Source organism: Catonella massiliensis, from assembly GCF_016651435.1.
GTDB lineage: Bacteria > Bacillota > Clostridia > Lachnospirales > Lachnospiraceae > Catonella > Catonella massiliensis.
The window spans coordinates 173,015-288,357 of the sequence record NZ_JAEPRJ010000001.1 but is presented as its reverse complement, the minus strand read 5'-3'; the positions used below and the strand labels follow the sequence as shown (position 1 = coordinate 288,357).

The 115,343-nt window shown below is 39.8% G+C and carries 96 protein-coding genes, 1 tRNA gene and 1 riboswitch (2 of these 98 running past the window's edge); of the genes, 8 read left to right on the top strand and 89 right to left on the bottom strand.

What is annotated here, in order from left to right; translation table 11 throughout:
- From JJN12_RS01230 to JJN12_RS01140, 19 genes are all read right to left on the bottom strand, one after another.
- Positions 1–20 carry the beginning of an aminopeptidase gene (locus tag JJN12_RS01230; protein ID WP_208427985.1) on the bottom strand. The gene continues 1,417 nt to the left of window position 1, outside the view, so only the first 20 of its 1,437 coding nucleotides appear in the window; its start codon is at positions 18–20; its stop codon lies beyond the left edge, outside the window.
- Between the two features lie 597 nt (positions 21–617).
- Positions 618–1,430, bottom strand: a complete 813-nt coding sequence (locus tag JJN12_RS01225; RefSeq protein ID WP_208427984.1) for a flagellin N-terminal helical domain-containing protein — start codon at positions 1,428–1,430, stop codon at positions 618–620.
- Between the two features lie 525 nt (positions 1,431–1,955).
- Entirely contained in the window at positions 1,956–2,768 is an 813-nt protein-coding gene (locus JJN12_RS01220; RefSeq protein WP_208427983.1) for a flagellin N-terminal helical domain-containing protein, read from the bottom strand.
- A gap of 171 nt (positions 2,769–2,939) precedes the next feature.
- Positions 2,940–3,461, bottom strand: coding sequence for a hypothetical protein (locus JJN12_RS01215; RefSeq protein WP_208427982.1), 522 nt, complete (start codon positions 3,459–3,461; stop codon positions 2,940–2,942).
- Complete coding sequence (fliS, locus tag JJN12_RS01210; protein ID WP_208427981.1) at positions 3,425–3,796, bottom strand: flagellar export chaperone FliS; 372 nt, start codon at positions 3,794–3,796, stop codon at positions 3,425–3,427. The genes JJN12_RS01215 and fliS overlap by 37 nt, the downstream gene beginning before the upstream one ends.
- A gap of 231 nt (positions 3,797–4,027) precedes the next feature.
- The gene (fliD, locus tag JJN12_RS01205; RefSeq protein ID WP_208427980.1) at positions 4,028–5,548 is read right to left on the bottom strand and encodes a flagellar filament capping protein FliD; all 1,521 of its coding nucleotides are present in this window, start codon (positions 5,546–5,548) and stop codon (positions 4,028–4,030) included.
- Positions 5,549–5,560: 12 nt separating this feature from the next.
- Positions 5,561–5,983, bottom strand: a complete 423-nt coding sequence (locus tag JJN12_RS01200) for a flagellar protein FlaG (protein WP_208427979.1) — start codon at positions 5,981–5,983, stop codon at positions 5,561–5,563.
- A 126-nt stretch (positions 5,984–6,109) separates the two neighbouring features.
- On the bottom strand, positions 6,110–6,334 hold the full coding sequence (gene csrA, locus JJN12_RS01195; RefSeq protein WP_208427978.1) for a carbon storage regulator CsrA: 225 nt from the start codon (positions 6,332–6,334) through the stop codon (positions 6,110–6,112).
- A 14-nt stretch (positions 6,335–6,348) separates the two neighbouring features.
- Positions 6,349–6,816 carry a flagellar assembly protein FliW gene (fliW, locus tag JJN12_RS01190; protein WP_208427977.1) on the bottom strand — a complete coding sequence of 156 codons (468 nt, stop codon included), beginning with the start codon at positions 6,814–6,816 and terminating at the stop codon, positions 6,349–6,351.
- A 38-nt stretch (positions 6,817–6,854) separates the two neighbouring features.
- On the bottom strand, positions 6,855–8,381 hold the full coding sequence (locus JJN12_RS01185; protein WP_208427976.1) for a flagellin N-terminal helical domain-containing protein: 1,527 nt from the start codon (positions 8,379–8,381) through the stop codon (positions 6,855–6,857).
- 37 nt (positions 8,382–8,418) lie between these two features.
- Positions 8,419–10,275: a flagellar hook-associated protein FlgK gene (flgK, locus tag JJN12_RS01180; protein WP_208427975.1), complete on the bottom strand. Its 1,857-nt coding sequence runs from the start codon at positions 10,273–10,275 to the stop codon at positions 8,419–8,421.
- 30 nt (positions 10,276–10,305) lie between these two features.
- Positions 10,306–12,204 (bottom strand): flagellar hook-associated protein FlgK, encoded by a 1,899-nt coding sequence (flgK, locus tag JJN12_RS01175; RefSeq protein ID WP_208427974.1) that lies wholly within the window; start codon positions 12,202–12,204, stop codon positions 10,306–10,308.
- Between the two features lie 20 nt (positions 12,205–12,224).
- Positions 12,225–12,737, bottom strand: a complete 513-nt coding sequence (locus JJN12_RS01170) for a flagellar protein FlgN (protein ID WP_208427973.1) — start codon at positions 12,735–12,737, stop codon at positions 12,225–12,227.
- 34 nt (positions 12,738–12,771) lie between these two features.
- Complete coding sequence (gene flgM, locus JJN12_RS01165) at positions 12,772–13,041, bottom strand: flagellar biosynthesis anti-sigma factor FlgM (protein ID WP_208427972.1); 270 nt, start codon at positions 13,039–13,041, stop codon at positions 12,772–12,774.
- 159 nt (positions 13,042–13,200) lie between these two features.
- Positions 13,201–14,463, bottom strand: coding sequence for a diaminopimelate decarboxylase (locus JJN12_RS01160; protein ID WP_208427971.1), 1,263 nt, complete (start codon positions 14,461–14,463; stop codon positions 13,201–13,203).
- A gap of 72 nt (positions 14,464–14,535) precedes the next feature.
- Positions 14,536–15,720, bottom strand: coding sequence for an MFS transporter (locus tag JJN12_RS01155; RefSeq protein ID WP_208427970.1), 1,185 nt, complete (start codon positions 15,718–15,720; stop codon positions 14,536–14,538).
- A gap of 188 nt (positions 15,721–15,908) precedes the next feature.
- Complete coding sequence (gene murD, locus JJN12_RS01150; protein WP_208427969.1) at positions 15,909–17,345, bottom strand: UDP-N-acetylmuramoyl-L-alanine--D-glutamate ligase; 1,437 nt, start codon at positions 17,343–17,345, stop codon at positions 15,909–15,911.
- Between the two features lie 721 nt (positions 17,346–18,066).
- Positions 18,067–20,094, bottom strand: coding sequence for a sodium-translocating pyrophosphatase (locus tag JJN12_RS01145; RefSeq protein WP_208427968.1), 2,028 nt, complete (start codon positions 20,092–20,094; stop codon positions 18,067–18,069).
- 412 nt (positions 20,095–20,506) lie between these two features.
- Positions 20,507–21,805 (bottom strand): M18 family aminopeptidase, encoded by a 1,299-nt coding sequence (locus tag JJN12_RS01140; RefSeq protein ID WP_236013619.1) that lies wholly within the window; start codon positions 21,803–21,805, stop codon positions 20,507–20,509.
- A gap of 147 nt (positions 21,806–21,952) precedes the next feature.
- Here JJN12_RS01140 and JJN12_RS01135 point away from each other — a divergent pair, with 147 nt between their 5' ends.
- Complete coding sequence (locus JJN12_RS01135) at positions 21,953–23,284, top strand: ABC transporter substrate-binding protein (protein WP_208427966.1); 1,332 nt, start codon at positions 21,953–21,955, stop codon at positions 23,282–23,284.
- 55 nt (positions 23,285–23,339) lie between these two features.
- Here the strand turns inward: JJN12_RS01135 and arcC are convergent, their stop codons facing one another.
- From arcC to JJN12_RS01115, 4 genes are all read right to left on the bottom strand, one after another.
- Positions 23,340–24,287 carry a carbamate kinase gene (arcC, locus tag JJN12_RS01130; protein ID WP_208427965.1) on the bottom strand — a complete coding sequence of 316 codons (948 nt, stop codon included), beginning with the start codon at positions 24,285–24,287 and terminating at the stop codon, positions 23,340–23,342.
- A gap of 83 nt (positions 24,288–24,370) precedes the next feature.
- Positions 24,371–25,021: a folate family ECF transporter S component gene (locus JJN12_RS01125; protein WP_208427964.1), complete on the bottom strand. Its 651-nt coding sequence runs from the start codon at positions 25,019–25,021 to the stop codon at positions 24,371–24,373.
- Positions 25,022–25,078: 57 nt separating this feature from the next.
- Positions 25,079–25,176: riboswitch (THF riboswitch) on the bottom strand.
- A 141-nt stretch (positions 25,177–25,317) separates the two neighbouring features.
- Positions 25,318–25,390 (bottom strand) — tRNA-Lys (locus JJN12_RS01120).
- A gap of 298 nt (positions 25,391–25,688) precedes the next feature.
- Positions 25,689–26,852 (bottom strand): AI-2E family transporter, encoded by a 1,164-nt coding sequence (locus JJN12_RS01115; protein WP_208427963.1) that lies wholly within the window; start codon positions 26,850–26,852, stop codon positions 25,689–25,691.
- Between the two features lie 184 nt (positions 26,853–27,036).
- On the opposite strand from JJN12_RS01115, the gene JJN12_RS01110 reads away from it, so the two are divergent.
- Entirely contained in the window at positions 27,037–28,656 is a 1,620-nt protein-coding gene (locus tag JJN12_RS01110; protein ID WP_208427962.1) for an alpha-amylase family glycosyl hydrolase, read from the top strand.
- Here JJN12_RS01110 and JJN12_RS01105 read toward each other — a convergent pair.
- The 9 genes from JJN12_RS01105 to JJN12_RS01065 form a co-directional block, all read right to left on the bottom strand.
- Entirely contained in the window at positions 28,646–29,218 is a 573-nt protein-coding gene (locus JJN12_RS01105; RefSeq protein WP_236013617.1) for a biotin transporter BioY, read from the bottom strand. The two genes, JJN12_RS01110 and JJN12_RS01105, sit on opposite strands and share 11 nt — an antisense overlap.
- A 121-nt stretch (positions 29,219–29,339) precedes the next feature.
- Positions 29,340–30,341, bottom strand: coding sequence for a hypothetical protein (locus JJN12_RS01100; protein WP_208427961.1), 1,002 nt, complete (start codon positions 30,339–30,341; stop codon positions 29,340–29,342).
- Positions 30,342–30,546: 205 nt separating this feature from the next.
- A complete protein-coding gene (locus JJN12_RS01095; protein WP_208427960.1) occupies positions 30,547–31,251 on the bottom strand; it encodes a tRNA threonylcarbamoyladenosine dehydratase in 705 nt (234 codons plus the stop codon).
- 21 nt (positions 31,252–31,272) lie between these two features.
- Positions 31,273–31,821, bottom strand: a complete 549-nt coding sequence (locus tag JJN12_RS01090; protein WP_208427959.1) for a DJ-1 family glyoxalase III — start codon at positions 31,819–31,821, stop codon at positions 31,273–31,275.
- A 64-nt stretch (positions 31,822–31,885) separates the two neighbouring features.
- Complete coding sequence (locus JJN12_RS01085) at positions 31,886–32,299, bottom strand: DUF1934 domain-containing protein (protein WP_208427958.1); 414 nt, start codon at positions 32,297–32,299, stop codon at positions 31,886–31,888.
- Positions 32,300–33,361, bottom strand: coding sequence for a D-alanine--D-alanine ligase family protein (locus JJN12_RS01080; protein WP_208427957.1), 1,062 nt, complete (start codon positions 33,359–33,361; stop codon positions 32,300–32,302).
- A gap of 2 nt (positions 33,362–33,363) precedes the next feature.
- Positions 33,364–34,041 carry a GntR family transcriptional regulator gene (locus JJN12_RS01075; protein WP_208427956.1) on the bottom strand — a complete coding sequence of 226 codons (678 nt, stop codon included), beginning with the start codon at positions 34,039–34,041 and terminating at the stop codon, positions 33,364–33,366.
- Positions 34,042–34,050: 9 nt separating this feature from the next.
- A complete protein-coding gene (gene ispE / locus JJN12_RS01070; protein WP_208427955.1) occupies positions 34,051–34,923 on the bottom strand; it encodes a 4-(cytidine 5'-diphospho)-2-C-methyl-D-erythritol kinase in 873 nt (290 codons plus the stop codon).
- Between the two features lie 147 nt (positions 34,924–35,070).
- Positions 35,071–35,526, bottom strand: coding sequence for a hypothetical protein (locus tag JJN12_RS01065; RefSeq protein WP_208427954.1), 456 nt, complete (start codon positions 35,524–35,526; stop codon positions 35,071–35,073).
- Between the two features lie 343 nt (positions 35,527–35,869).
- On the opposite strand from JJN12_RS01065, the gene JJN12_RS01060 reads away from it, so the two are divergent.
- Entirely contained in the window at positions 35,870–36,139 is a 270-nt protein-coding gene (locus tag JJN12_RS01060; RefSeq protein WP_208427953.1) for a helix-turn-helix domain-containing protein, read from the top strand.
- Between the two features lie 71 nt (positions 36,140–36,210).
- Here the strand turns inward: JJN12_RS01060 and JJN12_RS01055 are convergent, their stop codons facing one another.
- From JJN12_RS01055 to JJN12_RS00985, 15 genes are all read right to left on the bottom strand, one after another.
- Entirely contained in the window at positions 36,211–36,900 is a 690-nt protein-coding gene (locus JJN12_RS01055; protein ID WP_208430277.1) for a sensor histidine kinase, read from the bottom strand.
- Positions 36,901–36,977: 77 nt separating this feature from the next.
- Positions 36,978–37,325: a response regulator transcription factor gene (locus tag JJN12_RS01050; RefSeq protein ID WP_331466881.1), complete on the bottom strand. Its 348-nt coding sequence runs from the start codon at positions 37,323–37,325 to the stop codon at positions 36,978–36,980.
- A gap of 88 nt (positions 37,326–37,413) precedes the next feature.
- Complete coding sequence (locus JJN12_RS01045; RefSeq protein WP_208427952.1) at positions 37,414–37,743, bottom strand: hypothetical protein; 330 nt, start codon at positions 37,741–37,743, stop codon at positions 37,414–37,416.
- 62 nt (positions 37,744–37,805) lie between these two features.
- A complete protein-coding gene (locus JJN12_RS01040; protein ID WP_236013614.1) occupies positions 37,806–38,195 on the bottom strand; it encodes a YjcQ family protein in 390 nt (129 codons plus the stop codon).
- Positions 38,188–38,427, bottom strand: a complete 240-nt coding sequence (locus tag JJN12_RS01035; protein WP_236013612.1) for a transposase — start codon at positions 38,425–38,427, stop codon at positions 38,188–38,190. Before JJN12_RS01035 ends, JJN12_RS01040 begins: the two co-directional genes overlap by 8 nt.
- Positions 38,417–38,683 carry a hypothetical protein gene (locus JJN12_RS01030; protein WP_208427951.1) on the bottom strand — a complete coding sequence of 89 codons (267 nt, stop codon included), beginning with the start codon at positions 38,681–38,683 and terminating at the stop codon, positions 38,417–38,419. Before JJN12_RS01030 ends, JJN12_RS01035 begins: the two co-directional genes overlap by 11 nt.
- A 685-nt stretch (positions 38,684–39,368) precedes the next feature.
- Positions 39,369–39,617: a GIY-YIG nuclease family protein gene (locus tag JJN12_RS01025; RefSeq protein WP_208427950.1), complete on the bottom strand. Its 249-nt coding sequence runs from the start codon at positions 39,615–39,617 to the stop codon at positions 39,369–39,371.
- 126 nt (positions 39,618–39,743) lie between these two features.
- A complete protein-coding gene (locus tag JJN12_RS01020) occupies positions 39,744–41,150 on the bottom strand; it encodes a sodium-dependent transporter (RefSeq protein ID WP_208427949.1) in 1,407 nt (468 codons plus the stop codon).
- Between the two features lie 360 nt (positions 41,151–41,510).
- A complete protein-coding gene (locus tag JJN12_RS01015) occupies positions 41,511–41,702 on the bottom strand; it encodes a YjfB family protein (protein WP_208427948.1) in 192 nt (63 codons plus the stop codon).
- Positions 41,703–41,748: 46 nt separating this feature from the next.
- Positions 41,749–43,170 (bottom strand): leucyl aminopeptidase, encoded by a 1,422-nt coding sequence (locus tag JJN12_RS01010; RefSeq protein WP_208427947.1) that lies wholly within the window; start codon positions 43,168–43,170, stop codon positions 41,749–41,751.
- A gap of 223 nt (positions 43,171–43,393) precedes the next feature.
- A complete protein-coding gene (locus tag JJN12_RS01005) occupies positions 43,394–43,714 on the bottom strand; it encodes a rhodanese-like domain-containing protein (RefSeq protein WP_208427946.1) in 321 nt (106 codons plus the stop codon).
- A 17-nt stretch (positions 43,715–43,731) separates the two neighbouring features.
- Positions 43,732–44,622, bottom strand: coding sequence for a Fic family protein (locus JJN12_RS01000; protein ID WP_208427945.1), 891 nt, complete (start codon positions 44,620–44,622; stop codon positions 43,732–43,734).
- A 177-nt stretch (positions 44,623–44,799) separates the two neighbouring features.
- Positions 44,800–46,206 (bottom strand): NAD(P)(+) transhydrogenase (Re/Si-specific) subunit beta, encoded by a 1,407-nt coding sequence (locus tag JJN12_RS00995; RefSeq protein ID WP_208427944.1) that lies wholly within the window; start codon positions 46,204–46,206, stop codon positions 44,800–44,802.
- 23 nt (positions 46,207–46,229) lie between these two features.
- Positions 46,230–46,505, bottom strand: coding sequence for an NAD(P) transhydrogenase subunit alpha (locus JJN12_RS00990; protein WP_023353959.1), 276 nt, complete (start codon positions 46,503–46,505; stop codon positions 46,230–46,232).
- An 18-nt stretch (positions 46,506–46,523) separates the two neighbouring features.
- The gene (locus tag JJN12_RS00985) at positions 46,524–47,645 is read right to left on the bottom strand and encodes an NAD(P) transhydrogenase subunit alpha (RefSeq protein ID WP_208427943.1); all 1,122 of its coding nucleotides are present in this window, start codon (positions 47,643–47,645) and stop codon (positions 46,524–46,526) included.
- Positions 47,646–48,124: 479 nt separating this feature from the next.
- On the opposite strand from JJN12_RS00985, the gene JJN12_RS00980 reads away from it, so the two are divergent.
- Together JJN12_RS00980 and JJN12_RS00975 are read left to right on the top strand one after the other, a co-directional pair.
- A complete protein-coding gene (locus JJN12_RS00980; protein ID WP_208427942.1) occupies positions 48,125–48,439 on the top strand; it encodes a hypothetical protein in 315 nt (104 codons plus the stop codon).
- A gap of 2 nt (positions 48,440–48,441) precedes the next feature.
- Positions 48,442–49,014 (top strand): GNAT family N-acetyltransferase, encoded by a 573-nt coding sequence (locus JJN12_RS00975; RefSeq protein WP_208427941.1) that lies wholly within the window; start codon positions 48,442–48,444, stop codon positions 49,012–49,014.
- 113 nt (positions 49,015–49,127) lie between these two features.
- On the opposite strand, the gene JJN12_RS00970 is transcribed toward JJN12_RS00975, so the two are convergent.
- The 32 genes from JJN12_RS00970 to JJN12_RS00815 all read right to left on the bottom strand — a co-directional run bounded on the left by JJN12_RS00970 (position 49,128) and on the right by JJN12_RS00815 (position 96,541).
- On the bottom strand, positions 49,128–49,292 hold the full coding sequence (locus tag JJN12_RS00970; RefSeq protein WP_208427940.1) for a transposon-encoded TnpW family protein: 165 nt from the start codon (positions 49,290–49,292) through the stop codon (positions 49,128–49,130).
- A 217-nt stretch (positions 49,293–49,509) separates the two neighbouring features.
- The gene (locus JJN12_RS00965; protein ID WP_208427939.1) at positions 49,510–50,562 is read right to left on the bottom strand and encodes a DMT family transporter; all 1,053 of its coding nucleotides are present in this window, start codon (positions 50,560–50,562) and stop codon (positions 49,510–49,512) included.
- A gap of 81 nt (positions 50,563–50,643) precedes the next feature.
- On the bottom strand, positions 50,644–52,128 hold the full coding sequence (gene mobQ / locus JJN12_RS00960; protein ID WP_208427938.1) for a MobQ family relaxase: 1,485 nt from the start codon (positions 52,126–52,128) through the stop codon (positions 50,644–50,646).
- A 239-nt stretch (positions 52,129–52,367) separates the two neighbouring features.
- Positions 52,368–52,688, bottom strand: a complete 321-nt coding sequence (locus tag JJN12_RS00955) for a DUF3847 domain-containing protein (RefSeq protein ID WP_049474988.1) — start codon at positions 52,686–52,688, stop codon at positions 52,368–52,370.
- A 107-nt stretch (positions 52,689–52,795) separates the two neighbouring features.
- A complete protein-coding gene (locus JJN12_RS00950) occupies positions 52,796–54,274 on the bottom strand; it encodes an Lsa family ABC-F type ribosomal protection protein (protein ID WP_208427937.1) in 1,479 nt (492 codons plus the stop codon).
- A gap of 97 nt (positions 54,275–54,371) precedes the next feature.
- Positions 54,372–55,313: a DDE-type integrase/transposase/recombinase gene (locus tag JJN12_RS00945; protein WP_208427936.1), complete on the bottom strand. Its 942-nt coding sequence runs from the start codon at positions 55,311–55,313 to the stop codon at positions 54,372–54,374.
- Between the two features lie 292 nt (positions 55,314–55,605).
- The gene (locus tag JJN12_RS00940) at positions 55,606–55,938 is read right to left on the bottom strand and encodes an Ig-like domain-containing protein (protein WP_208427935.1); all 333 of its coding nucleotides are present in this window, start codon (positions 55,936–55,938) and stop codon (positions 55,606–55,608) included.
- Entirely contained in the window at positions 55,922–56,746 is an 825-nt protein-coding gene (locus JJN12_RS00935) for a TatD family hydrolase (protein WP_236013611.1), read from the bottom strand. The genes JJN12_RS00940 and JJN12_RS00935 overlap by 17 nt, the downstream gene beginning before the upstream one ends.
- 21 nt (positions 56,747–56,767) lie before the next feature.
- Complete coding sequence (locus JJN12_RS00930) at positions 56,768–57,235, bottom strand: rhodanese-like domain-containing protein (RefSeq protein ID WP_208427934.1); 468 nt, start codon at positions 57,233–57,235, stop codon at positions 56,768–56,770.
- A gap of 99 nt (positions 57,236–57,334) precedes the next feature.
- On the bottom strand, positions 57,335–58,210 hold the full coding sequence (rsmA, locus tag JJN12_RS00925) for a 16S rRNA (adenine(1518)-N(6)/adenine(1519)-N(6))-dimethyltransferase RsmA (protein ID WP_208427933.1): 876 nt from the start codon (positions 58,208–58,210) through the stop codon (positions 57,335–57,337).
- Between the two features lie 12 nt (positions 58,211–58,222).
- Positions 58,223–60,283: a methionine--tRNA ligase gene (gene metG / locus JJN12_RS00920; protein WP_208427932.1), complete on the bottom strand. Its 2,061-nt coding sequence runs from the start codon at positions 60,281–60,283 to the stop codon at positions 58,223–58,225.
- Positions 60,284–60,352: 69 nt separating this feature from the next.
- Positions 60,353–61,573 (bottom strand): hypothetical protein, encoded by a 1,221-nt coding sequence (locus JJN12_RS14435; protein ID WP_208427931.1) that lies wholly within the window; start codon positions 61,571–61,573, stop codon positions 60,353–60,355.
- 137 nt (positions 61,574–61,710) lie between these two features.
- Entirely contained in the window at positions 61,711–62,193 is a 483-nt protein-coding gene (locus tag JJN12_RS00910; RefSeq protein ID WP_208427930.1) for a flagellar export chaperone FliS, read from the bottom strand.
- 15 nt (positions 62,194–62,208) lie between these two features.
- Positions 62,209–63,723 (bottom strand): flagellin N-terminal helical domain-containing protein, encoded by a 1,515-nt coding sequence (locus JJN12_RS00905; protein WP_208427929.1) that lies wholly within the window; start codon positions 63,721–63,723, stop codon positions 62,209–62,211.
- 16 nt (positions 63,724–63,739) lie between these two features.
- On the bottom strand, positions 63,740–66,595 hold the full coding sequence (locus JJN12_RS00900) for a DUF6240 domain-containing protein (protein WP_208427928.1): 2,856 nt from the start codon (positions 66,593–66,595) through the stop codon (positions 63,740–63,742).
- A gap of 510 nt (positions 66,596–67,105) precedes the next feature.
- Positions 67,106–68,329, bottom strand: a complete 1,224-nt coding sequence (pepT, locus tag JJN12_RS00895) for a peptidase T (protein WP_208427927.1) — start codon at positions 68,327–68,329, stop codon at positions 67,106–67,108.
- Between the two features lie 60 nt (positions 68,330–68,389).
- Positions 68,390–70,627 (bottom strand): DNA gyrase/topoisomerase IV subunit A, encoded by a 2,238-nt coding sequence (locus JJN12_RS00890; protein WP_208427926.1) that lies wholly within the window; start codon positions 70,625–70,627, stop codon positions 68,390–68,392.
- A gap of 160 nt (positions 70,628–70,787) precedes the next feature.
- The gene (locus tag JJN12_RS00885) at positions 70,788–72,827 is read right to left on the bottom strand and encodes a DNA gyrase/topoisomerase IV subunit B (protein WP_208427925.1); all 2,040 of its coding nucleotides are present in this window, start codon (positions 72,825–72,827) and stop codon (positions 70,788–70,790) included.
- A gap of 5 nt (positions 72,828–72,832) precedes the next feature.
- Positions 72,833–73,192: a fluoride efflux transporter CrcB gene (gene crcB / locus JJN12_RS00880; protein ID WP_208427924.1), complete on the bottom strand. Its 360-nt coding sequence runs from the start codon at positions 73,190–73,192 to the stop codon at positions 72,833–72,835.
- A 92-nt stretch (positions 73,193–73,284) separates the two neighbouring features.
- A complete protein-coding gene (locus JJN12_RS00875; RefSeq protein WP_208427923.1) occupies positions 73,285–74,601 on the bottom strand; it encodes a chloride channel protein in 1,317 nt (438 codons plus the stop codon).
- A 146-nt stretch (positions 74,602–74,747) separates the two neighbouring features.
- Positions 74,748–76,580: a hypothetical protein gene (locus JJN12_RS00870; protein WP_208427922.1), complete on the bottom strand. Its 1,833-nt coding sequence runs from the start codon at positions 76,578–76,580 to the stop codon at positions 74,748–74,750.
- Between the two features lie 92 nt (positions 76,581–76,672).
- Positions 76,673–77,551: an Hsp33 family molecular chaperone HslO gene (gene hslO, locus JJN12_RS00865; RefSeq protein ID WP_208427921.1), complete on the bottom strand. Its 879-nt coding sequence runs from the start codon at positions 77,549–77,551 to the stop codon at positions 76,673–76,675.
- A 4-nt stretch (positions 77,552–77,555) separates the two neighbouring features.
- The gene (locus JJN12_RS00860; RefSeq protein WP_208427920.1) at positions 77,556–78,335 is read right to left on the bottom strand and encodes a class I SAM-dependent DNA methyltransferase; all 780 of its coding nucleotides are present in this window, start codon (positions 78,333–78,335) and stop codon (positions 77,556–77,558) included.
- Between the two features lie 47 nt (positions 78,336–78,382).
- Positions 78,383–81,943: a helicase-exonuclease AddAB subunit AddA gene (addA, locus tag JJN12_RS00855; RefSeq protein WP_208427919.1), complete on the bottom strand. Its 3,561-nt coding sequence runs from the start codon at positions 81,941–81,943 to the stop codon at positions 78,383–78,385.
- Positions 81,924–85,322 (bottom strand): PD-(D/E)XK nuclease family protein, encoded by a 3,399-nt coding sequence (locus JJN12_RS00850; RefSeq protein WP_208427918.1) that lies wholly within the window; start codon positions 85,320–85,322, stop codon positions 81,924–81,926. The genes addA and JJN12_RS00850 overlap by 20 nt, the downstream gene beginning before the upstream one ends.
- Before the next feature lie 84 nt (positions 85,323–85,406).
- A complete protein-coding gene (locus tag JJN12_RS00845) occupies positions 85,407–85,655 on the bottom strand; it encodes an HPr family phosphocarrier protein (protein WP_236013607.1) in 249 nt (82 codons plus the stop codon).
- A gap of 103 nt (positions 85,656–85,758) precedes the next feature.
- A complete protein-coding gene (locus JJN12_RS00840; protein WP_208427917.1) occupies positions 85,759–85,962 on the bottom strand; it encodes a divergent PAP2 family protein in 204 nt (67 codons plus the stop codon).
- Positions 85,963–85,977: 15 nt separating this feature from the next.
- Positions 85,978–87,321, bottom strand: a complete 1,344-nt coding sequence (dnaB, locus tag JJN12_RS00835) for a replicative DNA helicase (protein WP_208427916.1) — start codon at positions 87,319–87,321, stop codon at positions 85,978–85,980.
- Between the two features lies 1 nt (position 87,322).
- On the bottom strand, positions 87,323–87,769 hold the full coding sequence (gene rplI / locus JJN12_RS00830) for a 50S ribosomal protein L9 (protein ID WP_208427915.1): 447 nt from the start codon (positions 87,767–87,769) through the stop codon (positions 87,323–87,325).
- 16 nt (positions 87,770–87,785) lie between these two features.
- Entirely contained in the window at positions 87,786–89,840 is a 2,055-nt protein-coding gene (locus JJN12_RS14430; protein ID WP_328706779.1) for a DHH family phosphoesterase, read from the bottom strand.
- A 268-nt stretch (positions 89,841–90,108) separates the two neighbouring features.
- Positions 90,109–95,937, bottom strand: coding sequence for a Cna B-type domain-containing protein (locus JJN12_RS00820; RefSeq protein WP_208427914.1), 5,829 nt, complete (start codon positions 95,935–95,937; stop codon positions 90,109–90,111).
- Between the two features lie 373 nt (positions 95,938–96,310).
- A complete protein-coding gene (locus JJN12_RS00815; RefSeq protein ID WP_208427913.1) occupies positions 96,311–96,541 on the bottom strand; it encodes a hypothetical protein in 231 nt (76 codons plus the stop codon).
- A 297-nt stretch (positions 96,542–96,838) separates the two neighbouring features.
- Here JJN12_RS00815 and JJN12_RS00810 point away from each other — a divergent pair, with 297 nt between their 5' ends.
- Positions 96,839–98,110 (top strand): IS110 family RNA-guided transposase, encoded by a 1,272-nt coding sequence (locus tag JJN12_RS00810; protein ID WP_208427912.1) that lies wholly within the window; start codon positions 96,839–96,841, stop codon positions 98,108–98,110.
- A gap of 77 nt (positions 98,111–98,187) precedes the next feature.
- Here the strand turns inward: JJN12_RS00810 and JJN12_RS00805 are convergent, their stop codons facing one another.
- On the bottom strand, positions 98,188–98,925 hold the full coding sequence (locus JJN12_RS00805; protein ID WP_208427911.1) for an Rpn family recombination-promoting nuclease/putative transposase: 738 nt from the start codon (positions 98,923–98,925) through the stop codon (positions 98,188–98,190).
- A gap of 418 nt (positions 98,926–99,343) precedes the next feature.
- Between JJN12_RS00805 and JJN12_RS00800 the strand changes: the two genes are divergently transcribed.
- Positions 99,344–99,790: a DUF4282 domain-containing protein gene (locus JJN12_RS00800; protein WP_208427910.1), complete on the top strand. Its 447-nt coding sequence runs from the start codon at positions 99,344–99,346 to the stop codon at positions 99,788–99,790.
- A 141-nt stretch (positions 99,791–99,931) separates the two neighbouring features.
- Here the strand turns inward: JJN12_RS00800 and galE are convergent, their stop codons facing one another.
- The 9 genes from galE to JJN12_RS00755 all read right to left on the bottom strand — a co-directional run bounded on the left by galE (position 99,932) and on the right by JJN12_RS00755 (position 114,273).
- Positions 99,932–100,948 (bottom strand): UDP-glucose 4-epimerase GalE, encoded by a 1,017-nt coding sequence (galE, locus tag JJN12_RS00795; protein ID WP_208427909.1) that lies wholly within the window; start codon positions 100,946–100,948, stop codon positions 99,932–99,934.
- A 19-nt stretch (positions 100,949–100,967) separates the two neighbouring features.
- Positions 100,968–101,450, bottom strand: coding sequence for a DUF5721 family protein (locus tag JJN12_RS00790; protein WP_208427908.1), 483 nt, complete (start codon positions 101,448–101,450; stop codon positions 100,968–100,970).
- A gap of 260 nt (positions 101,451–101,710) precedes the next feature.
- Entirely contained in the window at positions 101,711–107,410 is a 5,700-nt protein-coding gene (locus JJN12_RS00785) for an endo-alpha-N-acetylgalactosaminidase family protein (protein WP_208427907.1), read from the bottom strand.
- A 120-nt stretch (positions 107,411–107,530) separates the two neighbouring features.
- The gene (locus JJN12_RS00780) at positions 107,531–108,583 is read right to left on the bottom strand and encodes a phosphotransferase enzyme family protein (RefSeq protein ID WP_208427906.1); all 1,053 of its coding nucleotides are present in this window, start codon (positions 108,581–108,583) and stop codon (positions 107,531–107,533) included.
- Positions 108,584–108,612: 29 nt separating this feature from the next.
- Positions 108,613–110,766: a 1,3-beta-galactosyl-N-acetylhexosamine phosphorylase gene (gnpA, locus tag JJN12_RS00775; RefSeq protein WP_208427905.1), complete on the bottom strand. Its 2,154-nt coding sequence runs from the start codon at positions 110,764–110,766 to the stop codon at positions 108,613–108,615.
- 53 nt (positions 110,767–110,819) lie between these two features.
- Complete coding sequence (locus JJN12_RS00770; RefSeq protein ID WP_208427904.1) at positions 110,820–110,987, bottom strand: DUF6903 family protein; 168 nt, start codon at positions 110,985–110,987, stop codon at positions 110,820–110,822.
- 10 nt (positions 110,988–110,997) lie between these two features.
- Positions 110,998–111,864 (bottom strand): carbohydrate ABC transporter permease, encoded by an 867-nt coding sequence (locus JJN12_RS00765; RefSeq protein WP_208427903.1) that lies wholly within the window; start codon positions 111,862–111,864, stop codon positions 110,998–111,000.
- A 15-nt stretch (positions 111,865–111,879) separates the two neighbouring features.
- A complete protein-coding gene (locus JJN12_RS00760; RefSeq protein ID WP_208427902.1) occupies positions 111,880–112,770 on the bottom strand; it encodes a carbohydrate ABC transporter permease in 891 nt (296 codons plus the stop codon).
- A gap of 57 nt (positions 112,771–112,827) precedes the next feature.
- Positions 112,828–114,273: a carbohydrate ABC transporter substrate-binding protein gene (locus JJN12_RS00755; protein WP_208427901.1), complete on the bottom strand. Its 1,446-nt coding sequence runs from the start codon at positions 114,271–114,273 to the stop codon at positions 112,828–112,830.
- Positions 114,274–114,530: 257 nt separating this feature from the next.
- Between JJN12_RS00755 and JJN12_RS00750 the strand changes: the two genes are divergently transcribed.
- Positions 114,531–115,343: the 5' portion of an AraC family transcriptional regulator gene (locus tag JJN12_RS00750; protein ID WP_208427900.1), read on the top strand. 15 nt of this gene lie beyond the right edge of the window; the window shows 813 of its 828 coding nt (coding positions 1–813); the start codon lies at positions 114,531–114,533; its stop codon lies off the right edge, out of view.

Sequence of the window (115,343 nt, the reverse complement as noted above, 5' to 3'; positions counted from 1 at the left end):
TCTGCCTTCTTTACTGCCATTTTGTCTCCTTTCAATCCTCTTATATTAATCCAAAGAGCTGGATTTTACACCTTTTCTTTCAATTTTGCTCCCATAGCCTTTTAGGGCTATGCCATTAATCCACCTTGCAATTATCCCTAAAATATGCTATATTATTGGAGAAGAGAGTACCTGTGAACAGGTTTACTCCCTAAGAGTTGGTGCTGATGTCCCTAAGGACACACCTATCTTGTATGTCGGACAAGATAAAATCTTACTTTTTCTTAAGGTAAGTAAGAATGTTTATAAGCAGAACTCCGAAGGACATCAGCAGTGCTAATATCCCCAGAAAAATCATAACGATTTCATAATCTGTCATACACATCCCTCCCTTCGTATAGTTATACTTAGGGAGTTTTTATTTTGCCACAGATACTCTCCAAGGAATATTCTACCACTCTGTTTTCATTCTTTCAACACGGTTTTATTCAAATATAATATTAACTTGAATTTCTATAAATAAAAAAGGACTGTGCTTTCACACAGACTATCAGACATGCTGTACAACAAGAAAATCTTCCGCACACATAAAAAGACCGCTATTTCTAGCGGTCCTGATTATTATGCATAACTTAGTATTATCTAAGCAATGAAAGAACACCCTGAGTAGACTGGTTAGCCTGTGCAAGCATTGACTGTCCTGCCTGAGCAAGAATGTTGTTCTTGCTGAAGTTAACCATTTCTGTAGGAACATCTGTATCACGGATACGTGACTCAGCTGCCTGTGTATTCTCAGATACGTTGTCAAGGTTGAGTACTGTATGCTCAAGACGGTTCTGAAGAGCACCAAGGTCTGATCTCTGATCAGAAACAACTTTAATTGCTCCCTGGAATGCCTCGATTGCAGACTCTGCGCCATCCTGAGTTGTAAGGTCCTGACCACCTGCACCAATTGTGTCTGCATCCATAGCACCGATGCTGATTTCAATTGTCTGATCCTTAAGAGCACCTACGTGGATCTTCTTGTCAGTAAAGTCACCATCGAGAAGGTTCTGTGTATTGAACGCTGTTGTATCTTTGATACGGTCAATTTCAGATGTAAGAGCTGTTACTTCCTTCTGGATTGCACCTCTGTCGTCCTCAGTATTGGTATCGTTCGCTGCCTGAACTGCGAGTTCGTTCATTCTCTGAAGGATAGAGTGTGTCTCGTTAAGAGCACCTTCTGCTACCTGGATAAGTGATATACCATCCTGTGCGTTAGCTGAAGATCTGTTAAGACCTCTAACCTGGCTTCTCATCTTCTCAGATATTGAAAGACCTGCTGCATCGTCTGCTGCTCTGTTGATCTTGTAACCTGATGAAAGTTTCTCAGATGATTTTGCCTGTAATGAGCTTGTGATACCAAGCTGTCTGTTTGAGTTCATTGCTGTAAGATTGTGCTGTACTACCATAATAATTTTCCTCCTTGAATTAACTATCGGCTTCCTTGCCGCTATTTTTGTTATTTTGTAAGTGAGGCTTCAACTAGGCCCCGGCCGTAAGCTCTGTATTCTCTTCCTCACATAATATATATCGGCGGTGGAATCCAAAAACTTAATAGATAATTTAATATTTTAAAAAAATATTTGTAAAATCCTTTTACTGCAATAAATCATCTATTATTCTATACTTTTAATGGGGTGTTTCAGCATTTGTGAATACCCTTCTTTTATAATTCTAACATGCAGTTACAATTCTTGCAATATGCAATTTAAAAATTTCAAAAATTTCGTATTTTGTAACCAAGATGTAACATAAAAAAGTGTGTGCTCGCACACACTTCGCGCGCGAGCGGTGCCGTAAGGCAAATTCCCCTGCCGCGAGCTGTGCATCCCTCGGAGAGTTTTTTGTTTGACAGGTAATTTCGGAGAAATTTCCTGTCAAATAAAAAAAGACCGCTATCTCTAGCGGCCTTTCTCATTATGCGTACCTTAAGATTATCTAAGCAATGAAAGAACACCCTGAGTAGACTGGTTAGCCTGTGCAAGCATTGACTGTCCTGCCTGAGCAAGAATGTTGTTCTTGCTGAAGTTAACCATTTCTGTAGGAACATCTGTATCACGGATACGTGACTCAGCTGCCTGTGTATTCTCAGATACGTTGTCAAGGTTGAGTACTGTATGCTCAAGACGGTTCTGAAGAGCACCAAGGTCTGATCTCTGATCAGAAACAACTTTAATTGCTCCCTGGAATGCCTCGATTGCAGACTCTGCTCCATCCTGAGTTGTAAGGTCCTGACCACCTGCACCAATTGTGTCTGCATCCATAGCACCGATGCTGATTTCAATTGTCTGATCCTTAAGAGCACCTACGTGGATCTTCTTGTCAGTAAAGTCACCATCGAGAAGGTTCTGTGTATTGAACGCTGTTGTATCTTTGATACGGTCAATTTCAGATGTAAGAGCTGTTACTTCCTTCTGGATTGCGCCTCTGTCGTCCTCAGTATTGGTATCGTTCGCTGCCTGAACTGCGAGCTCGTTCATTCTCTGAAGGATAGAGTGTGTCTCGTTAAGAGCACCTTCTGCTACCTGGATAAGTGATATACCATCCTGTGCGTTAGCTGAAGATCTGTTAAGACCTCTAACCTGGCTTCTCATCTTCTCAGATATTGAAAGACCTGCTGCATCGTCTGCTGCTCTGTTGATCTTGTAACCTGATGAAAGTTTCTCAGATGATTTTGCCTGTAATCCGCTTGTGATACCAAGCTGTCTGTTTGAGTTCATTGCTGTAAGATTGTGCTGTACTACCATAATAATTTTCCTCCTTGAATTTGTATTCAGCTTCCTTGCTGAATAGTTAATATAATATAGTTATAAAACTTTTGGCCTCTCTTTAAGGCCGTACACTCCTTTTGATTAGCCTTAAGTTTTACCTTCACAATATATATCGACATCGTTTTCAAAAACTTTAGTATTTTATAATTATTTTTTTTTGTCCACGAAATATGTTGTGCCATCCACACTACCATTCATATTGCTGTAGTATTTTGTGACTGCATTGCTGTTTAGGTTATAGCTTCGAATCTTGTCCTTACCTTTAGAAACCTTAAGATCGAACTTAATCTGGTTTCTTCTTTCGCAGGCTTCTATCTCCACTCCCTTATCTACAAGTGTTCTGATTGAATTCTGAAGCTTCTCTATCTTGTCTTTATAGGACTCAGGATTCTCCTTAATCATTTCCCTTACTCTGTTATAAGTAAGCTCAAAGCCTTCATCAAGCTTATTTATCTCTTCAATCAACGCACTTTTTTTGTTTATGAGATTGTCAAAATTCTCTTCATCAAATTCCTCTTTGCTAAGCAGGGTTTCTTGTGCCTTTGTAAGTTCAAGCACCTCTTCAAGTTTCTTTCCCTTCTTAACCAGAGAATCAGCCATAAGTTCTAAGTAATTTCCCACTTCTGTATTCATTATGAATTCTTTGCCGCCTTCATTACTTCTACCCATACGTCCCTCATTCCTCTTATATCCTCAAGGGCTTCATTAAGCTTATCTGCATCCTTTCTGATGTTAGCCATAAGCAGGTTTCTTAATATGCGCTGGTAAATGATATCAAAATCCTTGGCTACCTTATATTTGAAGTCCAGGGTTCCCTGAAGCTCCCATATAATGTTCTGCGCTTTAATCAGGTTATTGTTTGCCTTCTCTACGTTCTTCTCCTCAATGCCGGCCATTGCCTGGTTACAAAACTTGATAGCTCCATTGTAGAGCATAAGTGTAAGCTCAGCAGGCGTAGCTGTATTTATTGATGCTCCCTGATAAAGACTAGCTGCGTTTGTCATCGTACTCCCTCCAAATGTATGTCTGTTACTAATTACAAAGTATATATCGGATAAAGCAAACTTTACTTTAGATGCTTTAAAAATTTAATTTGTGAAATAATATTTTTCCATTTGTGATTTTATATATTAAAATCACGAATACGAACAAAACTATTTACCTTACAGTGGCTTCGCCCTCTTTGCATTCAAAAAGAGATACCATAATCATGATATCTCTTCGTAATCTTTTTATTATCTTCCAAGCATACTCTGAAGCTTGGCACTCTGGGAATTCATGGTAGACATAGTTTTTTCCATAGCAGCGAACTGCTTGTAGTACTTGTCTTCCATCTTATTTAGCTTGTCTTCAAGTGTGGTATATTCTTTCTTGTATGTAGTAGAAAGCTGTACCATCTCTTTATCGTTATAGAATGTCATAGCAGATGAAAGGCTGGTACCCTTCATTGCATCCGTCATCTTATCATAAAGATTTTTCATTATTCCCTGAAGAGCCTCTGCTGTTTCAGCTGGATTCTCTGTAAGAGCCTTCTTTAGCTTGTCTTCCTTTGCAGAATATACTCCGTCCTCAGAATCTCCAAATATATGAAGCAGTCCCTTTTCTTTATAATCAGAAGAGGTCATAACTCCAAAGCTTGCGAGGCTGTACTTGGTTCCGCCTTCGCCGTTTGAATCAGCTCCAACTTTTACTGAGGTCTGCATAGCTTCCCTCATACCATTAAGTACATTGCCAAGCTTCTCATCTCTTCTAAGAAGGGAATCCTTTATCTTCTTTTCCCAGTTCTCAACATCCTTTTCAGACATGTCCTTCTTCTGGTCAGCTGTAAGAGGAGAATATCCTCTTGAAGAACCTGCATAGTAGAGCTCATTCATCTCTTTTAAGAGAGAATTATACTCTTTAATAAAGCCCTTGAAGTTGTTATATACTGAGTCTACGTCAGTAGTAGCACTTACTGAAACACTCTTTCCGGCATCACCTAAGTTATAGTCAGCAGTAGTTCCTGACACGGTTATATTAAGACCGTTAATGGTGTTGGTGTTTGTAGCTGTCTCGTACTCAGTACCGTCTACCCTAAAGATAGCATTCTTTGCATCAAGCTTGGTAACTCCTGAACCTGAAAGACCTAGTTTTTCAAGTCCACTTGTCATGCTCACATCGTTTTTAGACTCCTTAATCTCAAAAGCATTGGCTAAGCCGCTCTCTTTTGAAGATAAGTAAATTCTCTGCTGCTTGGTATCAAGACTTGCATTAATACCAGCCTTCTTAGCTGCATTAAGGAAGTCTCCAACTGTGGTGTCACCGTTTACCTCTAAGGTATGCTCCTTATCGCCTACCTTGAATGTAATCTCCTCACCAAGCTCGAATCCATTGTCTGTAAGCACTGAATCCTTACTGAAATCTTCAATATCTGTTACCTTTGCACCGGTCACACTCTGGGATGTAGCCACCTGCTTAACCTGTATCTTATGTGCTCCGTCAGAAGCAGATGGTTCACCGGTAACCTTAACTACACCTTCATTTGTGCTTGAAGTCTTCTTAGTTGTATAAGCACTTGAGAATCTAAGCGCAGATATCTTATTGGTATAAAGAGAATAAAGCTTGGTATTAAGCTCTTTCCACTTTTCCTGTTTCCATTCAAGCTTGGTCTTCTTTCCCTCAACCTTGTTTAACCTGGTTCTCTGCGCATCCATAATCTTCTTGATCATGGCATCAGTATCCGTGCCAGAGTTAATTCCTGAAAGTCTTATTGGCATATCAATTCCTCCTTACCTTTTTTCGTCAACAACTATACCTGCCAAATCATGTATTCTCTCAAGTATACTTTTGTTTTTATCAGGCGGAATCTCTTTGATTAGTTCTCTGGTTATCTCATCATATACCTTTATGGAAATCTTCCCGGTTTCCTTGTTATACGAAAAAGCTAACCTTCTGTAACCGTTTGACTGCTTAATCCTCTCATTCGCCTGGTCAATTGCGCTCTTTATGCGGTTCTCATCTTCTGAGTCCGCAATCCCGTTTTCGTTTCCCTGGTTGTCAGTCTGTCCAACATAACCGTTCTTGGCACGACCGGTAATAGCTACGTCGATGTCAAATTTAGTCTCTCTCCCACTTTTTGCGGGGTAGCTAATATTGCCGTTTAGTTCGATGCCAGACTGACTTACAGCATTAGGCATCACTTTAAGACTCATTTGTTCACCTCCATGTAAACTTAAATCATACAATCCTTTGCATGTTGAAATAGTTTTAAAACATAGAATACGCTTTCTATAAGTCTTATCGGCAGTATCAGGAGTAAACTTAACCCCTCCTGTATTTTATTCGAAAATTTTGTTTATATCCTTCATACCCTTCTCTGAAGCATGGGAAGCCTCTCTATTAGACTCCTGTATCTGCTCGAACAGTTCTTTTCTATATATCGCAACGCTCTTAGGAGCCTTGATTCCGACTTTTACCTGTTCTCCCTTTACTTCAAGGATGGTAAGCTCAATGTCATTTCCGATAATGACACTTTCACCGGGTTTCCTTGATAAAGCTAACATTCCTATTCCTCCTCTTACTTATTTTTCTCTGCCTTCATTTTCTGAACTGATTCGTAGATGCTAAACTTAATAGGATAGTCCTCGTTATTTACTATAACCTGTATTCCCTTGCGGTTTACAGGATTGATAAGTATAGGAGCCCTGAAGTTAGCAGTTGTCTTGCTAGGGTCCTCACTTGGAATAGTAATAGTTAAAAATGTAACAAGCTCTTCATCCTTAAATTCTCCGAGTGGCTTAAGAAGCTCATCTTCAACAACAGGCTCATATACTGCAGTAACTGTATATGGGTTGATTACAGGAAGAGCAAGCTCTGCCATATCAAGTGACTGGAACCAGGAAATAGGGCCCTCGGAACCCTTTTCAATGTCATAAATAAGTGTCCAGCGTTTCATATCCTCGAAGCCCATAATCCCATTGTCAAATGTAAGGATTTTCTCATCTTCGATATCAACTTCTCCAAAAAATCTTGTCTTTACAAGCATGTTTTCCACCTCTTTCATTTAGGTTATATTGTTAATGTTTATCTTAAAAAGTCCAATAATGAATTCTGCACTACCTTTGCACCTGCCTGAAGAGATGCATTGTATATGACATTCTGTGCATTAAAGTTAATAATAGTCTCGGCAAGATCCGCATTCTCATTATTTGACATAAGGTCGGTAAAATCATCAGTTTGACCGGAAAGTCTCTCTTCCGTAAGGTCAAGTCTTGCATCGCGGCTACCAAGGTCTGCGATAGCCTTATTTACTACGTCCTGATAGTCCCTTATGCTGTTAATGGACTTGGAGAATCTCTCCTGCATAACCTTTTTCTTAAGGGTAAGCTCTGTGTTCATCGCCTCCTTAAGCTGCTTAAGGCTTGCGAGGTCATTCTCGTCTGTAGTATTGCCTATTACCTTGTCTACCTCTTTGATTTTACTTTCTACCAGATTCACATCCTCAATGCTTGTAAGAATTCCGTCAAGCTCTCTGCCAAGGTCCTGAGTAAGCGCATCCTTTGCCTGAGTATTTATCTGAAGCCTCTGGTTGAAGCTTACCTCATACTCTATATCCTGGTCTTCCTTTTTGTAGTTGATTATCTTACTTTCATCTTCTGTAAGATTACCGTCCGCATCAAAAGGAGTTGCTGTGCAGTCAAAATAGTGTTCAGGACGAACATCGCCAGTTTGGAATTCAGTCTTATTATACACTACATTGAAGCTTTTTGCACTCTTAAGATTTTCATAAGCTTCATCAGAAAGAATGAGCTCTCCTGTGTCAGCTATGAACTTTGCTCCTGTCTCAGGCTTTTCATAAGCTTTTGAGTCTTTAGAGGTGAGTACCTCTCCATTTTCATTTGTAGACGTTATATCAATGGTATCTTCATTGCCATCGGCATCCTTCACTGTAAGCTTTGGAAAATCATCTGAGGCGGTATCAAGGTTCTTGTATGAAAGCCTTATATAATTTACTGCCATATTCTCTGCGTGCTCGGTAAAATCATTGGTGCCGCCAGGTTCATAGTCCTTAAGGGAGAATCCGCCGTAAGTCCTAAGGCTGTTTTTGATGGATGTCTTATCAAACTCTTCAGTAATTGTATACTGCTTGCTCTTATCATTTTCAAGGTATGTAAGGCTTGTATCTGTCTTATAGCCCGTAAACACATATCTTCCGGCGTAGTTCGCATCACCCTCCTGGTATATCTGCTGTCTGTACTGTGCCATTGTCTTCATTATGCTTGCACGGTTCTCAGCAGTAAGACTGTCCTGGGAGCCCTGAGTGGCAAGGCCATGAAGTGTTTTGCAGATGTCTGTCACCTGAGTAAGTGCACTTTCAGTTACCTCCAGCCAGCTCTTTGCATCCGGAACATTCTTCTTATAATACTGCCTTATCTCAGTAAGATTGTTACGAAGCTTTAGTGCCCTGACTGCCACAACCGGATCATCAGAAGGACGCTGTATCTTCTTTCCTGTCTGATACTGTTCCTCTATACCCATAAGATTGAGCTTGTTAGTATTTATGTTAGCCAGAGTATTGTTGGTCATTATCTGGTTGGTAACTCTCATCATAGCCTTAAGTCCTTTCTATATCACTATCACTTTGAAATTAAACTGCCATTTCATTAATCAGCTTATTATATATTTCGTTCATTACTGTAATTACTTTAGCAGAAAGATTATAACAATTTCTAAATTTAACCAAATCCATTGCTTCTTCATCACTGTCAACGCCGGAAATAGAGAGCCTTTGGTTATTAATTGCCTTAACCATCATATCCTGATTTTTTGCAAATGTTTCTGCTGTCTTTGCGCCTACACCTATATCAGATGTAAGTGACTGGTAGAATTCCTCAGGCTTACCATGGTCAAACATGGTTCTATCCCTCTGAAGACTCTCAAGCTTCTTCATTACATCTGTATTCTCTATACCCTCAGATATCGTGCTTGCTGCGGCAATAAGGCTTGGATTTTCCTTAAATGTCCTTGTTACGGAATAATTATGCGCAACAAGCCTGTAGTATGTCTCGTCATCTGAAGAGAACTCTGTTATTTCGTTGCCGCTTTCATCCTCAGTTCCAGGCACCTTGAACTTGTAGTTCTCACCTGTGGTCTTGTCAATACCATTAAAGAAGTCTTCTCCCTGATTGCCGTCAAGGTCCACGCCTGTCTTATGCACCTCATTAAATTCTTTGGAGAACTTTCTTACAAAGGTATTTAACTGGTCCAGGTAATAAGGAATTCCCTTAAAATTAACCTGCTCGCCTATCTTTGCCACCACCTTTGAATCCTCGCTTATGTCCTTAGTGATAGGCTTATCTTCCTTTAGCTTAAAAATATATTTATATTTATCTTTTCCTGTATCTTCGTCTTTCTCAATCTTTACGTCAAAGCCTGTATATTCATACTCTTCGCTGCCTAACTGTATACGTCCTCTAGGAGGGAAGTTCATTTCCTCAATGCTGTTGATGTTGGTGTCTTCAAGAGTAATCTCTGTATCGCCCTCTGAAGCCTCTTTTACGTGACATCTAAGAGACGCCATATTGTTGCCGTCACGCATCTCAAAGAGGGCACCAAGCTTACCGCCCAGGTGGCTGTTATGTGCGCTAAATCCCTGACCGTCTGACCAGGTCACGTCATATAGTCCCTCTACGTCGTTTATATTGCTTATATAATCTCTTGGCACCACATCAAGCTTATTGGCTCTGTAGTTATTTACAAGATAACCGCCATTTATCTTAACTGTATAATGAGTAACTCCCGCAAGCTTCCCATCAAGAGCCTCGCCGATTTTCTCCTCCTTAACACTTACACTTGTAAGCTCGGAAAGCTTGTCCACAAGGAGATTTCTCTGGTCACGAAGGTCGTTTGCAAAGCCTCCGCTTACCTCTACCATGTTTATCTGCTTGGTAAGGGTTGCAATCTGGTCTCCGTATGAATTAATGGTATCTACGGTATTTTTAATAGCAAAGTTAACTTCATTCTGAGTATTTTTTAAGTTCTCAGATACATTGTTAAAATACTCGGTAAGTGCATAGGCTTGGTTTACCATCTGTGCCCTTGCAGACTTACTTGTAGGATTTTTTTCAACCTCTGACATACCATTAAAAAGGTTCTTGAAGTTGGTATTGAAGCCACCGTCCTTTATTTCATTTAAGAAATTTTGGATGTTGTTTAAGTAATAAGACCTTGTTTCATATTCTCCGTTAACCGTATTGGCAGAGCGGTATTTTAAGTCATAATACTCATCTCTTACCTGTGAAATCTTATTAGCAGTAACACCTGTTCCTACCATACCATAGCGCTGTGCGATGGCAATAGGATCCTTTGCCTGACGGTTAACCTGCTGGCGGCTGTATCCTTCTGTCCTTGTGTTAGTTATATTGTGCGCAGTTGTATTGAGCGCAGCCTGATAGGTATGAAGTCCTGACGTACCTATATCCAATCCAAAAAATGTTGATGGCATATATCTCTCCTATTTGTTCACGAATAGGCCTTAACCAAGTCTGGTTACAACGTGCTCAAGCATCTCATCTATAACAGTAATATACCTGGATGCTGCATTAAAGGCCTGTTGAAATTTAATCATATGTGTAAGCTCTTCATCTGAAGAGGTCCCAAGCACCTGCTGCCTCTGGTTGTCCACACTCTGGGTTGTGGTTTCCTGGCTCTTAGCCATAGCTTTAAGGGTGTGGCCTGTATTGGCTACCTCAGAAGTAAAAGCTGTATAATACTCCATAAAAGTATTCTTAGTAAGTGTATTTGGATTTAATACAGCAAATTTTTCATCCCATACTTTGTTTAGCTTTGCCGCTATATCCATACTGTAATCGCCTGTGTTGGTGTTATAGCTTAAAGGTATGAGAGAAACATTTTCCCTTATCTGCTTATTTACCTCAATTTCTCCCATAGAGAACATCGAGTACTTAGAGCCCTCATAGTTTGGATCATAGTCCTCACTGTTGTAGAGCATTACCTTCTTGCCGTCCATCTCCACATCAAGCTCTTTATAACGAGGCGTGCTCTTTCTATCAAAGAGTGCATTACCCGGTGTTTTAGTTTTATCTGCACTCACCGGTGCATTCTTAACATCGAGGATGGATACCTTGTACCTTCCTGTAGGATTGCCTAGGGCATCTTTCTCCTCTATCTTATAGTCTTCGAGATCTGAAATATCTATATTAGGAATCTCATCTCCCTCAAGCACCTTGCCTTCTGAATTCTTCCACACCGGAACTCCTCCGTCTGTCCAGGTTGCAGTAAGGTTAGGTGCAAGTATGTCATTTATCATAGTAGTAAGACCGTGGATTAACTGGTCAAACTGAGCCTCTGTATTGGTTAAAAGAGAAGGCGCTACTGTATTGTTGTAGTTAACCTTTGCCTGCTCAAAGGCTCTCATAGCACTTATATAATGCTCGTCATCTTCGCCCTCTTCATAGTCCTCAGGCTTTGGCTGTACAGGAATGTCTGTATATCTTCCCTGCCTGCCCCTTGCAAGAAGGAGGCCCTTAAGTGAACCTATATCTGTATCTGCTGCTGATGTTGGAGGGAAGTCAAAGTTAAATACTTCTCTTGGTTCCTTATCATCATTTATATCAAAGTTCCACACAGGAGTGTGTAATTTAAGTTCATCATCAGTGGTCTTAAGGCCTATCTCATTTACTCCGAATTCGGTTACAAACTGCGTTCCCTCTACTGTTACAAGTACAGAGCCGTCTTTGACTTCTTTGTAGCTAACCTTCACATAGCTTCCAAGCTCATCAAGAAGCTTGTTTCTCTCGTCTCTGTAGTCGTTTGCTGACTGACCGATGACCTCTTCCTTGCGGACTTCATCATTTATTTGATCAAGCCTTACTCCAATCTCATTGATACGCTTCACGTTGTTTTCTATCTTAAGATTGATATCCTGTCTTAAGCTTTTAAGCTGAGTAGTAATGGTATGACAACGCTCTATAAAAGTTCCCGCTGTCTCAACCAAAGAAGTTCTTGCGACCACGCTCTCAGGCTCCTTCTGAAGCTCCTGAACGGATTTCCAGAGATCTTGCATCGAGCTCTGGAAGGTTGTACCCTGAAGCTCGCCAAAAAGATTTTCTACTTCTGTCACTATTTCTGCCTGTGCATTGTAGAATCCCTGTCTTCCGCTCTCCCTTCTAAAGGAATCATCTAAGAACCTGTCTCTTAGCTGTCTGATTTTATCTACGATAGAGCCGTGGCCGGTCTGGTCCATATATCTAAGTGTCGCCGTTCTCTCGTATTCCTTATCAACAGTAAGCACCTGCTGGCGCACATAGCCCTTGGTATCAACGTTGGTTAAGTTGTGTGCAGTCGCGTTAAGCGAATTCTGGGCCGTGTTAAGGCCAGAAACTCCCACGCCAAAGCTTGTCATTAAACTCATATTATATCTCCCTGCTGTAATTAACTCTTAGCATCAAACATCCCGCTATTTTCACCCTGAAGTTCTACTTCTGAGGATGTATTATACTGTCCTACTCCCGGAGAGGTCCTCAGGCTCTGAAGCAGATTCATATCAAAATCAATCATTTCGAGCGACTGCTTTATAAGCATCTGATTTCTCTCATTAAGCATAGCTAGAAGGCTAATAGTGCTTTTAAGCTTATCGTGTATCACCCTAAGCTCCTGCTGCTCTCTTTCCTGCCCTCTTATCAGATTGATGATGGAAAGGAAGTTTAGTTCACTTTCCTTCTTATTCATAACTACGCCTATATTACGAATGACCTCCTGTCTTTTCTTTTCCAGTTTGCTGATTCTGCTCACTAAAGCCTGCTCTTCCTCAGTAATGCTGGTTAAAGACTGGAGGTCATTTTTTACAATTATTCGGGTTTTTTTCTCAGCGAGAGGAATGATTTCACTGTAAATCCTTTCCTCTTCGCCTAGGACCATGATTAGTTCTTCAATTAAGCTCGCCATAGTTCCTCCGATTATTTATTTGCCATCTTCTATTCTAAAAACGTCCCTCTAGAAGTTTATCAGCTATATCTCTTGCAGAAACAGAGTAAGTACCGTTCTCAATTGCAGACTTAAGCTGTGCAACCTTGTCAGTACGGACATCAGAAGCAGAATTCACCGCTGTCCTTGCTACCTGAAATGTCTTAGCTGCATCAGAGATTTCAACTGTGTCACTGCCTCTCTCAGTCTTAGCCACGGCTTCAGGCTTTCTTGCCTTGCTAACATTGTAAGCGTTTGAAATCTGTCCAAAATTATCTACTCTCATAACATCACCTTCCATTAATCTGTTTTGGTTTGGATATAAATTAACCGATAAATAAATCTCCTAACCAAGTTCAATTAGTATCTCTGATTTATTTATCGGCAAAAATTATCATTACTTTAGTCTTTTTCTTTTAAAAATCTCAAAAAACGAAAAATTTTTTTACTTTGTTTTGCTAAGCCCCGGATAGTCCAAGGTAGCAAAATAATCAGCAGGTGTTTCAGCCCTTCTTATAAGTTTAACTCCCCCCGCCTCTGTCCTTAAAAGCTCTGCCGATCTGAGCCTTCCATTGTAGTTGTAGCCCATTGCAAATCCGTGGGCCCCTGTATCGTGGATGACCAGATAGTCTCCCATATCAATATGAGGAAGCATCCTGTCTACCGCAAACTTGTCATTGTTCTCACAGAGTGAGCCGGTCACATCATACTTAAACTCTTCCTTCTCATCTTCCTTACCAAGCACCGTTATATGATGATAAGCTCCGTACATAGCAGGCCTCATAAGGTTTGCCGCACAGGCATCCACACCTATATACTCTTTGTAGATATGCTTCTCGTGTATAGCCTTAGTTACAAGATGTCCGTATGGAGCAAGCATAAATCTTCCAAGCTCTGTAAATATACTTACATCCCCCATACCATTTGGCAAAAGGATTTCTTCGAAGGCTTTTCTTACTCCTTCACCTATGACAAAGATATCATTTGGCTCCTGTTCAGGTCTGTAAGGAACTCCCACACCTCCCGAAAGATTAATAAAGCCAATATGAACATCACATTTTTCCTTAAGCTCTACAGCCAGCTTAAAAAGTTCCGTTGCAAGCATAGGGTAATAGTCATTGGTTACTGTGTTGCTTACAAGGAATGAATGTATGCCAAATTCCTTTACGCCAAGCTCTTTAAGACGGGTAAATGCCTCAAACATCTGTGCTTTGGTCATACCATACTTTGCATCATTTGGATTATCCATAATGTCATTGCTTACCTTGAATACTCCGCCCGGATTGTAACGGCAGCTTATTTTCTCAGGTATGCCTGCACAGTCTTTTAGAAAGTCTATATGGGTTATATCGTCAAGATTGATGATAGCCCCAAGCTCTCTTGCCTTTACATATTCTTCAGCAGGAGTAACATTTGACGAAAACATGATATTTTCTCCTGTTATTCCACAGGCCTCACTCATCATAAGTTCTGCAAGAGATGAACAATCTGTTCCACAGCCCTCTTCTTTTAGAATATCTAAAATATATGGATTAGGTGTAGCCTTTACTGCAAAGTACTCCTTAAAGCCCTTATTCCAGCCAAAAGCTTTTTTTAGCTTTCTAGCATTTTCCCTAATCCCCTTTTCATCATATATGTGGAAAGGAGTAGGGTAGGTCTTTACTATTTCCTTTACCTCATCTAATGTTACAAACGGTATTTTTTTCATAAAACCTCCACATCGGTATACTTGTATACAATATCAATATGATATTATAACAGATAGACTTTGTCAATCTTTCTATATAGCCTCCTTCTTTTCCTTAGTAGTCGATATGAAGACTAATACACAGCCTACAACTGAAATTATGGAGCCTACCACAAGCATCCCATTTGTACCAAGAATATCTATAAGTGCTCCACCAAGAAGAGAAGCAAAAACTATTCCAAGTGTATTAGACATAGTCATATAAGCCTGTCCCTTAACTCTATCACATTCCTCTACAGCGTGGTTTGCATAATAAACTGTAGCCACTACAAAGGTTGCAAAGCCAAACAACTGACAGACCTGTACAAAGTAAAGGCTCATCACATTAGGTACAATAAGAGTGAGGATTATCTTAAACATAATGCCTACACTACCAACCCTTACCCAGGTGCTGCTGTCTCTCTTTGTGACAAGGAAGGCAAAACCAAACATAACAGGTATTTCAAATACTGCTGCCAAAGCAAGGCATACACCCATATTGGTGTGAGTTCCGCCCTTAAGCATAACAATCTGGTATAAAAATGTATTAATAAGATTATGTCCTACGTAGGCACAAACAGCTCCCACTAAGAATATAGCAAGTTTAGGGTACTTCACTAAGAAAGGCTTAGTCTCATAAGTCCTCTCCTCCACAGCTTCCCGGTGTCTTTTGGCCTTCTTAAAAGGAAAGAAAACAGTGCCCGCAAGCAGAATGGAGGCTGATATCATAGTTGCAATAGGAACTATGCTTAGGTCATCATCTTTTACAAAAGCTCCCATCGAGTTCACAAGTACCGCATAAAGCAAGGAGGCTGTCCCTCTGGCAACTCCGTAATTAATCTCCTTCCCCTGGTTCATCATTTCCATAGCAAGAGAGTTAGTAAGAGGCACCATTAGCTGCATGATAGCGATAAGTGCACCAAATACTATGCCGGCTACTAAGAAGAGATGGTTGCCAAGTGCCAAAAGCACACCCGCTAGAACAAGCTGGAAACTCGCAATCATGGTGAGAAGGGTTTTAACTGACTTGGCATTCTCCTTATCCGCATAAGCAGATATCAAAGCCTGTAATACTGCGGATATCACGCAGCCCAGTCCTGAAATTATACCAACTTCTGTATTGGTAAATTTCTTTGCAAGTAAGAAAACTGAAGTATACCCCATAAGGGGAGCGTACATCGCCCACATGCCAATCTGAACAAATATATAATTCAGTGTAAGATTCTTCTTTTCTTTCATTTTGTACCTGAATCCTTATTATTTATTTTCCCCAACAATCCGAGCATTCCCTAAAAGCATTCACAATCTTCTCATTACAATGTTAAATGTTAACAACCATCATTCTATGATGCGCCATCGCATAATAACTCCTATGACTCTGCAAAACACATGATAAAACAAAAAAGCACGATTATCAATTCTTTATTTTAAATTTTTTCTGCGTTTTTTAGAGAAATTTCTTCTTTTACATACTTCTTAAAGGTCTCTCCTCTTTCTTCAAAGTTCTTAAATATGCCGTAGCTTGCGGCAGCAGGACTCATGATGCAGGATTTCCCCTTCTTAGTTATCTTCTTTGCAAGCTTAACTGCATCATAAAGATTGTCCACAAGATGAAGCCTGTCTGAATTGTTTAACTCCATATAGCCCATCTTTATCTCCTCCCTAATCCTTGCCCCTGTAGTCTCCATAAGAATAATATTAGGAACCTTAGACTTTTCAAGGTATTTTATAAGAGGCTCGTAGTCTATTCCTCTGTCCATTCCTCCTATGATTATAGTATCAGTATCACTTATGGTATTCATCGCTTCTATCGCTGTAGCAGGAATTGTGGAAATGGAATCGTCGTAGAATTTTATCCCGTCTACATTCCCCACGAATTCAAGGCGGTGCGGGAGAGGTTTATATGTCCTTAGAGCAGCCTCAAAGCCTTCTATACTTACACCAAGGTCCGTGCAGACAGCGAAAGCTATAGCTATATCAAAGAAATTGTGAAAGCCTCTTAAGGCTGTTTCATGCTCTTTTATACTAAAGGTAAATGTTTTGTGGGATATGAAATCTCCTTCTACAAATGTAGTGACATGCTCGTCATTTTCAAACTTCTTATCATCTCTATTAAAGTCATAAACCACAGTTACCTTGGACTTAGCCTCACCCTGCTTTGGTATAACCCCGGTTCCGCAGTAGAGCCTATCTCCCTCTTTTTGATTTCTGTATATGTTTTCCTTTGAAGCCCTGTACTTTTCAAAGCTGCCATAGTGGTCAAGGTGTTCAGGGAAGACATTTAGATATACACCGATATGAGGAGAATACTTACCGTATTCAAGCTGATGGCAGGAAAGTTCAAATACTACCTTTGTATCATCCTTTATCGCGTCTATGAGTCCAAAGGCAGGTATACCTATATTTCCAACCAAAACTGTATCAAAGCCGTTTTCCTTTAGTTCGTGGTAGATGAGGGTTGTGGTAGTGCTCTTTCCCTTTGTACCTGTCACTCCTATAGTCTGTCCTCCATATACCTTCAGGAAATACTGAGCCTGAGAAGTTACAAGTGCCTTGTACTCTGAAAAAGGCTTAGGAAGAACTACACCGGGGCTTTTAAGTACTATGTCAAACTCATCAATATGTGAAAGATAGCCATCTCCCGTTATTGTACTTATATCGATGTCCTTACTTCCTGCTTTAGTGACTATATCCCTTGCTTCCTGAGTATTGATATCATTCTGATCCGCAATGGCAATTTCACTAACTCCTCCTGCCCTTGCCACTACCTCAAGATTTAGCTTTCCTTCTCTTCCAAAGCCCAGAATGAGTACCTTTTTCTCTGATATTTCTTCTCTTAATTCTTTAATAAGTTTATTTTCCATTTTTTGCCTCTTTACCTACTCATTAAATATTTCTAATACTGCTCGATATTAGTAATTTACAATTCTAAGTTGTCGAATTACATAAACCAGCCTAAGTGACGCTCCGAATGATAACATTTCAGACTCGCTCCGGCATCCGCTTCGCTACGCCTAATGCGCTCGCTTAGAATTTATCATTCGGAGCTGATACCTTAAATTAACACACATAATAACTCAAATGCCAAATGAAAGACAGCTACTCCCCCACCTGCCCCATTTGGCTGATGTGTTTGTTTTTGCCGACTTATCAGTTAAACAGCCGGAACTAATAATGCCGCATAGTTCGCCGTTTCCACTCTGACATCGTGCTACGCACTCGTCACTCGTGGACGGCTATTATATAGGCAGGACTTACACACTTAGCTTCATTGCTTCGCAATTTGCTAAGTGTGAGTCACTGCCAAAAAGCGAGCGCATTAGGTTTTTCGTCATCATTCAAAAACTTAACCCGGCATCTTCCAGAAAAACCGGAGCGAGTCTGGACATTTATTAGTGGAGGCGTGACTTAGCCATCAGACAACACATCAGCCCTACAACAAATCAGTGTCAGGCAAAATTTAAGGCACCTGCCTTAATTTTATTAAAACAGATGCCTTATATAACAACCACCTATCAACATCTATAGGCTTATGTTAGCACCGGAGCCGTCATTTTTCAAGCTTAAACCGGTATAAAAATCAAATTAAAGCAAGCCGCCTATAGCTACAAAAAGAGGCGCAAATACAACTGCAACTATAGTCATAAGCTTAATAAGAATATTGATTGAAGGACCTGAGGTATCTTTGAAAGGATCTCCCACTGTATCACCTACTACTGCTGCCTTGTGTGGCTCACTTCCCTTTCCTCCAAAATGTCCCTCTTCTATGTATTTCTTAGCATTGTCCCAAGCACCACCTGCATTACTCATCATGATTGCAAGAAGTACACCTGATGAGAGAGCTCCTGCAAGCATACCACCAAGAGCCTCAGTTCCCATAACTATACCCACAGCAAGAGGAGCCGCTATAGCCATAAGTCCCGGAAGTATCATCTCTTTAAGTGCCGCCTTGGTTGATATATCTACGCATTTTGCATAATCAGGCTTAGACTTGCCCTCCATTATGCCCTTGTCCTCTCTAAACTGCCTTCTAACTTCCTCTATCATATCATTTGCAGCCCTGCCCACAGAGTTCATGGTCATAGCTGAGAAGAGGAAAGGAAGCATAGCCCCTATAAAGAGACCTGCTATTACAAGAGGATCAAGAAGGCTTATTGAATCAAGCTTTGCCACCTGTGAATAGGAAGCAAAGAGAGCAAGCGCTGTAAGTGCCGCTGAACCAATGGCAAAGCCTTTACCTATAGCAGCTGTGGTATTGCCTACAGCATCGAGCTTGTCTGTTATCTCTCTTACCTCGTGAGGAAGCTCACACATTTCAGCTATACCGCCCGCATTATCAGAAACAGGACCGTAAGCGTCTACCGCAACTGTCATGGCTGTGGTTGAAAGCATACCTACGGCTGCAAGCGCAATACCGTAAAGTCCTGCAAAAGCATTGGCAACAAGGATACCTGCTGCAACGCAGATAATAGGCCAAAGTGTAGACATCATACCTACGCCAAGTCCTGATATAATTGTAGTAGCTGAGCCTGTCTGTGACTGCTCTGCTATCTTTTTAACATGCTTATAATCTCCTGAGGTATATATCTCTGTTAGCTTTCCTATGGCTATACCAACTATAAGTCCCGCTATTATAGCAATGGCAGGATTGTAGGTATTAAGGAGCATCTTGCTCATTACAAATGAAGCAACGATAACTATGATACCGCTCACATAGGTTCCTGCATTAAGTGCTGACGCAGGGTTGCCCCCTTCTTTACCTCTTACGAACATAATGCCAAGGATTGAGGCGATTATGCCTATAGCTGAAAGAAGTAATGGGAAGAGTGAGCCCATATAAGGGTCAAGAGCAAACTCTGCTCCTATCTGAGGTGTAATCTTTGGAATAACTACAGCTAAGGTAATAGCTGAAATGATTGAGCCTACATAGGATTCAAAAAGGTCTGAGCCCATTCCTGCCACGTCACCTACATTGTCGCCTACGTTGTCCGCAATAACTGCAGGGTTTCTAGGATCATCCTCAGGGATGCCTGCCTCTACCTTACCTACAAGGTCTGCTCCTACGTCTGCTGCCTTGGTATAGATACCACCGCCTACACGTCCAAAAAGTGCCATAGATGATGCACCAAGACCGAAGCCTGTGATTACATCTGCTGCATCTACTCCCATTGCCACAAAGATAACTCCAAGTCCACAGAGTCCAAGACCTGTTACACAAAGTCCCATAACAGCACCTGAACGGAAGGCTACCTTAAGAGCCTTAACCATACCGCCGTCTTTTGCTGCGTTGGCAGTCCTTACATTTCCTTTTGTTGCTACTGTCATACCAAAGTAGCCTGCAAGCACTGAAAGCAGTGCACCTATCACATAAAGTACGGCTGTAACCCAGCTGTTAAGCAGCACACCGATTAGCACAAAAAGTACAACTACAACGACCACCATAGTTTTGTACTCTCGTTTAAGAAAGGCCATAGCTCCCTCGTGGATGTAGCCGGATATTTCCTTCATCCTATCCGTTCCACTGTCCAGGCCTCCTATCCATTTTGCCAGACCAAAGGCAAAAACAAGTGCAATCGCCGCGCAAATTGGTACTGAAATTGCTAAAGTTCCCATTCACATACCCTCCTCATTATTAGTTAAGATGCTAATTATCTCCGTTTAGCTTTTAAATTTTAGTATGTTTTTAGATAAAAAGCAAGCTTTTTTAGTTATTTATACCAAAAAATTATAAATAACGCCGAATAAAAATGTTAATCTTTTAACAATTCATAGGAATTGCAAATTAAATCCAAATGTTTATCAATTTTTTCTATCTATTTTTTCGCAACACTGTTTTATAGGTCACTCTTTTTGATATGTTACACGCATTTACTGCTACATTTTAGGTTTAGTTTTTCAGTAAATTATTCATATGAGGATGTTTTATATGCGATTTGGAATTTCGGAGTAATTTCATATTGAGCAAAAGTAAAGCAGAGTAAAATAATTTACCCTGCTCTACAACACTTTAATGTTTTCAGCCTATTTATGCAAGCCTTGCACTTATATCCGTCTTAAAGAACTGCTTCATGGCAGCCTCAAGATAGTAGGTATCCTTTACGCCGCCGCTCTCATAAGGAGAATGCATAGCCCACTGTGCCATGCCTATGTCTACCGCATTGAGCGATACCTGGGTATTGGATATATTACCAAGGGTAGAGCCTCCTGCGGCATCTGAACGGTTGACAAAGGTCTGAACAGGCACCTTTGCCTCGGCGCAGATTTCTCTAAATACAGCTCCCGACACTGCATCTGTGGTATATTTCTGGTTAGCATTGTACTTGATAACCACTCCCTTGTTAACAACAGGCCTGTTGCAAGGGTCAGCCTTTTCTGTATAGTTTGGATGTACAGAATGGGCATTGTCAGCTGATACCATAAAGCTCCTTGCCACAGCCTGATGATAACTTTCCTCATCCCCGCCAAGAGCCTTGTTTACACGTATGAGCACATCCTTAAGGAAGGTAGAAGCCGCCCCCTGCTTGGTTCCTGAGCCTACCTCTTCATTGTCAAATACCGAGTGAACTACTATATTATTCTTGTTTTTGGCTTCTACTATGCTTTCAGCTCCTGCAAATGCGCACTGAAGGTCATCGAGCCTGCCTGCAGCTATAAACTCATTATCAGCTCCCCAAAGAGTACCTTTAACCCTGTTTGATAAGAAAAGGTCTGTATCTAGTATGTCTTCCTTAGCAATGCCAAGTTCTTTTGCCACAATATCATAAAGGGTGACATTTGAACCAATCTCTGCAAATATAGGCTGGGTGTCAATTTGAGCATTATACTTATATCCCTCATTTGCCTCACGGTTCATATGAATAGCAAGGTTTGGCATCATGACAATATCTCTATCTATATGAAGAAGTCTCTCCTCAATCTTCTTGCCATTCTTTACCATTACCCTGCCTGCTATTCCAAGAGGTCTGTCAAACCAAGGTGCCATAAGCATCCCACCGTATTTTTCGACATTTAATTTTACAAAGTTCTTTTCTACATTTATCTCTGCATTAGCCTTTATCTTAAATGTAGGAGAATCACTGTGTGCAGAGGTTATATTAAAGCCCTTAAAGTCTGCCTTTGGTACTCTAAAGGCTATGATGGCAGAGTTATTTCTGGTTACATAGTAATCACCGCCTTTAACCACATCAAATTTGTCTTTCTCGCAAAGTCTCTTAAACCCTGCCTTCTCATACATTTTAGACAAAGCATTTACTACATGAAACGGACTTGGGTTACTGTCCAAAAAATCAATCAGCCTTCTAGAGGCTTCTACGTATTTATCCATAATCATTTCCTTTCCTTTGATACGACTTTATATAGTATTTTATCAGAACCTTTTTTGACCTTCAATACTTTAAATCTTGAAAAAAGCATTCTACATTGTTATACTTAACTATAGGTTTAAATAATGATAGATAGTGTGGTAGATTATATGAAAAAGAAAACTTTGTTATGTCTGTCTCTCATTTTTTGTGTCCTCCTTTCCACTACGTCTTGTTCACGTAATGTAGCAAGGCCTATAGTAGATGAGGCTGAGATAGAATTGTGGACTTATCCTGTCGGTGATTGGGGTAATGAAGAGACTGTAACCAAGCTTATTAATGATTTTACTGCATCTCACCCTGAAATCAAGGTAAAAGTAAAGTACTTATTCTACAATACAGGTGACAGAGAGATAGAAGAGGCTATAAGATACGGAAGAACCCCGGATATTGTACTTGAGGGGCCCGAAAGGCTTGTAGCCAACTGGGGTGCGAGAGGTCTTATGGTCGACCTCAGTGATATGTATACTGACGCCTCAAAAGACATCTATGATAACGTCACTTACGCCTGTCGTTCTAATGATGGAAAGTACTACGAATACCCTCTCTGCGTTGTGACACACTGTATGGCAATAAACAAACGTATTTTTGCAGAGGCAAATGCACTCCAATATGTCAATCTTACTAATCACAGTTGGACAACGGAGAACTTTTTTAAGGCTGTAAATGCTATATATAATTCAGGCCACGATGATGTCCTAAGCATTTACTGCGCAAGCCAGAGCGGAGACCAGGGTACACGTGCATTTGTTACCAATCTTTATGATGGTTCCTTTACAGATAAAACGCACAGGCAGTATACCATCAACTCTGCAAATAACATTAAGGCTCTTACAGAGCTTACTTCCTGTAATGGCATTAATATCGACCCTCAGCTGGATAGCCTTGGTGAAAATGCAAGATTCCGTCAGAGTGAACTTGCCATGAGCATTTGCTGGAATCCATCTATGCAGCTTGATTCCAGCGTGTCAACAGATAGTAAGGTTAATACAGATGATGAAATTATCCCAATGAAGTTCCCTTCTCCAAATGGTATATCCAAGCTTTCAAGTGGAATATGGGGATTTGGTATCTTCAATAACAAAGATGAAAACAAGATAAGGGCAGCTAAAATCTTTATTGACTATATGGCAAATGATCCAAGCGGTGTAAGAAAGGCTGTAAAGGCAAGCCGTGCGTTTCCAGTTCACAAAGAGCTTAAGGGACTTTATGATAATACTGATATTGGTGAGAAAATGCATATGTTTTTAACTGATTTTATGCCTTCTATGGGAGATTATTATCAGGTCACTCCCGGTTGGACAAAGGTACGCTCCCTTTGGAGCAGTGCTCTTCAAGCTATTGCAAGAGGAAATGATATAAAAAAGGTTCTTACCAAATGCAATACCGATGCCAATGCGGTAGCTAAAGATGTTAATTTGCAAATTGATGACCTTCATTGATTTATTAAAAAACATCCGGTCTTTATCAGCTGATTAGACCGGATGTTTTATTCATTTAATTATCATTTCCGCATATTATAGTTCCTGCTCTTCCCTTGATTCCAAGGAGAACTTTGTCCATTGATGTGATTATAGCTCTTTTGCCTTTTCCTGTAGCAACGAATTCGACTGCCGCCTCTATCTTAGCAAGGTCCAGTCCCGGCTCGAAGTTGCCCTCTTCCATATACTTTCTTGCCTCACTGATAGTAATCTCAGATAGCGGCATCTCATCAGGGCTTCCCTTATGGACAATCAGATTATCCTTGTTGGTAAGGAAGATGATTTCATCAGCGCCAAGCATTTCTCCAAGCCTGGCCGCAGTAAAATCCTTTTCTATAATAGCACTTGCACCCTTTAGGGCAGTTCCCTGCTGCATAACCGGAATACCGCCGCCACCACAGGCTATAACCACCTGGTCAGCCTCAGAAAGAGTCCTGATAGCATCTATTTCATAGATGTCGATAGGGCGTGGAGAAGGAATAACTCTTCTAAATCCCTTTTCCTCTTCTACCACAAAGTTACCCTTGTTTATCTCTGCATCAGCCTCCTCACGGTTCATATACCTGCCTATAACCTTGGTAGGATTGGTAAATGCCTTATCAAAAGGGTCAACTCTTACCTGAGTTATAATAGTGCATACAGTCTTGTATATACCTCTGTTAAGCAGCTCTTCTCTGATACTATTTTGTAAGTCATAACCAATATAGCCCTGGCTTAGAGCGCCGCAGACCGACATAGGAGCAACCGAAAACTCCGGCTCAAGCCTTGAATACTCAGTCATTGCCGTATGAAGCATACCTATCTGCTCCCCGTTACTATGTGTAACTACAACCCTGTAGCCGGCTTCCACAATCTCAGCTATCCTCTCCGCAGCAAGCCTTACATTCTCTTTCTGCTTAGGGATTGTTTTCCCAAACGCATTTCTTCCAAGTGCCACAACAACTAATTTCTTCTCGTTATCCATAGTCCCTCCAACTGATGACTAATCTATATTATAAGGCTTCGTGTGCCAAATCATTTGACAACGCTTTAAATATCCGGCATATACTAAGCCTGGTGAAGGCTGTTACTTTTAAGTCTTGGTAATACCTTCATAAGGGCTGTAAGTACAACAAACAAAATGATACTGTCAAGAGGTATCATGATGACGTTCTTTACAAGCCTTACAGGGAGTAACTCCATAAGAGCCTTTCCTCTTTCAAATGCCATAAGGTAGGTACCCATTCCCACATTGATAAATATCTTAACCAAGCTCTGTGCAAATACTATTCTCATAAAGCTGACAGGCTTTTTATAAAGCACTGCACCGAATATTATCCCTGCAAATACAGCCATTGCAGTATAAGCCAGGTTAAATGTACCACTTGGCTTGATTATAAACTTTACCACATCCATAACTCCGCCGTAGATGGCGCCAACCACAGGCCCAAAGGCAAAGTCTACTATGCGGTTTGGTATCCAGGCATAAGTCACCTTAAATGGGCCAAAATCAATGGAAGCAAGCATACCAAGGATGATGCTTAAGGCCCCCAAAAGGCCGCAAAGAATAACGGTATGCAGACTTTTAAACTCTCTCGCTGATTCTCCAAAAGTCTTTGGCAGGGCAAGGGTTTCCTTCACCAGATTGGCAGGAAAATTCACAATTCCCTGAAGCTCTGATACAATGCGGCAAGGTTTGCAGTTTTCTTTTTCGTTCATTTTAACCTCCTTTGCAGTTTATCCTTACTACAAAAGAGTCCGGTACTTCTCTAATGTAACAGCGGGATGCGGAAATTTCACCGCGGGACTTCCCCTTCGTTCCGTCAGCAACTCCCCGTCTGATGGACACTTTACGCTAAATTTCCTACTCTGCTTTGTGAATTTACTTGTAACTACTAAAGTATAGAATAGAACCTATTGCCTGTCAAGATGGGACTGTAAGTGAGAGAAAGATTTATTTTAAAAACAAAAAAGCCCCTACCCGACAGCTTTCTGTCAAACAAGGACCTCTTTAGTGCGTCTTCAGGGGCTCGAACCCTGGACACCCTGATTAAGAGTCAGGTGCTCTACCAGCTGAGCTAAAGACGCGCACGCTTTTGTTGAACGCAAGGAACATTATATACTAAATCACAGGAAAATGCAAGAAAAAATAAACTAAAATATTGCACTATTTTATTGTCTTAAATAATTGTTTTATTGTGCATTATGCATGAGGTTATACTTGTAAACCATCATCTCGTACGTGGCTTGCAGTTAAGAGTTATTACAAGAGAATTTATCTGCAGCAGTCCGACATATCTATTGTAATTTTCCTTACTTTGGATTTAAAAGAACTGCCAGCAGTAATCTATACCTACGGCTGACAGTTGATTTTAGTAACGCTCTTTTATTTACTTTTTAATTTTTTCTCTTTTAACTGCTTGTCCATTTCTTCATTTTTTCTTGCTTCTCTAAATATCATATCATGGTAGATGAAGTCAACTATAGCAGCAAAAGGTATGGAAAGCAGTATGCCTGCAACTCCAAAAACCCTTCCGCCAATTACAATAGATACAAGTATCCATACCCCCGGCACTCCAAGGCTTCCACCAAAGAGCTTTGGCTTAAGGACGTAGCCGTCTATAGTCTGAAGTATAATGGTAAATATGATGAACCACAGTGCTTGAAGAGGGTTAACAAGCACAAGAATGAAGCCTCCAAGTATACCTCCAACTATAGGGCCAAATGTCGGTGCCAGGTTGGTTACTCCCACAAGAACGGAAATCAGCACAGAATAAGGTATGCCTGCTACCGACATAAATATAAAGTTTGCTACTCCTACTATCACACCATCAATTATATCAAAGGCAATGTATCTTATAAGTATGCCGTTGCACCTTGCCCAGAATCCTGCGAAAGCCTTGTATCTATCTGCTTTCATAAGACGCTTTAACAGCCTGTCAAAGCTGCCCTTAAGTCTTTCTTTATCAGCCAGAAAATATATGGCAAGAAACATTGCTATAAATAAATCAAAAATTGCCTTGCTTATACTTAGGGATGTAGTTACTATTCCGTTAAAGTTCTCAGGTATCTTCTTCCCCACTACATTTAATATATCATCACTGAATCTGGTTATCCCGCTTATGTCTATTCCTCTTGTTGCAGCTTCCACACTTGCAGCCTGTAAGAATCCCTGAAGTGACCTTATGTACTCATCCATGTTGCTAAACAGTGTTTTAATACTAACGACAATCTGCGGGATAAGCGCAAACATAAGGAGAATTATAAGCAGGGCTATGCCAACTAAGGCTACAGTTACCGAAAGCTTCTTCCTCGTGTGTTCATTTTTTACATTTGCAAATACAGTCCTCTGTAAAAAAGTAACGAAGGGATCAATGACATAGGCTATGATAAGTCCTGTAATCAGGGGGCTTAGCACCTTATATACAACCCTTAGTCCATTAAAGATATCGGAAACATTTGAAAGCAGAAAATATAAAATCACTGCAGAGCAGGTAGCTAAAGTATAGGCAACCCACCTTTTTTCCAGTAAATCCTTGTTAAATTTCATAAAGCCTCCCGGGATATTTATAAAATGATGTGTATGTTAAAAGTATTTGGCACACTATTTACCATGATATCATAATTAATAACTAAAAACCATAGTGAAAGTTTTAATTTTTTCCTACTTTAACTTTACAGTTTTCTTTATATCGTCTACAATGGAGAGATACCACAAAGAGGAGGATATGAAAATGAAATTGAATAAAATCATTAAGCCACTTGCAGCCACTCTCCCACTCACTTTTTCGCTCACAGCCTGCAATGCTTCTTCGGTGGGCACTCCTATTAAGCTCATAGATGATAATTACCGCGTTACCTATCAAATCTTCGTCTCATCCTTCTATGACAGCAATGGAGATGGAATAGGAGACCTTGAAGGTATAAGAAAGAAGCTTGACTACATCAATGACGGAAAGGCTGAGAAAGGCACTTCCCTCCTTGCAAATGAAATCTGGCTCACCCCTGTTTCCCCTTCTCTGTCCTATCATAAGTATGATGTTATGGACTATAAAAATATAGATAAGGATTTTGGTACTCTTGAGGACTTCAAGGCTCTTCTTGATGATTGTCACAAGAGAAATATAAAGGTGATTTTTGATTTGGTTATGAACCATTCCTCTTCGGAGCATCCTTGGTTTGTAGAAGCCGTAAACTATATAAAAGGCCTTAAAAAAGGCGAAGAACCTGACTTTAATACCTGTCCTTATGCTAATTATTATAACTTTACCAAAAAGAAGCAGGAGGGCTATGCTCCTATAGAGGGAACAGATTGGTACTATGAGGCTAGATTCAGTCCTAAAATGCCTGACTTCAACCTTGAAAATGAAGCAGTTAGAAATGAGTTTAAGGACATTTTCAAATTCTGGCTTGGTCTAGGTGTAGACGGCTTTAGGTTGGATGCAGTTACCTACTATGTGACAGGAAGTGTAACAAAAAATACGGAAATTCTTACCTGGCTCAATAAAACAGTTAAGGAAATTAAGCCTGATGCCTATATAGTTGGTGAAGCCTGGTCCACAGAGAGTGAGTACGGAGCTTATTACAAGAGTGGCGTTGACAGCTTCTTTGACTTTGAATTCTCAGGAAGTGATGGAGTCATAGCCAAGATACTTAAGGGCGTGGCACCTGCAAGCAGCTTTGCAGAGAGGATGATTAGAGAGGATGAGCTTTTTTCAGGAAATAATCCACATTATGTAAATGCACCATTTTATACAAACCACGATATACCTCGTTCTGCGGGCTACTACTCAGGAGAGAGAAGAGTTGATATGATTAAGCTCGCAGGGGCAATGAACCTGCTTATGAGCGGCAATGCCTTCATATATTACGGAGAGGAGCTTGGAATGAAGGGCTCTGGAAAAGATGAAAACAAGAGAGCTCCTATGCAGTGGTCAAAGGATGCAAATGCTGAAGGCATGTGTAAAGGGCCTAAGGACATGGATGAGTTTGAAATGATGTACGGCACCTTAGAAGACCAAAGCGATGATGAGACTTCCATTTACAATTATTTTAAGAGAGCAATTAAGCTAAGGCATAGTTACCCTGTAATCGCAAGAGGAAAGACTGCTCTATATGATGGCTTTGACAATGCAAATCCTGATACGGTTTCTGTATTTACAAGAAATATGGCTGATAACAGCTATGAGCCTCTTCTCATTGTAATCAACACCTCAGAAAATGATGTAAGCCAGAAACTTGGAGAGGACTACACAAAGCTTGAGTCCTTTCTTGTAACCGGCGATAAAGAGGTAACAATAAAGGATGGAATGATTAACATCCCATCCTTTGGTATAGCCATACTTACGCGTTAATTTTATTAAGAGTCTGTCTAACGGCATTGCCAAGTATTACAGCTATAACAATCTTTCCTATATCAAAAGGTATGAACGGATATACGCAATAGCCAAGTGCCTGCGTGAAGTTTATACCTTTTGTATTTACTACCGTAAACCAGATTGTTCCAAAAAGATAGCAAACTAAAAGTCCCAAAACAAGGCCTATTATCTGCATATATATCTTCTTAATCCCCGCTTTTTCTATGAAGAGTCCGCCTATAAATGCCATAAATATGAATCCGATTATATAGCCTCCTGTCGGTCCGAATAAGGCAGTTCCCCCACTTTTTGCCCCTGCAAATACGGGAAGCCCAACAAGACCAAGGAGCACATATATTAGCACGGCTAAAGCACCCTTCTTTGCTCCAAGCACATAGGAACAGAGGCAGACTGCTATAATCTGTAAAGAAATCGGAACCGGTCCTATCGGTATCTGCCAGGGGCCAAGCACACAGCAAATAGCTGCCATTATACCTATGAGGGTAAGACTTTTTACATCCATTCCCTGTTTAACTGCTGCATTTCCATTTGATGACATAATTTTTCTCCTTAAAATAAGTATCCGAATTAACGCTAACTCAGCAATTAATTCGGATACTATTATACATCTTTTTTGCGAATTGTAAACCTTTTTATATGTATAAGGTTGACAATCTTATCTAGAGCTTCATAAACAATTCAGACTTCTCGTGCAGCTTACTCTTGTCCTTCACCTTTTCAAGGCTTTCCACAAAGTCAACCACAAGAGGTCTGCTGTAATTGCCTGACCAGTGGCCTCTTATAGGTGGTTCTCCTCCCACCTTACCCTCAGGAAAATGCTCCTCAAACTTTTTCACCTTGCTCCAAGGACCTAAGAAATAGCTGCCTCCGTTTGCCGAAAGCATAAGAAGACCATATTTTTCAGTCTCAACAAGACGGTCAAATACGGCAGCAGGCTTTGCATCATGCATATCTACCACAGTCACACTTCCTATAAGGTAGGATTTCATTACCGCCCTCTCTGCCTGAAGCTCCTGCTCTTGCGTAATTCCCTGAGCAGCCCTGTCTTTTCTCCTTATTTCCCTTATTACAAGACCTATGCCCGCTCTATAGGTTTCAGGAATACGCTCCATTCCTGCTTCTCCTGAGTCATATACCTTCTGCTTATAATCCTCTAAATCATAATCAGTAATTCCTGCATCTTTTAATATGCTCTTGTACTTACTTCTTGCGCCAAAGCCCTTAAGCATGGCAGCGGCCTCTTCACGCATTGCATATATGAAATCTCTGCTGTTTGCTCCAATCAGCCTGTAGTAAGGGGAAATATCCTTCTTAATAGCAAGGGAGAGCTGTTCAATAGGCGAATATGGCTTATCTTCATCAGGTCCGGCATGCCAGGCTGATGCAATCGAAAAAATAGCCTCAGGCATATTGCCCCCTATACAAAGGCTCATTACCTTTCTTCCACTAAGGATGATGTTATTAACCTTCTCCTTAATCTCTTCAGGGATTTCTTCCCAATACGGAGATTCATTGCTTAGCTTCACACTTTCAAATTCTATCTTTTCTTTCTTTAAAAAACGGCAGATTTCCTCACCCTCTATATCACTAACTCCTACAAGTATGAAAGGATTCTGCTTTAATACATTTCTTATTTCAACTAAATAATCGTCTTTCTTCATTGCCTTATTTCCTTTCGCATAAACTCTTTCAAAAGAAATACTATAATTCTCCCTCGAGCAAACCCAATCGAATTTGTATTTTTGTCACTTCTATTCTAAGATTTTGGGGGAAGTATTTGACACCCATCGATACAGGATTGCTACAGCTGTGCTTAGCTAGGTCCTTGCTAAAATATTATCATATTTTAGGTTAGATTTAAACCCACTATTCTACTCTTATTAAGTCCTTAACTACCTCCCCGGCTATAATAAGCCCCAGGGCAGGCGGCACAAAGGAAATGCTTCCCGGTACAACTTCCTCACCCTCTTCAAACTGTGGTTTTATGGGCTCCTCCTTAGAATATACCACCTTTAGCTTATCTACCCCTCTTTTCTTAAGTTCTCTTCTCATAACTCTTGCAAGTGGGCAGACACTCGTTTTATATATATCCGAAACCTGAAAGGCTGCAGGGTCGAGCTTGTTTCCTGCTCCCATAGCAGAAATAATAGGAACTCCCGCCTCTTTTGCCTTGAGAATAAGCTCTATCTTGCCTGTAACTGTGTCTATTGCATCTACCACATAGTCATATTCTCTAAAATCAAAAGTCTCAGACGTCTCAGGCAGAAAAAAACATTTATATTTTTTAATAATTAAGTTTTTATTTATATCCTTAAGCCTCTCTTCAAGCACATCTACCTTGTTCTTTCCAACAGTACTGTGAAGGGCTATCAATTGGCGGTTAATATTACTTATGGCAACAATATCTTTATCAACTATGTCTATGGCACCAATCCCTGCCCTAACAAGTCCCTCACAGACAAAGCCGCCTACTCCACCTACTCCAAACACCGCAACTCGTTTACGAGCTAATCTCTCTACCGAGGCCTTGCCAAGAAGCAGGGCTGTTCGATCAAACTGGTTCTCCTCCATACTCTACCTTTCTGACTTCTTTTATCTCCCTGTTACCTTGTCCCAAAGAGTCGCTTTTATCTGGCTGTCCGCATTTACTCCAAGTGCCTCGGCTATGGCAAAGGCAAATTCCATACTTGTTGCGGGTCCTCTGGAAGTGATAATATTGCCATCCATTACCACAAGCTCTTCCTTAAAGTTTCCTCCTTCTATCTTTTCGCCAACTCCCGGATAAGCTGTAAATCCTCTGTCTTCAAGGACTCCTGCCCTCTCAAGGACTATAGGGGCTGCACAAATGGCTGCAACAATCTTGCCTGCCTTATTCATTTCTTTTACAAGACTAATTACCTTGCTGTCATCCCTAAGGTTGGTTGCTCCAGGCAGACCTCCCGGAAGAATGATAGCACTGTAATCCTCAGATTTTATTTCCTCCAACAGCTTATCAGCCTTTATTACTATGCCATGAGAACCTGTAATATCGGCACTCTTTCCAACTATATCGCACTCAATACCAAGTCTTCTTAGCATATCAACTACTGTAAGTCCCTCTACCTCTTCAAATCCATTCATACATATAACTGCTGTTTTCATGCCTTCCCGTCCTTTCTTTATATTTTATGATGTGGGTGTCAAAAGTATTTGACAACCACTTAGGTTAAAACAAAATCTCTATATACATCTTACAGTCCGCTACAAATTCACCGTCTATATAAAGCCCGTATTCAAGATTTACAAATATATTTTTTTTACCTATCCTTACATCCAGTTTCTTTGTATCTGTTTCAATTAAAAATGTACCATAAGGGGTTTTATAATAGCCTTCAGTATTTTCTCCCTCAGTAAAAGTCAGGGTGCTCCTTACCTCACCTGATTTGGTCATTTCAAGGAAATTATTATCAAACTTTAGCAACACCTTGTTTATGGCATCATCATCAGTTTTTTCTTCATATTTTATAAAATGCCTGTCATTTATCAGACTGTAGGTGCCAGGGGCAGAAACTCTGAATTCTTCCACCCCGGACTCTGTATCCTGATATGATGACAGGCTGACCTTCACCTTTTTATTCATCTATTTTTCATATCTCCTAAGTGCCAAACTGATAAGCTCTTCAACGAGGGCTTTCTTGTCAATTCCCTGCTCATTCCAGAGCATAGGATACATGCTGATTGCAGTAAATCCCGGAAGAGTATTTATCTCATTAAACACAACTTCATTGGTATCCTTTTCAAGGAAGAAATCTACCCTTGAAAGGCCGTATCCGTCAAGAGCCTTAAATATTTTAACAGCTGCACTTCTTATCTCCTCCGTCTTTCCCTCAGGAAGAGTTGGAGAAATCACTGTCTTTGACTCGGCATTGTTGTACTTTGCATCAAAGTCATAGAACTCAGCGGCCGGCAGTATCTCACCTATCCCGCTTGCCTTTGCATCATATCCTCCAAGGACTGCACATTCGAGCTCTCTTCCCACTATAGTCTCTTCAACAAGGATTTTTCTGTCATGTTCTGCCGCCAAGGTCAGAGCCTTCTTGAGACCCTCCCTGTCAGAGGCCTTGCTAACTCCCTTTGAAGAGCCTGCATTTGAAGGCTTTACAAAGTAAGGATATGGATATGCCTTCTCTATTTTTTCTACTACCTTATCCATATCGGAGAGCTCATTCCTGTACACAGGCACAAAGCGAGCCTGTCTTATTCCTGTAGTATGTACTACTTCTTTAGTATACCATTTATCCATGCCTACAGCAGATGCTATTACACCACAGCCTACATAAGGTATGCCTGCCATTTCAAAAAGTCCCTGTATCGTGCCATCCTCTCCATAAAGTCCATGAAGAACAGGAAAAACCACATCCAGAGTAAGTTTCTCCACCTTACCATCTTCATTAAATACAAGTAAAGCCTTGTCCTTTGTATCGGGAGAGATAACCGCCTTTACCTTACTTTCTTTCCAGGCGCCACTTTTAACTGTCTCTACATCCGGCACAAGAAGCCACTCACCCTCTTTACTTATTACAATAATCTTAACATCATATTTATCTGTATCAATAGCTTCTATTACGCTTGCTCCACTTACAAGAGAAACCTCATGCTCACTTGAACGTCCACCTATTATTACTGCCAGCCTCTTTTTCATATCTACTTCTTTTCCTTTCCTGCCTTTATTTCAAGGCTTACCTTTTCAACCTGATTGGTGATATGTCTTCTAATTGCTCCTCTGGCCTCAGACGGAGCATTCCCCTCTATATAGCGGATAATATCGCTGTGTTCTTTGATTAACCCCTCATATACACCCTTATTCTTAAGGTATTCTATCCTGTATCTGTACATTCTCTCTGAGAGATTGCCCACAAGCTGAATCAGGCGCTTATTGCCTGTAGCTGAAAATATACAGTTGTGAAATGCTACATCTTTTTCAGCCATTTCAGAAATACTTCCCGTCTTTGTAGCGTCCACAAAGGCCCTTGCCGCCTTCTTTATATTGAAAATATCCTCTTCACTTCTTCTTGCGCAGGCAAGCTCGACCGCAAGCTCCTCAAGGGCACATCTCACATCAAGTACATCCTGCAGGTCCTCTTCGGTTATATCACTTACCGAAGCACCCCTTCTTGGCACTACCTTGGCAAGTCCTTCTATTTCAAGCATGTGAATTGCTTCTCTTACCGGAGTTCTGCTTACTCCAAGCTTCTTTGTCAGTTTAACCTCCATCAGCCTTTCACCCGGCTTTAACTCACCCATAAGAATCTGCCTTCTAAGGGTACGAAAAACAACATCTCTTAAAGGAAGTTCAGACTCATTTAATACATATTTATCCATAAATCTCCTTTACTCTAAGCCCTGACATCTTGTAACCTCTACAAGTTCAAAGCCACCTATCTCACTTAGCCTTTTCCCCGCCATTACCGCCTTCTCTTCATTTTCAAATATTCCAAATACTGTAGGGCCGCTTCCTGTCATCATGGAGAATACAGCCCCACTTTCAACTAATAATTTCTTTATTTCATCAATTATTCCATGTCTTTTAATAGTTACATCCTCAAGCACATTTCCTAAAAGCTTAACTATATACCTTAAATCCTCTTTACCAAGGGAGTCAGTTAGTTTCTTTATATTAGGATGAACCACTTCCGTCAAGCTGTCAAAGGCTTCATACACTTCCTTAGTAGACACCGAAACATTGGGCTTTACTATAACGAGGCTGCATTCAGGGAAAGCAGGTAGTGCCGTTAACTTCTCACCAATCCCCTCCGCAAGTGCGATTCCTCCCTTTATAAGAAAGGGAACATCAGCCCCAAGCCTTACTCCAAGCTCTTCAAGCCTTTCACTCTTAAGTCCCAGTTCAAAAAGTCTGTTCATCCCTCTTAGAGCAGCAGCCGCATCTGCACTTCCACCTCCCATGCCTGCTGCTATGGGAAGGTGCTTTTCTATGTGGGCACTTACTCCTGTATCAATCCCGTATTCCTCTTTAATTAACTTTATTGCCTTGTATACAATGTTGCCTTCCCCAGTAGGGAGACCTTCTACATCTGTAGTAAGGACTATCTCATCCTTCCCCTCAAGCTTACTTAGAGTAATCACATCATAAATGTATACAGTCTGCATTACCATACTTACATCGTGGTAACCGTCTTTCCTCCGCCCAAGTACATCGAGGCTTAGGTTTATCTTGCCATAGGCCTTTTCATAAACTCTATCCATAATCCTCTTTCTTAAAAATACTCTACACTCAGGTAGACCCTACCAAAGGCAAACTTCCTTGTGTAAGTTCACACCCCTAGTAATAATTTCATATTGCATAAAAGAAGGCACTCTAAACTGAGTGCCCTTTCATCAGGTGCACATTGTTTATTTCTTAAATATGCCCTTTACCTTATCTATGAATTTTTTCTTCTCAGGAGCCTTGTCAAGACCTGTTCTAAGGCCTTTAACTCCTGTTATGTATATGCCTGATACCATTGCCTTAACTTCCTTCTTCACAGGAATTGTATTAAATACCTTAGGGTCACACATAAGGCTCATTACCTTAGGTCCAACCTTTGCCTTAACTACAGGTACCTTTGAGAGTCTGGAGAGCTTTGGCGCCTGATCCACAACTATTTGAGGAAATCCGGCTTCGGTTATCTTCATCATCTTTTTATCTATAATCAGCATGGAAACAGCCTGCTCCATCTCTCTCATCTGTTCGCTTGCCGCAGCCTGCTTATCCTGAAGCTTCTTCGCGTACCTCGATATAAAGTACAAACCTACCAATAGTGCAATGATTATAACCGCTGTTATAATGTATGGAATATACGCTGACATCTAAAACCTCCCAAACCTTCTGTTGCTTTTATAAATCTTGAAAATCTGTAATATTATACCATATAAAAATTGCAAATACAAACATTTTGTGAGAGGATATTTTACTTTTTAAGTAAAAGTAGTTTTTCAACTTAAATGCAACATGGTGTTGCACTTACCTTGAAAATCCAGCACTAAACTATGGTTCCGGTTGTTATTTTCCTTCAATCTCCCCCGATATTGGACAATGTCCGATACTTTAGTCTTGTCTAATTTCAGGCATTACTATATCTTAATTCCATTAGAATTTATATACAATTATTATTCTATGACTACCCAGAGGTATTCGTTCGAGGTTTAAGCTATGATAAGTTATGAAAAGTTTTGGGAGACATTAAAAGCTAAAAATATTTCTCAATATAAACTTTCTGTCTACTACGGTGTAAGCAACTCACAAATAAGCCGAATAAAAAAAGGTGATTACATATCAACCGCTACTTTAGAGAATTTGTGTAGGATTCTGAATTGCAGGGTTGAGGACATAATTACCTATGTTCCAGACAAAACTGCCGCCGCTTCTTCATTAGATGCAGTTGCAGAACAGGAAGAAACCTCTTATGAAAATGATAAATAATATCTGCTTTAATGTAAAATGACTGCAGCTATAAAAAATGCCGCAGTCATTTCGTTGTAATATTATCAATATTAAATTCTACCTTGGTTATTAAATCTAACCTCTACCTTAAACAAATCACCATCTATCACAATCTCAAGTTTCCCACCCATCAGATTTGCAAGGCTTTTGGCTATGGAAAGCCCCAGTCCGCTTCCCTCAGTATTTCTAGACCTGTCGTCCCTTACAAAGCGTTCCATAAGCTCCTCTCCTGTTATATTCAGCTTTTCCTTTGAAATATTCTTAAATGATATTGTTATTGTTTCGTCATTTTGGGTAAGATCTATATACACCCTTGTGCCAGGCTGTGCGTATTTTACTACATTGCCAAGGATATTATCAAAAACTCTGAAAAGATGATTTGCATCTGCCTTTATAAAAACTGTTTCAGAAGGCTTGGTAACTATCCCTGTAAGGCCTGCTTTTTCAAATTTGTTCTGATACTCTCCGTATACCTGTTCAAGCATTAGTCCTGCATCTACTTCTGCAATATCCAGCTTTATATTACCTGAAGAGGCCTTGGAGGCTTCAAGGAGGTCAGTTATCAGCTTTTTAAGCCTTTCCGACTGTCTGTCAAGTACCTCGATATAGCCCTTAACAGGCTCCGTTTCTATATTCTCTTTCTTTAACAGATCTGTATAGTTTATGATTGAAGTAAGCGGAGTCTTTATATCATGTGAAACATTAGTAATCAATTCAGTCTTAAATCTCTCACTCTTCATCCTTCCATTTACTGCATTTTCAAGTCCATTTATTGCAAGAACTTTATCATCAGACTTTTCAGGCTGTCCGCCAAACCTTACATATCTCCTGATTTGCGACTTAGCTCAATAGGATTGAAGGGCTTTGTTACATAATCATCAGCCCCTATACCGAGCCCTAACACCTTATCCACATCTTCACTTTTTGCAGTGAGCATAATTACCGGAATTATGCTGTCTTCCCTAAGTTTTCTAACCGCCTCTATCCCGTCCATCACAGGCATCATCACATCCATAATTATTAAATGGATTTCTTCCTTTGCAGCAATGTCCAGTGCTTCCCTGCCATTTTCTGCCGTGAATACCTTATATCCTTCTGTTTCCAGATAGATTTTAATGGCTGCTGCTATGTCTTTTTCATCATCACAAACCAATATACTGTACATACTTCCCCTGCCCTTCAGTTAAGTGTAATTCGAAGAATTAACTTTTATATTTTAACAATTGTTTAATTAGATTATAGCGGATAAGGTTTTAAGAATAAATGGGGTAAAACTTTAAGAATTGTTTAACCTCTTTCTGTACATCACTATAGTTATAACCTGCTGCCTTAAACCTGTTTTTTCTATCCTCACCACTTCCCCATTTGCCTGCTATAACCTCAAGCGCAATGGCTTTTATATCTTTCTTTGATTTTTCTGCTTTAGCTTTATCAGGTTTATGGGCTGGCTTATCCTCTGATTCTGCCTCGATTACAATAACTGTATGCCCTTTTGACCTTGTCACCAAAATATCACCCTCCTGAAGCTTTGTTGAAGGGATAACTGCTACAGCCTTGTTGAAGGCTCCTGTCTTTTCAAGCATCACTGCTCTGTTTTTCTTTCTCTAGTGCAGGCTTCTCATCTTCTTTAATCATCATATTTATTTTATTTAAAAACATCTATAACCCCCTTAGCCACTTTCGAGACTTTCTTCATCATGCTGTTTTCTTCTAAATACTCAAGCCCTTTTAATGTAATTTCAGGTCTTGTAAGTTCTACTTTAGGATACAAGCAGTCTAATGAATTCCACACACTTACACCGCTTATATACCCATTATTAACAAGCATTGCCATCAGTCTGCACCATTTAGGATAGTTCACCTTAATGGCTTCACTTGAAATAAGTTCCTTTTCAAATTCTTCCACATCCATTGCTTTTTTGAGAATTTGAAGAATGCGGTATATTGGGGTAAATTCTTCCATTATACTTCCTTTCTGCATGAAAAAAGCACCCTTTGCAGGTGCTTTTTTTAATATTATTTTTGCATTATGCAAGCAGTTTTTCCTCCAAGCTGACATCAAGCCCGAACTCTTTCAAGTCCTGTTCCCTTATGTCTAATTCTGTCTTGATTATGTCAAGCATTTCATAATAAGCCAGTGCCTTGCCATCATAGAAAAGGTTGCTCTTATCCTTTTCCCACTCTCCAACAGTTTCCTGTGCATTTTTCAAAAGCCGACCAATTATATATTCAATTCCTTCTTTTGTGAGTTTCTCATTAGCCATCATAATCACCTCTCTTTTTAAGTTCTTCTATCCTATTATTGATAGATTCATTAAAGTTTCTTATCTCTTTTTCCCAATGTTTCTTTAGCCCTTCCTGCCTTAACGCAGAATAATCATCCCACTCCGGAACATGAACATATGGATTCTCTATGTATTCTTCATGCTCCTTAATCCTTTTAGTTAAATTTCTGATAGCACGCTTTAATGAAGCTGAACTTTGCTTTGGTACATCATTTTCTGCAAAAAATTGTAAATTCATCTCTAACCCCTTGTTATTTTGCATTATACCACTATGTTTAGTTCCCTTCAAGTCTTTTACAAAACTAAGGCTTAAAATAATAAGCGAAAGTGATGTAAATTTGACTCCTAAACTATTAAAACACTAAATGGGAGTAAAGTAAATACCTTTCAAAGTAAACGCAACACTAAAAGCCGTTGCATTTAACCTGAAAGATGTGGTTTCAGGTCTGTTTGCTATACCTTTTTTCGCCAAAATTAATAAAATCAAACCAAATTTGATTAAATTCAGTCTGATTTTATTGATATAATTTTATCTGGCAATAGTGTTGCATTTACTATTTTTATAAAGTGTTGCACTTACCTTGAAAATCTAGCCTTTTTAAGTAAATAAAAAAGATATTGGGTGTACACATTTTATACCACCAATATCCATAACAGTATTTTCATAAAATAAAAATCTCAAACAAGACTAAACAATACAGTCATTCGGCAGGCGTCCGTTTCTCCTGCATCTCTCGGTTTCCCTGTCTTGCCATCGGCGTGTGGTCCGGACGAAGTCTACCACCTCAAATAACTGTATTGATAAAGCCTAATTCTAATATATCATCTTTGTGTTACACAATATTTCCCTCGATTCTATTTTATAAAGGAGTTTTATCAGTATAAAATCATTTTTGCAAGTATTTATACACTAGCCATACATACTATTTAGAAGAAATCAACCTCTCCTTCTCCTCCCTACTTAACCTGTGCTTTATCTCCCATTCTCTCTTCATAGCACTGCTTCTATCTTCAAAGCTTTCTGTGTACACAAGGGTGCAGGGGGTGCGGCCTCTGGTGTATTTGGCTCCCTTGCCTGAATTATGCTCTGCAAGCCTTTTTTCTACATCTGTAGCAAAGCCTGTGTAGTAGGTATTATCAGCACACCTTAAAATATATATGTGATATTTCATTCTCCGTCCTTCTTCCAAATCAATACTTTATAAAAGTAGAATACTATTAAACGATAACAGTGTCAAAATATGTACTCATGCGCAAATTAGGACACCCGAATAAGGGTGTCCTAAAACTAATAAAACCTATTCCCAACCTAAGAAGCCAAAAATTCCTGTGGACTGCAAGAACAATATTCCCATCATAAGAGGCGCTACGTATCTTACCATAATTTCATACATTCTCTTTTTGTGGAAAGCGGCGCCGTTCTCAAGCATTTCGCCTTCTATCCAGCCAGGCTTAACTACCCAGCCTATGAAGATGCAGGTTAAAAATGAAATGAGAGGCATAAGGAAGCTGTTACTGATATAATCCGCCATGTCAAGAAGCTGCCCTGTAGAGCCATTTGGAAGAGGAACCTCAAAGTAGAGGACGTTATATCCAAGGCAGATGATAACAGCTGTAACTACTGCAAATATTCCTACTCCCATACATACCTTTTTCCTGCCTGCGTGGAAGATTTCCATACAGTTAGCAACCAAGGTTTCCATAATGGATATACAGGAGGTAAGTGCCGCAAATACAACCATCACAAAGAAAAGTATACCTACAAATTTACCTGTGCCTCCCATAGCCGCAAAGACTTTAGGAAGTGAGATGAACATAAGGCTTGGACCTGAGCCCATTCCTTCCATTCCAAAGAACACGAAAACCGCAGGGATTATCATCATTCCTGCAATTAGGGCAACACCTGTGTCAAATATTTCAATCTGAGTGATTGACTTTTCAAGATGAGTTTCCTTCTTTACATAGGAGCCATAGGTTATCATAATTCCCATAGACACACTGAGAGAGAAGAAAAGCTGGCTCATTGCATCAAGCAGGATATTTAAGAACTTTGAAAGAGTAAGCCCTTTAAAATCAGGCTTTAGGTAAACTATAAGACCGTCTATACCTGTTCTTGTAACTCCTGTAGTATCAGTATGCTTAAGTGTAAGTGAGAAGATTGCAATTCCGATGATGAGCAAAAGAAGCCCCGGCATTACAAACTTTGAAAACTGCTCAATTCCCTTCTCAACACCTCTGTACACTATCCAAATGGTTACCAGCAGGAATATCAGCATAAAGACAATAGGCAGGGTTTCGGAGGTAATAAAGCCCACAAAATATCCGTCTTCTGCAGCCTCAACTCCGTCTGTAACTATATAGTCATAAAGGTATTTGGTTATCCAGCCTCCAATCACCGAATAATAAGTCATAATAAGAGCCGGTACTAAAAATGTAAGCTTGCCAAGGAAGCCCCACTTAGGAGAAATGCTGCCAAAGGCCTGCAAGGCATTTTTCCTTGTTTTTCTTCCGATTGCGATATCCGTAGTAAGAAGGGTAAAGCCAAAGGTTAGTACTAACACCAAATAAATCAGAATAAATAGTCCGCCTCCGTCTTTTGCTGCCAAATAAGGAAATCTCCATATATTACCAACTCCCACAGCACTTCCGGCCGCTGCCAAAATAAAGCCCAAGCTCCCTGTAAAACTACCTTTTTTCTTATCCATATATCTCCCTCTCAAAGTATGATATAAGCGTCAAAAAATATAAGTAAACATCCATTTTAAAATGTGATGATTATGAATATTTTTATAAGCCCCTTTACTATACAGGTTTTTGATTAATATTTCCAGTAGCTTGCTATAATAAAATGATATATCTGTAATATAAATAAGATGTTTCCTTCTCCAAAGAATTTACTGCTTGTTGCAGGTCATATAAGCGACATCTGCATATTCGCCATAGCGCATTCCCTCGGAGAGATTTTTATGTATAGATAATTTCGTAAAATTTTCCGAATACACAAAAGATGGATGCAGCACCGATTATCCGGCACTACATCCATCTTTTGTCATAGTAGATTCTAATTAAAGCTTTACATCTACATTACTTCCAAGGTTTGGGGTAACAGAGTTCTCCATCATCTTAACCATACCTGCTCCCATAGCCTCATTGGTGTCCATATTCTGTTTCATTACAGCAGTACTAACTGCTGACATGGTCTTTGACATAGCCATATCTGTAGAAAGAGATGCTATGCTCATTGCTAATCCGTCCATATTAACCTCCTTGTTAATCTAAGTCTTAAGTACAAAGTGAATCCATTTACTCTGTAAGGGCATAGTAAAGACTCTTAACCATAACTCCTGTTGCACCTTCCTTAACATAGCCATAAGCCTTTTCAACACTCGCTGTGCCGGCTATATCAACATGAATCCAAGGAATTTCCTTTGCGAGGAATGATCCTACAAAGAGTCCTGCAGTCATCATTCCGCCCATTCTTCCCCCACTGTTTTTAAGGTCAGCAGTCTTAGAATCATTCATCTTCTTGTAATAATCTGTGGCAGGCATCTTCCAAACCATTTCTCCGGCTCTCTCATTGCCTTTAACAAGCTCATTATAGAAGTCGTCATTATTGGTTACAACGCCACTCACCTGCTCACCAAGAGCCATTACACAAGCTCCTGTTAAGGTCGCAAGGTCAATGAGCTTTGTTGCACCAAGGTTGTTTGTTGCATAGTAAACTGCATCGGCAAGTGTAAGCCTGCCCTCAGCATCTGTATTTACTATTTCAATAGTCTTTCCACTCATTGAACCTATGATATCGCCATTTCTGTAACCATCACCAGATATCATATTTTCGCAGGCTGCCACTACAGCAAATACATTTACCTTAGCCTTAAGAGCTGCGAGTGCATTAATTGCACCTATTACCGTACCTGCACCGCCCATATCAGTATGCATGTCTACCATTCCTGTTGCTGGCTTAATGGCATAACCGCCGCTATCGTAGGTAAGTCCCTTTCCCACAAGGGCTATTCTCTCATCTGATTCAGGGTTGTTGTAGTATTCCATAACTATGAGTTTTGGCTCTTTAGCACTCGCTCTGGCAACAGTTAAGAAGGCTTCCATTCCTATCTCTTCTATTTCCTTTTTGCCGTAAACGGTAACTTTTACACCCTTTGCCTCAAGTCTCTCTTTAGTTATATCGGCTAAAGTTTCAGGATAAATAACATTTGCAGGCTGATTAACCAGGTCACGGGTTAAGAAAATGGACTCAATCAGCTTCTTAGCCTCATCTATACCCTTCTCAGCCCTATGCTCCTTACCCGGAATAGGATTGTAGTTTACTATGAGTTCAGGCGTTTCCTTTTTCTCTGATTTGAACTTGTCAAACTTGTAAGTAGCGTGAAGCAGGCCCTCTGCTATAGCTTCCGCAAGCTTGTAGTTGCAAAGGTTGTTTAACTTAGGTATGTTTAATTCTACCTCTGCTACCTTGTTCTTTAGCAAGACTTCAGCTGCCTTGAAAAAAGTCTTTCTAAGCATATCAAACTCGATATTTTCTTCCTTGCCAAGACCAATGAGAAGATTGCACTCAAATTTCTCATTCATTGAGAAATAAACCTCTTCTACCTTACCTGAAAATACTTCCTTTTCAGCTAATGCCTTTACAAATTCTGTATCCAGTCTGTCTTCAAATACGAGTTCTGCCTTAACTCCGCCTGTTTTTGCAATATTAAATTTCATATATCCTCCTAAAATTTGATTAAAAATCCGTAAACCTATTCTAACTCATAATCAAATAAAAAACAAACTATTCATAAAATTTTCTTAAATAGATTAGGCTAAGTTTTAAGGTAAACTTCCATGCCGAGATATACATATCGCACAGAGAAATTTTCTATTATAATTAGGGTACATTAATCCTATTAAACAAAAACAGCCGGAAGCATTAAGCCCCCGACTTTACTTATCTTTCAAGCTGTCCCTTATAGTCCATTATCCCGCCTATATTTACCACCTTTTTAAATCCAAGCTTAGTAAGCCCTGCTGCCATACGCTTGCTTCTTGCACCGCTGTGGCAGTATACATAGATAGGCACGCTCTTATCCTCAAACATTGTCTCAGCTTCCATAAATCTGCTAAGCGGAAGATTGATGCTTCCCCCAATATGGCCGTCAGCATACTCGTCCGCCTCTCTGGCATCAAGAAGTATTGCCTTTTCCTCTGTCTGATAGTCCTTAAGCCCATCATTGATATCAGGACCGTTTAATAAATCAAATATTCCCATTTTTTCATCCTTTCACTCTATTCCAATATTTTCAAATACATATCAAGTCTGGAGTTCACATAATCCGCAAACAGTTTCTCCATTGCTGAAAGATTATTTTTTTCATGATACTCGTCAAAAGCCTTGTAATATTCCATCCTATCCGTAAATTTTATATCTATTGGAGGATACCCTGCCTTCATAAGTTCCAGATTAACCAAAAGCCGTCCTGTTCTTCCGTTTCCATCTATAAAAGGGTGTATTCCTTCAAACTCTATATGAAAACGAGCCAGCTTAGTTATTATATGCTCCTTACCTTCCATAAGCTTCTTCAGCAGTTCTTCCATTTTCGGCTCAATCATATAAGGCTGTACAGGCTCATGCTTAGCCCCCATTATACGAACCGGCACTTTTCTATATACTCCTCTGTCATCCTTGTTACCTACAAGCACAAGAAAATGAATCTGCTTGATAATACGCTCACTCAGTGGCTCATTTTGCTTTACCAATTCACTTACAAACTCAAAGGCTTCCTTGTGTCCAACCGCTTCCATATGGTCTTTTAATGGTTTTCTATCTATTGTCAGACCTCTAAGTACTAAATCTGTTTCCCTTAAAGTAAGAGTATTCCCCTCTATAGCATTTGAGTTATAGGTATACTCTACGGTAAATTCTTCATTAAGTCTCTTTATTTCACCCTCTGTAAGCGGCCTTCTATTATCCAATTCTTTTTTCTTTTTATCTATAAGTGTAAGTAAGCTTTCGTTTGATTTGTATCTCCCATCGATAGGTTTAACTGTATCAACAGGAAATTTCCAGGTTTTGCCCTCTTTAATTGCTCCAGATATTTTCCCTTCTGCACACAAAACTCTGATTCTTCTGTCCGAAATTCCCCACTTAGCTGATGCTTCTTTTACTGTCATAAACATAAAATTATTCCTCCTATCTTGGTAATGATAGCACTTTATCGGAATAATGTCAAGTTTATCGGAATAATATTAGTTTTTTCATCCTGCAATTTTCAGAACTTTCAGCTTGTAACTTATGAAATAAAAATCCCCAAGACCACTGTAATACCTAACAAAAGTCTTGGGGGATTTCATTTCTTAATCATCAAACTCACTTACGATAGCAGATACTGTCTGCTTTGCATCACCGTAAATCATAACTGTATTTTCGTTTGTAAAGAGTGGATTCTCTATACCTGAGAAGCCTGTTCCCTTACCACGCTTAAGCACGAAGACTGTTCTTGCCTGATGCGCATTGATGATAGGCATACCATAGATTGGGCTTCCCGGATCGTCAAGGGCTGCAGGGTTAACTACGTCATTGGCACCTATAACTATGGCTACATCTGTCATAGGCATCTGTGGATTCATTTCATCCGCTGTCTTAAGCTTCTCATAAGGGATGTCAGCCTCTGCAAGAAGAACATTCATGTGTCCAGGCATTCTTCCTGCAACAGGGTGGATGGCGAAGTTTACTTCCGCACCGTTATTCTCAAGCTTTTCTGTAAGTTCCTTAACTGCATGCTGAGCCTGCGCAACCGCCATACCGTAACCAGGGATAAAAACTACATTCTTAGCTGCTTCAAGTATCATATAAGCATCTTCTGTAGAAATAGCCTTTGCTTCTCTACCGTCTCCACTTGCACCTTTACTTGCTCCACCGCCAAAGCTTCCAAAGAGAAGACTGTAGAAGCTTCTATTCATTGCCTTACACATGATAAGAGTAAGGATGAGTCCTGACGTACCTACAAGACAGCCGGATACTACAAGTACCGTATTGTTGATTGCAAAACCTGCAAATGCTGCTGCAAGTCCTGACAGGGCATTCAGGAAAGAGATAATAACAGGCATATCTCCACCACCGATGCACACTACAAGGGTTATACCTGCTATAAGATAGGCTGCAGTTACTAAAACTATGCCATAAAAGCCAAGTTCCACACCACAGAAAGCATACATAATTATGCCTGCTATACCAGCAATTACCAAGGCTCCGTTTAATAAATTCTTACCCGGAATAACTACCTGCTTCTTAAATAACTTACCTGAAAGCTTGCCCCAGGCAACAACTGAACCTGTAAATGCAACCGCACCGATTGCTATTGTAAGTCCGAGAGTAATGTCAGTAAATGCATCAGTCTTAGTGGCATCTGTAGACATATACTGAGCTATAGCTACAAGAAGAGATGAAAGACCACCAAAGCCGTTAAAAAGAGCTACAAGCTCAGGCATGCCTGTCATTTCAACTTTCTTTGACCATACCGCTCCAATCACTCCACCTACAAGTATTGCTAAAATAATATAAAAATATCCGTTCTTTAGAATGTCGTTATTCCAAGAACCAAGTACATCTTTTTCACACATTACGGTAATGGTTGCAATAAGCATACCAACCGCTGATAAAAAGTTTCCTTTTCTCGCTGTTTCTGCCTTACCTAGAAGCTTGATACCTCTGATAAAGAAGATGCAGGCTATCATATATGAAACCATTATTATGCTGTTCATTTAATCCTCCTTATTCTGCCTCATTATTTCTTTTTCTTAAACATACCAAGCATTCTGTCTGTTACCATGTAACCGCCAATAACATTGATTGTAGCAAATACAATGGCAAGAAAACCAAGTGCAGTACCTACAGGACCTTCTATATTGAGGGCTGTAACTGTAATAGCACCAACTATTGTGATACCTGAAATTGCGTTAGTTCCTGACATAAGCGGTGTATGGAGCTGTGATGGCACCTTTGCAATAAGCTCAACACCAAGGAAACCTGCAATTACAAATACGAATATAAGCATTATCATAATCTATATTTCCTTTCTTTATACAAATCTCTCGTGAATTATTTTGCCGTTCTGAGTAAGGAGGCAGCCCTTCATTATCTCATCTTCAAGATTAACAACGAGTTCATTCTTCTCCTTGTCGTGGAAATGAGTTAAAAATGCACTGATGTTACCTGAAAGCATAAGGGAAGCATCAAAGGCTACCTGTCTTTCAAGCAAGTCACCCGACATAATGGTAACTCCGTTTTCAGTAACTACATTCTCAAAAAGCTTAGAGCCTTCCACATTACCACCTGTTGAAACAGCCATGTCTACTACGATGGAACCGGGCTGCATACGGTCAAGCACATCCTTCTTTATAAGTACAGGAGCTTTCCTTCCAAATACCTTAGCTGTAGTAATAACTACATTCGCCTTCTCACACACCTTTGCCTGTGCTTCCTGCTGCTTTGCTATCTGCTCAGGTGTAAGCTCTTTTGCATATCCTTGCTCAGTCTGTCCCATTTCACCGAGGTCAATCTTTACAAAGTTAGCACCGAGACTCCTTACCTGCTCCTCAACCACAGGCCTTGTATCAAAGGCATCTACCCTTGCACCAAGACGCTTAGCCGTAGCTATGGCCTGAAGTCCTGCAACTCCAACACCTATGATAAATACTTTAGCAGGAGAAATAGTTCCCGCAGGTGTCATCATCATAGGGAAGATCTTAGGAAGCCTTGCTGCGGCATTAAGTACCGCCACATAGCCTGCAAGAGAAGCCTGAGAGGACTGTACATCCATCTTCTGTGCAAGTGTGGTTCTTGGTATCATTTCAAGCGAAACCGCCTGTATACCCTCACTTGCAAATTTATTTAACAGCTCTTTTTCATTAAACGGATCTAAGTAGCTAAGATGCAGGGTATCCTTCTTTAAGCCTTCAGTACTTTCAGGTTTTAAGATACGCACAACAATCTCGCTGTCAGCATATCCCGCTTCATTGCTTGATACAATCTCTGCTCCCGCTTCCTTGTACGCTTCGTCTGAAAAACCTGATTTAATTCCTGCTCCGCTTACAACCTTGAATGAAAATCCCATCCCTATAAGCTTTTTTATATCAGCAGGTACCATAGCCACTCTGGTTTCCAGAGCATCAGATTCTTTACAAATCAATACCTTCTTCATGTATATTGTCCTTTCTTAAAAGTTTTAGTTTTCCTGTTGTCAGTATACAGTAATACATTGTGCATTTCAACCAAAATTCTTTATTTTTATTGCAAGAAAAAAATTATATATCATTATTTTATTTTAAACCGCTAGCATATTGTATGTAAATAGCAGATTATTTGTAAATATTTCACATATAGTATTGTCATTTTTCTTAACCTACTATTATTATTGATAAAATCGGGATTAGCACGCTCTAACTTTTTTCATATTAAGACTTTTCTACTGCAAAATTTTATATCTGTAACAATCCTAAGCTCATAAGTTTAGCATTTATGCTAGATTGTGAAGAATTTGGCAATATAATTAATCTTTTATTTTATAGTCTTTTGTTGTATAATTAAGCTAATGATATGTGAGCAAACATCCATTTTAAGAAATATGTGGATTGCGAACAATTTCCTAGAAATAATATAAACCATCAGGGGGATAAACACATGTTTATAAAATTTAACTGTTTTGCAGAAGGAAATACCGAATCAACCGAAATCTGCCTCTTTCAGGGAATAAGATTTAACAAGATAGGCTTTGCTGTCCTCTCAACAGAGCATATAAGGCATGATTATCTCTTGCCTATGGATAGGTCTACCTACGATAACTTCCTTAAAATGCTTGAAAAATCAATAGCGGCATCTACCAACATTGTTGAAGTTACAGGGGGAAATGTATACAGAGTTGTTAAGGGAAGTTTCTTGAATGTAAAAGAGGCTAAGACAGCAAGCTTTGGCATCAAGATATTGGATGAAAAATAATTATGAGATTTGAACTGGAAAGCAGAGGTCTCATCCTAAGGGCACTTAGCGAAGATTATGCTCCTAATGTATGTGATTTTTATAAGAGGAATTACGATTATCTATCCAAATGGGAACCAAATCTAAACGATAAATTCCTTTCCTTAGAGGCAATGGAAATGTTTATGAAGGCTGATATGAAGAATATGCTCCTCGGAAACAGTGTAAGATACTGGTTTTCTTTTAAGAACTCGCCTGAGAGGATAATTGGCGGCGTTAATTTTCAGGATATAAAAAGAGGTGCTTTCAAATCCTGCCAGATAGGCTATAAGATAGATGAGAATTTTTCAGGGCTTGGGCTAACCAAAGAAGCTGCACACTGCGCTATCTCCTCTATGTTCACAGATGAAAAGCTGCACAGGGTAGAGGCTCTTATTGCAGTAGACAACCTCCCCTCCGTAAGGCTTGTAGAAAAGCTTGGCTTTACAAAGGAGGGAGTTAGCAGGGAATTTGCCCTGATAAACGGAGACTGGAAGGACTGTTTTCAGTATTCCTTATTAGAGGGAGAATTAAAGGGACTGTCACAGCAGATGTAAAGCTTAAGATAAGTAGTTTTCATAACCAAACACTTATCGAAGCAGTTTTTCTGTTATGGCAGTCCCTTTTGGGAAGATTTGTCAAGGACATAAACAAAATTTCTTTGACAAATTTATGTCTTTTCTGTTTCTCTCTTGATTAACTTCAGTATTTTATCCTTGTATGTTTCTCCTGTACCTTGTTTGAAATGTAGGTTTACAGTATATTTTGTCTTTCCAATATCCATTATTAACTGTTTATTGGGTGGTGCTTGTATTTCTCTTTTTTCTTCTTTCATAAGTCCTTGTATGATTAGCTCATAGGCTAAATCATACTCTCCTTTCCATTTTTACTGTCTGTGTCATAATACATTTAGATACTGTGGACTTTTTATTTGTCTCTCCTTTCCGATTTTAGACAAAGAAAAAACAGTAAACCTTTTATGATTTACTGTTTCGTAAGTTGCTATATTATTGTTTCTATTTAATTATTTCATTTCGATAAACTGGGAGTTATCATCCATGTATATGAGCCAATTTATGTTCCTGACTATTTATATAGTCTTCATGTTTGTGACCATGCCCCTCTTCATTTCCAAAATGATTATGCTCATGTTCATGTGTAATCATATGAGTATGTGTCACACCGTTATGTGTATGAACAATCGTATGCGTATGACCATGAAGATGATGATTTATCATAGTGTCATATACTACAAATACTGTTCCTACCAACATCAGAGCCAAACCTATAAAATATTCTACAGCCAGTTTCTCCCCATTTACTACAAAAGCTAAAAACGAACCAATGAATGGTGCTACAGCGTAATAAGCACTTGTCTTAGCTGCACCTAAGTTTCTTTGTGCTCTTATATAAAGAAAAATACTTAATCCGTACGCTACAAATCCCAATAGCATAACTATGGCAATGTATATCATTTCCGGAATCTTTTCACCAAGTACCATTGCAATAGTAAATGAACCTCCGCCTGAAAAAATGCCTTTTAACAAAACAATCTCATACGTACTTTTATCTGATATCTTTCTTGTACAGTTATTCTCAAGTCCCCAACAACAGGTTGCCAGTATAACAAAAAGAGACCCTGTAGAAAACTGGAAACTACCACTTCCCTCAAATGACAAAACAATGCTAGATAGCGTAATAAATCCAATTGCAATCCACAGCTTGCCTGATACCTGCTCCTTAAAAATAAGCAACGCCATTAACGTAGTCACCACAATTTCAAAATTACCGAGGAGTGACGCATTAGATGCTGTTCCCATTTTTATACCTATCATTAAAAATATAGGGGCAGCTATATCCAACACAATCATTCCGATTGTATAAGGTAAATCCTGCTTTGTAAGTCTCTCTGCTTTTTCCTCTTTTTTTATGTGAAATAAATACATGATTCCAACGCCAACACCAGCTCCAAGATAAAGAAAAGCCGCCATAAAAGTTGGTGTGACATTATTCAATAGAAATTTTGAAACCGGCGTATTAATTGCATAAAATACAGCTGCTAAAAACGCTAATATAACCGCACCAATCTTTATTTTATGATTCACAATTTATCATCCCCTTTGCTCTGTAAATTTTAATTTGTTTTACTCAATATTTATAATATTATACAATATTTAAGCCAAGTTTTAAAGTTCTAACTCGTTTCTCTTTCCCTGTGATAGTCGCTTTTCGTGTTCCTTTAACTGTTCTATACAGGTCTTAACTTTTTCAGCTTGCCCTACTTCTTCTCGTATTTCTAATATTTGATTATATAGACTCTTTTTTTCTTTCTTCATATTACCAACTTCCGTTTTCCATTTTCTGATAGCTAAGATCTTGCTTTCTCCTAAATGTTCTTTCAGATATTTTTTCGCACTCTCAAATAAAATAATCTCTGCCGTATGCTCATTATAAAAATCTTCCTGTTTGCTTTTCTTTAACTTGGTATAAGCTTTGTATGTGTCTTTATGTTTCAAATATTTCTCTGCTTGGTCTATAAGCTGTACTCTGTCATTGATTTTCTTTTCGGTATCTTTTATGGCTCTTGTAGTCTTGTATTTCTTATCTCTTAATGCTGATATACTTTCTTTCAATTCGGATATTGATGTAATATTTTTTTCTTTAAGGAATTGATAGCTTTCAATATATTTTTCTAAGTCTGCATTGTGGTTATCTGAGTTTTCTTCTATGAGATGAGAGAGCATATCTGTTAAATCATTTTGTTTTGATTGAGTATCGGATTGTATAGCTATATTGTCCTGTTTGTCTTTTGACGCATCATTATTTTTATCTTTCGTTAAACTCCTTATCCATCTCATTAAGGCTTTTATTCGTCGTGTAATTTCTCTTAATATCTTGTTTTGATGTTTGATTTCTCGATTGATATTTCCTCTGTCGGTGGCTATGCCTTTCTTTTCCATTTGACTTGCCGATACTCCTAAATGAATGGTCGGTATTTGTTCTATGCCTTGCCTTTGATAAGAACGGTGGTCTACTTTTTCTTGTATGCTGTTTTCTTCAAGATATTTGTTTGTAATGTCTGCCCACGACTTTCGCCACTCTTCTGCTTTGTCTTGCTCATTCCAATCTGTTGTATTGATTTTCCTTGTTTTGTAATTGCAATTTTTGAGTTTTACTTTTTCTCCGTTTTCATCAAGGATATATTCCTTTTTTGATTTTGCTCCCCATGTTGTATCTTCATTTAATGGTCGCATAGTAAGTAGGATATGTGCGTGTGGGTTTCCGTCATTTTTATCGTGTAATGCAATATCGGCACACATACCGACTTTCACAAAATTTTCTTTTACATATTCTCGTACAAGATTTATCTGTTTTTCTCGATTTAGTTCTTTTGGTAAGGAGATTTCGATTTCTCTTGCAAGCTGTGAATTTTTACTTTTTTCTATTTTCTCGACACTGTTCCATAAGACAGAACGGTTTGAAAATTCTTTAGGTGCATTTTGCGGTAATAGAATTTCGGTATGGGCTATTCCACCTTTTCTTGTAAAGTCATGGACTACTCCGTCATACTCATTTTTTATCTTTTCGCCACTTCGATAGGCAGAAGCTGCTACTGCACTTTTGCCTTTGCCTCTTGAAATAATCTTTATACTAAGATGATATATCCCCATAAATAAAACCTCCTCTCTTTTTCTGATATGGATATGGTGGCGATGGATAAGACTTCCTAAAAAAATCGGATTGCTTTTTATCCGATTTCTTTTGGGAAGTACACAAGGGGTAGGAAATTTATTTCCGTAGGGGAGTGTAGCTCCCCTGTATCAGCGAACGCTGATATGCTCTCTGCAAGAGCCTTCAGAGAACGCACACACCCTTTAGGGTGTATAAGTGCGCCCTTGTAAACAAGGGACTATTCCTCTGTGTTCATTTCTTCCTCTTGTGTTTCTATAATTTTGTTTTCGATTTGTTCTCGCTTTTCTATGATTTTTAGAATTTTTTGATTAACTGCTTCTTTGATATTTTGGAATGTGATTAGCTGATAAAATTCGTCTTTGCTAAAATCCTTGCTTTCTGTAAAGATACTTTCAAAGACTGCTCCTTTTTCATAAAGCCTTTTATCTCTCTTTTTTCTTTCTTCCTGTTTCTGCTGACTGATGAGTTTTTTTCTCTTGTTTTGTAACTGCTTAATTTCTTCTTCTGCCATTAAAATTTTTTCATCTATGTTTTTCATTTTCTTTGTCCTTTCTTCTAAAATCTGAGCAACAAAAAAACAGTAAACCATTTTTGATTTACTGTTTCTGTGTTAGTCTTTTTCTAAACTTTGATTGTTTATTTCATTTATAATTGTATGATTTTATTGGCTATATCTTCTACAAATCGCTTATCGTGTTCCACAAATATGAGTGTAGGCTTTGCTTCTTTTATAATTTCCTCAATCTGTATTCTTGATATTACATCTGTATAATTCAGTGGTTCGTCCCAAACAAATATATGAGCTGGCTTTGATAAACTTACAGCAATTAAAACTTTCTTTTTTTGTCCATCGCTATAGTTCTTCATATCCATTTCAAATAATTCTCTTACAAAATCTAATTTCCTAAGAATTGTTTTGCACAATGTTTCATCAACACCTTGCTTATGAATATACTCATTTAGGCTACCTGTTAAATTAGATGTATCTTGAGGAATATACGATATTTTTAAATTACTTGCCGATTTTATTTCACCAATATACTCATGATGTAACCCTAATAAAATTTTAATCAAGGTTGATTTTCCACTACCATTTTGACCATATATAGCCACTATATCGCCTTGTTTTATCTCGAAACTTACATTGCTTAATATCTGTCTCTCTCCATAGCATGATGATAAATTGCTAACCGATATTAGAGGATTTTTATGATGATGTAATGGATGCAATAATAAACTTTCCTTTGTTTCAATATCTTTTAGTAAACTCTGTTTTTCTTCTATTGCCTTGTTTTGTCTATTCTCCAAATTCTTAGATTTTTTCATCATCTTGGCTGATTGATGACCTATATGTCCTTTGTCTGGTTTTACACCTGATACTTTCACACCATTTTTAGTATTTTCAATTTTATCAGACCAAATTTGACTTTGTCTTGCAGCCTCTTTTAATCGTTTAATATCTTTTCTTAATCTCTCATTTTGACTAATTTCAAATTGGTCTTTCATCACTTTGTTTTCATACCATGATGTAAAATTTCCCGATTGGACATCAATAGAATTCCTGTTAATAGAAATAACATGATTGATACAACCATCTAAAAAATCTCTATCATGAGATATAAGCAAAAATCCTTTTTTACTTTTCAGATATTCACTTACAATTTTTCTTCCGTCCATATCTAAATGGTTTGTTGGTTCATCAATAAGTAAAAAGCCATCTTCTCTTGTAAACAAAATAGCTAAAAGGATTTTTGTTTGTTCTCCTTTAGAAAGCGTTTCAAACTCTCTGTAAACAAGGTTCTCATCTACATTTAGCAAATTAAGTTCTCTAAATAATTTCCATTCTTCCTCATCTGATATTAGTTCTTTATACAACTCAATTCCTAATTTTGAAGTATCGCTTATATTTGGTGGAAATTTAATAAATTCAACATCCTTGCTTATTTTACCTTGATAAGTTTCTTGATTTAAAAGTAACTTAAATAGAGTTGATTTACCAATTCCATTTCTTCCTATCAATCCTATTTTCCAGTTTGTATCAAAGGAAAACGATACATTTTCAAATATAGGTTTTACATATCCATAATATGAGAAAGTGAGATTTTCAATTTTAATTGCCGACATAAAAACACCCCCTTCACAATCCTATTTTGTTTAATATTATACCATTTTTAAGCCATTTTTTCTATATCAGCTTTCTGTGGTACTTGACAGTTGCCTCTTAGTTGTCAAGACATATGTTACACTTTGAGAAATACTCGGATACTATTTCATTAGGGCTTTTGAAATTGAGACTGATCTTAGCTGTGCTATTATATCTTTGCATATGCTTTTTTACAGCCGTTTTCAGCTCTTTTTCACTTCTAAATATTTTTCTGCCATAGAGTATTTTCCCATCTTCTCTATGACTTCGTTCTACTTTCCCATTTTGCCATGGTGAATATGGTCTTGTTCTTTTTATCTTCATTCCCAAATGCTCAGCAACGAATTGAAATCTTGTTTTTCTATTGGTCTTTTCTGCGTCATTTACGAATTCATATCCATTATCTACTTGTATTGTGTTTATTTTAAATCCCATATTCTTTTCTAATTCAAGTAAATATTTGCTGGTTTCATATGTGCTTTTTTCTTTGACTATTTTAAGCACCCTTTTTCTGCTATATTCATCTATTGCAGTTATTTGATAATATCTATCTCCATAGCTAGGAAATCTTACGCATTCTTCCGGCACATATTTAATATCTACCTGTACTTTATCGCCGGGGTATCTACCATCCATTCTTTCATACTTTGTGTAGCTTTTACGATGTATTTTCGGCTTTATATAACCCCTTTTTCGTATTTGTTTACACATACTTCCAAAACTTCTTGTGTATCCTTTTCTCTTGCATCTGACATATACTTCCGCAAGCCCATATAACCCATTACGCTTGAGCATACGCCGAATTAAGTCAAGTTCTTCCTCATTATGGGCATTTGGGTTGTTGTGCGGTTTTCTTGATTTTAACGCAAGACTTCGTACATCTCCATCATATTTTTTTAATTGACGATATACAAACTGCCTATTGGTATGATACCGTCTTGCTGCTTGTGTTACTCCATTCTTAATAGCATATTCACATAAACGCTGGCGAAAACGCATTTCTTCGGTTATACTTTTCATGAGAGATACTCCTTTTGATACTTTGTTTTTTGGTTGAAACTTATTGTATCAAAGTATCTCTCTTTTTTATTTATTTCTGTAACAGTTGTCTTATCACATTACATCAAGTAGCTGCTTTTGATTGGTTATGGAATTGCTTTCTCCTTGCATTTCGTCATCACGACTTAAGCGCTCATAAAGGGCTGTTTGTCCTGTTCTTTTCGTATTTGACATGAGAATTACCTCCTTTCCAAGTTTTTATTATTTTCTCTGTCCTTAAAAGGTTAATCCTTTTGGAATTGTATCGTTTGAATTACAGCTTAAACTGTACTTCTATCTCTTCTTTTAGCTTCTTCTGACCTCTTGATGCAACCTTTTTTGTAATATGAAGTGAATACACCTCATCCTTTGCATAAGGCTCAAGAGGCTCTATCTGAACTTCATTTTTGGATGAATCATAGCTTATATTTACCTTGAGCATACCTGAAGCAGAGGTCACATACATATTGTTGCTGTTTACTGTCCTTGGGTCAAGAGGTGTGTTGAATCTCACTCTCCACACAAAGTTACCTGTCTTAAACTTAAGTGACTGTCTCACCGCCTGGTCAAGCCCTGATGTAGACTCAATATCAAGATAATTTGCCATAAACCCTATCCTCCAATTCATAAAGTTTGACCGCATTCTTAAATGTTGCTTCTACGACTTCATCCATTGAAACTCCCAATATATCAGCTATTTCAGCTACTACATATTTTATGTTTCCTGAATTATTCCTTTCTCCTCTAAAAGGTACGGGAGAGAGGTAAGGAGAGTCCGTTTCAAGCACTATGCTTGCCAAACCGATTTTTTTAACTGTTTCCTTAGTTTTCTTGGCATTCTTAAATGTAACTACACCGCCTATTCCTATGTAAAACCCAAGCTTTACAAACCTCTCAGCCATCTCAGCCGAATAAGAATAACAGTGGATAACTCCTTTATTATAGCCGAAATCCTTTAGCAGATTGTAAGTGTCACGAGCCGCATCCCTGCTATGAATCACAACAGGCTTGTTCAACTCTTTTGCAAGTTCAAGCTGCTTCATAAACCAGTGTTTCTGCCTCTTTCGTACTTCTTCGTTTTTCTGCCCTGCTTCTCTTTCAAAGTAGTCAAGACCGATTTCACCTATTGCTACCACCTTTTTACTTGCAGCAAGCTCCCTAAGCCTATTAAGAGCCTCTTCATCAGACAGGTCTTTTAGGCTGTCTACATCATCAGGATGTACTCCAACTGCTGCAAAAACTCTCTCAAATTCCTCAGCCAGCTTAACTGAGTTTTCACTGGTCGCAAAATCAGCTCCAATATTGGTTATGTATGAAATGTCAGACGAGAGCAGGCTTTCTATCAGCTCTTTTCTATCCTCATCATACCAGTCATCATCATAGTGAGCGTGAGTTTCAAATATTTTATATTCCAATTCGGTCTCCAATTTCTATTATCAGTCGTAGTTTTTACATGGACACTCGCCCAAAGCAGGCTTAAATCCGCTGCCCATAGCATTTACATAATCTTCATAGCCAAATTTGACATAGTTTAAGTTGGTGTAACCTTTATCTCTAAGAAGATTAAATGCCTGACCGGATCTGTTGCCATGATAACACATAAGAAATACCCTACTATCTTTATCGGCTCTTTTAGTCAAATAATCAAGCATTTTTATACCATTATCTGTAAAGGGCATATTTATGGCATTTTCTATATGACCTGCCTCATAGTCTGCCTCATCTCTAAGGTCAATTAATATGGCTTTCTCATCTTTAATCCCTGTATTAAGCTCATCCGCACCTAGCACAATATTGTAAAAGGGCTTAGCCTCAGATAGAAGCTTCATAGAAAAAAGTAAAGACGACATCAGTAGAATGGTAAGTATAACTATAATTATAACAGGCTTCTTGGTCTTACTCATTAGAGTCTCTCTTTCAATCCGTTTTTTAATTCTAAATTCTTTTGTAGGCTTTAGCGTAGTCTGAAATAATCACGTCCGGTTACTTCACACTCTGTAGTATCATGATAGGATATCACTAAGGCAGGCAAATTCCTTAAGTGTAAGAGTCTCACCCCTTATAAGAGGATTCTGCTTCATACCTAGAGTTTCCTGCATCTTAAGTATAGCCTCTGTAACCTCATCCTTTGTAAAGTCAAGCTCGGCCGAATTGGTAAGCCCATTTTGCAGAGTTTTCCTTCTCTGTGCAAAGGAGGCTTTAATTAACTTAAACATCAGCTCATCATCATTCACCTCTACAGGCGGTTTTTCGTGGCATTTAAGATTGACTACCGCACTACCTACATTGGGGCGGGGCATGAAGCAGTTTGGCGGTACGAAGGCTGCTATATAAGGCACAGAATAATACTGAACTGCAAGAGAAAGTGCACCATAATCCTTATTCCCGGGTACTGCCTGCATCCTTCTTGCCACCTCTTCCTGCATCATAAGAGTCATATCTGTAACAGGAACCCTCTTTTCAAGCAAGGTCATAATTATAGGGGTAGTTATGTAGTAAGGAAGATTTGATACCACCTTGATAGGCTTGCCGCTGTTCTTCTCCTCTACCAGGGCAGCTATATCCACCTTTAAGATATCCTCGTTTATCACCTCTACATTGTCATATGCTGAGAGAGTATCTTTTAGAATTTTAATTAGCTGCCTGTCTATCTCTACTGCTATTACCTGCCTTGCGGCCTCACATAGATACTGGGTTACAGTACCTATGCCGGGACCAATCTCAAGCACCAGGTCATCCTTTCCTATGTCTGCCGCATCCACTATCTTTTCAAGTACATGGGTGTCTATAAGAAAGTTCTGACCGAATTTTTTCTGAAAGGTAAAATCATACTTTTTAAGTATGGCTATTGTATTTTGTGGCTGTCCCAAATCTGCCATTCAATCTCCTCTTTAGCGAATCTCTGCTCCACTTGGCATAGTATTTTCAGGTGTCATAAGTGAAAGATTGCCCTCTGCATCCTCAGCACAAAGAAGCATTCCCTGTGACAGTACTCCTGCAAGTTTAGCAGGCTTAAGATTGGTAAGCACCATCACTTTCTTGCCAACCATGTCCTTAGCCTCATAGTTCTTTCTGATTCCTGAAACTATCTGTAAGGTCTTACTTCCTACCTTTACCTGTGAACAAAGCAGTTTCTTTGACTTTGGTACTTCTTCACATTTAACAATCTCTCCTACCTGAAACTGGCACTTCATAAAGTCATCAAACTCTATCTCAGGCTTAGCTTCAAGTTCGATAGCCTCAGCACTTTCAGCCTTAGCCTCCCTGCCATAGAGCTTATCAAGAGATTCCTTTGCCTCTGCCTCATTTATCTTTCCTGCCTTAAGCAGGTTGTTAATTGCGGTCTCACTGCTCTTTATAAATTCTTCCCTCTGAGCCTTCACAATCTTTTCTGTCTCAGCAAGAACCTCTTTTACATCCTTTCTTGCAAATAGCATCGAAGGGTTTTCTTCTACCTTTGTTCCATTTTTAATCAGCCCGAACTTATCAAGCTCACTAAACTCACGAAGCTCTGAGTTAAATGCCTTAGCTATTTTCTCTGAAGTCTCAGGCATGAATGAATATAAAAGTGAAGCACCTATCATTATGCTCTCTGAAAGGTTGTAAAGCACCTCTTTCAGGCGAGGCAGCTTATCCTCCTCTTTAGCGAGTATCCAAGGCTCAGTCTCATCTATATACTTATTGCAGCGCTTAAATAAGGTAAATATCTCAGAAATTGCATCAGCAGCACGAAGCTCCTTCATCTTGTCAACTACCTTGTGGAGGCAGTTTACGGCAATTTCCTTAAGCTCAGCATCCACAGGTTCTTCTACTCCTGTAGACTCAAGCTCTCCGTTAAAGTACTTATTGCTCATTGCTATTGTTCTGCTTACAAGGTTGCCAAGTGTATTAGCAAGGTCAGAGTTGTAGCGCTCAGCCATGAGCTCCCAAGTGATTACTCCGTCATTTTCATAAGGCATTTCGTGAAGTACGAAGTAGCGTACGGCATCTACTCCAAAGAGGTGGGCCATATCGTCCGCATAGATAACATTTCCCTTAGACTTACTCATCTTCTCTCCACCCTGTAAAAGCCAAGGATGACCGAACACCTGCTTAGGAAGAGGTTCATCAAGAGCCATAAGGAAGATAGGCCAGTATATGGTATGGAAACGGATAATGTCCTTACCTATAAGATGTAAGTCCGCAGGCCAGTATTTCTTATAAAGGTCTCCATGGTTTCCATCTGCATCATAGCCAAGACCTGTGGTATAGTTTGAAAGGGCATCAAGCCATACATAGACTACATGCTTAGGGTCAAAATCCACAGGTATACCCCAAGTAAATGAGGTTCTTGATACGCAAAGGTCCTGAAGTCCCGGAATGAGGAAGTTGTTCATCATCTCATTTTTTCTTGAGACAGGCCTGATAAAGTCAGGGTTATTGTTGATATGTTCAATAAGCCTGTCAGCATACTTACTCATCTTAAAGAAGTAAGCCTCTTCCTCTGCAGGATGCACATCTCCGTGGCACTCAGGACATTTTCCGTCCACAAGCTGTGCATTGGTATAAAAGGCTTCACACTCAGTGCAGTACATCCCCTTATAAGAACCCTTGTAGATATCACCCTTATCATAAAGCTTCTTAAATATCTTCTGTACCTGCTTCTCGTGGTCAGGATCTGTAGTACGGATGAAGCGGTCGTAAGAGGTGTTGCAAAGGTCCCAAAGGCGTTTAACCTCTGCTGCCACGCTGTCTACAAATTCCTTAGGTGTCTGTCCTGCTTCTATTGCTCTCGTCTCTATCTTCTGTCCGTGTTCATCTGTTCCTGTCTGAAACCTTACATCATAGCCTTCTTTACGCTTAAATCTGGCTATTGCATCTGCAAGAATAATCTCGTAGGTATTGCCAATATGTGGCTTTCCTGAAGTATAAGCTATCGCTGTTGTAATATAATATGGTTTTTTCTCTGACATTTTTTTCTCCTGTCTTTTTATAGGTTTGCCTTTTAAGTCTACTTTCCTAACTGCATTTTGTCAACTGTATCAATTTTTCCTTTTTTTGGCTATCCAACCGCTAAAAGTAATGATATAAGCAAGTAATATAACTCCAAACGTACCTCCTACCAAAGCCGTGGCCTTCTTGCTCCTTTTATGCTCGGTTTCCCTGGTTATTACTGCTCTGACATTACTTTTATTTCCAGCCGCATCAATAGCCTGAAGCTTAATATCATTTTCACCCACAGCGAGCCTTTGAGTGAAGCTAAAACTTCCTTTCTTTACATCTTTTCTCTGTCCATTCATAATGAGGGTGGCATCTTCGGAACACTCACCCGTAACCTCTATCTTGCTGTCAGAGGTTACCGCACCGTCTATGACCTTATCAAGCACCACCTTTGGTTTAACGGTGTCGATTATCATCTCTTTGGCATAGTTCTTTATGTTGCCATTCTCATCGGTTACACTTACAACTATCTCCACATCTCCGTCAGATACCGGCACGGTATAGGTTCCGCTCGCCTCTGAATCACTTGCTTCGGACTTTCCATTCACACTTATATCTACCTTACAGTTACCGGTAAATAATACGTCTATCGGTATTTCATCTTCATTAGATATCTCTTGCACCGAGAATCTCACCATGGCATTTGGCTTTTTCCTATCAGGCAGGTCATAAAGCTTAAAGTCTCCGTTGTTGCCGTTAATATTGATATTTGCCACATAGTAAGATACATTTTCTATACCTTCAGGTATCTCAGCAACAAAGGGATTTTCTTTGGTATAATTCTTTGAAATCTCCTCTAAGGTATCGCTGTTATAAAAGCCAACCAGATAGTTTTTATCGTCTTCTCCATCCCAACTTATCTCAGCCTTATCATCCACATATCTGCCAGTTATTCCTTCTACTAAGGGCTGCTTACCACTGTCTTTCATAAACTCTATGCCGGCTAAATACCTGTCTCCCGACACATAGGCAGGTAACTCCATTAGTTTTTCAGTGGATTTTTTACCTTTCTTGGATACAAACTTAAAATAATAATATCCTGAGTTAGGTACTCTCACATTTATCTTTTCTTCTCCACTTGCACCTGTACTCTTTAACTTAACCTCAATCCAGTCAGTATCTGTTTTTTTAGTAGAATAATATACTGTATTGGCAAGCTTGTCTTTTTTGTCCACCCCAGTAACAGAGAAGCTAACAGTCACTATTGCACCGCTTGTCACACCTTCCTGTTCACTATCCTGCTCCACAAAAAAAGAGTTCACTTTAAAAGCCTTCCCCATCTTCTGGGAAGCCTCTAAGTGAACTCCTTTATAAGGTAAAAGTGTAAATGTAAAACACAAAGTAAAGAAAATAAATAATATAATCTTTCTTTTATTCATAGTTTTTATCAAACCACAAATCAGGCGCGAAAACCTCTGCTTTCCATAGCAGAAGCTACCAAAGTTTCATCCAGGTCAAGTCCTCTTCCATAGGTAATGCCTGCATATACTCTTTGGGTATTCTCCATAACAGGCTTAGACTCATCTGTCTTTGCCACTTCTCTGAAGCTGTCACCAAGTTTTCTTAGGACCTTTTCTGCGGCTTCTATCTCCTCTTTCTTTCCACTCACCAGTGCAAAGTTAAGGCATCTGCTTACATAAATATATAGGCTTGCAAGATTCTTACTGACCTCATAATTCATGTCAAGGCTTACAAGCAATTCCTTCACAAAGGAAATTGCCTGTTTAATCTCATTTCTATATGTTTCCCTGTCACCTTCTGCAAGTGCCTTTTTTGCCAAAGCGAGATTTTCTTCTATTATATCATATATTATAACAATAATCTCGCTTTTATTTGCAGAAGTTATTCTTCTTGTAAATATTTTTACAGACTCAGCTTTCAACTAAGCTACCTCCAATTAACTCTGTAACAATGTAAGTATGGTGTTAGGGCGCTCATTAGCCTGAGCAAGCACGCTGGTTCCCGCCTGTGAAAGCACCTTCTGCTGTGTAAATTCGGTCATTTCCTCAGCCATGTCGGTATCCACTATTCTTGAGAACGCACTAGTCATATCTTCTGTAGTTTCATCAAGACTTAGTATGGTATGTTCAAGTCTGTTCTGGTATGCACCTAGCTTTGCACGCTCAGCTGATACCATTGTGATAGCCTTGTCAACCATCTCTATAGCATTTTCAGCCTCCTTGCTTGATCTTAAATTGATTTTGCTAAGTCCCAAAGTCTCCGTATCTATCCTGTCAATGCTTACATCAAAGCTCTCGCCTGTGTTAGCTCCTACCTGAAGAGTCATGTAGCCCGCATCAAATACTGTGAGCTCAACCTCTCCACCCTTGTCATTCTCTGTCGTATAGTCGTTTACCTTAAGCTCAAGCTCAAAGCCGTCTCTGTCCTTGATTACAACCTTGTCTCCGTCCACATTTACAGTAGCTGTTTTCTCAAAGCCTTCATCAAGTGTAACCTTAGCATCCTTACCTCTTGGTGCAGGATCTACCTTCCTTGGCAGTCCAAGTGCAGCAGCAAGCTTATCTGCATTATCCTCTGCTGATACTGTATTGCCGTCTTCATCCTTTGTGGCAGTTCCCTCTATTTTGATATCTATCTTAGCCTTGCTTCCATACTCTTTTGTTACAAAAAGCAATTCTATCCCTTCATCAAGTGCTTCTGCGGTGTAGCCTCCGTAAACTTCTTCACCGTTTGCATCAGGTCCTCCGCCATTGCCTGCAAGGCTGATGCCTGCTCTTTCAGCTCCTGTCCTTAGCTTATTTAATACTGTTTCAGCCGAATCGCCCGGTTTGATGTCTACTACTTCACCGTTAATGATGACTCTTCCCTGTACCTTTGAGTTCTCGCCAAAGTCCGCACCATTTACTGAGCCGCCTGTATACACTGCCTTTTTAGGATCTTCCTCAACTGTCAGCTTATATTTCCCATCAGGTACTATCTCAGTAGAACGAATTACCTCTACTCCTGTATTCTTTGTTACAGAGCGTCTTCCAACCTCTCCGTTAAGGAGGGTATTCTGGTTAAAATCCGTATCTGTGGATATCCTGTTTACCTCAGCAAGTAACTGATCCACTTCCTTCTGGATAGCATCTCTGTCATCACCTGAGAAGGTATCGTTGGCAGACTGAACTGTCAGTTCTTTAACACGAACGAGTATGGCACTTACTTCATTAAGTGCTCCCTCTGCTGTCTGAATAACCGAGATACCATCTGCTGCGTTCTGGGAAGCTCTCTCCAATGAATGAATCTGGGTACGCATTCTCTTTGATATAGAAAAGCCTGCCGCATCGTCTGCCGCGTGGTTTATCTTTTGGCCTGATGAAAGCTTCTGGGTGCTTTTATCAAGTCTTCTGTCAACCCTGCTAAGATTGGTATTTGCTCTAAGTGCTGAAATATTATTGTTTATTCTCATTTTAAAACCTCATTCTCTAGCCTCTGATACCAAGAACCTTAAGTAAATGTGTTGCTACCACCTTTGCAGTTCTGTAAATATCAGCTGTTTTAACATTATCACTATATATATCGTCAGAATTTGTAATTTGTGAAGAGGATGCACCCAGATGATAAGAAATTTCTCCAATTTCCATATCAAGGTCTGCAAGTGCGCTCTTAAGCACGTCTTCATTGGTCTTTAGGTTGTCAAGGCTCTCCCTTGATTCAGTCTTAAAATAACCCATTACCCTTTCACTTACTATCCTAAACTCTGAAGTCACTGTCTCATTGTCGGTGGTTAAGATAATTCCTACCTTGCCCTTATCCACCTCAGCCTTACCCTTTCTTACTGTAAGAGAGAGATCCGCAAGTTTGTCCTCATCATAGATGAAAGGAATGTCATAGGTCTTAGTCTCTTCTCTTTTTACTGATAGAGTAATGGTCTTCTTAACCGCCATCAGTCCTTTAAGGCTGTCGTACCTCATTTCAGACGATTCCATCATCTTGGCAACCTTTTTGCTGAGTGCATCAGTAATAGCCTTTTCATTTTCTGCGGCAAAACGGTCTCCATCAAACTCGTCTATGAACTTCTCGGCAAGGTCATTTACCTCCCTTTTCTCTCCTCGGGTCATTTCACGGACTACGCCAAGGAGGCTCTTTCTTCCCTTTGCTATATCTGACTGGGCAAGCACATTTGAAAATGTAAGCTCAGCTCCCTCATCTATTAGCTTTTCTACATCAGTAGACTGTATTTCTCTAGCTATTTCTGCTTCCTTCTCTTTGTAATACTCTTCACCTACTTCACTAAGGCTCTCCTTAAGCTCTCCTGCAAGAAGCTTTGCATAAGCCCTATCTATCTGATTGTCTATCTTGTCAGCTCCGCCAAGTACGTTGGTAAGCTCACCGAAATTATCATCTACCTTCTCATTAAAGCCTCCAAGCTTCCTTGTTCTTACGGCTGATAGCATATTTCTAAGTGTAAGGCTCTGATTGGTTAGACTCACACTTCCTACCGCCGCATCATCACCCTTTTCAATCTGGTTAAGGAGGCGGTATATGCCTATATAAGCCTCCCTTTCAGTCTCGCTTACTTCACCGCTTCTTTCGAGATTATATAAGTATCTGCTATACTTTTCATCACTCGGAATAACCTGTTCATTTATCTCCTTTGCAGCCTTAAGAAGCTCTTCCATATCCATATCAAGCGGATTGGTGCCCGATTTTATGAGGCTTGCAACAGTAGCAGGCTTTAATTCCTTTAGCGCTGTCTCTGTAAGAACCGCGGCAGACTTCATCTTAGTAACAGACTCAACAGTCACCTCTGCCTTATTATAAGCTAAAAGCCTTACAGCCTTTCTGTTAGCGTCTGAAAGTTCCAAACCGTTATCCTTTAAAACCTCATCAATATTACCAAATGCCTTGCGAATATTGTCTCCAAGGTCTGACCTAATCTCTGTTGCGCCCTTCTCATAAGCGATACCAGCCTCGTGATATGAAGCAAGTGTAATCTTTGTCTCCTGCCTGAAGGTTTCGGATACTGCACCTATCTTATAGTCTTGGCTGTATTCTTTCGTAATTGCATAAGAGCGTATAGACACCACGCTTCTTAAAAGCTCTATCTGATTTGTGCTGTTTTCTATCTTACCTGCTCTTTCAGTAGTATTACCGAGAGGCTTAGCGCCGTCAAGTAAGCCCTTAAAATAGCTTTCCTCTTCTTTTCTAAGATTGTCAACAAGTCCCTTTAGGTCGGTCACATCTATTTTAATGCCTTTATTTAGCATATTTACTGCTGATTCCTCAGTAAGCTTAAGCCTTATTTCTTCAAGGCTTCTTCTCTTTGTAACCTCAGTAATTGTTATCTCTGTGGTACGTCTGAAATAATTAACCACATAGCCTGCCTGCCTGTTGTTTGCATTACCAACTATGACATCAGGAGTTGCCTTCCCCTCAGAAAGGCCATTTGCAATCTTAGAAGCAAGGTTATTAAATCCCTTTTCACTTCTGGCTTCTTTTTTAAGCTCACTAAGACTTAGGTACTTAGCTACACTGGCGGGAGTGATTTCCATTCCCTTGGTAAATAGCCATTTCGCTGCCTCAAGGCTTTCACCATCTGCAGTTACACCCTTATTTTCAAGTAAGCTTACCGCCTGGTCAGATACCTTTTCCCAAGTTTCTTCAATCTCCGCATTTACACTAACCTCGCTGTATGACTCCATATGCTCCATTTTGTAGATGTTTGCAATGGTCTCAGGCAAGTCCGCCTCCACCATACGGCTTATGGTAGGCTCATTTATATTGGATACCACCTCTTTTGCAAAGTTCACCGCAGAAGAGAGTTTGTCCATATTCTCCCTTGTTACTGCCATCCCAGAGTTTTCAAGTTGCTTTGCTAAGGTAGAATCGCCAATTGCAGAATAGGATATTTCCTTTATATCGTCCGCAGCTTCACTAAGCTTTTCTGCCTGCTTAGCGAGGTTTTCCCTGCGTATTTCTCTGTTTTGAACTATATTTTCAATACTCTTCTTTACCAAATCCGCATCGGAGTCCTTAGCGGATACTCCCTCGTCCTCAAGCTCCTTAATCACATCAGGAGAAAGACTTTTGGTATTGTATTCAAGGGTTTCTACAGCTTTATCAGCCTTTTCCTTGAACTTATTAAGCTCTCTGTCTTCTTCTTTTAGCTTATTGACTGTATCACCATATGTTAGAGTCTTTGTTCTTATGTTCTTATTGGATGCCTCTCCAAGGCTTATCTTTTCGTAAATAGGTTCCTGTACTTGAACATCTTTATCGATATCTTTAAGTCCCGTCTCAAGTACCTTTGTACTATCTTTTACACTGTTTATCTGCATAGACACCTCGTCATAATGTTAACCTATATTAACCGCAACACCTGTGATATGCTGCTTTGACGGCAGCTCCCGCCACTGCATATCTTAGTTGTTCCACAATACTTATAACATTTATGTCGGCAAATCTATGTATTTTATTAAGCCTGATAATAAAGGTGAATATAAAATTACCTCCTAAAAAAGAAAAAAGATAGCAACACAAGGCATCTACATACGTAATATGCGTGTATCGTTATCTTTTTTCTATCGAGTACCCCAGAATGACATCCCCAAATGTCCAATTCCATTCCGCTACGAAGCCAGTTCGTCTTCCTACTCTCTCCTGTCGACAGTATTATTCTAGCACCATTTGTGCATAATGTCAATAAAATATATTTAATTGACATAATAAATTTATATTTTGCACAATTTATAATTAGACTAATATTATGATACAAGTGTCAAAAGTATAAAAATTCGATTGGGGCTTGCTTGTAAGAAAATTCATCATCTTTTGACACCTACATCGTATTATTCAGCATATATAAGCACAAGTTTCTTTAATAGTTCCACTATCTTAAACATAGCATCAACAGAAACATACTCATACTTGCCATGGTAATTCATTCCACCTGTACAGATATTAGGGCAAGGAAGTCCCATGTATGAAAGCGAGGCTCCATCAGTACCTCCTCTGATTGGTTCTACTCTTGGCTCAATTCCAAGCTCTATCATAGCCTTCTTAGCATTTTCTACAAGATGCATATTAGGCTCAACCATTTCTTTCATATTGTGGTAAGAATCTGTGATTGTAACATCTGCTGTACCCTCACCGTATTTTGCATTGATGAATTCTCCCACCTTTGCAAATAACGCTTTTTTAGCCTCAAATTTATCCGCATCATGGTCACGGATAATATAGTTTAACTTAGTTTTCTCAGTATTTCCTTCAATTTCAGTAATATGGAAAAATCCCTCATAGCCCTCTGTACAGTAAGGGTCTTCATACACAGGCAGCATAGCCTGAAATTCCATAGCTATTCTGATGGCATCCTTCATCTTCCACTTTGCAGAGCCCGGATGGATGGATACTCCGTTTATAACCACCCTTCCGCTTGCTGCGTTGAAGTTCTCGTATTCAAGCTCTCCAAGCCTTCCTCCGTCTACCGTATAGGCATAGTCAGCGCCGAATTTATCTACATCAAAGTACTTGGTTCCATTTCCTACCTCTTCATCAGGGGTGAAGCCTATTCTGATTTTACCATGCTCTATTTCAGGATGTTCCTTAAAATAAGCCACCATACTGATAATCTCGGCTATACCTGCCTTATCATCAGCACCTAAAAGTGTAGTCCCGTCTGTAACTATGAGGGTTTCACCCTTAAATTCAGGAAGAGTAGGGAAGTCGCTTACCTTCATCACCACATTTAGTGCTTCATTTAACACTATGTCCCCGCCGTCATAGTTTTCTATTTCACGAGGCCTTATATTGGCGCCTGAGATAGCATCACTTGTATCCATATGTGCAATAAAACCAAGCACAGGCAGATCTCTATCTGTAGTAGCTGGAAGTGTCGCAAATACATAGCCATGGTCTAAAAGCTCCACCTCGCTAAGTCCAAGCTCAGTAAGCTCCTCGACTAAGAACTTTGCCAGTTCAAGCTGTTTCGCTGTACTTGGAACCTCGTCAACCCCATCCTGTGACTGAGTATCAAATGATACATATTTTAAGAACCTGTCTTTAACTGTTTTCATGGTCTTCTCCTTTTCCTTTATATAGTTACGTATATGGTCACGCTTAGAATTATAAATGTCTTATTTAATTTTATCTCCCTTGGCTGCCCTCTTCTTTAGTTTAAATTTGCTCGTCTTATAGCTGTCTCCATCAAATTCTACTTCTGTAACCGCACTGACTTCTACAGCCACAGCCTTAACCTCATCATCAGCAGCAAGGCTTATTCCCTTAACTCCCCTGCCGCTCTTCTTCATTTCAACCACTTCATCAAGAAGATAGGAAAGGCCTATTTTCTTCTTCGTAAGCATATAGACTCTAAGGTCGTGTGAGAGTATTTCCGCTGCACTTAGCACTCTTACGCTAAGTAGCTCATCATCCTCTTCTAGCTTGGTAGCAAGCATCACGGATCGGTTTGTGTCAAATTCAACTCCTGAAACCAGCTTTACAAATCCCTTCTTAGTAGCAAAGAAAACCATTGATTCATAAAGCACTGCAAATGAGGTGTAGAGAATAATCTCTTCCTTACCCACCTTCGAGATATTATGTACCAGAGTCCCCTTATCCCTAAGCCTTACCTTTGGTATATCCTTTACTTTCACCTGATGCATATTGCCACTTGCAGTAAATATGCATAGCCTGTCTGTGTTTCTCATAAGTATCTGTGTCGGATACTCATTAAGAGCCTCTTCATTAGCCTTTGAAATGCCTGACACATCCACACTCTTAGCATATCCAAAGCGGTCTATAAGCACATATACATCTTCTTCTTTTACTTCTTCAACATAGACCTGCTTTTCTTCATTCAAAAGCTCCGTCCTTCTAGGTCTGTCAAAGTTCTTAACATTTGCCTTCAAATCGGTCTTTATCACCTTATGAAGTTCGCTTTTATCTGATAATATCTTGTTATACTCATCTATATTGTTTTTCAGGTTTTCTGCCTCGGAAGTAAGCTTTAAGACCTCAAGTCCAATGAGCCTGCTAAGAGGCATAGCAAGGATGGCATCAGCCTGTGCCTCAGTAAAGTCAAAGCCCTTTGCCTCCTTCTTAGATGCCTCGGACTTGAATTTAATCTCAGCTATATTGCCGTTTACAAGGCAGTCCTTTGCCTGCTTTATAGACTCAGAACCCCTTAGCACCTCTATAATAAGGTCGATTACATCTACTGCCTTGATGAGTCCGTCTACGACCTCTGCTCTAGCCCTTGCCTTTTCCAGTAAATGAGTATATTCCTTGGTATATAGCTCCTCTTCAAAGCTAAGGAACTCCTCTAATATCCCCTTAAGAGAGAATATCTTAGGCTGCTTATCCCTTACTGCAAGCATATTTACGGAATATGTATCTTCCAAAGGAGTCTTCTTGAAAATGCCGTTTAAGAGGTTTTCTACATTTCTTCCCTTCTTTACCTCAACTACTATACGGACATCTGCTGAGGACTCATCCCTCACATCCGCAATTTCGTCAAACACCTTATCCTTCATAAGGTTTACAAGGCTTTCCACAAGCCTTGACTTATTGCCGGTGGAAGTAAACGGAATCTCTGTGAATACTATATTTTTCTTTCCATTATCTCCGTCTTCAATTACATACTTTCCTCTTACACGGAGCCTGCCTTCACCGTTTTCATATATTCCTGCTATTTCATCTGCATTTGAAATTATTCCACCTGTTGGGAAATCAGGTCCAGGTATGTATTTCATTAACTTTTCAGTGCTAAGCTCAGGATTGTCAAGGAGGGCTATAGCCCCCTTTATTATCTCTCCCGGATTGTGAGGGGGTATATTGGTAGCCATACCTACAGCTATACCTGTAGTTCCGTTGATTAGAAGAAACGGGAGCTTGGCAGGAAGTATGACAGGCTCTTTTTCTCTCTCGTCAAAGTTTGGTACAAAGTCAACAAGGTTTCTGTCAAGTCCTGTAAGCAGGTTCATAGCTCCTTTTGAAAGCCTTGCCTCAGTATAACGCATAGCCGCCGCAGAGTCTCCGTCTATGGAGCCAAAGTTTCCGTGTCCGTCAACCAAAGGCACTGACATAGACCATTCTTCAGCCATATGCACAAGGGCATCGTAGATGGAAGAGTCACCATGTGGGTGGTACTTACCCATGGTATCACCGACTATACGGGCAGACTTTCTATGCTGCTTGTCAGGAGCAAGTCCCAGTTCATTCATTGCATAAAGGATTCTACGCTGAACAGGCTTAAGTCCGTCTCTTACATCAGGCAGAGCTCTTGATATAATTACGCTTACAGAATAATCTCTGTAGGAATTCTTCATTTCCTCAGAAAAGTCCTGAATAATAATATTTTCCTCTGTTACCATACCTCTCACTTCCTATAAATCAATCAAAAATTTGTCCACAACCCTAATTGTCAAACTTTCTGTTCCTTTGACTATAATCCGCCAATACCGAAAGTTTGCGCTTATATGCTCAAATATAACCAGATATCTATGATAATACTTCAAAAAATCTAACCCTTATCTACACATCCACCTTCGCATATTTAGCTTCATTCATTATAAATTCCCGTCTTGGCGGTACTACGCTACTCATAAGTAAGCTTGTAACCTCGTCAGCCTCAACAGTATCGCTTATATCTATTCTTGCAAGCGACCTGGTCTTTGGATTAAGGGTTGTCTCCCAAAGCTGACTCGCATCCATCTCACCAAGTCCTTTGTAGCGCTGTATCTCAAGGATTTTGCGGTTTTTATTCTTCCTGAATTTCTCAAGCTCATAGTCATTGAAGATATACTCTGACTTCTTCCTCTTCTTTCCTGACTTAGCCCTCCCCTGCTTAACTTCAGGCTTTTCTCCGACTCCAAGCTGAAAGATATCAAGCTGCCCTTCCTCAAGCTTCTTCTCAGGCACACTGGTAACCTCAGCACCGTTCTCCTCATAGTCAACCTTGTATAAAGGTGGAAGTCCTCTGTATATCTTGCCTTCTTTTATAAGATCAGGCATAAATCTATAGAAAAATGTAAGCAGTAGGGTACTTATATGAGCCCCGTCCACATCCGCATCAGTTAGTATTATAATCTTGTCATAACGAAGCTTTGATATGTCAAAATCATCTCCGATGCCACAGCCAAAGGTTGCTATCATCGACTTTATCTCATTATTTACAAGTATTTTCTCAAGTGCAGCCTTCTCCACATTGAGTATCTTGCCTCGAAGCGGAAGCACCGCCTGAGTTTTACGGTTTCTTGCAGTCTTTACCGTACCTCCTGCAGAGTCTCCCTCCACGAGATAAATCTCACATTCAGCCGCATTCTTTGATGAACAGGAAGCAAGCTTGCTCTTTACATCAAAGTCATTAAGGCTCTTAAGCACTGCATTTCTCGCCTTATCGCTTGCCGTTCTTGCACTGTAGGACTTCTGTGCAAGGTCAAGAATAGACTTAAGCACCTCTATGTTTTTATCAAAATATCTGACTATTTCCTTTGAAACCACCTCTTCAACCGCAGTCTTGGCATCGGTATTGCCAAGCTTTGTCTTGGTCTGTCCTTCAAACTGAGGGTCGGGATGCTTGATTGAAATAATCGCCACTATACCGTTACGAATGTCCTTTCCGTCAAAGTTATCATCCTTTCCCTTGAGGTAGCCAAGTTCTCTTGCATACTGATTCATAACCCTTGTAAGTGCAGTCTTAAAGCCCGTTACGAGGGTTCCTCCGTCTATTACATTGATACGGTTACAGTAGGCATTTATCTGTTCAGAGAAGCCATTGGTATACTGGAAGGCAGCCTCAACCTCTATATCTCCGGACTCTCCCTCCACATAGACAACTTCATCATTGATAACCTCTGCCTCACGGTTGATGTATTTGACATAGCTTTTGATACCGTCTTTTTCTTCGTATGACTTCTCCTCGCCTGTATTTTCATCAACAAAGTTGATTTTAAGTCCCTTATTTAAAAAAGCTGTTTCTTTTAGCTTTTTCTTTATGATGTCAGCCTTAAATTCGACAGTTTCAAATATAGTATCATCAGGGTAAAAGGTTACGCTTGTACCTGTATCTGACTTCTTGCAGGTTCCTACCACCGGAAGCTCACCCTTAACTAACTTTGTTACAGGATGTCCTCCATTTTCGTACTCATCTATATAAACATTGCCATCTCTTCTAATCTCAACTATCATCTTGGTCGAAAGAGCATTTACCACAGAGGCACCTACTCCGTGCAGTCCTCCCGATACCTTGTACGCTCCTCCAGAGAACTTGCCTCCTGCGTGAAGAATGGTATATACCACACGCTCTGTGGGTATTTTCTTGGTTGGGTGAATGTCTACAGGCACACCTCTTCCATAGTCCCTTATGGTTATGCCGCCATCACTTCTTAGTGTAACATCAATCCGGGAGCAAAAGCCCGCAAGATGCTCATCTATACCATTGTCAAGAATCTCCCATATAAGGTGGTGGAGGCCTCTTGTACCTGTGCTTCCTATATACATACCCGGGCGTTTTCTAACAGCCTCAAGCCCTTCAAGTACTACTATCTGACTTCCATCATAATTTCCATTCATAACTCTCATCCTATCTTAAGTCCAATATATACTCCCGCTATACTGCAGGCTACAGATAAAACTATATAACTTCCTGCAAGCAGCAGGTTTCCCTTTTCAATCAGGTTAAAGGTTTCAAGCGAAAATGTTGAAAATGTGGTGAGCCCTCCACAAAACCCTGTCTTTAGAAGCATTAGCTTCAAAGGAGACATTCCTGTCCTATCCGCATAGGATACAACTGCGCCTATGATTATGGCTCCGATTATATTGGTAAAAAGCGTATTTACCGGGTAATTTATTTGCTTTATAGGAATTACGGACAGTAGATACCTAAGTACCGAGCCAAGAAATCCCCCTATTCCAACTGACAGACATTTTATAAACATTCTTCATACCTCCCTTGTTAAGCACAACATTCGTTGGAAATCAAGTATAGCAGATTATAAGCCCATTTGCAAGAAGTTTCGAACAGAAGTTCTTATGTTATGTTCCTCCCCTTCTCCAATTCTTCCTCATAAGCCCCCACTTTTCTATTGATGTATTTAGTCCTAAACTTAGAATAAATGATATTCTGCTCTGAGTATAGTCCAAAATAGCCTGACATTATGTAGCTGATGGCAATGGCAAGCAGGAAGTAGATATTGCCCTCCTTGAAGCCGAAAAGCTCAGAAATGATAAGCAGTGAGGCGATAGGGCAGTTAGTCACTCCCACAAAAAGCCCTGCCATTCCGCAGGCTACAGCAAGTGAAGTAGGTAAGCCAGCAACAAGTGCAAAGAAGTTGCCAAAGGTTGCTCCTATATAAAGAGATGGCAGTACCTCGCCACCCTTAAAGCCTGAGCCTATACAAAGTGCAGTAAGAAACATTTTCATAAAAAATGAATACCAAAGCACCTCTCCATCTACAGCCCGCTCTATGACAGGCATACCTGCTCCAAGAAAGTCCCTTGTTCCAATCAAAAGATTGATAACAACAAAGATAATACCTCCCAAAAAGACCTGCACATAGCGGCTTTTGTGAAGCTTTGCAAAGCCACTGCCAAATCCCTTTAACATAAGGCAGAAAGCTATACTTAAAAGACCACAGAATATAGCTAAAACTGCTACCTTCCAAGTAATCTCTATATCAAGTCCGACATCGATAACACTCCCAAGCTGCGCCTTGCTAAACCCACATAGATGAGCCAGCCAGCTTGCAGTGACAGAAGACACGTAGCAGGGAAACATAGCAGAATACTGGATGATACCTATACTCGCCACTTCCATCGGGAAAAATACTGCCGCTATAGGTGTACCAAATATAGCTGAAAAAGCCGCACTCATACCACACATGATAATCATGCGCTTTTCCTCTTCACTTAATTTCAGCCATTTAATCTTGTTAAGCCCTGCCGCTGCTGCACTTCCAAGCTGAAGAGCAGCACCTTCCCTGCCCACCGAGCCACCGAAGGCATGTGTAATAAGGGTAGATACAAAGATAAGGGGAGCCATAACTACAGGAAGCTCCGTCTTTGCCTGAATAGTGCTGATAACCAGGTTTGTGCCTTTCGCCTTATATACCCCTGCAAAACGGTATAAAAACACTATAATAAGGCCTGCAAATGGCAGTCCGTAGAGCATTTCAGGATGAGTCTTTAATAAATTGTTTGCCCTTATGTCAAGCGCTGAAAATGCCACACTGATGCCTCCTACAAAGAGGCCTACCAATGTGGCAAATATGCACCAACGAAGCAGATTAAAGATGTTCACCCTGATTTCTGTTACTATCCTCTTAAACTCCGTTATAAAATTCTCCATGAAAACTCCGGTACCTTATATTTTTATGTGGGTGTGGGTTGCATCCTACACCCTAGGATACAGAACTGCGTGAGCACTGCTTAACCTTGCAAGCGTAGCATGATACAGGACTGCGCGAGCACCGCTTGCCCTTGCATCATAATACATTACTGAGCCTTAACTACAAGAGCCCAGGTTTTTGAAGCAGGCGTCCCCTTAAGTACGGTAATTGTTTCAGCACTAACAGACGCTCCCTTAAGAGCTGTGGCAAATGGCATATAGTAAAGCTCTGCCATTCCTGTCTGCGCATTCTTACTGAAATAGAAGTATGAGCCATTGTCTGAACTAAGGATATTTGAACCAGGCATGATATATACCTTTCCTGCTCCGTTGTCGTTAAGCCCCAGAGTTGAAAGCACTTCCTCATATCTGGTTACTACTGTATTTGAAGCATTTTTAAGAGTGAAGTTAATGAGGTTCTCCTTGCCCACAACTCCTCCACCGCTTATTTCCAATGAGCCTACACTTGCACCCTCACTAACCTTAGAATCCATGGCATTGTTAGCCATACCTCCTACAGCTACCGCTCTTATATTTACTGTACCTGTAGTAAGAACTGCTGCCTTAAGAGGATAGGTAAGGAAGGTCTCTCCATCTACTGTTACAGGCGAAATGGTCTGAAGCTTTCCATCCGCTGTATCAAGCATAAGACCTGTGTTGCCTGTGATAACAAGTGATATCTTACTCTGTGGAATGCCTGCATTGTAAATGCTGTTACCCGCACTGTCCCTTGCCCTTACAAGCACGTAGTAAGACTCAGGAATGGTATTGAGTGAACTTGTTCCTCCAAAGGAATTAATCACAGTTCCAGCAGTTAAAAATGTATTGTTATCCATTACCTTCACATAACCTGTAAGGGTACGCTTGTATATACCCATAATCTGAAGTTCTTTAATATAGCTTGGATTGCCTATCTTAATCTGAACTTCCTTGGTTATAGGAGTAGCACCTCCATAGGTTATATTCAATCTTCCTACATAACCAACTGTCTGGTTAGGCTCCAAATCTATAAGGAATTTGCCGTCTGCTACAAGGTTTACAGGCTTGTTGCCCTCCCATACCGCGCTAGTCTTGCCTGCAAATCTAACATCTCTTGTAACATCATTACCATACTGGTCAAGAAGCTTGTATCTCACCTCGGCCTTCATACCACTGTCACTAAGGGTGGCAAGAGGTGCCTCCATGTTTTCAACAACAATTTCCTTAACTGCTGCCTGTGTGGTGGCTGGTGTCCTATCCTTTATGTCAACTCCTATTACATTGCTCTTCACACTTGGAGCGGCATTCCTGCTGCTCTTTACAGAAGCCCTCACATATACCTTGGTAGCTGCATGACCTGCAACTAAAAAGCCTGATGAAGTTATGGTAGCAATGTCTGAAGATGCAGGTATGGTGCAGGCTTCATCTGCAAATAAGTCATAGAAAATGCCATAGGTCTGCTTTCTTCCGGGACTTAGCTTTAACTCGTTACTACCTGCCTTTGAGACAGACTTAAACTGGATGATTGAGTCTGTAAGCATGGTGCCGTCAAACCTGCCTGTTCCTGCTATAGAAAGACTGTCAACACCGCTGTTTACATTCACCTTACATTTAATTGTAATCTGCTTCTTATTCACTGTGTAGGTAAAGCTGATAACCGTAAGTCCGGGCTTCTTTGCGGTAACTACACCGTCTTTTGATACAGTTGCTGCATTTTTATTGGAAGACTTCCAGCTTCCCTTAACTCCTGAGGTTCTTCCTCCTATGCTGTAGTCAATATCAAGCTTTTTCTGCCCTATATATACTTCCTTTGCCTTCCTAAGAGTCAGCATAGAGTTCGGACTACTCTTGTCGTATAAAAATGCAATTGCCGCCTTAGCCTCTTCTCTCGGTGAAAGCACTGAGAAGCTGCCAAAAGCCACTGTTCCTGCAAGAAACATAGCTAAAAATTTATTTTTCATGTAAATCTCCCTTCGCACAACTTTAACTTACCCAGGTTAGGGCATTCTCACTTTAACATCAATATATGTCTGAACTGTGTTAGATTTATTACCTATTTTCCACATTTTAATAAATTTCCTATTTCTTCTGTGGAAAACTCGTATTTTTTGCCACAGAACTGACAACATACCTCCACAGGCTTATCCTCTTCATAAAGCGAGGTCAATTCTTTCTCCCCTATGCTTATAAGCACCTGTTCCACTCTTTCTTTGTTGCAGTCGCAGTAAAAGGAGGTCTCTGTCTTGTCTGTGATTTCAACATTTAAATCTTCAAGAATGAAAGTTAGAATCTCCTCAGGAGTCATATCCTCATCCAGCATACCTGTAACTGAAGTCACCATAGGAAGCTTCTTCTCAATGGCATCTATGGTCTCATCGCTTGCCCCCGGCATTAGCTGGATAATGAAGCCTCCTGCTCTCTTTACGCTGTAATCTCTATCTACAAGGACTCCGAGCGCCACCACGCTTGGCACCTGCTCGCTGGACGCAAAGTAATAAGTCAAATCCTCTGCTATCTCACCTGTGACGAGGTTGGTTCTTCCCACATAAGGCTCCTTAAGACCCATATCCCTGATGACAGTCAGCACTCCACTTCCTACTGCAGCCCCTACATCAAGCTTTCCTTCCGACTTAAGCGGAAGCTCTACATCAGGGTTATAGACATAGCCCTTCACCCTTGCCTTAGAATCTGCTGTAACTATAAGCCCTCCTATAGGTCCATCTCCCTTTATCTGAAGTGTGAGCCTGTCATTTTCTCCCTTCATCATAAGCCCCATCATAGAGCCTGCTGAAAGAAGCCTTCCAAGTGCTGCTGTTGCCACAGGCATACTATCGTGGTGAAGCCTTGCTTCTTCTACGAGATTTTTGGTTGTACAGGCAAAGGCTCTTACCTCTCCTCCTGCCGCAACTGCTCTTACTACATAATCTTTCATATACTTACCTGTATGTTTTCCCTTCCTGATATTTTTCCTTAGCTATAAAGTAAAGACGCTCGCTCTCCTCCTTAGGTGCTTCCCTTGTAAATGCATCATAAACTGCCACAAATTCAAGCCCTCCCTCGGCAAGAGCCTCCTTTATCTCCTCTATAGTATAACCCTTTTGGTAGTGAATTTCATCAAATCTTAAAAATCTTCCCTTTTCGTCCCCGCTATCTTCCAGATAAATGGTAAGGTCGTACTCATTTATCCTTTCCTCACTATCATAATAATTATCCCAGATAAAGCTCATATTTTCCCTGTTTTCAGCTATTACACTATCTCCTAAGAGGGTTTCGTATTTATATATTGTATTTAAGTCAAAGATAAATACTCCGTCCTTATCAAGATAAGTATTAACCAGCTTAAATACCTTCACAAGGTCTGACTTTTCTAAGATATAATTAAGCCCGTCACAGATACAGACCACTGCACCCACCGTACCGTAAAGTTCAAATTCTCTCATGTCCTGGCAGAGATAGAGGATATCTCCCTCCCCTTTAGTCTCCTTCTCTGCGGCTATCTGCAACATGGATACAGAATTGTCTATACCTATCATATCATATCCTGCTGCCTTTAGTCTAGTTGTGACATTGCCGGTGCCACAGCCAAGTTCAGCCACCAGACCTCCCTTTACACCGTTTTCTTTAAGCAGGCCTATGAGGTACTTCGTCCACTCATCATAGGGTACATTGTCCATAAATTTATCATATACTTCCGCAAATCCCAAATAAGCCTCCACAATTTCTCCTTCCTGCATCTAACTTAAGACACCTTAAAGCAGGCTGATTAAGCCTCTAAGTTTATTTCTTTTCCAAGTGAAAATGAATAGATAATCCTCTCCTTAGGCTCTTTTCCCGTGATTCTCTTTAAGGCGAGGGCGTAGTTATCAAGCTGAACCTTATATCTCTTTATAAGCTCATCAGAACCTTTATCTCCATATACCCTGTCAGTCTTATAGTCCATTAAGATTACATCATCGCCCTCCATAAACCACGCATCTATAATACCCTGTACGAGAACCATTTCCTTCACTTCGCCGTTACCTGCATCCATACCCATAACAAAAGGAGATTCCCTGTATAGCTTATCTTTAAGAAATGCCTTACTCATCCTCTCATACAGCCTGCTCTTAAAAAACTTCATAAAGTGCTTTATGACAATGCTCTCCCTTTCCTCTTCTGTTATTTTTTTGTCAATAACAAGACTCTCCAGATAATCCTTAAACAAAGCCTCATCATAAGACTTTCCAAAGTCAAGTCTGCTAAGGATGCTGTGGTAGAGAGTTCCCCTTGCGGCTCCTTCCACCTTTTCAGCCTCTCCCCTCATAAATTCAGGGATGTAAGCCTCAAAATCAGTCTTTATCTCACCTTCAAAAGGAGTTTCTCCTCCTTCTTCCTCCTCCAGATGCAGTCTTTTAAGCTCAGATACCGTCATCTTACTCTTTAGCACTATAGCCTCATTATAAGGATAGATATATTCTCTTTCCCTGGTGATTAACCTGCTTAATTCCTCGTAGTTCTCAGTCTCAGGGAGATTTTCGATGAGATTTGAAATGTCATTTTTAACCACTTCTTTTTCTGCCATTTCATCAAGGCTTTTATCTATCAGCTCCCCCGCTCCCTTAATAGTAAGCTTGAGCCTTCCCTCTTCTTTCTCCTTTATTAGCGCAGGCATGGCAAAGTCTAAGAGAGAATTAGTCTTTGAAAGAGAGAGGAAGTTCTGCTCATCATTTTCCCAGATACCAAGCCTCTCCTCCACCTTGTCACAGCCTGCAGTAAGTATCAGCTTATCCTCTGCCCTAGTCATAGCTACATAGAGAAGCCTTATCTCTTCTGCAACATTTTCAAGCCTCAACCTTCTGGCCACCATCTTCTTTATTATAGTGGACTTCTTCTCCCTTGTCTCTATATTAAAATCATCTATACCTATTCCAAGCTCCGGGTGAATAACCACAGCCGCCCTTGAATCCTGATTGTTCATGCTCTTTGACATCCCGCTTACAAAGACAACGGGATACTGAAGCCCCTTGCTCTTGTGGATGGAGAGTATCCTCACTGCATCCACACCGCCTACCCCTGCTTCACCAAAGTCAACCTCGTATTTTCTAAGCCTGTCTATATATCTTACAAAATGCCCGGTTCCGTGTAAAGAGGTAGCTTCAAATGCCTTAGCCTTAGAGACAAGCATATCTAGGTTTGCCGCCCTTGTTTCTCCCGATGGCATGGCACTTACGAAGCTGTAGAAATTGCTTTCTGTAAATAGTTCCTTTATTAACTCATGAACAGGGGTAAACACCAGTTTAGACCTGTTTTCATTCAGCCAGTCTATGAACTTTTTACACTTATCATCTTCCGAAAGATTAATCACCTCCCAGAGGTCAGCCTCATCTTTTTCAAGTTCATTGGCATTTATACGGAGTTTTGCAAGTTCTTCTTCGCTAAAGCCTCCTATAGGAGAAAGGAGAACTGTTCCAAGTGGGATATCCTGATGCGGATTGTCAAGTATCTTAAGAAGAGCCAGCATTACCTGTACCTCCCAAGCCGAGAAGTAGCCAGTACTTGACTCACAGACAGCAGGAACTCCCTCTGAGATAAGCACCCTTCTAAAACTCTCGGCCCACTCCACATTGGTTCTAAGAAGTATGGCTATATCGCTGAATTTAAGAGGCTTGCCCTCATCCTTTTTCTCAGTAATAAGAGCCTTTATCCGCCTCGCTACAAGGTGAGCCTCAAGCTCTATGTCACTTAGCTTTAGGAGTTCTTTTGGTATTTCACTGTCCTTGTCGTAAATCAGGACTTCTGTGATGTTTAGAGCATCCTCCTCCTTGTCCACTCTTCCCTTAACAAGCCTTGCAGCCTCATCATAGACTATGCCGCCAAGCTCCTCTATCATCGTCTTTTCAAATACAGCATTTACAGAGCCTATGACCTCCCCACCACTTCTAAAGTTATTGTGAAGGTCTATTCTTCTTTCATTTTTCCCCTCGGAGTATCTGTTATACTTCTCTATAAAAAGCTCCGGTTTAGCCTGTCGGAATTTGTATATACTCTGCTTCACATCTCCAACCATGAAAATATTTGACTTTCCGCCATCTTCCCTTGCTATGGAGGTTAAGATGCTTTCCTGAAGGAGGTTGGAATCCTGGTATTCATCTATCATTATCTCTGCAAATTGCTCACTATATACCTTTGCAGCCTCGGTAGGCTTACCTTCATAATCAGTAAGTACCTTGAGGGCAAAATGAGCCCAGTCGGAGATATCCACCACATTTCTTTTTTTCTTTTCAGAAGCATAGGCCTCATCAAACGCCCTTGTGAGCCTGATTAGTTCCCTTATAACCCTTGCTGTAACAAGCCTTGATTTTTCAATGTCTTCCACACTCTCAGAAAGGAAGTCCTCTCTTAGCTTGTTGAAGCTTTCTTTGTAAGCATCTCTGATGTTCTTTGCCATTTCCTTCTTGCCCTCATCCACATCAGCGGCCTTTTTTGAAGAAAGCCTTCCAAAGCCTGCCTCTCCCGCAAGCTGTATGAGCTTACCAAAGCTATCTGCCTTTAATAGAGAGTTAAACAGGGCAACATCCGCACTTCCTGCCTCCTCGTACTGAGACGGTCCGTAGGGAGAGAGGGAGAGGCTTACAAATTTCTCTGCCTCTCTTCTTAACTCTATAAGCATTTCCATACAGAATTCAAGTAAAATATTCTCAAAATCAGAACCTACAAAGGCCCCTTCTTTATTTGTTAATTCTTTGTCAAACCAGCTATCCTTGTCTGGCAGACTTTCCGAGAATCTATACAACTGAAGAATCAGCTCTTCAATCACCTTATCAGACTTCCCTCTGGCAAAGTATTCCACAAAGTTGATGAAGTCCTCGTCCTTTCTCTCATACTCCTCTTCAAGCAGGTCTTCAATCACCTTTTTTCTTATAATCACACCCTCAGTATCATCCATTGTTCTAACTGCGGGGTCTATCTCAGCCTCCTTAAAATTCTCCATAACAACCTTCTTACAAAAGCTGTCAATTGTGCTCATATTAGCCTCAGAAAGCAGGGCTGACTGCTTCATAAGCCTTCTTGTAAGCTGTGAGTCCGGATTGTTATTTACCTCTTCTTCAAGTTTCTCCGCTATGGCAGAGCCTATCCTCTCCTTCATTTCCCTTGCGGCATCCCTTGTAAATGTAACCACCAAAAGCTCGTCTATATTGATGGGAGAGGTCTCATCAAGGATTCTTCCCATTATTCTCTCTATGAGTACTGCAGTCTTACCTGAGCCTGCCGCCGCGGAAACCAAGAGATTCCCTCCTCTATGCCCTATGACTGCGAGCTGTTCATCAGTCCATTTTCTTTCCATTCTCACCCTCCAGCTTAGCCCTAAGCTCCTCAAAAAAGCACTTCTTATCTATCTTTTTCAGCCTGTTATAGTTATATCCCGGCATTTTTAAGTCAAAACCACAGAGCCCTCTATATTCACAGTAGTCACAGCCTTTTTCACTTCCAAGACTATAAGGCTTTGGATATATTTCGCCCCTTAGTATCCTCTTCTTTGACTTTTCTATCTCAAGCTCTGAGTTGTCTATGAGTTCATTCATTTCACCACTTACATAGAGTCTCGTAGTGCTGCTTGGCTCCCCATCTTTTTTAGTCTTTAGCTTAATTACATCCGAATCAGCCTGCGGGGTAAGAGTGTTATTGTACACCATAGCCTCGTCTATCAGCCTTATATTGTGGTTACCTGTGAGGGTTATGCCGTCAAATCTAAGTTCTTTTAGAATGGCGTCTTCTCCTCCCCCAAAGTCAACGACAGGATCATTTATGTGAAAATAATATGCTCCTGACGGAATGATGAGATTGTCTTTTCTTTTCTTTCCGAACTCTTTTCTTATGTAGTTAAGGTAGGTAAAGAGCTGTAAATCAAGCCCATAATAGGCTCTATCAAGGTCAAGGCTTTTACTGCCTGACTTATAATCAATTACCCTTACATACTCACATTTCTTAAATCCTTTAATTTCCTTATTCTCTGCAAGCAGGCTGCCGTCAGGAAGGTAGTCTGAGAGTACGGCATCTATCCTGTCTATCCTGCCCTTAAAGCCTCCTGTCACAAATTCCTCCTCAAAGGCTACAGGCGTAAATGAGCCTTTTTTAATCTGGGTAAGCACAGTCCTTACAGCTCTGTCAGCTATCCTTCTTAACCTTTCAAGCTGGTAGCTGTTTCGAGCGGAAGACTTAAAGATATCATCGCCATAGTCAAAGGTCTCAGCAAGGCTTTCTGCCTGAATAGCTGTCCTTTTCTCCTCTGAAAGAAGTGCAAAGCTCTCTCCGCTTTCAACCACCTTCTTTGCAAATCTTTCAAGCACCTCGTGGAGGATATTTCCTATATCCATTGGCTGGATTTCATATTCAGCCCTCTCCCTAAGCCTTAGGCCATGCTTTATAAAATGAGCATAGGCACAGGAAGAAAAGAGCTCAAGCCTTGTAACGCTGCCCTTTAGCTTCCCATAAAGATTCGTTGCAATATACTCCTCAAGGCTGTTTCCATGTGCCTTTGAAGCTGTACCGCTTATTATTTTGTTGTATCTGTCATCATTATGAGTCTGATAATATTTTATCAGATTTATAATGGTTTCATCCTTTAAGTCCCTTTGTTTAACAGCCGAAAGTATCAGCCCCAGTCCGCCGTCTTTCCTGATTTCATCAAGTAAAGATGAAGCTTTAGCCTCTTCCTTAAAGCTATCCTTACCAAATTCAGCCTTAAGCCTCGTTACAAAGACTGATGGCTTAAGGGGCTTCCCCTCCATGTCCGAAACACTGTAGGATACATATAACCTCTCTGTAGGCTTGGTAAAAAGCATGTAGATATAAAACTGCTCCCTAAAAGCTCTTTCTTTGGCAGTTGGAGCAAGTTCAACATCAAGCCCCATAAGCTTTTCCTTTTCTGCATCAGTTATTATACCTCTTGTACTTCCTGACTTTGGCACCTTTCCCTCATTAAAGCCAAGGCAGAAAAGCACCTTGATGTCCTTAAGTCTGGTACGCTCCACGTCTCCAATTACTATCTGGTCAAGCCCTGGCGGGATAAAGCCTGCTTTTCCCTCTGCAAAGCCTGATTCAAGTATAGTCCTGAACTCTTCTATGCTAAGTTTTTCATCTCCGAGAAGTTCATAAAGCTTCTCAAAAACCGACATTACTATCTTGTAGCAGGCTGCATATTCTTTAGCAGCTATCATCCTTCCTTCACTTTCAAAGTCTGCGCTTAGCTTCATAAGCCTCTCTTCACAGCCGGCCTTCACCACAAAGTTATAAAGGGCTGTGATATAGTCTGACGTTAAAGATGTCTTAGCTTTTAAAACCTCATATAAAGGGGTAAACTTCTTTACAAGATTATCCCTTATACTCTCAGCACTATTTTCTTCATCTGTAGGCTCTACACTTAAAAAGCTTTTCTGATACCTCTTAAGCCCCTTTATTCCCCTTCTTAGTATATAGTTTTCAAATATGTCTACCTCCTTAATATCCACATCTGCAAATCCGCTTCTTAGGTACCTCATTACTGCATCGTATGTAAAATTTTCCTCTATAACCAGTATCGATGCCTTTATATATTCCACAAAGGGATTGTCTGATATAGTTTTCTTGCTATCGAGAAAGTACGGAATATCCTTAGCTGAAAGTGTGTCTGCAACCACTTCCCCGTATTCTTCCATATCACCTGTAGCAATTGCAATCTCCCTGTACCTAAGCCCCTCATCTCTTACAAGAGATAAAATAAGCGGTATAAGGCTCTCTGCCTCTTCCTTTGGATTATTATAGACAGAAACAGATACCGCCCCTTTTTCCTGCTTAATCTCCTTTATAGGATATCTAAATATCTGTTTTTCAAGGAGGCTTAACTCCCCTGTCTTGCCTTCATAATCAGCAATTATAGGCTTAGCTATATTTACTTTTCTGTCTTTTGCAAGTTTATTTACCCTATTTATAGTATCCTTACTTAGGTGAAATAGGCTGAATTTCTCATCATTTTCACTGTAATATTCTTTCTCTGAGATAGTAAGGGTAATGAGTATATGCTCTGCCTTTAAGAGGAGCAAATCTATGACTTTAAGCTGTACAGGGGTAAATCCCGTAAACCCATCAAAACAGATAACTGCACCATCAAGGAGCTTTGACTTTTCTACCTCAGAGGCAAGCACATCTAGAATCTGCTCAGCTGATACATATTTTTCTTTTTTATAGTTGTTAAATGCACTATAGATTAGATTAGTGTCGTGAAGCTTGGCAGCAAGTACAGGGGAGGTAGTTTTCTCTTCGATATCTGCGAGGGTCCCAGGTGTGATTCCGTACTGCATAAGCTCACTGATAAGGGACTTGATATCTTCGGTAAATCCCTGTCTGCCTACCATGTTTTTGTAGAACTTAAGCTCCTTCTTTAAGCCTCCAAGCAGCTTTCTAATTATCATATTTTTGCCGGTATCTTCAAGTACAAGCCTTTCCTTTATATTTAGCTCCTCGAACACTCTGTAGGCAAGGCGCATAAAGGAAAGCACGTCTATGTTCATAATAGCACCATTGCTGCTTAGACGCACCAAGTCCCTCTGTGTCTGCAAGGTAAACTGCTCAGGCACTATTACAAAGTAATTTTTATCCGGATTCTTTTCTGCCTCTTTTACTATCTTCTTAAAGCAAAGTTCAGACTTCCCACAGCCGGTTCCACCAATAACATATTGAACTGCCATACACCCTCCACCTTAGTTAAAAAAATGCCTGCTATAAGCAGGCATAACTTTCCTATATTTGCAAAAATTTCAATTAGATATTGATTAGCTCCAAAAGCCTGCGAGACAGGCAATGGCATCATCCTCATCCGCTCCGTCAATCTCAATGACCAGCTCTTTACTCTTTATAGCTACGAGAGACATAACACCCATTATGCTCTTAAGATTGATTCTCTTTTCATCTGCAATAGCATAGCTACTGCTTTCAAACTTACAGGCTGTCTGAACTAGCTCTGCAACTGCATCAGGCAACATAGAAAAATCTTTTGAAATAGTCAGTTCTTTTGTACGCATTTTACTCTCCTCACAAATCCTTATACACTATACCATCAAATCCAAAAATCATTTAAACTGAAATAATTTTTATCAACTTGATTTTAACATGAATTATCTGAAATTACAAACAAAAATATATTAAAGTTACAATAATGCCTAAACAAAATCCCACAAGCATCTGAATATGTGTATGTCCTACGAAATCTTTCAGTTTTTCCTCAGGATTTATGTTGTTTTCACCTAAATCTTTATATATTTTAATCAATTCATTTATTACTTTTGTCTTCTCGTCTGTTTCAAGCGTTAGCCTGCTCGCATCAAACATTACTCTGTCAACCTGTCAGTGTTTTTCTCTTTCAATGTTAACAAATTTTGTAAGCTCGCTCTTCCATCCAAGCTTAACGGTTCCAATAGGACCATTTCTCTGCTTACCGATGATAATCTCGGTTACTCCCGGTGTCTCCGTATCCTTATTGTAGTATTCATCCCTATATATGAACATAACCACATCGGCATCCTGCTCTATCGCCCCGGACTCACGAAGGTCAGAAAGCATAGGCCTTTTGTCATCCCTGCTCTCAACCTTTCTTGAAAGCTGGGAAAGTGCTATAATAGGAGCATTTATCTCCCTTGCAAGAGCCTTTAAGGAACGGGATATTTCTGATATCTCCTGCTGTCTGGACTCAGAATGTTTGCTTCCCGCAGTCATAAGCTGAATGTAGTCTATCATCACAAGCCCTAGGTTCTTCTCAAGCTTTAGCTTCCTGCATTTACTTCTAAGCTCAGTTACAGAAATACCAGGAGTATCGTCAATAACAAGATTTGTCCCTCCTATGATTCTTGCACTGTCTACGATGTCTCCCCACTCCTGATCCGAAAGGTCTCCGGTTCTAAGCTTTTGTGAATCCACCCTTGAATTCATGGCAAGAATACGCTTGGCAAGCTGCTCCTTTGACATTTCGAGAGAAAATATGGCTGTAGTCACATTTTTCTTAACAGTCACATATTCAGCTATATTGAGGGCAAAGGCTGTCTTACCCATAGACGGTCTTGCCGCTATCAGAATCAGGTCTGAGTTCTGAAGTCCCGCCATCTTGTAGTCCAGGTCGTGGAATCCTGTAGGTATGCCTGTAACTGTGCCTCCACTTTTTGAGGCAGCGGCTATACTCTCAACAACTGAGATAATTACCTGCTTTATGTCGGTAGAATCAGATACATGGCGCTTTTGAAGCAGGTCAAACACCTTCTTCTCTGTAAGCTGTAAAACATCCTCCAAGGTAGACTCTCCTGCATAACAGTTAAGGGAAATCTCCTCAGTCACCTTGATAAGCTTTCTAAGCAACGAATTCTTGTATACTATTTCTGCATAATGAGCCACATTTACAGAGGTAGGAACAGCCAGCAATAGCTCTCTTAAGACATCTATCTCTATAGCCCCAAGCGGATGTTCCATTTCTCTTATTTTATTCTCTATTGTGACTATATCTATAGGCTTTCCTTCTTTTTCCAGGGAGATAATTGCAGAAAATATAAGGCCGTATCTTTTATCAAAAAAATCGTCCGCTTCAAGCATTTCTGATACAGTAATCACAGTCTCCGGGTCCAAAAGCATGGAGCCTATTACAGATTGCTCTGCTGATTTGCTGTGAGGCGGGGTTTTCTTAATCAGCTCCTCTTCTGCCATCTTATACCTCTTCTTTTACCTCTACACTAAGCTCTCCAACTACCTTAGGGTGGAGCTTTACCTGTATTTTATAATTGCCTGCTGCTTTTATTGCATCACTTATTATCTTCTTCTTGTCTATCTCGATGCCAAGCTGCTTCTTGGTCTCATCCGCAATTTCCTTAGTGGATATCTGGCCAAATACCTTTCCTTCCTTACCTACTCTTATGGAAAGATTAACCACCTTGCCCTTAAGTGCAGCTGCCATGCTCTCAGCCTCCGCAAGGATTTCAGCCTGTTTCTTCTCCTCGTTTAACTTCTGCTGTCTGAGGTCATTTAAGTTCTTCGGACTTGCCTCTACTCCAAGCTTCTTTGGGATGATAAAGTTTCTGGCATAACCGTCATTTGCCTCTACAAGGTCTCCCTTCTTACCGAGGTTTTTCACGTCCTGTAACAAAATAATCTTCATAACATCCTCCTTTTATCTAAACCGATATTTCTCCTGATTCTATGCAGCTATCAAGCAGTTCTTTTACCATAGTTTCTGCCTCTTCTATGGTAACTCCCTTAGGCTGAGCGCCTGCAACAGATAAATGGCCTCCTCCGCCTATCTTTTCCATAAGTAGCTGCACATTCACTTCATCTATCGAACGGGCAGAAATGTATACCTCGTTGTCACAGGAGGTAAATACAAAGGAAGCCTTTACATTAGATATATTCATAAGTTCGTTGGCTACCTTAGCTCCAAGTATAACTCTATTCTTGTCCTTGTTATCGCCCTCTGTATAGGTTGCAAAGGCAAATGCACCGCGGTATATCTCAGCCATACTTGCTATCTTTGCCTTTAATTTGAATTCATCCATCTCTGTCCTGAATTCTTTTCTTATCCTTGTAACCTCAGCTCCATTTCGCCTAAGGAAGGCCGCAGCTTCAAAGGTTCTTGCACCCGTTTTTACAAGGAAGTTATTGGTATCAATCATTATACCTGAGTACATTGCAGCCGCCTCTGTAGATGTCATCTTCACATCCAGATCTATATACTGAAGTATCTCTGCGACCAACTCACAGGAAGAGGAAGCATACTCCTCTATGTAAGAAAGTACAGTATTCTTGATTGTTGTAGGCCCCTGTCTGTGGTGGTCAAGGAGGACTATAGTGCTTACCTTATTAAGCAGCTCCTCACACTCCACAAATTCACTGTTGTTTACATCTACTACCACAAGCATGGTATCCTTATCTACCATAGTAAGAGCCTTCTCACCTGTCACAAAAAGCTCTGATCCGTTTTCAGAGGTAGCCTTCATCCTCTCTATTGTAGGGGCAATAGAAGAAGAAATATCATTAATAACAATATGTGCTGTCTTATTAAATGTTCTACAGATACGGTAAACTCCGATTGCAGCTCCAATGGCGTCAGTATCGCTGTTTTTATGTCCCATAATGAGCACGTTATCCTTAGCCTCTATAAGTTCGCTAAGTGCATGTGCCTTAACACGAGCCTTTACTCTGGTATTGGTTCCTGTACGCTGGCTTTTGCCTCCAAAGTAGCTTATATTGTTCTTTTCCTTAAGTACTACCTGATCTCCTCCTCGTCCAAGTGCCATATCTATGGCCGCCCTTGCAAAGTCATAGGACTGAGTATAGGACTCCATAGATATACCTATACCAAAGGAGATAGTTACAGCCATGTCATTTCCTATATTTACTCCTTTTACCTCATCTAAAATCGAAAATCTATCCTGTTTTAGCTGATCCAGATATTTATTCTTAAATATAACAATGTACTTATCCTTTTCAAGCTTTCTTGTAACCGCATCTATGCTCTGCATAAACTTGGTTATCTTTCTTTCTACAAGGGCAGAAAGGAGGGAACGCTTAACCTCATCAATGCTCTCAAGTGCTTCTTCATAATTATCTATGTAGAGAAGCCCCATTATCATCCTGTTGTCATAGTTTTCCCTTAAAAGTGCATTTATCTCTGTGATATCATAGAAGAAGGCTGATATGCTTCCATCTTGAAAGCTCCCCTGCTTTGCCTTAATAGCTTCGTCTGCACACCTTCTAAATACGACTCTGTACTCCTTGTCATCCTTCTTTACTACTTCTTCTGCATCCTCGTCTTCCATAGAGCTTAGCGTGTTCTCAAGTTCCGGAAAGATAGCAAGGAGCGACTTCTTATCCACATTTTCTGAGTTTGAAATGTCATAAAAGGCATCATTGAACCAATAAATATTCCCTTTTTCATCCACAATCGCATAAGGCACCTCAAGCTCATTAAGCATAGCCGCCTCTGTATCAGCTACTTCTAAGGCATAGCGGGTAAGCTCTGCCTTAAAGCCAACCTTGCCAAATATGTATATGGCTATAGCTAACAGTGCATATACGAAGATAAAAAGAGTTACAAGTATTGCCACATCTGCATCTATGATGTAGATTGCTGCATTCATCGCTATGAGAATGGTACATAGCACTAAAGGCCAGGCAAAGTAAAGCTTTAATCTTCCTGAAATGCCTGTCTTCCCTTGTTTATCATTTTTCACAACATTATCCTTTCTAACGGCAAAATCCTAGAAGGTCACGGACTTAGCCAAAAAACTATACCTTGAACATCTTTCTTATCCAAGTATAAAACCTCTCAATCATTCCCAGCTGTAATCACGACACTAGGTACTTAGTTTAACACAGAATCTCAAATTTTTCTACTGCCTTGCCAAACCTTTTACATATTGCTTTACTCTGCAAAGAGAGAGAACCCCCTCCCACAGGGAGGGGGCTGAATGCATTGCTGCTATTCATTTGTGTTATTGGTTATCTTCTTCTCCTTATAACAAGGCCGAGTCCGATAAGTCCCAAACCGATAATAGGAAGGAAGTTTCCTGCTTCTCCACCTGTCTTAGGAAGGTTGGCAGATCCCTTTGGAGCCTTATTATCAGTAATTTCAACTGTGTCTTTGTTAGCTTTATTATCTTTCTTTACTTCCTTGCCATCACCCTGTGGTACATCATCTTCGTCGATTTCTGTTACCCCATTGTCTTCATCACCATCATTAACCGGTGTAGCAGGTCCCTGAGGTGAAGGAACATTAGGGATATCTACTACAGGTGAATCAGGATTTGGCGCAGGTGTTGGTGTAGGCGTTGGTATTGGTGTAACTACAGGTACTAACGGTATATTACCACTAGGTATTACAGGTGTTCCTGTAAATGAGTTGCTTATTATAACTACTTTGTCGCCAACTGTACCGTTATCGCTAACTGTAACTGCATATACTCCACCATTTATACCTAAAGAATAGTTCATGGTTTCTACAGGTGTAAGATTAAATGTGATAGGAGTTTCACCAATCTTTGTTTCGTAAACATAATATACAATCTGTTTACCATCATTATCAAGTCTTGGAAGTTCTGCAAATGTTGCAACTGTGTTTTCATCCGTCCCATTTAATGTAACGGTTTTGCCTGTTGGTACAAGGTTTTCACCCTGTTTGGTATATAATGTAAACTCAACAGTCTGTCTAGGTGTAGCTCCAACCCAGTTCTTAACTGCGGTAACATCAATTAGTGTATAATCATTTGAGATTACAACATTGTCTGTTCCGTTACAATCAATGTACGCATTGTATCTTCCAATCGTGTACCCATTCTCACCGCTTATTTGATCCAGACTGGTGATTTCTTTTGTATAATCACCAACTCCAACCTCAGCTACATAGTACTCAATCTGGTCACCGTCATTATTAAACTTGTCAAGGTCTGCAAATTTTCCGTTCCAATTGTTGTTAGCATCTAATGTCAGGTCTGTAGCATCGCTTACAGGAACCAGATATTCTCCTGCTTTTATAAAGAGTCTCACCCTAACAGGTTTTACATATTCCGAGTTATCAGGTATGAGCCATTTCTTCGTAACATTGATGTTTACCTTTTCTTCCGGCTTAACTTCTTTATTATCGGCTGTATTAAGGATATAGAAACCATATTCTTCACCTTCTGCATCCCCTATTAACTCAGCAATACTAACCTCATATTCACCTATCTGGTAGCCCTCATTGTACATATTAGGGCTTAGCTTACTCTCGTCAATCTTTACATCCCCAACTGATGTTTCAAAAGCGTAGTAGATGATTTCATTTCCATCTTTATCGTTCTTTGGAACTGTAAACTCTGTCTGCCAGAAATTCTCCTCTCTAAGTTCAGTCTCTCCATCTTCTACAGGAACAATCTCGCCCTTGGCAGCATCAAGTTTATAAAGTTTTACTGTTACAGGCTTTCTTTCAGCACCCTCGCTCCAGCCTTTTACAACGTTGATTGTGCGATTATCAGGATTATCATTGTTTGCATTTACAATGCTATTCTTGATAGTGATGGTCTGAGACTTAGTTATATTTTCGGCATCTTCCGCAGTAATCTCAAATGCAGAATGATAATACTTCTTGGCACTTGGACCAGGCTCAACCTCGTCTCCGTTTATTTCAGTCTCAACTACTGTATAGTTAATCTCATTACCCTCAGCATTGTAAAGAGGTAAATTCTTAAAACTCTTTGTCCAGCCATTAGCGTCGTTTAGCAAAAAGCTCCTACCATTCATATCAGAACGAGAATCATCTGTGATTCTGATTTTCACTGAATGTTTTGCAATATCAGGAACATTTTTACCCCATTCCTTATTTACAGTTAAGTCAATAAGTTCTGTGTTGGTAATATTGCCTTTGTCATCATAGGAAACTTTGTAATTAGTATCACCTAATTTCACATTGGTGCCACCCTTAAGAGCATTTGCTTCTCCGTCAACTTCCTTGATCACATAATTTATTTTGTTTCCATTTTCATCAACAGAAGCAACATTCTTAAAGGTTACCTTCCACTTTGAACTATTACTATCCTCAACCTCATAATTTTCTTTGCCGACCTGTACGAGTCCCTCTGCAGTTACCTTAAAAAGTCCGAAGTGTACAAGCCCACTCTCAGGAACTTTTCCAAACCATGTCTTGGTTACTGAAATATCAGTCTTTGTTATATCTGTATTTGTGAAGTTGTAGGTATTAGGAGTATCCTGAGCAGGAGTACCAACTACTTTAAATGTACGTCCTTCTAATTTAACTTCATCTGACGCAGAATTTCCTGACGAATCAAGCTCTTTAACTTCATACTGTATTTTTTCAGCCTTATCGCCTACAAGCTTATATTCAGGATATTCGCCCTTAAATGTTCCTTCCCATACAGCTTGTGTCTGAGCGGGAGCCTTTACGTCTTTAGCTGAAAGCTCAAGTGTGCCTACTTTATTGGTACCGTCAAACAATCCAAAGCTAACCTTTGAAGTAGGCTCGCCTACCCATGTCTTATGTACTGTAAAGTTCTTATCCTTTCCAATCATCTTGGTATTGGTGAAGGTAACTATCTGGTTGGCAGTATCTCCAGCAGGAGTAACAAAGGTTAATGTCTTAACCGCATTGTCAGCTTTATAACCCTGGATTTCCTTTTCTGTAATTGTATACTGAATTGGATTTCCTTCTACATCATACACAGGAAGAAGCTTATCATATTTCCACCCGTTTTCATTCCTAAGTAGAATGTCAAAATTAATCTCACCCGCTGCAACAATAACTGTAACAGGAGCTTTTTCTTCGCTTATCCATTCTTTCTTAAGAGTAAGCTTTTTCTCAACCCTAACGTTAGTGAATGTAGCTGTATCACCAGCTTTAACCTCTATGGAATTATCACCTTTTAATGTATAGGCTTTGTTAGTAACTTCTTCTACAATGTAGTCAATGAGATTAGCGTCATCATCATATTTGCGAAGTCCCTTTACTTCATAAGTCCAAGTTACATGTCCATTAGGATCAACTATCTCCTTTAGGCCTTCAGTAGCGGCACTAAGTACAACAGTCTGAGCATCTTTAGTTTTTTTGTTGATGAACTTAAATGTAGCGTTGTTGCCTACGCCGCCAATCCATACCTTCTTAAGTGTTACGCTTATAGTATCTTCTTTAAGTTTTTTATAAGTATTTGTAACTACTATGTTTCCTTCGTTATCCTTGGTTACATTTGCTTCAAACCCTGTTTCAACACTATTTTCGTTTACAGAATAGTCTATCTTATTACCCTCTGTATCTGTTTCAGGAAGATTGGTATATACTACCTTATGTTCTGTATCATTTTTAATTTTCTTTATAGCGTCTTTTCTGTTTGAAACCTTACCGTTTTCAGTAAGAACTACTACTACATCCTTCTTTAAGCTCTCAGGTGTATCCTTCCACTGCTTTGTAACGGCAATGTTCTTTGTATTTCTAGTATTTGTGAACTCAACCGCTTCACTGTTTGCTGTTATTCCAGTAAACTTATTGACATCTGTAGTATAACCTTTTACATTCTTTTCTGATACGGTATAAGCTGCAAGTGTGTTGTCATCGTTGTATTTTGGTAATTCAATTGAATCATACCATCTATCCTGACTTGCCTGTCCAGCCGCAGTCATGGTAAGAGTATACTCTTTACCATCTTTCTCATTCTTAAATACAAAGTTTAATTCCTGTGTACTGCTTCCGCCAACCCAGTTCTTTATAACATCGATAGCAAATTTTACTGTACTTGCATTGGTTGATGTATTAGTTATTGTCGCACCGTTTTCAGTGTATGCATACCATACTTTGTAGTTATACTCACCAAATGTAATCTGTCCGTTTTCTTCTTCTTTTCCGTTGTCAAGAGCTTCTTTGACTGTGTACTTAATTTCATTACCTGCTTCATCATACTTAGGTAAGTTATTAAATGTAGCCTCATTGTTATTAAAAAAGCTTATTTCTTTTGATTTACCATTAGCATAAAGCTTAACTGCAACATCAATCTTTAGTTCATCAGGAGTATTAGCCCAGTCCTTTTTAACTGTAAAATTAATTGTTTCAGTGTTTCTGTTGGTTGCTGTGAAGGTAAGATTACCATCTTTATCAGATGTAGATACAATATCTCCAACCTTAGCATAGTCTTTACCTGCAACCTCTTCTACTGTATATTTGATTTCACTTCCTGCTTTGTACTTAGGTAAATCGTTAATAACCTTTGTCCAGCTATCATCTTTTTTAACTTCAATCTGCTTGTCTAATACGGTATCATCTGCCTTAATATTGAACTTGACAGCATTCACACTGGCAGGAACTTTATCTCCAACCCATTGTTTTTTAATTGTCACCAAAGTCTTAGCTGCATCTGCCTTAACTTCAGGAACATTAAACTTAATTGAAGTTCCTTTTGACGAAGGCACTAATGTGGTTTCACCGTTTGATGGATGAAACTCACCATCTTTCCAATTATCTTTAAGCTTTACTTTATAAGTAACCTCAAGTTTCTCACCTTTATCCAAATTTATATTGGATACCTTGAGTGTATTATTGTTACCTTCACTCGGAACTTCGATATCTGTATTTTCCCTTGAAGTCACTTTAGCTGAGCCCGCAACATATTCAACATATTTGCTCATAGGGTCTGTAATTGTTCCGTTAACCACAATATTATGGTGAATGTCTACAGCAAGGCTTTCTAATATTTTATTTAGCCCTTCAGCCTGAGCTCCAGCATCTAAATAGCTGCCACTGTCAGCAATACCTTTAAGCACATCTCTACCGAGTTTTTTGCCATTTTTAGTTTCAGCGCCGTCCTCTACATTGTCTTCTAATCCGATTCCCACTGAATAAATCTTAACCTTGTCATTCTTTATTACATTAGCAGCCGATATAGTTGCTTTTCTAAAGTACTCGCCCATTAAATTATAAGGCCAGCTTTTAGCTCCCTGCCCATGATGTGATTCGGTGCCGTCACCAAACTTTCCGGTTACTAATTTTACAATATAATTACCATACTTAGAACCGTTATAATACCCCTTTCCTATCCATTTGCCATCTCTCCCACTTGTCTCTCCATGCCAAATTTCATATCCTTTAACTGGTATATTACTATATATACGGCTGTATCCGTTATTGCCTCTTTCCCCAAAATTAGGATGAGTTCCATCAGCAAAAGTAGGCTTACCATCGCTTATCAAAACGATGATTTTTTCTTCTGCATCTCCACCTCTAAGTATTTCATTAGCTAAATTGAGACCGGCCTGTGTATATGTACCACCATTAGCTGTAAGCGTCTGTATTGCCCTGTTAAGGGAATCTTTATTATTGGTCAGATTGCTTTTCTTTTCAGCACCAGAAGCAAAACTTACCAGTCCTATCTTTATATCGCCTTTTCCTGATTCCTTAATCATAGCATTAACAAAGCTTGTTGCTGCTTCTTTTGCATTGCTAATCCTTTTGTCTGTATAATAGTTTCCTGCCTTGGGTTCTCTCATGCTTCCCGAAGTATCAACAACTAAAACAATATCTGTTTTTTTATTTTTCTTCGTTATCTTTTCTGCACCCGTAACTGTAAGCTTAACGTCAAATGTTCCATCTCCATTTTCAGCTAACACTTCTTTATTAATACTAATCCCCTCGTTATCAGCGGTTCCTTGTACAGAACCATAGTTTTTGTAGTTCTTTGCAGGACTTTCATCTGCCTTTACTACACCAGGATTAACCCCGCTTAGCAGATTTATGATCATAAATAAGACCATAAATCTGGCTAGAAATGTTCGTCTTCTCTTCCTCTCACTTCTCATAACGCTACCTCTTTCTTAATAAAAACATTACCTTGAAAAATACATTCTTTAACTGTTTGTATTTGTTAAATAGAATATACTTTTCATGCTAAATGCATTTTAGCACCTTATAGTTACACTTTAGTTACATTTCATATTTTGCTTGAAAAATTCTATAATTATTTATCAGAGTTTTGGTTTTGCACAATTTATTTCTTTGAACTTCACGTATTTTGAAGTATTTCTTTGAATTCTATTGTATGGACGTCATCCATATAATTGCGAAAATTGATTTAAAATAATAATCCCCTTTTGGCTGTGGAATCACCAAAAGGGGATTAACATTCTCAGAATAAATACGATATTGCCAATACTTAATTTTTTCTTAATGAAACTACTGTATCCCATACTGCTTATAAAGCCCATGTCTTAGATTTTCATTTTCCAACACATCTTTTAATACATCATTCTTACCCTCTGTCAATAATCTACTTATTAACCTCGCCAGGCAGCTTTCACCTTCTGCCTTTCCTTCTGCCTTTCCTTCTGCCTTTCCTTCTGCCTTTCCTTCTGCTCTGGCTTCTGCGCTTTTCCTTTCAAATAATGGTTCAAAATATTTTTCCATACTTTTTACCATTCCTTTCGCTTCGCTCAAGGCACAAACAAGTTATGAAAAAATGTTGTGCCTTTCCTCGCTTTGTCTTATAATATCTATATAGGATAGCAATATACTACAGAGCACGGGAGGAGGAGTGGCGAATTTATTTTCGACCCCGTATATTTATATGTGCCGTCATCCTTACAAGCACAAACAAGTGGGACATTGAGCCCGGACTCTTATCATTGGTAATAAACCATGTTTATTCAGTCGCAGGATGACAGTCAATGTTGCTATCCTTTTTTTATAAAGGTGGTGATACTTATGATGAAGTTAAAATACTCCATCTGCTGTGGGCTTGATGTCCACAAAAATGTTATCGTTGCAACCATCGTAATCACAAATGCTGATGGAATCTCTGAGTACAAGCAAAAATCATTTTCTACTTTCAACTCAGATATTAGAAAATTTCACAGCTGGCTAATCGAGAATAATTGTTATCATGTATGTATGGAATCCACTGGGAAATATTGGATTCCTATTTTTAATTATCTCGAGAATGACATAGAAGTCTGCCTTACCCATCCTAAATATGTCAAAGCCATCAAGGGAAAGAAAACTGATAAAAAAGACTCCAAATGGATTGCTGACCTCTACAAATTCGACCTTGTCAGATGCTCGTTCATTCCCCCTAAAGACTTCAGACAGCTGCGTGAAATCGCAAGATACCGTTTCAAACTGGTATGTATGAAATCTTCTGAGAAAAACCGCATACAAAACTGCATGACTGTTTCCAATGTCGGCATTGCCAGTGTACTGTCTGATCCTTTTGGCAAAACAGCCACAGAAATCATGTCGTATCTTCTTACACATACTTCTGATTCCATTGATGAAAAAGCTGTCCGCAGACTCATTAAAAAAGGGGCAAAAGCTAAATCCGATGAAATCATTGAGGCAATCAGGGGGTATAACATAGAATCTGATCAGGCTAAAAAGCTTGAACTTGCCCGCAGCCATCTGGAGTATCTTGATGGCATGATTACTCAATCTGAAGTTGAGCTTTATGTAAGGATGAAGCCTTACTACAAGTTCGTTGAACTTGTTTCTACAATGCCTGGGATGACCGAACTAAGTTCAACAATCGTTCTTGCCGAAACAGGCGTAGATATGAGCATCTTTGATGACGCAAAGCATCTGTGCTCATGGTGTGGGCTTTCACCTACTAACAATGAGTCAGCCGGTAAAAAGAAGTCTGTGCGGATTTCAAAAGCAGGAGATTACTTAAAGCCTATGATGGTACAATGTGCGCTTGCAGCAATCAAGAGCAAAAAGCAGACCTATTTTGCAATCAAATATGGTCGAGTTAAAAAACGCCGTGGTCATAAGAAAGCAATCATTGCCATAGCACGAATGATGATAGTATGCATTTATCACATGGTTTCAGAAGAAAAACCGTTTAATCCTATTGATTATGAAGAACTTATGTCTCCGAAAAATCAAATAGAGCGTGTGATTCTAAATGAAAACAATGTCTTTGCTTATCTTGAAAGCCTTGGTTATGATAGCTCAAAGTTAGTAAAACGCAACGATAACTAACATTTATTTATATAGTTACCAATTTTAGGGATCTTGCGACCCCTTATATAAGTGCGCCCAAAAATATAAGTTATTTTTCACTCTTTTCCTCCATTTCCAATATCATTTGATCTGGGAAGTTCTTCTCCTGTAAGCCTTAGAATGAGTTCACTTACTTCCTCAGGATGGTTTATTTCCACATCGCTAGTCGTCTGTTTACTTCCATTTGCAATATAATCTGCTATAACTTTGAAGTCCTTCTTAAACTTATTTATATCATCTTCACTTAATTTTTTCAAGTCAATGAGGTTGATATGATAATCACCTATATATTTTTTAATCTCATCTTCCATTTTAAGCCTTTTACGAAGAGTGGTTTCATGCTTCCATTCCTCTTCTCCGTAGTATATTACAAAGGTTATTACAGGATAAATCTCTTCTGTATCAGTTTCTACATTGTCCACTTGTTCTCTGCTTCCTTCATGTTGTTTTCCTCTTGACTTACGTTTTCTGCCATCCTTTTCTGCAAGCTGAGTTCTGTAAGAAGCTCCATCATACGAAAGAACCCTAAAGACCATGTCTTTATCAGGAATGTCTTGGTTCTCAATACCAATCAACGATACAATTACTCCTTTGCGTTTCCAAAGTTTTACTACATCCCTATCCTGATATCTGTGTCTATTGTCATCTCCTTTATACTGACTCCAACTTTGCACATCAAATAATTCATCCTCTTTCACCACGTTCTTGCCGTCAAACATTACACCATTCAGAAACTCTGCAAATACATCATTAAACGCTAGAAGTTTCTTTTCAAGAATATCTTTCTCCCCCAAATTTTTCTCCCTTCTTAATAAAAAATTAAATTTAATCTTTGGATTTTCTGTTGAAATAATTATTTTGAGATACCTATTCACATTCTAGAAGTGAACCAAAGAATTTTACACTGACATTATAATGCATTTTATACTTTTTGTAATCGGCAGTTTAAACAAATTTTCACAATTTTACTATACAAATTGCATAAGAACCCCCATTTTATCAATTTCTAAAAGGTATATATATCCCACTCATATAAAGCTTTTTATTTAATGTGTGAATTTATAGATATTTTCTATTAAGAAAAAAATAGACTATACTTTCTTTTTATCTTATTGTATAATCAACCTCATACTATTTGTGATATACATTCATCAAATCGTAATGAGACGCAGATAGTCGGAACTATATTCATTTTTTTGAGGAGGAACTAATATGGACGAGAACAACAACCAGAACGTTGGTGGTGCAGAGCAGCAGAATGCTGGTAACACAAATCAGCAGAACACCACCGGGACAAATCAGCAAAATGCTGGCAATGGTGCAAATCAGCACTTAAACGAGGCTTATAACAAAGTTGCTGACGCAGCTAAGGACGGAGGAAAGTCATTCTTTACAAACATCCTTAACTTCGATGTAATGATATCAACAAAGTTGATTAAGCTGCTCTATTATATTTTACTCATAGTTGTAATAATAGGGGCTTTTATTACCATGTTTACACGCAATCCTTTTACAGGACAGAGCAACTTCTTAAGCGGACTTCTTATGCTAATCCTTGGACCTATCGGTGTAAGAGTTTGGGCAGAAGTTATGATAGTTTTATTCAACATCAATGACAATCTTGCTAAGGTTAAGGATCATTTTTGCGGTCAGAAATAATGCTAACTGTGAAAAAGCCGCTTACAAGTTTAACTTAGTAAGCGGCTTTTTTATCTTTATATATATGTGCCAAAAGTATTCGACACATATTGATACGGAATTACTTCAGCTGCACTTTTTGCAATTCTTGTAAAAGTATTCTTATGACCTGTATCCGTCAGGATTCATAGACTGCCATCTCCAGGAGTCTGCACACATTCTCTCTATACCGTATTCCGCCTTAAATCCAAGCTCCTTTAGAGCCTTCGAACTGTCAGCATAGCATACAGGCACATCTCCGTCACGTCTTGGTTTCATTTCATAGGCAAGCTCTTTACCACAAGCCTTTTCAAAAGCGTGGAAAACTTCCAGAACTGAAATCCCGTTACCTGTGCCGAGATTGTATATCCTTACTGCTGGCTCTTCGTTAAACTTATTAAGAGCGAGTACATGTCCTCTTGCAAGGTCTACAACATGGATGTAGTCTCTAAGACAGGTGCCGTCTGCTGTATCATAGTCATCACCGAATATGCCAAGCTTTGGCAGCTTACCTACTGCTACCTGTGCTATATAAGGCACGAGATTATTAGGTATGCCCTTAGGATCTTCTCCTATAAGTCCACTTTCGTGGGCTCCAATTGGGTTAAAGTATCTTAACAAAATCACGCTAAAGTCATTGTCTGCAACATGGAAGTCCTTAAACATCTCCTCCTGCATCATCTTGGTAGCTCCATAAGGAGATGATGCCTTGCCATGAGGCATATCTTCTGTAAGAGGAAGCTTTTCAGGCTCTCCATATACAGTAGCTGAAGATGAGAAAATGATATTCTTTACTCCATGCTTTTTCATCGCTTCTACAAGAATGAGGGTACCTGTAATATTGTTATAATAATACTCAAGAGGCTTGTGTACACTCTCTCCAACCGCCTTGTAGCCTGCAAAATGTATAACTGCATCTATTTTATTTTCACCAAATATCTTGTCAAGCGCTGCACTGTCAAGCATGTCTGCCTCATAGAACTTAACGCTCTTACCTGTAATCTTCTCTACCCTCTTGATAGACTCCATACTGGAGTTGTAGAAATTGTCAAAGGCAACTACCTCGTGACCAGCATTAAGCAGCTCAACGCAGGTATGACTTCCGATATAGCCTGCACCACCTGTTACCAAAACTCTCATAATATCCTCCTATACTGGATTACAGCATTTCCACCGCAATCTGATAATATTTAAGAAATTTGAGTAAATCCTCATCCCACAAATTTCCAATTTGCTTACTCATAAGGAAGTCCGTAACGGACACTCCTGTAACTATATTTATCTCACCCTTTTCAAACTTGAGTGTAAAAAACAATCCATAGTCCTTCTCTACTGCATCCTTTATGCCAAGCTTAGCAGCTGTTTTATCTGTATTTTCTTCTGAAAGCCTGAATACTCCCTTTATACCTAGAGGAACCCTATCTCCTTTTAAGAGAGACGAAATCTTATCCCTTACTTCCTTCCAGGCTACATATCTCCCTGAGGCTTCATCTTCGTACCAAGCCTCATTCTTCACTCCGTCTATGGTAATCTTCGCATAGTTTGTTATTTCAAAGGATACAAGAAGGAAATTATCAAATACCTCTCCAATCAGAAGTTTATTCATAAAGTCCTTAACATCCACAATCTTAAAAGCAATCATTCATAACCTCCGGCTTAAGCAGGTCAGCCGTTTTCTTGTCATATTTAACACATTCTCATACTGCTATAGTACCTCATATTTAGCCCATAAAAATATTTTATCATCACATATTCTTTATGTAAAGCACAATGTAATGATATAAGGCCAGGACTCCAAGGCTTTTTCTTAGTTAATATCAGCTAAGTTGTATAAAGGAAGCCATGTAGAGCATCCTTAAGTCCTCTACATGACTTCCCACATCCCCAAAGCGGGACTAATACTTATTTTTCAAGAAATTTCTTTGCATTTTTTAAGGAGGTGGTTACAAGTTTGATACTAGCTATCTCTTCCTGTACCTTCTTAATTCTTGCTTCATTTTTTGCATTCTTCTTAGAAGCCTTTAATTTTTTAAGTTCTTTATTAAGCTTTGTAAGTCTCTTTAACAGACTCTTAGATGTAGTAATCTTGTTCTTCTCTAAGTAAGAGATTGCAGAATTTACATCCTTCTTTGAAGAAAGTAACTTCTTGTCATTCTTAGCTGCCTTTCTATAGTTCTTAAGATTAGCTAAAATGTTAATCTTCTTAGACCTTACAAGTGCCTTAATAGCCTTTGTCTCGGTCTTAACCTCTTTAAGTGCCTTTAAGATACGCTTATCCTTTTTAAGTAAGGCAGCTTTTTTACCGTTACCCACGCTTCCTTTTGCTGTGTCATCTTCATTCACATCCACTGTCTGTGAAGGATTGGCAGCTTCATTAGGTATTATTACCTGAACAGGAATTACAGGTATTGCATTTGGATTTACAGCAGGCTTTTGTACAGGTTTTTCTTCTGCTTTCTTATAAACTCCGGCCTTTAAGTCATTAACCACCTTCTTAAGATTAGCCTGTGCAAGTAAAATATCAAAGTATGTAGCATCTTCCTTATCTAAAACAGCCTTAGCTTCTTTGATCTTTTCTTCAAGAACAGCTACATTGTTGCTTGCTTCATTTTTAGCCTTTAATTCTTCTGCCTTTGTAACAAGACTTTCAAGCTCGCTCTTATCAGGCTTAGCATCTTCTTCCTTAGCTTCTTTTACTACTCTTACCTCTGCAAGGGCTGCGTAGTAGTTTTCAGGACTTCCAAGTGTCTGTAATGCCTGAATCTTAACATTTGTAACATCCTTCTCGGCATCAAAGGTGACCAGGTTCCAACCTGAACTCTTAAGATTGACTGTCTTCACTGTCTTATACTCTGTCTCGCCCTTCTTAAGTACTTTAATCTCAGCCTTTGCTATTCTACCGTTTATGCCGCCACCGCCTCTTTGTAAGAGTCTTACTCCTGCAACGGTTGTAGCTTCTTTAAGCCTTATATCAAGCCACATCTTAGCGAGAGTTGTACCTGACCAGTTTGTATGCCATATTGTGTTTTCGTTTCCGTCAATAGCAAGTTCCGCCGGTCCTTCTCCTTGATATCCTGCCTGTATGCTACCCGCCTCTGCAACCATACCGTCAAGAGGAAGGTCGTTTGTATCATCTTCAGGGTCTGCTTCCTTGCTGCTTCCCTCTAGAGCCTTCATAAGCTCTTTAAGAGAGTTGTAAGCAATATTAATACCCTTTTGGCTCTTGCCGTCTTCCTTTAAGGCAACCTCTGCTTTAGCAATAGCTTCCTGAGCCTTCTTATAGTTAGTATTTGAAAGGTTCTCTTTGGTAAGTTCTGCTTTTGCCTTCTCTATAAGTGTCTTTAATTCATCCTCAGTAACTACTTCATCAACACGCTCAATCACAAGATTGTCGAGCACGAAATCCTGATAACCACCAAAGTTAGCTGCTGCACCGGAATTACCCTGTGTATTAGCTGCCTTTCCTGTAGAATATATACCAAACCAGGTCTGGCCTGACTCATCACCGACTATGTCAGTTTCGTATGTAGCATCTGCATCCTCGCCCATTGCAAGTGATAAAGGTTCAGGATTAGAAGTTATCTTCTCTCCACTACCCTTAACAACAGCATATATACCATCTGTTCCTGACTGATACTTAAAGCTTACGTGGTACTTCACACCAGGCTCAAATCTAAAGTTCTGAGGTATGGTCTGGAAGGCTATTGCATTTCTTCTTGTAAGTCCGTTTATCTTTACTGACCAGTTGCCATCAAGTACATCATCCATCTTCTTAACATCCCAGCCTGCCTGTGTATATGGGGCATGAAGCTCTGAAAGGTGGATTCTGTTATCTTCTACACCTTCAATTCCACCGATAACGAAAGGATACAATCCCTGAACACTTTTTTCAAAGTCCTGTGTAAATCTTGATATCTCTCCATTCTTGTCAAAGGTGATGTTCTTAGCGTCACTCTCTACAACTCTTACATCATCAAAGTAGCTTGCACCCTCTCCTTCAAGCTTGGAAAGTGTCAGTGTAGCCTCTCCTGATGCAGGAGCAGTAAAGAATACATACATATGCTGGAAATAACTGGTGCCATCAACGGTAGCACTATGTGTATTATGTGTATATGCCTTTACATAGTTCTTTGCAATTGAACGAAGAGTATAATTCTCTGCAAGCTTTTTTTCTCCATCAGTTATACTAATAACTGCCTTAGAATCACTTCTGTTGTCCACACCTACAAGTACAGCATACTGCACACCAGGAGTAAGGTCTGTAAGCTTCTGGCTCATACCTATTTCACCTGTAAGCTTCATCATAGGGTTGCTGTACTGGCTCTTTGCTATCTCAGCCTCTCCTGTACCTGTCTTAGTCCAGCTGTCGAAGTTACCGCTGTTAAAGCCTGCATCAACAAGGTGCATGCCCTCGCTCCACTTAACAGCCATATTATCTCTACTACCCTTGTAGACTACATAAGGCTGTTTAGCCTCTGCAGCTATTGTAATCTTGCCATCTACTACAGGTATAGTCTTCTCTTCTTTCTTTCCAAGGTCAGTAAGCTTATATATCTTTACCTCTGAGAGGGTCTTCCAGGACTCAGGAAGCTCCCAGGTTGTTTCACCTGCCTGATTGTTAAAATGATAAAGCTTTTCATCATTTGCAGAAACTCTCTTTCCTGTAGCCGCATCCCATACCCATGGAAGGAGATAGCTTTCGCTTCCGTTTCCTGTATATCTCTCAGGTTCAGCTCCAGTTGCAATTACTTTGCCATTAAGAGTAATTGTTCTCTTGTAATAATCATCAGAATCGCTGTCATCAGATACTCTTTCAAGCACAAGTACATCACCCTCATCATTCTTTAAGGTAATCTTCTTGTCAGGAGTGTAGTTTTCTCCTCCTGTAAGGAATGGTGTTCCCTGTTCCCACTTAACCACCTTGAAGTGCTGGATGAATTTAGTGGTAAGATTATGCTCATATAGATTCTGAATGTAGGCATCGTAGTCATTTCTTCCCTGCCAGCCTTCAAAATCCTTCATGTTGTAGCCACCAAGCAGAGGTGCAAGTGCAGCACCGCCATATCTGTGATAGTTTGCTACCCAGGAATCCTTCTGGTGGTTACGAAGGAATCTCATAATTACGGAGTTCTCTCCCTTAGCCTTATATCCACCGTAAGTGAGGTCTGCTGCCCAGTGCTGGAAGGTAGAGTCATACTCATTGGTAGGGCCCCACTCAGTTGTCATCCTCCAACCGCGGTCGTTAATCTCTTTTGAAAGCTTTCTTGTCTCCCAGGTATCATCGCTTCCACCTGTCATATTGCCCCAGATATCTACATAGATATAGTCAAGGTTGTCCTTAACCAGGGCTTTTAGCTTGTCAAAACGCTCTGCTCTGTTACCTGTAGCAAGGTCATACACACTGTCAAGACCTACACCCTGGTCTATCCAGTTCCAGCCATAACGAAGATTGCCGTATTTATCTCTTCTTACAGAATCATCGTTAAATGCCTTTGCCTCAGGATACATCTCACCGCAGTTAATATGAATACCAAATCTAGCTCCAAGAGCTTTTCCCTTCTCCATAAGGGTATTCATATCCTTTGCACCACCGATACGCTTACCTATATCATAGTAATCAGGATGTCCTGAGTCATGTCCTTCATTGGCATAGCCCTTTAAGATAACTGACTGTCCAAGACCGTCTGTATGCATTGCTACCCTCTTCACATTGTCAAGAGTGGTAAGGAATGGATTCTGTGCCTGTCCGCCAAAGTTCATTGCTATTCTGTGGGCAACAAGCTCAGGTACTTCCTCTGACTTGTAAGGATTGTTCATTATGCTTCTAAATGCAATAGCACCATCCTGCCAGTCCACTACATTATCTTCATTCTCATCGCCTGTTATCACAATCTTAGCCTTAGGCATCTCAGTCTCACTAACCACATACACTCTGTCATGTGAGTCTGTAACCTTTCTGTGATAGTACCACTTTGTACTTGAAAGCGAAAGTGTCTTCTTGTCATCATAAATACCTGAGAGAGCCATAATACGGGTATTACTAGCTCCACCTGCCCATATATTAGATGCCTTATTACTTCCGTCATTTTCAGAGTTACTCCAAAGTCCTGCACTCATTCCGTCTGCCGAAATAAATGCATACATAAAATCTCTTCTGTAACCTTCAGGAAACTCTGTAAGTGACTCGTCACCGTCAATAGTAGTATTGGATGACATAAGAGCGCCTCTGAAGCTAAAATTCTCCTGACTATCCCTTACTGAGATAAGACCTTGCTTAGGTATCTCTATAGTCTGTACAGGGTTGGCTTCATCATCAAGATTGTTGGTTATCTCGGTGATTTCAAAAGCAAGGGTATTTTTCTCTACCTTAAGAAATGCCTTGATAGTAGCATCTACCTCTTCACCCTTTTTCACCTTTAAGGTGTAGTTAACGGTATTTCCTTTGATCTCTGAAGTTACATCAGCCTTCTTAACCTTTATCTCTTTACCGTTAATTTTAATGCTTCTAATAAGCTCAGGCTGGCCGTAGAATACCTTATCCTTAAGGCTTCCCTTCTTCATCTGATACTGCACTACCCTTGGGAAGGTCTTATCTACGGTTACATCCATGTCTTCTGATGAAATGATATCCGTCTTAGACTCACCAAGGCTTTCAAGCTTTACCAAAAGCTCCGATACAGCACTCTTATTAACTTCAACCTCTTTTTCTACGGTATCATAGCCTGCCTTTGTGAACTTCAATACATAGCTTCCATCCTCAAACTTAAGAGAAAATTCGCCATTTTCACCCGTAGCCTTACCTTCTTTAACACCGTCAACATAGATTTCTGCACCTTTTAAAGGAGCACCGTCCTCATCGGTAACCTTTCCGCTAACTTCGTATTTTTGCAATATTGTTGGCTCCTGATCTGTGTATTTTATCTCTCTTATAGTTACATCTGTAACATCTTGTCCATAAGTTCCTGCCTTAAATGCTATCTTATTGCCATCCCATGAGGCTTCACTGCAGTCCAGATCCTTAAACACTTCTTCACCGTTAACAGTGACAGTAAGCTTCTTATCTCCTGTCCAGCTTATGTCTACAGCAGTTTCTACTCCTTTTTTTGGCGAGGGATTTCTATCCCCCCGTAAATAATCATCATTTCTTCCATTATACTTCTGCCAGAACCAGCCAAAGGAATCGTAACCAACGAACATTCCCCTTCCAGGATTCGTGTATCCAAGATAGATACCGAACCTGGTAGTAGCTTTTTCAGAGTTACCCCTGACCTTAAACGAAAAATGTCCTGCCTTACTAAAGTCAAACTCGTGAGGGTTTAATGCTACTGCAGGATAAGAACCTGCTGTTGTGCCATTGCCATTCCTCGGTCCGGATGCAAAATTAAGTTCTCCCTTTGTCTTCTCCAGTGTTTCTCCACCCACAGTACACTGTTCGTCCAGTTTCCACTCATCATACACACCGTCATATACCCTATCACCTGTTTCTACAGATGATGAAGCCGCGGCATAAACCGGATATGTCTCCAAATTAATCGGTGTAGTTAAAAATACACCAGTTGCCAGCGCAAAGCACAGCGCTCTTTTAAACTTTTTAGATCTCATAGTACTTGTCTTCCCCTTTCTACAAATAACAATGTCGTCTATATCTACTTTGCATATCCCTATTCGCCTGTGACCTCCTTTCGTGGCGAACTAAACCTTCTTTATTTACAGTTTCTATAATTACAGTTCCATTACTACCTTCTTCATTTCATCCCATTTTGCTTCCATATCAGCTACTAGCTTAAACTGAGTCCTGGCTCTGTCTAAGTTATGTCCTTCTCTATGAATGGCAAAATAGTTGTCCCCATCTATATAGTCAGTTAAGAAACGCAGACCACATTCAAATGTCATAGTCTTTGCCCCCAGTGGAAGATATTCCTTCTCTTCCTTTGTAAGATTAGGAAGTGCACTTATATAGCCCTTGGTATATATCTTAAATAAATCAAGGCTCATACTAACCTTTGATAAGTCCTTCTCGTCCTCCAGTGCAGTTGAAGCCCCAAATCTAATGGAATCGCCATAGTCATAGAGGCAGAGTCCCGGCATAACAGTGTCAAGATCTATGACACAAAGAGGTTTTCTGGTCTCTTTGTCAAGGAGAACATTGTTTAGCTTGGTATCATTATGAGTAACCCTATCAGGAAGCACCTTTTCATTTCTAAGGCGCTGAAGAGTTCCCATTTCCTCTTCCCTCTCCAGACAAAACTTAATCTCCTCCTGTACAAGAGCTGCCCTGCCGAGAGGGTCCTTCTTTAGTACCTCATGAAACTTCTTAAATCTGTCCGGTGTATTGTGGAAATTAGGTATTACCTCAATCAGCCTTTCTACCGGGAAGTCCGACAGAGCCTGTGCGAAGCTTCCAAAGGCTACAGCGCTTTCATAAAAATCATCATTATTCTCAGGTAGCTGCAAGCAGATTGAATCCTCCACAAAATCATAAGCACGCCAGTATTCCCCGTCTACCACTGCAAACGGCTTATCATCAACTGTCTTTACAATGCTAAGCACCTTTCTGCTATCATCTGTTTTCTTCTTCAAATGCTCAGTGACAAGCATTATGTTGTTCATAAGTCCCTCTACGTTAGGGAAGATTTTATTATTTATTTTCTGGAGAATATACTTTTTATTCTTGTCTGTAACTACCAAGAATGTGGAATTGATATGTCCACTGCCGTAAGGCTCCTTCGTTACAGGCTCTCCGTCGAACTTAAAAGTTTTTAACACTTCACTCATATATTTCCTTTCCTTGACTTAGTCAATCTTTATATTTCGTACCAAATTATCTGGTTTGCCGCGAGCTTAAGCTCAAAAGATGCGCCATCTCCCTTGTAAATGGTGGTTGACTGTGGCTCATAGGTATTATTAACCACACAGTATTTGCCACTGTTAAGGTATGCGTGAACCTCTACATTAAAGTTAGAGGAGAACCATTTTTTAAGCTCTGCCTCTGCACCCGCACTCCACATAATAGCCCTGTATAGAAGTCTGCTGTTTTCAAAGCTGTATCTTAGACCGCTTATATATACGCTTCTTCCCTTGCCAAAGCTGTTTACCGCAAGCTGTACCTCTTTATCCCTCTGTACAAGGATATCAGTACCTTCGAAGGCAAATATATTCTTCTTGCCCTCTCCAAAGTCAACTTCCTTAGTCGTGTCTTCAAGGATGAAATGCTTCTTCTCTTCCCAGTTATACTTATCATATCCTAAGGTAAAGCCTCTCTCCTCCTCCACGCCAAGGATGTTTGCAAGCTGGAAGAAGCGTCCGTTTGCCTGATGAGCACTAGGCTCACCTACGCCGATGAAGCCTCCACCACCATATACAAACTCTGTAACAGCGGTGATTATCTGAGGATTAGTCCAGTATTCCCCACCTCCATGAGCTGTATCCGTATCTCCTACATTTATAATTACATCTATATCTGAAAGAAGATTCTTGTCCTTAAGTATGTCTTCAAAGCTAATGAACCTTACATCAAAAGGAGCACCGGATAAGGCTTCAACAATGCCGTAGTATGAATAATTCTGCTTCTGATAGAGTGCGTGGTGAACCATATGATTGCCCCAGGCCCTCATCTTGCCCCAGCAGTTAAGCACAGCTACCGTTTTGATTGAGTGTGCCTTGCAGCCCTTTATGTTGTCATACAGCACTCTGAATTCATCGCATACACTCTCTACATATTCTACAAAGTCAGGAAACTGCATGGCAAGCTTTAAGTAGCCTCCATAACCGATTCTGTCGATTGGTTTTCTAAGAATTGCTCTTCTAGCTGTTACCCAGTTCTCCTTCGCCTCCTTCACAGGATTGCCGCCTTCGTAGAAGGTATCTGGGAAGAAGTAAGGTAAGAATCGTCCCTCGGTGTATTTAACTCCCTCTATATCACTGATAAGTCTCAAGGTGCAGCCATTTCCAACACTTCCAACCACCGCATCAAGCCCTATTGTCTTAAACTCCTCCATAAAAGGCTCTGTTCCTATCCAGTGGTCTCCAAGGAACATCATAGCTTCTTTTCCACATTCATGGCAGATATCCACCATCTCCTTGGCTATCTTAGCTACTTCTCTTCTCTGGAATGCCTGATAATCGCTGAATTCTTTGCTAGGTATCCTATACTGATTGTTATAATAACCCTGGTCAATGATGAATTCAGGTCTGAAGGTATATCCCACTTCTTTCTCAAACTGTTCAAGTATATAAGGGCTTACTGAAGCAGAATATCCGTACCAGTCTACGTATTTTTCCCTTGCCATCTCGTCAAAAATCAAGGTGAACTGGTGGAAAAATGTAGTAAATCTAAGTACATTTACATAAGGATGATCCTCTATGAATTTGCGCAGCCTCATCATTGTAAATGCGTGGGTTTTTGGCTGGCGTACATCGAAGGTAATCTGATGTTCTACACCTTGCCAGTCATTTACCACTGCATTGTACATATGCACAGGATCCCACATTATATATGCTAAGAAGCTAACTGTATATTCATGAAATCTATGAGTTTTTATTTCTACAGTTGTAGTAGCTTCATCGTAGCTCCAATCAGCAACAGGCACAACATCCCCCGTTGTCCTGTCTATAACTTCCCACCATCTCTTTATATCATCTCTGCAGTTAGGGGTGAGCATATCTGGATAGAGGCCTTTCATAAGATTAACCTTAAGAACCTCCTCAGTAGCTGTATATCTTGGAGTCATTATATACATCTGCTGGATTTCATCCGGATTTGCCTTAGCCCAGGCATTGTCTTTTCTAGTGGTGTAGTAGGTCGAATATACATTAAGCCCTTCATCCTTAAGTTCTACCGGAAAGTCTGTCCCGTCGCAGTCTCTGATAGCATCAGCTCCCCATCTCCTTGCTAACTCTTTAGTCCCTTCAATTACATCAATGTCTGTGGGAATAGTTACTCTACCTTTACCGTTCATTTCTTTCTCCTTATTGTTATCTGATTGCGGGCATTCCCGGCATCAGTCATTCATTACCTATATTTTCTGTTATACACAAAAAGCACTACAAGCAGGCCTACAAGGCCTATTATCTCGTATGTAAAACCTGTCATCGATATATTTTTCTGTCCGGATATAATGAGACCTACGGACAGAATAAAACAAAGTAATAAAACCAAACCAATAATTTTTTCTTTCATCCTGTCCTCCTTATCCCTTAAGTCCGCCTAAAGTCATACCCTCGGTAAGTCTCCTCTGAACAAGGATGTAGAGTATGAGAGTAGGAAGCATAACTATAACAAGGCCCGCATACATAATTCCGTAGTTAGTTGCTGTCTTTTCAACAGCCATCAGATTCTTAAGTCCCATAGCCAGAGTCTCATGCTCATCCATCAGGGTATAGGCAATGATGTACTCATTCCAAAATGACAGGAAATTAAATAAAACAACCGTAATTATGCTTGGCTTTGCCATTGGTATCATTATCTTAAGCATGGTCTTAAAATGACTGCAGCCGTCTATATAGGCTGCTTCCTCAAATCCCTTTGGCAAGGTCTTGAAGTACGAGCTTAGGAGATAAATGGTAAAAGGCAGAGCACTTGTAGCATAGATTAGTGCAAGTATAAATCTATTGTCTAGGAAAAATGTTACCTTGAGTGCTTTATTTGCATCACTTAACATAAGGAAAATAGGTACCACTATGTAGTTGATATTTACAAATAAGCCTGCCATAAAGCCTATTTCAAGGATTTTCTTGCCTTTGAAGAAAAATCTTGCAAGTACATAGGCAGCAGGAAGTGCAAGCACTAAAAGAAGCACAAGTCCTATAGCTGTAACAATTACCGAGTTTGCAAAGAACTGCCCCATCCCCGCATCATTAAATGCAGTAACGAAGTTATCAAAGTTAAGTGATTTAGGTAAATCCCAAGGGCTGATATCTCCACCTAAGAACTCGGAATTTTTCTTAAAGCTCGCCATAAATACCCAGCCAACCGGAATGATGATTGAGATAGCCAGACTTATGAGAGCCACATATACAAATATCTTGTATAAGGTTTTTGTTCCAATTCGCTTCAATGTATGCCCTCCTTCCTAAAATTGATATACTTTTCTCTCTGTAATCTTGTTGACTGTTCCCGCAAGTACAAATGAGAAGATAAATACTGTAACCCCTATTGCCATACCATAGCCGTAAGCACCATTTCCATATGCCTGCTTGTACATATAGTTGAGGAATACCTCTGTCTTGCCGTTAGGTCCTCCGTCAGACATAATCTGTACGAAGAGAAAGCTTAGGTTGATGGTACTGATGATGTAGAAGGTAAGTGTAGTTCTGATGCTTGTCCAAATAAGAGGCAGGGTAATCTGAAAAAACATACGAACCTCAGATGCACCGTCAAGAGAAGCTGCCTCATAAAAGTCAGGTGGAATCGCCGCCATACTCGCCATATACATGACCATGTAATAACCTATAGCCTGCCAAACCAGAGCAAATATAACCGAATATATAACTATATCAGGCTCTGCCATCCACTGTTTCGCAAGCGAGTCAAGGTGAATAGCCCTAAGAAATGTATTGAGAAGACCACTTGAAGGATCGTAGATAGCACCGAAGATACCTGCTATAACTACGATACTTAAAATATTTGGAATATAGAATATTACCCTGAAGAAATTCTGACCGATAAATTTGCCTCTCTGAAGCAGGGTTGCAAAAAGCACCGCCAAAAATACTGTACATAGAGTAACTATTACTATTATCAATATAGAGTTCTGCATAGCCTGCAAGAAGCTCTTATCTCCAAATAAATCCTTAAAATTATCAAAGCCTACAAAGGTCTGCTTGTTTGTTATTCCGCCCATTCTGTATAAGGACATTCTAAATACATTGAAGGTAGGAATAAATATAAATAAAACAACCAGGATTACTGCAGGGGCAAGGCAGGCAAAGATGAACCGCCTTTCCGATTTTTTTCTATTCATTAATCTCTCCCTATAGAAACGGCGAGCCTTTTCAGCCCGCCGTAAAATTTTGATTGGTTATCTGTCAAGATTTTCAAGTAATTTAGTCCAAGCCTCTTCAAGCTGTTTCTGATACTGTGCTGCTGTAAGTTCTCCTGTATTAAGTGAATCAATAGCTCCGTATACTGTAGCCTTCATGTCAAAACCATTGATTGGCTTTGTTGTAGCCCATACACCTGCAACAGCCTCTGTGCCGCTTGCACTTGTAAGTGTGTAAGAATCCTTAACAGGTCCTGCCTCAAGCTTATCAGAAGCACCCTTTACAGGGGAAATGATAGGTGCAGGAGTCTCTTCCTTGGTCTCTTTATTTACACTCTTGTTTGCAAGCATAAGCTCAACAACTTTGTCAGAGTACATAAACTTAATGAACTGCTTAGCAAGGTCGATATTTGCTGCGTCCTTAGGAATCCAAATCTGCTCTGTATAGGTATATACATAAGTCTTCTGGTCTGCAGAGAACTTTGGCTGAGCCATCATAGCCCAGTGGAAATCCTTAGGTGTAGAAGCTGCCATCTCTCCGATTACCCAGTTACCGTTTGGCATAAATAATGCTTTTCCGTCTATAACAGCCTGCTGATTCTTCTTAAATCCACCGTCAGCATTTGCGTTTGCTACTGTATCTGACCAGGTATAGTCCTTAGAAGCAAGTTTTGCTATGGTATCTACTACCTCTTTACCCTCTTTAGAGGTCCAGGTTGAAGGGTCGTAGTTTACAGCCTTGTTGTAGAACTCCATTCCTCCAGCCTGAGCTAACATCTGATACATAGAAGTATCAAAATATCCTGCTGTCGGATATGTGAAAAGTGCTATACCATCTTTCCTTGCCTTATCACCGAGTGCGAAGAACTCTTCCCAGGTTGTAGGGAGGCTGTATTTCTTTCCTTCACCAACAAGATCTGCATTGTACCAGAATCCTGTAGGAACGTAGGTCCAAGGTGCAAGATATATCTTGCCGTCTGCATAAGGCTGAGCTGTAGCATTGTCTGTGATTCCGCCTACGAGTCTGTTCTTAAGCTCGTCATCAAATACATCTGTGATATCAGCTATTGCATTTTCCTTAAGCATAGTCTCTGTAAAACCGCTCTTTGTTCCCATATTGTAGTAGACTACATCAGGGATATCACCATTCTGGAAAGACTTTGTAAGGTCTTTGTCAAGCTCTGATGAGAGATGAAGGTCGACTGTTGCCCCTGTCTCTGCCTCAAAAGCTGCCTTAATCTGATTCCAAATCTCTGCTCCGTTACCGCCTTCAAAAGCAGCAATCTTAAGTGTACCGCCTGCCTTTGTCTCAGAAGCTGTCGAAGCGGACTTCGCAGATGATGTGGTTGAAGCTGTAGAAGCCTTCATAGATGAAGCTTTGCTTGCTGCTGACTTCTGGCTGTCGCCCTTTGAGCCACAAGCTGTAAGTGAAGCTGCAACCATTGACAAACTGAGTGCCATCGCTAACATTTTCTTTATTCTCATAATACCTCTCCTTTGTGAAATTTATTCAACTTCTGTTGTCATTATATCCATTTATTTGTTTCTTTTCCACATTTATATTGCTATTTTTTTTAGATATATTGCTTTATATCTCTAAATTTATTAAAATATATCATGATATAGTATTACTAAAACTTCACTCTTCTCTCGTCTTGTCTAATATTGGTAATCAGCTCATTTTATAAAGATGCAAGCTTATTCATATTGACGCGCGGAAAGTGAATACGGAAAGGATTATTATGGGATTTTCAAATTATCAGATAGCAGGAAAGCCTGCAGGTACATCAAAAAGTAACCTAATATATATAACGTACACGAAGTACGAGAATGACTGGCCAAGCTTCATGCACACCCACCCTTTTACTGAGCTTTTCCTTGTGACAGGAGGGGTGGGAGAGTTTTATGTGGAAAATGATGTATATCCACTTAAAAAGGGAGACTTCATCCTTGTGAATCCAAACACCTCACACACCGAGAAGTCGGGAGAAGAGAATCCTCTTGAATACATAGCCGTTGCTGTTGATAACTACAGCCTAAATCTTGATAATGAGGCAAACCACTTTATGTTTAACTGCATACTTAAGAATCCTGACATCATCAAATACATGGATTCCATGCTCAATGAGCAGGAAAATAATAAGCCTTACTCCGACCATATCTGCCAGAATATACTGGAGATTATACTTATAGAAATTCTTAGAACTACTAAAACAAATGTAGATACAGAGCCTACCGTAAACTCTAGCAAGGAGTGCTTTAAGCTAAAAAAATACCTCGACTCCAACTATGCCTCTAAAATTACCATAGATGACCTTGCAAGGCTCTCAAACCTGAACAAATATTATCTAATCCACTCTTTTAACAGGTATTTTGGCTCTTCTCCCATCAACTACCTCTGTAAGATTCGTATAAGGGTTGCAAAGGAGTTACTTAAAAACAGCGATTACAGCATAGATCAGATATCACAGTCAGCGGGCTTTTCTTCTCAAAGCTACTTTACCCAGTGCTTTAAGAAGGACTGCGGGATGTCGCCAAGTGCGTATAGACAAAAA

Bases quoted from the DNA above. Each gene is read 5' to 3' on its own strand.
- hslO (WP_208427921.1), bottom strand. From the start codon at position 77,551: ATGAAAGATTATGTAGTAAGAGCAGTTGCGGCAGGAGGAGAGGTAAGA.
- gnpA (WP_208427905.1), bottom strand. From the start codon at position 110,766: ATGAACGGTAAAGGTAGAGTAACTATTCCCACAGACATTGATGTAATT.
- JJN12_RS00785 (WP_208427907.1), bottom strand. From the start codon at position 107,410: ATGAGATCTAAAAAGTTTAAAAGAGCGCTGTGCTTTGCGCTGGCAACT.
- csrA (WP_208427978.1), bottom strand. From the start codon at position 6,334: ATGTTAGCTTTATCAAGGAAACCCGGTGAAAGTGTCATTATCGGAAAT.
- JJN12_RS01010 (WP_208427947.1), bottom strand. From the start codon at position 43,170: ATGAAATTTAATATTGCAAAAACAGGCGGAGTTAAGGCAGAACTCGTA.
- JJN12_RS01185 (WP_208427976.1), bottom strand. From the start codon at position 8,381: ATGATGAGAGTTACCAACCAGATAATGACCAACAATACTCTGGCTAAC.
- JJN12_RS01105 (WP_236013617.1), bottom strand. From the start codon at position 29,218: ATGTCATCAAATGGAAATGCAGCAGTTAAACAGGGAATGGATGTAAAA.
- JJN12_RS00885 (WP_208427925.1), bottom strand. From the start codon at position 72,827: ATGAATGGAAATTATGATGGAAGTCAGATAGTAGTACTTGAAGGGCTT.
- JJN12_RS00905 (WP_208427929.1), bottom strand. From the start codon at position 63,723: ATGAGAATAAACAATAATATTTCAGCACTTAGAGCAAATACCAATCTT.
- JJN12_RS01030 (WP_208427951.1), bottom strand. From the start codon at position 38,683: ATGAATTTACAATTTTTTGCAGAAAATGATGTACCAAAGCAAAGTTCA.
- JJN12_RS01200 (WP_208427979.1), bottom strand. From the start codon at position 5,983: ATGAGTCTTAAAGTGATGCCTAATGCTGTAAGTCAGTCTGGCATCGAA.
- JJN12_RS00900 (WP_208427928.1), bottom strand. From the start codon at position 66,595: ATGCAGATAAACAGTGTAAAAGATAGTACAAAGGTACTTGAGACGGGA.
- JJN12_RS00800 (WP_208427910.1), top strand. From the start codon at position 99,344: ATGGACGAGAACAACAACCAGAACGTTGGTGGTGCAGAGCAGCAGAAT.
- JJN12_RS01005 (WP_208427946.1), bottom strand. From the start codon at position 43,714: ATGGGAATATTTGATTTATTAAACGGTCCTGATATCAATGATGGGCTT.
- JJN12_RS00820 (WP_208427914.1), bottom strand. From the start codon at position 95,937: ATGAGAAGTGAGAGGAAGAGAAGACGAACATTTCTAGCCAGATTTATG.
- JJN12_RS01035 (WP_236013612.1), bottom strand. From the start codon at position 38,427: ATGATGGCTAATGAGAAACTCACAAAAGAAGGAATTGAATATATAATT.
- JJN12_RS01155 (WP_208427970.1), bottom strand. From the start codon at position 15,720: ATGAAAGAAAAGAAGAATCTTACACTGAATTATATATTTGTTCAGATT.
- JJN12_RS01045 (WP_208427952.1), bottom strand. From the start codon at position 37,743: ATGCTTGAAAAGACAGGAGCCTTCAACAAGGCTGTAGCAGTTATCCCT.
- fliS (WP_208427981.1), bottom strand. From the start codon at position 3,796: ATGACAAACGCAGCTAGTCTTTATCAGGGAGCATCAATAAATACAGCT.
- dnaB (WP_208427916.1), bottom strand. From the start codon at position 87,321: ATGGCAGAAGAGGAGCTGATTAAGAAAACCCCGCCTCACAGCAAATCA.
- JJN12_RS01110 (WP_208427962.1), top strand. From the start codon at position 27,037: ATGAAATTGAATAAAATCATTAAGCCACTTGCAGCCACTCTCCCACTC.
- JJN12_RS01225 (WP_208427984.1), bottom strand. From the start codon at position 1,430: ATGGTAGTACAGCACAATCTTACAGCAATGAACTCAAACAGACAGCTT.
- JJN12_RS00945 (WP_208427936.1), bottom strand. From the start codon at position 55,313: ATGAAAAGTATAACCGAAGAAATGCGTTTTCGCCAGCGTTTATGTGAA.
- JJN12_RS00810 (WP_208427912.1), top strand. From the start codon at position 96,839: ATGATGAAGTTAAAATACTCCATCTGCTGTGGGCTTGATGTCCACAAA.
- flgK (WP_208427974.1), bottom strand. From the start codon at position 12,204: ATGAGTTTAATGACAAGCTTTGGCGTGGGAGTTTCTGGCCTTAACACG.
- JJN12_RS00815 (WP_208427913.1), bottom strand. From the start codon at position 96,541: ATGGAAAAATATTTTGAACCATTATTTGAAAGGAAAAGCGCAGAAGCC.
- JJN12_RS00995 (WP_208427944.1), bottom strand. From the start codon at position 46,206: ATGAACAGCATAATAATGGTTTCATATATGATAGCCTGCATCTTCTTT.
- JJN12_RS00870 (WP_208427922.1), bottom strand. From the start codon at position 76,580: ATGAAAAATAAATTTTTAGCTATGTTTCTTGCAGGAACAGTGGCTTTT.
- JJN12_RS01025 (WP_208427950.1), bottom strand. From the start codon at position 39,617: ATGAAATATCACATATATATTTTAAGGTGTGCTGATAATACCTACTAC.
- JJN12_RS01170 (WP_208427973.1), bottom strand. From the start codon at position 12,737: ATGGCGAGCTTAATTGAAGAACTAATCATGGTCCTAGGCGAAGAGGAA.
- JJN12_RS01085 (WP_208427958.1), bottom strand. From the start codon at position 32,299: ATGAATAAAAAGGTGAAGGTCAGCCTGTCATCATATCAGGATACAGAG.
- fliD (WP_208427980.1), bottom strand. From the start codon at position 5,548: ATGCCAATAAGACTTTCAGGAATTAACTCTGGCACGGATACTGATGCC.
- JJN12_RS00845 (WP_236013607.1), bottom strand. From the start codon at position 85,655: ATGCGTACAAAAGAACTGACTATTTCAAAAGATTTTTCTATGTTGCCT.
- JJN12_RS01015 (WP_208427948.1), bottom strand. From the start codon at position 41,702: ATGGACGGATTAGCAATGAGCATAGCATCTCTTTCTACAGATATGGCT.
- JJN12_RS00890 (WP_208427926.1), bottom strand. From the start codon at position 70,627: ATGGTAACAGAGGAAAATATTATTATTCAGGACTTTTCTGAGGAAATG.
- JJN12_RS01215 (WP_208427982.1), bottom strand. From the start codon at position 3,461: ATGGGTAGAAGTAATGAAGGCGGCAAAGAATTCATAATGAATACAGAA.
- flgK (WP_208427975.1), bottom strand. From the start codon at position 10,275: ATGCCATCAACATTTTTTGGATTGGATATAGGTACGTCAGGACTTCAT.
- mobQ (WP_208427938.1), bottom strand. From the start codon at position 52,128: ATGGGGATATATCATCTTAGTATAAAGATTATTTCAAGAGGCAAAGGC.
- fliW (WP_208427977.1), bottom strand. From the start codon at position 6,816: ATGCTTGTAAAGACAAGATTTTTTGGAGAAGTTGATATCGAAGATGAG.
- flgM (WP_208427972.1), bottom strand. From the start codon at position 13,041: ATGAGAGTAGATAATTTTGGACAGATTTCAAACGCTTACAATGTTAGC.
- JJN12_RS00780 (WP_208427906.1), bottom strand. From the start codon at position 108,583: ATGAGTGAAGTGTTAAAAACTTTTAAGTTCGACGGAGAGCCTGTAACG.
- JJN12_RS01020 (WP_208427949.1), bottom strand. From the start codon at position 41,150: ATGGATAAGAAAAAAGGTAGTTTTACAGGGAGCTTGGGCTTTATTTTG.
- JJN12_RS01125 (WP_208427964.1), bottom strand. From the start codon at position 25,021: ATGAACGAAAAAGAAAACTGCAAACCTTGCCGCATTGTATCAGAGCTT.
- JJN12_RS01095 (WP_208427960.1), bottom strand. From the start codon at position 31,251: ATGGAGGAGAACCAGTTTGATCGAACAGCCCTGCTTCTTGGCAAGGCC.
- galE (WP_208427909.1), bottom strand. From the start codon at position 100,948: ATGAGAGTTTTGGTAACAGGTGGTGCAGGCTATATCGGAAGTCATACC.
- JJN12_RS00930 (WP_208427934.1), bottom strand. From the start codon at position 57,235: ATGAGTAAGACCAAGAAGCCTGTTATAATTATAGTTATACTTACCATT.
- JJN12_RS01220 (WP_208427983.1), bottom strand. From the start codon at position 2,768: ATGGTAGTACAGCACAATCTTACAGCAATGAACTCAAACAGACAGCTT.
- JJN12_RS00940 (WP_208427935.1), bottom strand. From the start codon at position 55,938: ATGGCAAATTATCTTGATATTGAGTCTACATCAGGGCTTGACCAGGCG.
- JJN12_RS00985 (WP_208427943.1), bottom strand. From the start codon at position 47,645: ATGAAGAAGGTATTGATTTGTAAAGAATCTGATGCTCTGGAAACCAGA.
- rsmA (WP_208427933.1), bottom strand. From the start codon at position 58,210: ATGGCAGATTTGGGACAGCCACAAAATACAATAGCCATACTTAAAAAG.
- JJN12_RS00850 (WP_208427918.1), bottom strand. From the start codon at position 85,322: ATGGCAGTTCAATATGTTATTGGTGGAACCGGCTGTGGGAAGTCTGAA.
- crcB (WP_208427924.1), bottom strand. From the start codon at position 73,192: ATGTTTATAAAATGTCTGTCAGTTGGAATAGGGGGATTTCTTGGCTCG.
- JJN12_RS01100 (WP_208427961.1), bottom strand. From the start codon at position 30,341: ATGAAGAAAGACGATTATTTAGTTGAAATAAGAAATGTATTAAAGCAG.
- JJN12_RS01115 (WP_208427963.1), bottom strand. From the start codon at position 26,852: ATGAAATTTAACAAGGATTTACTGGAAAAAAGGTGGGTTGCCTATACT.
- JJN12_RS00840 (WP_208427917.1), bottom strand. From the start codon at position 85,962: ATGTTTGATGCGAGCAGGCTAACGCTTGAAACAGACGAGAAGACAAAA.
- JJN12_RS00950 (WP_208427937.1), bottom strand. From the start codon at position 54,274: ATGTCGGCAATTAAAATTGAAAATCTCACTTTCTCATATTATGGATAT.
- murD (WP_208427969.1), bottom strand. From the start codon at position 17,345: ATGGAAAATAAACTTATTAAAGAATTAAGAGAAGAAATATCAGAGAAA.
- JJN12_RS01055 (WP_208430277.1), bottom strand. From the start codon at position 36,900: ATGAAGAGTGAGAGATTTAAGACTGAATTGATTACTAATGTTTCACAT.
- JJN12_RS01065 (WP_208427954.1), bottom strand. From the start codon at position 35,526: ATGTCAGCGTATATTCCATACATTATAACAGCGGTTATAATCATTGCA.
- JJN12_RS00755 (WP_208427901.1), bottom strand. From the start codon at position 114,273: ATGAGAATAAAGAAAATGTTAGCGATGGCACTCAGTTTGTCAATGGTT.
- JJN12_RS01000 (WP_208427945.1), bottom strand. From the start codon at position 44,622: ATGTTTATGACAGTAAAAGAAGCATCAGCTAAGTGGGGAATTTCGGAC.
- JJN12_RS00760 (WP_208427902.1), bottom strand. From the start codon at position 112,770: ATGAATAGAAAAAAATCGGAAAGGCGGTTCATCTTTGCCTGCCTTGCC.
- JJN12_RS01090 (WP_208427959.1), bottom strand. From the start codon at position 31,821: ATGAAAACAGCAGTTATATGTATGAATGGATTTGAAGAGGTAGAGGGA.
- JJN12_RS01160 (WP_208427971.1), bottom strand. From the start codon at position 14,463: ATGAAAAAAATACCGTTTGTAACATTAGATGAGGTAAAGGAAATAGTA.
- JJN12_RS01145 (WP_208427968.1), bottom strand. From the start codon at position 20,094: ATGGGAACTTTAGCAATTTCAGTACCAATTTGCGCGGCGATTGCACTT.
- JJN12_RS00980 (WP_208427942.1), top strand. From the start codon at position 48,125: ATGTTTATAAAATTTAACTGTTTTGCAGAAGGAAATACCGAATCAACC.
- pepT (WP_208427927.1), bottom strand. From the start codon at position 68,329: ATGAAAACAGTTAAAGACAGGTTCTTAAAATATGTATCATTTGATACT.
- JJN12_RS01140 (WP_236013619.1), bottom strand. From the start codon at position 21,805: ATGGATAAATACGTAGAAGCCTCTAGAAGGCTGATTGATTTTTTGGAC.
- JJN12_RS00790 (WP_208427908.1), bottom strand. From the start codon at position 101,450: ATGATTGCTTTTAAGATTGTGGATGTTAAGGACTTTATGAATAAACTT.
- arcC (WP_208427965.1), bottom strand. From the start codon at position 24,287: ATGGATAACGAGAAGAAATTAGTTGTTGTGGCACTTGGAAGAAATGCG.
- JJN12_RS00970 (WP_208427940.1), bottom strand. From the start codon at position 49,292: ATGAAAGAAGAAAAAAGAGAAATACAAGCACCACCCAATAAACAGTTA.
- rplI (WP_208427915.1), bottom strand. From the start codon at position 87,769: ATGAAGATTATTTTGTTACAGGACGTGAAAAACCTCGGTAAGAAGGGA.
- JJN12_RS00990 (WP_023353959.1), bottom strand. From the start codon at position 46,505: ATGATAATGCTTATATTCGTATTTGTAATTGCAGGTTTCCTTGGTGTT.
- addA (WP_208427919.1), bottom strand. From the start codon at position 81,943: ATGGAAAGAAAATGGACTGATGAACAGCTCGCAGTCATAGGGCATAGA.
- JJN12_RS00770 (WP_208427904.1), bottom strand. From the start codon at position 110,987: ATGAAAGAAAAAATTATTGGTTTGGTTTTATTACTTTGTTTTATTCTG.
- JJN12_RS01080 (WP_208427957.1), bottom strand. From the start codon at position 33,361: ATGAAAAAGAGGCTGGCAGTAATAATAGGTGGACGTTCAAGTGAGCAT.
- JJN12_RS00875 (WP_208427923.1), bottom strand. From the start codon at position 74,601: ATGGAGAATTTTATAACGGAGTTTAAGAGGATAGTAACAGAAATCAGG.
- JJN12_RS01135 (WP_208427966.1), top strand. From the start codon at position 21,953: ATGAAAAAGAAAACTTTGTTATGTCTGTCTCTCATTTTTTGTGTCCTC.
- ispE (WP_208427955.1), bottom strand. From the start codon at position 34,923: ATGGATAGAGTTTATGAAAAGGCCTATGGCAAGATAAACCTAAGCCTC.
- JJN12_RS00955 (WP_049474988.1), bottom strand. From the start codon at position 52,688: ATGAAAAACATAGATGAAAAAATTTTAATGGCAGAAGAAGAAATTAAG.
- metG (WP_208427932.1), bottom strand. From the start codon at position 60,283: ATGTCAGAGAAAAAACCATATTATATTACAACAGCGATAGCTTATACT.
- JJN12_RS00975 (WP_208427941.1), top strand. From the start codon at position 48,442: ATGAGATTTGAACTGGAAAGCAGAGGTCTCATCCTAAGGGCACTTAGC.
- JJN12_RS01060 (WP_208427953.1), top strand. From the start codon at position 35,870: ATGATAAGTTATGAAAAGTTTTGGGAGACATTAAAAGCTAAAAATATT.
- JJN12_RS01050 (WP_331466881.1), bottom strand. From the start codon at position 37,325: ATGTACAGTATATTGGTTTGTGATGATGAAAAAGACATAGCAGCAGCC.
- JJN12_RS01075 (WP_208427956.1), bottom strand. From the start codon at position 34,041: ATGGATAAATATGTATTAAATGAGTCTGAACTTCCTTTAAGAGATGTT.